The sequence below is a fragment of the Kineococcus sp. R86509 genome, from assembly GCF_042466365.1.
In the GTDB taxonomy this organism is placed as follows: Bacteria; Actinomycetota; Actinomycetes; order Actinomycetales; family Kineococcaceae; genus Kineococcus.
The window spans coordinates 57,375-171,267 of record NZ_JAXHCE010000001.1 but is presented as its reverse complement, the minus strand read 5'-3'; the positions used below and the strand labels follow the sequence as shown (position 1 = coordinate 171,267).

The 113,893-nt window shown below is 68.6% G+C and carries 107 protein-coding genes and 3 pseudogenes (1 of these 110 running past the window's edge); 62 read left to right on the top strand and 48 right to left on the bottom strand.

What is annotated here, in order from left to right; genetic code table 11:
- Positions 1–33: 33 nt before the first annotated feature.
- Entirely contained in the window at positions 34–483 is a 450-nt protein-coding gene (locus SJY07_RS00830) for a GNAT family N-acetyltransferase (RefSeq protein WP_380156338.1), read from the bottom strand.
- Positions 484–979: 496 nt separating this feature from the next.
- Positions 980–1,603 (bottom strand): DUF6461 domain-containing protein, encoded by a 624-nt coding sequence (locus tag SJY07_RS00825; RefSeq protein ID WP_380156336.1) that lies wholly within the window; start codon positions 1,601–1,603, stop codon positions 980–982.
- A gap of 603 nt (positions 1,604–2,206) precedes the next feature.
- Here SJY07_RS00825 and SJY07_RS00820 point away from each other — a divergent pair.
- The gene (locus SJY07_RS00820) at positions 2,207–3,193 is read left to right on the top strand and encodes a hypothetical protein (RefSeq protein WP_380156334.1); all 987 of its coding nucleotides are present in this window, start codon (positions 2,207–2,209) and stop codon (positions 3,191–3,193) included.
- 192 nt (positions 3,194–3,385) lie between these two features.
- On the opposite strand, the gene SJY07_RS00815 is transcribed toward SJY07_RS00820, so the two are convergent.
- Together SJY07_RS00815 and SJY07_RS00810 are read right to left on the bottom strand one after the other, a co-directional pair.
- Entirely contained in the window at positions 3,386–3,703 is a 318-nt protein-coding gene (locus tag SJY07_RS00815) for a hypothetical protein (protein WP_380156332.1), read from the bottom strand.
- Between the two features lie 629 nt (positions 3,704–4,332).
- The gene (locus SJY07_RS00810) at positions 4,333–5,487 is read right to left on the bottom strand and encodes a hypothetical protein (protein WP_380156330.1); all 1,155 of its coding nucleotides are present in this window, start codon (positions 5,485–5,487) and stop codon (positions 4,333–4,335) included.
- 263 nt (positions 5,488–5,750) lie between these two features.
- On the opposite strand from SJY07_RS00810, the gene SJY07_RS00805 reads away from it, so the two are divergent.
- The 9 genes from SJY07_RS00805 (at position 5,751) to SJY07_RS00765 (ending at position 13,160) form a co-directional block, all read left to right on the top strand.
- Entirely contained in the window at positions 5,751–6,119 is a 369-nt protein-coding gene (locus tag SJY07_RS00805; RefSeq protein ID WP_380156328.1) for a hypothetical protein, read from the top strand.
- A gap of 124 nt (positions 6,120–6,243) precedes the next feature.
- Positions 6,244–7,077, top strand: coding sequence for a hypothetical protein (locus SJY07_RS00800; protein WP_380156326.1), 834 nt, complete (start codon positions 6,244–6,246; stop codon positions 7,075–7,077).
- A 221-nt stretch (positions 7,078–7,298) separates the two neighbouring features.
- Positions 7,299–7,844: a phosphoribosyltransferase family protein gene (locus SJY07_RS00795; RefSeq protein ID WP_380162074.1), complete on the top strand. Its 546-nt coding sequence runs from the start codon at positions 7,299–7,301 to the stop codon at positions 7,842–7,844.
- A gap of 226 nt (positions 7,845–8,070) precedes the next feature.
- Positions 8,071–8,631 (top strand): RNA polymerase sigma factor, encoded by a 561-nt coding sequence (locus SJY07_RS00790; protein ID WP_380156324.1) that lies wholly within the window; start codon positions 8,071–8,073, stop codon positions 8,629–8,631.
- 142 nt (positions 8,632–8,773) lie between these two features.
- Positions 8,774–9,577 (top strand): transposase family protein, encoded by an 804-nt coding sequence (locus tag SJY07_RS00785; protein ID WP_380162072.1) that lies wholly within the window; start codon positions 8,774–8,776, stop codon positions 9,575–9,577.
- Positions 9,578–9,632: 55 nt separating this feature from the next.
- The gene (locus SJY07_RS00780; protein WP_380156322.1) at positions 9,633–10,481 is read left to right on the top strand and encodes a hypothetical protein; all 849 of its coding nucleotides are present in this window, start codon (positions 9,633–9,635) and stop codon (positions 10,479–10,481) included.
- A complete protein-coding gene (locus SJY07_RS00775) occupies positions 10,466–11,257 on the top strand; it encodes an ABC transporter ATP-binding protein (RefSeq protein ID WP_380156320.1) in 792 nt (263 codons plus the stop codon). The genes SJY07_RS00780 and SJY07_RS00775 overlap by 16 nt, the downstream gene beginning before the upstream one ends.
- On the top strand, positions 11,254–12,573 hold the full coding sequence (locus SJY07_RS00770) for a hypothetical protein (RefSeq protein ID WP_380156318.1): 1,320 nt from the start codon (positions 11,254–11,256) through the stop codon (positions 12,571–12,573). Before SJY07_RS00775 ends, SJY07_RS00770 begins: the two co-directional genes overlap by 4 nt.
- Positions 12,570–13,160, top strand: a complete 591-nt coding sequence (locus SJY07_RS00765; protein ID WP_380156316.1) for a hypothetical protein — start codon at positions 12,570–12,572, stop codon at positions 13,158–13,160. The genes SJY07_RS00770 and SJY07_RS00765 overlap by 4 nt, the downstream gene beginning before the upstream one ends.
- Positions 13,161–14,542: 1,382 nt before the next feature.
- Here the strand turns inward: SJY07_RS00765 and SJY07_RS00760 are convergent.
- Positions 14,543–15,124 (bottom strand): AAA family ATPase, encoded by a 582-nt coding sequence (locus SJY07_RS00760; RefSeq protein ID WP_380162070.1) that lies wholly within the window; start codon positions 15,122–15,124, stop codon positions 14,543–14,545.
- Positions 15,125–15,140: 16 nt separating this feature from the next.
- Positions 15,141–15,704 carry an AAA family ATPase gene (locus SJY07_RS00755; RefSeq protein ID WP_380156314.1) on the bottom strand — a complete coding sequence of 188 codons (564 nt, stop codon included), beginning with the start codon at positions 15,702–15,704 and terminating at the stop codon, positions 15,141–15,143.
- Between the two features lie 100 nt (positions 15,705–15,804).
- Between SJY07_RS00755 and SJY07_RS00750 the strand changes: the two genes are divergently transcribed.
- The gene (locus SJY07_RS00750) at positions 15,805–17,151 is read left to right on the top strand and encodes an MFS transporter (RefSeq protein ID WP_380156312.1); all 1,347 of its coding nucleotides are present in this window, start codon (positions 15,805–15,807) and stop codon (positions 17,149–17,151) included.
- Positions 17,152–17,264: 113 nt separating this feature from the next.
- Here SJY07_RS00750 and SJY07_RS00745 read toward each other — a convergent pair whose 3' ends face one another.
- From SJY07_RS00745 to SJY07_RS00735, 3 genes are read right to left on the bottom strand one after another with little or no spacing between them, the layout of a single operon-like run.
- Positions 17,265–18,614, bottom strand: coding sequence for an MFS transporter (locus SJY07_RS00745; RefSeq protein WP_380156310.1), 1,350 nt, complete (start codon positions 18,612–18,614; stop codon positions 17,265–17,267).
- Complete coding sequence (locus SJY07_RS00740; protein ID WP_380156308.1) at positions 18,611–19,669, bottom strand: acyl-CoA thioester hydrolase/BAAT C-terminal domain-containing protein; 1,059 nt, start codon at positions 19,667–19,669, stop codon at positions 18,611–18,613. Before SJY07_RS00740 ends, SJY07_RS00745 begins: the two co-directional genes overlap by 4 nt.
- A 41-nt stretch (positions 19,670–19,710) precedes the next feature.
- The gene (locus tag SJY07_RS00735) at positions 19,711–19,971 is read right to left on the bottom strand and encodes a hypothetical protein (protein ID WP_380156306.1); all 261 of its coding nucleotides are present in this window, start codon (positions 19,969–19,971) and stop codon (positions 19,711–19,713) included.
- Positions 19,972–20,527: 556 nt separating this feature from the next.
- Here SJY07_RS00735 and SJY07_RS00730 point away from each other — a divergent pair.
- Positions 20,528–21,478 (top strand): hypothetical protein, encoded by a 951-nt coding sequence (locus SJY07_RS00730; RefSeq protein WP_380156304.1) that lies wholly within the window; start codon positions 20,528–20,530, stop codon positions 21,476–21,478.
- Between the two features lie 152 nt (positions 21,479–21,630).
- Here the strand turns inward: SJY07_RS00730 and SJY07_RS00725 are convergent, their stop codons facing one another.
- The 7 genes and pseudogenes from SJY07_RS00725 to SJY07_RS00695 form a co-directional block, all read right to left on the bottom strand.
- Positions 21,631–22,419, bottom strand: coding sequence for a hypothetical protein (locus tag SJY07_RS00725; protein WP_380156302.1), 789 nt, complete (start codon positions 22,417–22,419; stop codon positions 21,631–21,633).
- 742 nt (positions 22,420–23,161) lie between these two features.
- On the bottom strand, positions 23,162–23,995 hold the full coding sequence (locus SJY07_RS00720) for an aminoglycoside phosphotransferase family protein (RefSeq protein ID WP_380156300.1): 834 nt from the start codon (positions 23,993–23,995) through the stop codon (positions 23,162–23,164).
- Between the two features lie 133 nt (positions 23,996–24,128).
- Entirely contained in the window at positions 24,129–24,881 is a 753-nt protein-coding gene (locus SJY07_RS00715; protein ID WP_380156298.1) for a hypothetical protein, read from the bottom strand.
- A gap of 219 nt (positions 24,882–25,100) precedes the next feature.
- Complete coding sequence (locus SJY07_RS00710) at positions 25,101–25,346, bottom strand: hypothetical protein (protein ID WP_380156296.1); 246 nt, start codon at positions 25,344–25,346, stop codon at positions 25,101–25,103.
- 106 nt (positions 25,347–25,452) lie between these two features.
- Positions 25,453–26,136 carry a hypothetical protein gene (locus SJY07_RS00705; protein WP_380156295.1) on the bottom strand — a complete coding sequence of 228 codons (684 nt, stop codon included), beginning with the start codon at positions 26,134–26,136 and terminating at the stop codon, positions 25,453–25,455.
- 857 nt (positions 26,137–26,993) lie between these two features.
- A complete protein-coding gene (locus SJY07_RS00700) occupies positions 26,994–27,656 on the bottom strand; it encodes a transposase (RefSeq protein ID WP_380156294.1) in 663 nt (220 codons plus the stop codon).
- A gap of 349 nt (positions 27,657–28,005) precedes the next feature.
- Positions 28,006–28,176 (bottom strand): annotated as a pseudogene (locus tag SJY07_RS00695) (transposase); the annotation flags it as partial.
- 418 nt (positions 28,177–28,594) lie between these two features.
- Here SJY07_RS00695 and SJY07_RS00690 point away from each other — a divergent pair.
- Entirely contained in the window at positions 28,595–28,837 is a 243-nt protein-coding gene (locus SJY07_RS00690) for a hypothetical protein (protein WP_380156293.1), read from the top strand.
- Positions 28,838–28,860: 23 nt separating this feature from the next.
- Here the strand turns inward: SJY07_RS00690 and SJY07_RS00685 are convergent, their stop codons facing one another.
- From SJY07_RS00685 to SJY07_RS00675, 3 genes are all read right to left on the bottom strand, one after another.
- Positions 28,861–31,356, bottom strand: a complete 2,496-nt coding sequence (locus tag SJY07_RS00685; protein ID WP_380156292.1) for a hypothetical protein — start codon at positions 31,354–31,356, stop codon at positions 28,861–28,863.
- 537 nt (positions 31,357–31,893) lie between these two features.
- Entirely contained in the window at positions 31,894–32,457 is a 564-nt protein-coding gene (locus tag SJY07_RS00680) for a hypothetical protein (RefSeq protein ID WP_328291566.1), read from the bottom strand.
- Positions 32,454–32,699, bottom strand: coding sequence for a hypothetical protein (locus tag SJY07_RS00675; protein WP_328291565.1), 246 nt, complete (start codon positions 32,697–32,699; stop codon positions 32,454–32,456). Before SJY07_RS00675 ends, SJY07_RS00680 begins: the two co-directional genes overlap by 4 nt.
- A 227-nt stretch (positions 32,700–32,926) precedes the next feature.
- Here SJY07_RS00675 and SJY07_RS00670 point away from each other — a divergent pair, with 227 nt between their 5' ends.
- Positions 32,927–33,718, top strand: coding sequence for a DUF3560 domain-containing protein (locus tag SJY07_RS00670; protein WP_380156291.1), 792 nt, complete (start codon positions 32,927–32,929; stop codon positions 33,716–33,718).
- Between the two features lie 186 nt (positions 33,719–33,904).
- On the opposite strand, the gene SJY07_RS00665 is transcribed toward SJY07_RS00670, so the two are convergent.
- On the bottom strand, positions 33,905–34,231 hold the full coding sequence (locus SJY07_RS00665; protein ID WP_380156290.1) for a hypothetical protein: 327 nt from the start codon (positions 34,229–34,231) through the stop codon (positions 33,905–33,907).
- Between the two features lie 182 nt (positions 34,232–34,413).
- Here SJY07_RS00665 and SJY07_RS00660 point away from each other — a divergent pair, with 182 nt between their 5' ends.
- Positions 34,414–34,629 (top strand): type II toxin-antitoxin system HicA family toxin, encoded by a 216-nt coding sequence (locus SJY07_RS00660; protein WP_328291562.1) that lies wholly within the window; start codon positions 34,414–34,416, stop codon positions 34,627–34,629.
- Positions 34,626–35,066 carry a hypothetical protein gene (locus SJY07_RS00655; protein ID WP_380156287.1) on the top strand — a complete coding sequence of 147 codons (441 nt, stop codon included), beginning with the start codon at positions 34,626–34,628 and terminating at the stop codon, positions 35,064–35,066. Before SJY07_RS00660 ends, SJY07_RS00655 begins: the two co-directional genes overlap by 4 nt.
- Positions 35,067–35,198: 132 nt before the next feature.
- Here the strand turns inward: SJY07_RS00655 and SJY07_RS00650 are convergent, their stop codons facing one another.
- Positions 35,199–36,680: an IS1380 family transposase gene (locus SJY07_RS00650; protein WP_380156286.1), complete on the bottom strand. Its 1,482-nt coding sequence runs from the start codon at positions 36,678–36,680 to the stop codon at positions 35,199–35,201.
- A gap of 571 nt (positions 36,681–37,251) precedes the next feature.
- Positions 37,252–37,866 (bottom strand): hypothetical protein, encoded by a 615-nt coding sequence (locus SJY07_RS00645; RefSeq protein ID WP_380156284.1) that lies wholly within the window; start codon positions 37,864–37,866, stop codon positions 37,252–37,254.
- A 530-nt stretch (positions 37,867–38,396) separates the two neighbouring features.
- Here SJY07_RS00645 and SJY07_RS00640 point away from each other — a divergent pair.
- Genes SJY07_RS00640 through SJY07_RS00615 form a run of 6 tightly spaced genes read left to right on the top strand, consistent with a single transcriptional unit; the run spans position 38,397 to position 46,430 of the window.
- Entirely contained in the window at positions 38,397–39,695 is a 1,299-nt protein-coding gene (locus SJY07_RS00640; protein WP_380162068.1) for an amino acid permease, read from the top strand.
- On the top strand, positions 39,692–42,496 hold the full coding sequence (locus tag SJY07_RS00635; RefSeq protein WP_380156282.1) for a cation-translocating P-type ATPase: 2,805 nt from the start codon (positions 39,692–39,694) through the stop codon (positions 42,494–42,496). The genes SJY07_RS00640 and SJY07_RS00635 overlap by 4 nt, the downstream gene beginning before the upstream one ends.
- The gene (locus SJY07_RS00630) at positions 42,493–43,809 is read left to right on the top strand and encodes an arginine deiminase (protein ID WP_380156280.1); all 1,317 of its coding nucleotides are present in this window, start codon (positions 42,493–42,495) and stop codon (positions 43,807–43,809) included. The genes SJY07_RS00635 and SJY07_RS00630 overlap by 4 nt, the downstream gene beginning before the upstream one ends.
- 53 nt (positions 43,810–43,862) lie before the next feature.
- Entirely contained in the window at positions 43,863–44,861 is a 999-nt protein-coding gene (gene argF / locus SJY07_RS00625) for an ornithine carbamoyltransferase (RefSeq protein WP_380156279.1), read from the top strand.
- 10 nt (positions 44,862–44,871) lie between these two features.
- Positions 44,872–45,825 carry a carbamate kinase gene (locus SJY07_RS00620; RefSeq protein WP_380156278.1) on the top strand — a complete coding sequence of 318 codons (954 nt, stop codon included), beginning with the start codon at positions 44,872–44,874 and terminating at the stop codon, positions 45,823–45,825.
- Positions 45,825–46,430, top strand: coding sequence for a universal stress protein (locus SJY07_RS00615; protein WP_380156276.1), 606 nt, complete (start codon positions 45,825–45,827; stop codon positions 46,428–46,430). The genes SJY07_RS00620 and SJY07_RS00615 overlap by 1 nt, the downstream gene beginning before the upstream one ends.
- 296 nt (positions 46,431–46,726) lie before the next feature.
- Here the strand turns inward: SJY07_RS00615 and SJY07_RS00610 are convergent, their stop codons facing one another.
- A complete protein-coding gene (locus SJY07_RS00610) occupies positions 46,727–47,578 on the bottom strand; it encodes a universal stress protein (protein ID WP_380156274.1) in 852 nt (283 codons plus the stop codon).
- 235 nt (positions 47,579–47,813) lie between these two features.
- Positions 47,814–48,530 (bottom strand): helix-turn-helix domain-containing protein, encoded by a 717-nt coding sequence (locus SJY07_RS00605; RefSeq protein WP_380156273.1) that lies wholly within the window; start codon positions 48,528–48,530, stop codon positions 47,814–47,816.
- Positions 48,531–48,892: 362 nt separating this feature from the next.
- On the opposite strand from SJY07_RS00605, the gene SJY07_RS00600 reads away from it, so the two are divergent.
- From SJY07_RS00600 to SJY07_RS00590, 3 genes are all read left to right on the top strand, one after another.
- Positions 48,893–49,459: a flavodoxin domain-containing protein gene (locus tag SJY07_RS00600; protein ID WP_380156271.1), complete on the top strand. Its 567-nt coding sequence runs from the start codon at positions 48,893–48,895 to the stop codon at positions 49,457–49,459.
- A gap of 10 nt (positions 49,460–49,469) precedes the next feature.
- Positions 49,470–49,739 (top strand): hypothetical protein, encoded by a 270-nt coding sequence (locus tag SJY07_RS00595; protein ID WP_380156269.1) that lies wholly within the window; start codon positions 49,470–49,472, stop codon positions 49,737–49,739.
- A 297-nt stretch (positions 49,740–50,036) separates the two neighbouring features.
- Positions 50,037–50,921, top strand: coding sequence for a universal stress protein (locus tag SJY07_RS00590; protein WP_380156267.1), 885 nt, complete (start codon positions 50,037–50,039; stop codon positions 50,919–50,921).
- 823 nt (positions 50,922–51,744) lie between these two features.
- Here the strand turns inward: SJY07_RS00590 and SJY07_RS00585 are convergent.
- A complete protein-coding gene (locus SJY07_RS00585; protein WP_380156265.1) occupies positions 51,745–52,407 on the bottom strand; it encodes a BON domain-containing protein in 663 nt (220 codons plus the stop codon).
- 861 nt (positions 52,408–53,268) lie between these two features.
- Between SJY07_RS00585 and SJY07_RS00580 the strand changes: the two genes are divergently transcribed.
- The 10 genes from SJY07_RS00580 to SJY07_RS00535 all read left to right on the top strand — a co-directional run bounded on the left by SJY07_RS00580 (position 53,269) and on the right by SJY07_RS00535 (position 64,541).
- Positions 53,269–55,704, top strand: a complete 2,436-nt coding sequence (locus tag SJY07_RS00580) for a phosphoketolase (RefSeq protein WP_380156263.1) — start codon at positions 53,269–53,271, stop codon at positions 55,702–55,704.
- Positions 55,705–55,859: 155 nt separating this feature from the next.
- A complete protein-coding gene (locus tag SJY07_RS00575; RefSeq protein WP_380156261.1) occupies positions 55,860–57,290 on the top strand; it encodes a glutamate decarboxylase in 1,431 nt (476 codons plus the stop codon).
- On the top strand, positions 57,287–58,876 hold the full coding sequence (locus SJY07_RS00570; protein WP_380156259.1) for an amino acid permease: 1,590 nt from the start codon (positions 57,287–57,289) through the stop codon (positions 58,874–58,876). The genes SJY07_RS00575 and SJY07_RS00570 overlap by 4 nt, the downstream gene beginning before the upstream one ends.
- A 368-nt stretch (positions 58,877–59,244) precedes the next feature.
- The gene (locus SJY07_RS00565; RefSeq protein ID WP_380156257.1) at positions 59,245–59,907 is read left to right on the top strand and encodes a BON domain-containing protein; all 663 of its coding nucleotides are present in this window, start codon (positions 59,245–59,247) and stop codon (positions 59,905–59,907) included.
- Positions 59,907–60,488, top strand: a complete 582-nt coding sequence (locus tag SJY07_RS00560) for a general stress protein (protein WP_380156255.1) — start codon at positions 59,907–59,909, stop codon at positions 60,486–60,488. Before SJY07_RS00565 ends, SJY07_RS00560 begins: the two co-directional genes overlap by 1 nt.
- 45 nt (positions 60,489–60,533) lie before the next feature.
- Entirely contained in the window at positions 60,534–61,601 is a 1,068-nt protein-coding gene (gene adhP, locus SJY07_RS00555) for an alcohol dehydrogenase AdhP (RefSeq protein WP_380156253.1), read from the top strand.
- Between the two features lie 7 nt (positions 61,602–61,608).
- Positions 61,609–62,367 carry a hypothetical protein gene (locus SJY07_RS00550; RefSeq protein WP_380156251.1) on the top strand — a complete coding sequence of 253 codons (759 nt, stop codon included), beginning with the start codon at positions 61,609–61,611 and terminating at the stop codon, positions 62,365–62,367.
- 83 nt (positions 62,368–62,450) lie between these two features.
- A complete protein-coding gene (locus SJY07_RS00545; RefSeq protein WP_380156249.1) occupies positions 62,451–63,500 on the top strand; it encodes a YbhN family protein in 1,050 nt (349 codons plus the stop codon).
- Positions 63,493–63,966: a pyridoxamine 5'-phosphate oxidase family protein gene (locus SJY07_RS00540; RefSeq protein ID WP_380156247.1), complete on the top strand. Its 474-nt coding sequence runs from the start codon at positions 63,493–63,495 to the stop codon at positions 63,964–63,966. Before SJY07_RS00545 ends, SJY07_RS00540 begins: the two co-directional genes overlap by 8 nt.
- Positions 63,967–64,031: 65 nt before the next feature.
- Positions 64,032–64,541 (top strand): BON domain-containing protein, encoded by a 510-nt coding sequence (locus SJY07_RS00535; protein ID WP_380156245.1) that lies wholly within the window; start codon positions 64,032–64,034, stop codon positions 64,539–64,541.
- Between the two features lie 758 nt (positions 64,542–65,299).
- On the opposite strand, the gene SJY07_RS00530 is transcribed toward SJY07_RS00535, so the two are convergent.
- The 4 genes from SJY07_RS00530 to SJY07_RS00515 form a co-directional block, all read right to left on the bottom strand.
- Positions 65,300–65,929, bottom strand: a complete 630-nt coding sequence (locus SJY07_RS00530) for a DUF5994 family protein (RefSeq protein WP_380156243.1) — start codon at positions 65,927–65,929, stop codon at positions 65,300–65,302.
- 526 nt (positions 65,930–66,455) lie between these two features.
- Complete coding sequence (locus tag SJY07_RS00525; RefSeq protein WP_380156241.1) at positions 66,456–67,511, bottom strand: 2,3-butanediol dehydrogenase; 1,056 nt, start codon at positions 67,509–67,511, stop codon at positions 66,456–66,458.
- A gap of 295 nt (positions 67,512–67,806) precedes the next feature.
- Positions 67,807–68,304 (bottom strand): DUF1003 domain-containing protein, encoded by a 498-nt coding sequence (locus tag SJY07_RS00520; RefSeq protein ID WP_380156239.1) that lies wholly within the window; start codon positions 68,302–68,304, stop codon positions 67,807–67,809.
- Between the two features lie 38 nt (positions 68,305–68,342).
- A complete protein-coding gene (locus SJY07_RS00515) occupies positions 68,343–69,317 on the bottom strand; it encodes a hypothetical protein (RefSeq protein ID WP_380156237.1) in 975 nt (324 codons plus the stop codon).
- A 357-nt stretch (positions 69,318–69,674) separates the two neighbouring features.
- On the opposite strand from SJY07_RS00515, the gene SJY07_RS00510 reads away from it, so the two are divergent.
- The 11 genes from SJY07_RS00510 (at position 69,675) to SJY07_RS00460 (ending at position 81,021) form a co-directional block, all read left to right on the top strand.
- Positions 69,675–70,574 carry a slipin family protein gene (locus SJY07_RS00510; RefSeq protein WP_380156235.1) on the top strand — a complete coding sequence of 300 codons (900 nt, stop codon included), beginning with the start codon at positions 69,675–69,677 and terminating at the stop codon, positions 70,572–70,574.
- A 96-nt stretch (positions 70,575–70,670) separates the two neighbouring features.
- Positions 70,671–71,642 carry a universal stress protein gene (locus SJY07_RS00505; protein ID WP_380156234.1) on the top strand — a complete coding sequence of 324 codons (972 nt, stop codon included), beginning with the start codon at positions 70,671–70,673 and terminating at the stop codon, positions 71,640–71,642.
- A complete protein-coding gene (locus SJY07_RS00500; RefSeq protein ID WP_380156232.1) occupies positions 71,639–72,316 on the top strand; it encodes a response regulator in 678 nt (225 codons plus the stop codon). The genes SJY07_RS00505 and SJY07_RS00500 overlap by 4 nt, the downstream gene beginning before the upstream one ends.
- A gap of 127 nt (positions 72,317–72,443) precedes the next feature.
- Positions 72,444–73,496, top strand: coding sequence for a sensor histidine kinase (locus SJY07_RS00495; RefSeq protein ID WP_380156230.1), 1,053 nt, complete (start codon positions 72,444–72,446; stop codon positions 73,494–73,496).
- A gap of 134 nt (positions 73,497–73,630) precedes the next feature.
- Entirely contained in the window at positions 73,631–74,077 is a 447-nt protein-coding gene (locus tag SJY07_RS00490; RefSeq protein WP_380156228.1) for a pyridoxamine 5'-phosphate oxidase family protein, read from the top strand.
- 136 nt (positions 74,078–74,213) lie between these two features.
- Positions 74,214–74,915 carry a GAF and ANTAR domain-containing protein gene (locus SJY07_RS00485; RefSeq protein WP_380156226.1) on the top strand — a complete coding sequence of 234 codons (702 nt, stop codon included), beginning with the start codon at positions 74,214–74,216 and terminating at the stop codon, positions 74,913–74,915.
- Between the two features lie 134 nt (positions 74,916–75,049).
- Positions 75,050–75,625, top strand: coding sequence for a hypothetical protein (locus SJY07_RS00480; protein ID WP_380156224.1), 576 nt, complete (start codon positions 75,050–75,052; stop codon positions 75,623–75,625).
- Positions 75,626–75,751: 126 nt separating this feature from the next.
- On the top strand, positions 75,752–76,666 hold the full coding sequence (locus tag SJY07_RS00475) for a universal stress protein (RefSeq protein WP_380156222.1): 915 nt from the start codon (positions 75,752–75,754) through the stop codon (positions 76,664–76,666).
- Complete coding sequence (locus SJY07_RS00470; protein WP_380156220.1) at positions 76,666–77,634, top strand: universal stress protein; 969 nt, start codon at positions 76,666–76,668, stop codon at positions 77,632–77,634. The genes SJY07_RS00475 and SJY07_RS00470 overlap by 1 nt, the downstream gene beginning before the upstream one ends.
- Positions 77,635–77,638: 4 nt before the next feature.
- Complete coding sequence (locus SJY07_RS00465; RefSeq protein WP_380156218.1) at positions 77,639–79,837, top strand: glycogen debranching N-terminal domain-containing protein; 2,199 nt, start codon at positions 77,639–77,641, stop codon at positions 79,835–79,837.
- Positions 79,834–81,021: a glycosyltransferase family 4 protein gene (locus tag SJY07_RS00460; protein WP_380156216.1), complete on the top strand. Its 1,188-nt coding sequence runs from the start codon at positions 79,834–79,836 to the stop codon at positions 81,019–81,021. The genes SJY07_RS00465 and SJY07_RS00460 overlap by 4 nt, the downstream gene beginning before the upstream one ends.
- 450 nt (positions 81,022–81,471) lie before the next feature.
- Here the strand turns inward: SJY07_RS00460 and SJY07_RS00455 are convergent, their stop codons facing one another.
- The 4 genes and pseudogenes from SJY07_RS00455 to SJY07_RS00440 all read right to left on the bottom strand — a co-directional run bounded on the left by SJY07_RS00455 (position 81,472) and on the right by SJY07_RS00440 (position 85,633).
- Positions 81,472–81,900, bottom strand: coding sequence for an ANTAR domain-containing protein (locus tag SJY07_RS00455; RefSeq protein WP_380156214.1), 429 nt, complete (start codon positions 81,898–81,900; stop codon positions 81,472–81,474).
- A 148-nt stretch (positions 81,901–82,048) separates the two neighbouring features.
- Positions 82,049–83,850, bottom strand: a pseudogene (locus tag SJY07_RS00450) (putative bifunctional diguanylate cyclase/phosphodiesterase).
- Between the two features lie 794 nt (positions 83,851–84,644).
- Complete coding sequence (locus tag SJY07_RS00445) at positions 84,645–85,022, bottom strand: RidA family protein (RefSeq protein WP_380156212.1); 378 nt, start codon at positions 85,020–85,022, stop codon at positions 84,645–84,647.
- Between the two features lie 239 nt (positions 85,023–85,261).
- The gene (locus tag SJY07_RS00440) at positions 85,262–85,633 is read right to left on the bottom strand and encodes a VOC family protein (RefSeq protein ID WP_380156210.1); all 372 of its coding nucleotides are present in this window, start codon (positions 85,631–85,633) and stop codon (positions 85,262–85,264) included.
- A gap of 852 nt (positions 85,634–86,485) precedes the next feature.
- Between SJY07_RS00440 and SJY07_RS00435 the strand changes: the two genes are divergently transcribed.
- Genes SJY07_RS00435 through SJY07_RS00425 form a run of 3 tightly spaced genes read left to right on the top strand, consistent with a single transcriptional unit; the run spans position 86,486 to position 88,409 of the window.
- Complete coding sequence (locus SJY07_RS00435) at positions 86,486–86,770, top strand: hypothetical protein (RefSeq protein ID WP_380156208.1); 285 nt, start codon at positions 86,486–86,488, stop codon at positions 86,768–86,770.
- Positions 86,771–86,793: 23 nt separating this feature from the next.
- On the top strand, positions 86,794–87,075 hold the full coding sequence (locus SJY07_RS00430) for a hypothetical protein (protein ID WP_380156206.1): 282 nt from the start codon (positions 86,794–86,796) through the stop codon (positions 87,073–87,075).
- Between the two features lie 26 nt (positions 87,076–87,101).
- The gene (locus SJY07_RS00425) at positions 87,102–88,409 is read left to right on the top strand and encodes a hypothetical protein (RefSeq protein WP_380156205.1); all 1,308 of its coding nucleotides are present in this window, start codon (positions 87,102–87,104) and stop codon (positions 88,407–88,409) included.
- A gap of 50 nt (positions 88,410–88,459) precedes the next feature.
- Here the strand turns inward: SJY07_RS00425 and SJY07_RS00420 are convergent, their stop codons facing one another.
- The 4 genes from SJY07_RS00420 to SJY07_RS00405 all read right to left on the bottom strand — a co-directional run bounded on the left by SJY07_RS00420 (position 88,460) and on the right by SJY07_RS00405 (position 91,596).
- Positions 88,460–89,233 carry a nucleotidyl transferase AbiEii/AbiGii toxin family protein gene (locus tag SJY07_RS00420; RefSeq protein WP_380156203.1) on the bottom strand — a complete coding sequence of 258 codons (774 nt, stop codon included), beginning with the start codon at positions 89,231–89,233 and terminating at the stop codon, positions 88,460–88,462.
- 67 nt (positions 89,234–89,300) lie between these two features.
- Complete coding sequence (locus SJY07_RS00415; RefSeq protein ID WP_380156201.1) at positions 89,301–90,242, bottom strand: type IV toxin-antitoxin system AbiEi family antitoxin; 942 nt, start codon at positions 90,240–90,242, stop codon at positions 89,301–89,303.
- 294 nt (positions 90,243–90,536) lie between these two features.
- Positions 90,537–90,857 (bottom strand): hypothetical protein, encoded by a 321-nt coding sequence (locus SJY07_RS00410; protein WP_380156199.1) that lies wholly within the window; start codon positions 90,855–90,857, stop codon positions 90,537–90,539.
- A gap of 196 nt (positions 90,858–91,053) precedes the next feature.
- Positions 91,054–91,596: a hypothetical protein gene (locus tag SJY07_RS00405; protein ID WP_380156198.1), complete on the bottom strand. Its 543-nt coding sequence runs from the start codon at positions 91,594–91,596 to the stop codon at positions 91,054–91,056.
- A 443-nt stretch (positions 91,597–92,039) separates the two neighbouring features.
- Here SJY07_RS00405 and SJY07_RS00400 point away from each other — a divergent pair, with 443 nt between their 5' ends.
- Together SJY07_RS00400 and SJY07_RS00395 are read left to right on the top strand one after the other, a co-directional pair.
- On the top strand, positions 92,040–92,246 hold the full coding sequence (locus SJY07_RS00400; RefSeq protein ID WP_380156196.1) for a hypothetical protein: 207 nt from the start codon (positions 92,040–92,042) through the stop codon (positions 92,244–92,246).
- 180 nt (positions 92,247–92,426) lie between these two features.
- The gene (locus SJY07_RS00395; RefSeq protein ID WP_380156194.1) at positions 92,427–92,663 is read left to right on the top strand and encodes a hypothetical protein; all 237 of its coding nucleotides are present in this window, start codon (positions 92,427–92,429) and stop codon (positions 92,661–92,663) included.
- 259 nt (positions 92,664–92,922) lie between these two features.
- Here SJY07_RS00395 and SJY07_RS00390 read toward each other — a convergent pair whose 3' ends face one another.
- The 3 genes from SJY07_RS00390 to SJY07_RS00380 all read right to left on the bottom strand — a co-directional run bounded on the left by SJY07_RS00390 (position 92,923) and on the right by SJY07_RS00380 (position 98,016).
- Positions 92,923–94,569: a diguanylate cyclase domain-containing protein gene (locus SJY07_RS00390; protein ID WP_380156192.1), complete on the bottom strand. Its 1,647-nt coding sequence runs from the start codon at positions 94,567–94,569 to the stop codon at positions 92,923–92,925.
- Between the two features lie 418 nt (positions 94,570–94,987).
- Positions 94,988–96,286 (bottom strand): EAL and HDOD domain-containing protein, encoded by a 1,299-nt coding sequence (locus tag SJY07_RS00385; RefSeq protein WP_380156190.1) that lies wholly within the window; start codon positions 96,284–96,286, stop codon positions 94,988–94,990.
- 164 nt (positions 96,287–96,450) lie between these two features.
- Positions 96,451–98,016, bottom strand: a complete 1,566-nt coding sequence (locus SJY07_RS00380) for a GAF domain-containing protein (RefSeq protein WP_380156188.1) — start codon at positions 98,014–98,016, stop codon at positions 96,451–96,453.
- A 335-nt stretch (positions 98,017–98,351) separates the two neighbouring features.
- On the opposite strand from SJY07_RS00380, the gene SJY07_RS00375 reads away from it, so the two are divergent.
- The 3 genes from SJY07_RS00375 to SJY07_RS00365 all read left to right on the top strand — a co-directional run bounded on the left by SJY07_RS00375 (position 98,352) and on the right by SJY07_RS00365 (position 99,914).
- Complete coding sequence (locus tag SJY07_RS00375; protein WP_380156186.1) at positions 98,352–98,909, top strand: MarR family winged helix-turn-helix transcriptional regulator; 558 nt, start codon at positions 98,352–98,354, stop codon at positions 98,907–98,909.
- A 252-nt stretch (positions 98,910–99,161) separates the two neighbouring features.
- Positions 99,162–99,455: a hypothetical protein gene (locus SJY07_RS00370; protein WP_380156184.1), complete on the top strand. Its 294-nt coding sequence runs from the start codon at positions 99,162–99,164 to the stop codon at positions 99,453–99,455.
- Between the two features lie 126 nt (positions 99,456–99,581).
- Positions 99,582–99,914 (top strand): hypothetical protein, encoded by a 333-nt coding sequence (locus tag SJY07_RS00365; protein WP_380156182.1) that lies wholly within the window; start codon positions 99,582–99,584, stop codon positions 99,912–99,914.
- Positions 99,915–99,963: 49 nt separating this feature from the next.
- On the opposite strand, the gene SJY07_RS00360 is transcribed toward SJY07_RS00365, so the two are convergent.
- A complete protein-coding gene (locus tag SJY07_RS00360; protein ID WP_380156180.1) occupies positions 99,964–100,242 on the bottom strand; it encodes a hypothetical protein in 279 nt (92 codons plus the stop codon).
- Positions 100,243–100,388: 146 nt separating this feature from the next.
- Between SJY07_RS00360 and SJY07_RS00355 the strand changes: the two genes are divergently transcribed.
- Positions 100,389–100,637 (top strand): hypothetical protein, encoded by a 249-nt coding sequence (locus SJY07_RS00355; RefSeq protein WP_380156178.1) that lies wholly within the window; start codon positions 100,389–100,391, stop codon positions 100,635–100,637.
- Between the two features lie 170 nt (positions 100,638–100,807).
- On the opposite strand, the gene SJY07_RS00350 is transcribed toward SJY07_RS00355, so the two are convergent.
- Together SJY07_RS00350 and SJY07_RS00345 are read right to left on the bottom strand one after the other, a co-directional pair.
- Complete coding sequence (locus SJY07_RS00350; protein ID WP_380156176.1) at positions 100,808–101,233, bottom strand: hypothetical protein; 426 nt, start codon at positions 101,231–101,233, stop codon at positions 100,808–100,810.
- Positions 101,234–101,292: 59 nt separating this feature from the next.
- Entirely contained in the window at positions 101,293–101,559 is a 267-nt protein-coding gene (locus SJY07_RS00345) for a hypothetical protein (RefSeq protein WP_380156174.1), read from the bottom strand.
- Positions 101,560–101,874: 315 nt separating this feature from the next.
- Here SJY07_RS00345 and SJY07_RS00340 point away from each other — a divergent pair.
- Positions 101,875–102,173: pseudogene (locus tag SJY07_RS00340) on the top strand (IS30 family transposase); the annotation flags it as partial.
- A gap of 174 nt (positions 102,174–102,347) precedes the next feature.
- Here SJY07_RS00340 and SJY07_RS00335 read toward each other — a convergent pair.
- A complete protein-coding gene (locus SJY07_RS00335; protein ID WP_380156172.1) occupies positions 102,348–103,142 on the bottom strand; it encodes a MerR family transcriptional regulator in 795 nt (264 codons plus the stop codon).
- A gap of 78 nt (positions 103,143–103,220) precedes the next feature.
- Here SJY07_RS00335 and SJY07_RS00330 point away from each other — a divergent pair, with 78 nt between their 5' ends.
- Together SJY07_RS00330 and SJY07_RS00325 are read left to right on the top strand one after the other, a co-directional pair.
- Positions 103,221–103,652 carry a nuclear transport factor 2 family protein gene (locus SJY07_RS00330; RefSeq protein ID WP_380156170.1) on the top strand — a complete coding sequence of 144 codons (432 nt, stop codon included), beginning with the start codon at positions 103,221–103,223 and terminating at the stop codon, positions 103,650–103,652.
- 43 nt (positions 103,653–103,695) lie between these two features.
- A complete protein-coding gene (locus SJY07_RS00325; protein ID WP_380156169.1) occupies positions 103,696–104,484 on the top strand; it encodes an SDR family oxidoreductase in 789 nt (262 codons plus the stop codon).
- Between the two features lie 884 nt (positions 104,485–105,368).
- Here the strand turns inward: SJY07_RS00325 and SJY07_RS00320 are convergent.
- Complete coding sequence (locus tag SJY07_RS00320; protein ID WP_380156167.1) at positions 105,369–105,953, bottom strand: TetR/AcrR family transcriptional regulator; 585 nt, start codon at positions 105,951–105,953, stop codon at positions 105,369–105,371.
- A gap of 182 nt (positions 105,954–106,135) precedes the next feature.
- Here SJY07_RS00320 and SJY07_RS00315 point away from each other — a divergent pair, with 182 nt between their 5' ends.
- The 4 genes from SJY07_RS00315 (at position 106,136) to SJY07_RS00300 (ending at position 109,645) form a co-directional block, all read left to right on the top strand.
- Positions 106,136–107,071, top strand: coding sequence for an alpha/beta hydrolase (locus SJY07_RS00315; protein ID WP_380156165.1), 936 nt, complete (start codon positions 106,136–106,138; stop codon positions 107,069–107,071).
- A gap of 210 nt (positions 107,072–107,281) precedes the next feature.
- Positions 107,282–108,268 carry a zinc-dependent alcohol dehydrogenase family protein gene (locus tag SJY07_RS00310; RefSeq protein WP_380156163.1) on the top strand — a complete coding sequence of 329 codons (987 nt, stop codon included), beginning with the start codon at positions 107,282–107,284 and terminating at the stop codon, positions 108,266–108,268.
- 162 nt (positions 108,269–108,430) lie between these two features.
- Positions 108,431–109,177: an SDR family NAD(P)-dependent oxidoreductase gene (locus SJY07_RS00305; protein WP_380156161.1), complete on the top strand. Its 747-nt coding sequence runs from the start codon at positions 108,431–108,433 to the stop codon at positions 109,175–109,177.
- Positions 109,178–109,243: 66 nt separating this feature from the next.
- Positions 109,244–109,645: a ParA family protein gene (locus tag SJY07_RS00300; RefSeq protein WP_380162066.1), complete on the top strand. Its 402-nt coding sequence runs from the start codon at positions 109,244–109,246 to the stop codon at positions 109,643–109,645.
- 526 nt (positions 109,646–110,171) lie between these two features.
- On the opposite strand, the gene SJY07_RS00295 is transcribed toward SJY07_RS00300, so the two are convergent.
- The 3 genes from SJY07_RS00295 to SJY07_RS00285 form a co-directional block, all read right to left on the bottom strand.
- Positions 110,172–110,744: a hypothetical protein gene (locus tag SJY07_RS00295; protein ID WP_380156159.1), complete on the bottom strand. Its 573-nt coding sequence runs from the start codon at positions 110,742–110,744 to the stop codon at positions 110,172–110,174.
- A 403-nt stretch (positions 110,745–111,147) separates the two neighbouring features.
- On the bottom strand, positions 111,148–111,480 hold the full coding sequence (locus SJY07_RS00290) for an Lsr2 family protein (protein ID WP_380156157.1): 333 nt from the start codon (positions 111,478–111,480) through the stop codon (positions 111,148–111,150).
- 287 nt (positions 111,481–111,767) lie between these two features.
- On the bottom strand, positions 111,768–113,893 hold the 3' portion of the coding sequence (locus SJY07_RS00285) for a cell wall-binding repeat-containing protein (protein WP_380156155.1). Its footprint extends 541 nt past the window's final position; 2,126 of the gene's 2,667 nt are visible here — the last part of the coding sequence; its start codon lies off the right edge, out of view — the gene reads right to left on this strand; its stop codon occupies positions 111,768–111,770.

Genomic DNA, 113,893 nt, shown 5'->3' with positions numbered 1-113,893 from the left:
GTCAGGCTGCTGTCCTAGAGGATGTGGATGACGTCACAGGGGCCGCGTCATCATGATCACCCCGGAAGGTTCCGGATCAGCGGCGGGAACGAATCCGAGGGCCTCGTAGATGCGACGCGCGGACCAGTTGTCGCCCAGCACGCCCAAGTCGACACGGCCCGCTCCCTGCGAGCGGGCCTGCTCGACCGCGAGAGCTACGAGCTGACGGCCCAGCCCTCGGCCCCGCTGTGCAGGGTCGACGAGGACGCGCCCCAACCGTACGGCGTGGTCGGTCGGAGTCAGCTGCACGTGGCCGGCCACGCCGTCGGAGCTGTCGAGCACCCATGCGGTGGCCCCGGGTCGGGCGGTGACGTCGTTCAGCTGCTCAGTGGTCAAGGGCCAGGTGAGCCAAGGACCTGCGAAGCGGTAGAGAGCTGCAGCGTCAGGAATCCATCTGACGACCGTTGCCGTGTCTGCTTCGGTGCGCTTACGCAGTCCCGCCATGATCCAACGGTATCCGGGCGGTGCGGGTGAGCTTCGTGCTCAGGTCGTGTCGCTCATCGGCAGATCCGGTCGTCGCCGACGCCGGGGCCACCGCGCACAACGCGGGATGACCGTGAGGTCAGTCCGCCGGAGGCTCCTCGCCAGCTCGCACCCACTTACGCAAGATGAAGAAGGGCGACAGGACCGCTGATACGGCGATGATCTGCGCGGTCGTCCGCGCCCACATCGGCCACTCGCTGGTGTGGAGGACGGCAGTCACAAGCCAGAGAACGGCCAGGATCGCCCCCATGAGAGCGACAGGCACGAGGATGCGGAGTCCACCAGGTCGCGACACTGGATGACGCTAGCCCGCGATCGCCGCCGCGTTCGCGCCGTGCCGGCAGAAGCACACGGACGGCGGGATGACCGGATGCACGGCCAGCGCCACTCGCTCCGCGTCTCCGCCAGGCGAGTGGCGTGCAGGGTGGTGTGGAATTGGAGCTGCGCTGCCGGATGATCAGAGCGTGTAGCCGACCGCCGCGGTGGCGCTGCGGACCAAGTCGTTAGTCGAAGGCCAGCTCACGCCACTGAGGCTGACCAGCAGGCTCACCGACGCCTGCCGCGGCTCAGTCCAGTCGATGTCGTCCTCCTGCGGCAACGGGTCCCCTTCTGGCACCAGCTCTGCCCCGAGGAGGTCCATGTCGATGTCGACGCTGTTCGACTCATCGTCTGCACTCTTGTCGGCGCGGAAGAGCGGGTCGAAGTCACGGCCCAGTTCGCCGTCCGCCAGGTAGCGAAAGCGCATGACGGCGTTGACGTTCCAGTACACGCTGATGTAGCGACTCGGGACGGGCGTCAACGTGCTGGGCTCAAAGTTCGACCCAGCGAAGCCGTTGGGCTCGAACACCCAGGTCCACCCCTCGTGCGTCCCCGCGAAGGCGATCTGGCGGTACTCGAACTCCTCATCAGGCCCCCACGACACGTCCACCCAGCGCTCGACCTCTCGGGCGGGGGCGATGTCAGTGACCGCATCGGGCAGTAGCACCTGTAGAGCTTGGACGGGTGTCAACCCCTGCACGATTGTGAAGCACCGCTCCGAGTCGTCATCCCACTCCAGCTCGCGCTCCCACTGCTCCGGCATGAGCGCGAGCATGACAGGCCCACCGGACAGGACACCTGAACCCATCGCTCGCTCATCGTCGTTATGTGCGTGACGTCGTCGACGTACCGCACCGCGGGATGACCGTGAGGTCGCGGAGGCGTGTCACGGCCGGTAGCGCGGCACGACCAGCCGCCCACAGGCCCGACGTCCAGGTTGAGCAAGTCGGTCGCAGGGTGCGCCGTCGCTGAGGATGATCGGTGCGTGCGGACGCTGCGACCGGGACGGTTGTTCACCACCACAGCTGGGGTGTGGGTGCTGGACGAGACCCAGCCCGTGGCTGCTGTCCTGGATCCGGTCGAAGGGACGCTGCGGCGGCTGGTGTCCTGGACCGAGCTACCGCCCCCACCGCCTGGGGAGTCGATGACCGCACGGGTCGACGGTGAGGCCCTCTGGGTCCAGAACAGCCCCGGAAGCCCGCTCCTGAGGCTGCAGGTCGACGCCGACCCGATCGCGGTGTGGACCGACGGGCTGCGCCTTGCTGTGGCCGGCCACTCCAGCGCCTGGTGTACGACTGCTCCTCCCCCGCAGGAGGTCGTGCACGGATCCGAGGCTGCCCCGGTGGGGTGGCGAGGATCAGGCACGGTGCTGCGCGCCGACGCCGATGGACGGGTCCAGCAGGTGCACACCGACCGCCCGATCCGGGGGCTGCGCACGAGCGGGGAGGCACTGTGGGTGCAGCTCGACGTGGAACCGTGGTCACTGCACGAGCTGGGCGCCGACACCTACGAGGTCCTCTGGTCCAGCCGCTGGGTGCCGCTTGCCTGGGACGGTGGCTTACCTGAGCAGGTGATTGCAGCTGAGGGGCAGGTGGACGTCCCGGCTGAGTCCCTCCTGGAGTTCATTGGCGACGGGTTCTGGCACGGCTACTCCTTCGACCCGGACAGCAACGTGGACTCTGGTGCCGCGGTTCGGGCCGGGCAGTGGACGTGGCGCCTGGGCTGGGACAGGAACGAACGTGGTGGCTCCGGTGACCAGCGCCGAGCGGTCGCGGCGGCGTTCACGAACCTGGGCACGGTCGGGACGAGGCCCGGTGATGAGTCGCCCGCTCCGATCGACCTGGGTGGGAACACCGTCGTCGCGGCAACCCCGGCCGGGGAACGTCTCGCGGTCGTGGTCGCCACCGACCTGACGCCACCCCGTGTGCTGGTGGTGGATGCGCTGACGCGGTTGGTGCAGTCGTGGCCGCGGAGTGGCGAGGTGGACATCAGCCCCGCGTGCTGGCCCTTGCGCCCCCGTCCACTCGACGTCGAGTCCTACGTGCAGCAGGTCGTGGACGACTGGAGCCAGCTGGAAAGCTACTGGCAGGGGTCAGGCACCACCCAGCCGCTGGCTCGGGGGATGAGCGCGGTCGAGGTGCGGTTGGTGGGAGATTGGCCCCGCACGCAGCTGGAGTGCACCTTCGGCTTCGCGCCCTATCCGGGGGTGCGGTTGCGTCGTCGTCTGGATCTCTTTGACGAGCTTGGTGCTGTGGCCAAGCCCGAGTACGCACAGATCCACCTGATGGAGGATCTCGATACCCGTGCCCTGCCGCCCCTGGAGGATGCCATCGACGGGGTGCTCGACGTCTGAGGTCTGCGTCTGGGTGGACCGACTTCGCCGATGTCTTCACGGCCGTCCGCTCATCGGGCATCCGTAGGTGTCGAGGCACTCAGCATGCGTTCGGGCATTGCCCTGATCGCGACGTCGCCGACGGCTCAGGGCCGCCCACAACGCGGGATGTGCGGACGTATACGCCGTCTCGGTTGCCGTCGTGACTGTGTACTACGGGGAGCCGTTCGCCGCGGCTCGGCGCACCCACGACAGCAACGTCAGCAAGGTGTCCCGGTCGAGGTTGCGGGCGGCCCAGTCAGCGGTCGCTCGATCATGGGCGCCGACTGGGATGTCACCCCTCACGAGGAAGTCGATGATGTCCTGCCCTTCGAGGGCGCGGTAGTCCAGGTACTGCCGGGACGTGCGGCCGCTCAGCAGGGAGGGGGCGTCGTCTAGTGCTTGATCGGGTACGGCAGTCAGGTCGAAGAGCGTGATGTTCCAGTTCTCGGTGTCTGCTTCGCTGCGCTGGGGGACGTGTCCGTCGCTCATCTGCTCCTCGATCCTGGCTGGAAGACGATCATGTGCTCCTCGGAATCTTCGGCATGACCGCGACGTCGCGACCGCTGGCGACAGCGCGCACCGTGGGATGACCATGAAGTCGAACCCGTCCGAACGACAACTCATCGTGCAAGCCTTCTCTCATGGCAGGCCGCAGGCACCGCCCGCCTCCCGAGGGTCATTCCCTGGCTCGCCGTGGCCGGCTGACGGTTCGTCAGGACGCCAATGACCGGTGGGTAGCTGAGTTGGTCGACGAGGGCCAGCTCAAGACCTTCACGGGGTCTCGGGAGGACGTGCTCGTCTGGGGCATGGTGCAGCTACCTCAAGAGGCCGTCGTACTTGATCCAATGAGCGGGGAGCGGTCCTTCTACGGTTGGGCGCGCGAGGTGCGGGCAGAGTTGGGGCCGACACGTCCAGAGCCTGAGGACGTGCCTGGTGCGGTGGTCGCCTACATGGGTTGCCCCGGCGGGCCGATCGGTGATTCACCAGAGCGGCGTTAGGACGGCACGACGAAGCGAGAGCTGGTGGAGCAGTGGTACTGCGTAGCGCTCAGCTCCGCGGGATGACCGTGACGTCGTGAACGGCACTGGTGCTGTGTTCCCTTCGGGTGCGAGTGCCTGTCAGGGGACCCCGGGCCAGGTCAGCAGTCGTTCCATGGCCTCTCGTGGGCGGGCGGGGATGGTCACGCCCACCCGTTTCCCACCGGGGCGGGCCCAGTGGATACCGGTCACGGCGTCCTCGAGGTGCACGACCTCCGCGAGGACGTCGCCGATCTGCACCACCGTCCATCCACCGCCGGGGTTTCGCAGGTCAGTACCGGCGAGCACGGGCGTGTTCCCTGGCGCGGGTGGGGAGGTCGAAACGGTCGTGATGCCCACCTCTCGGAGTTTGTGGAACGGGACGGTGCGCAGGTCGACGCCGGCCGGTACCAGCAGCAGGTGCCAGCAGTGGGGGTCGACGGCTCGTCGCAGCCAGAGCCGTTCCTCGCCCGGCCCCGGCATGGGGCGCGGTCCGGTGAAGAAGGCGCCGCCGCGTCCGTCTTCGTCGCGGCGGACGTCGATGCTTTCGCTGAGGATGCCGGGTGCGCTCCTCATGCCCAGGGTTTCGTAGCGGTAGCGGCGATCGATGGGGCGCAGGTGGTTCAGGACTGAGGCCAGGTGGGTGCTCAACGGCAGGCTGGCGGTGGGGGCGGGGTGCGCTGCGGCTTGTTGAGCGACTTCTTCCTCCTCGATGCGGGCGGGCCACAGCGGGAGTTCGCTGTCTTGGGGCGGTTCTTGTGTGGTGGGCCAGTCCGCCAGCCCGTCCAGGTAGAGGGGTATCAGGTGCGCGGAGGGTCGTCCGTCGGGTAGGCGCGGGTCGTACCACTGGGCGCGGTCTTGGCTGGAGCGGCTGATCGCGGCGAGGACGTGGGCGGTGGTGGGCCGGTCCATGTCCCCGACGGCGCCTCCGAGGTCGACGGGAACGGCGGAGGCCAGTGCGGCGGCGATGCGCAGGACGCCGCGGTGGTGGCGGGTAGGAGGAAGGTTGGCGGGCAGCAAGCCTGGGGGTGCGTCGGGTGCGAGGGCGGCGATGGCCTCGGCCCAGCGCAGGGTGGCTCGGGGGGGGGTGGTGTCGGGGTGGGTGTCGAGGTCGAGGAAGCCGGCGGTGTCGAGGGTGGTGAGCCAGTCTCCGGTGCGGTGCAGCAGTTCGATGGCGACGGCGGGTGGGCCCAGCTCGGACCAGGCCATGGTGAGGACGTCGGTCAGTTGGCTGGAGGTCAGCGTCGAATCCGTCACGGGGTGAGTCTGGCAGCGGCAGGTGAGTGAGGAGGGGGGTCTGTGCCTTCCCCGCCATCGCCATGGGAGCGATGTCGCTGGGCCACCAGCGAGGGCGTGCGCACTGTGGGATGACCGTGACGTCACCTGGATGGCCTACTGGGTATCTCAGCCGGCCCCTTTGGCGTTGCGAGGCATGGCAGGGTCGGATCGTGGGCGCACCTGTGACAGTTCTCGGGAAGGATCTCGTCGTCGAGAAGGCCTGGTCCCGTCGTCCTCGCGTCATGCACAACGGTCAGGAGCTGCCCCGCGATCGTTGGGGAGCACCCGTCCTGGTGGATGAGGAGGGTCGCAGTCATCAGGTGCAGGCCGGTTTCAGTTGGCGCCAGCTCAGCCCCACGGTGGAGCTGGATGGGCGCACCGTTGTGGCCTCCGCCCCGCTGCCGATACCGGTGCGGGTGGTGTTGCTGGCCTTCGTGGTCGTCGGTTTCTTCGGGGGCGCGATCGGGGTGGTGCTGAGCATGAGTGCGGCACTGGTCAGTGCCGCCCTGTTGCGCCGGCCTGGTAGGAACGCTGGTCACGTGTTCGGTGCCGTCGTGGTGCCGCTGGCGGCGATCGTCGTCTTCTTGCTTGTCGCGGTGTGGTTGTCGTAGCGCCGGGGTGAGCTGCTGGCGAAGCTGGACGCGTCTTGGCCGAGCGGGCTGCGTCATGAGTGCGTCTTCGGGTGATATCGACGGCCCGGCCGCCGTCCGGTTGCGGAGAGGGAATTGACAAGACGTGGCAGGGCACGACCGAGACGATGAGAGCGGCTGTGATCGCCCGGGCTTCGAGAGCCCCGACGACGGCACCGACGGCACCGACGGCACCGACGGCACCGACGGCACCGACGGCACCGACGGCACCGACGGCACCGACGGCACCGACGGCACCGACGGCACCGACGGCACCGACGGCACCGACGGCACCGACGGCACCGACGGCACCGACCTCCAGCACGAGCGCGGATGGTCGCAGGCTGAGTCGATCCTGACTGGAGTTCCCACCGATGGGGCCAGACGGCAGGTGCGGCGACGTCGGACACGGATGTGGGTGCTGATCGTTTCCCTCATCGTGCTCGCAGCCGGGGTTGGAATCGTGGTCGGCTTCGTCACCGATCCGGGCCTCTCGGACGTCGATGACGTGTCCGGGCTGCGAGAGGTGGGGAGCTTCGTCTTCCTGGGTGTTGGGCTGGTGGTGGAAGCGGTGGGCATCGTGTTGGTGGTCCGTCGCGGAATGTGGGGCTCGGCCTGGCGTGCCCCCACGTCGGTTCTCACTTGGCGTCAGCGCAGGCAGCTGGCCCGTCAGGTGCTTGGTCGGGAGCCTTTGGATGTCCGCCGGCTCGCTCTGGCCAGGGACTTGGCGTCACGGCTGATCGAGCAGCGTGTGCTGTTGGTCGTCTACGCGGGTCTGCCGCTGATGTGGGCTGGGCGAGCTCTGGGTGATTCGTCGCTCTCGGCGACACTGTGGGGAGCAGCGGGTGTGTTGTCCTACCCGGTCCTGCTCGTCTTGATGGAACGTCAGGTGCGGCGGGCGCAGCGGTTTCTGGACTGTCACCCAGCGCCGGAGAAGTAGTGGTTCGGGGCCGACGGTGAACCTGTTCGGAGACGTCGAACGTCATGGCGATGCTCCGTGGTCTCGCAGAGCTGAGCTGGGGTGGACCTTGAGCCTGGGTCGGGTGCGTCAGTCAGGTCTGTGGCGGTTGTCCGCGGTCGCTCAGGTGCAGCAGCAGTGCCGCACGGCGCCGGTGGCGTGGTGGCCCCAGTGCGTGCTGGGAGGCTTCACCGGTGTCGTCGATGGAGCACCAAGAGGTGCGGGAGCGGTTGAGGCGTGAGCTGCGCTGGCGCGGGGCCGCCGGGCAGGAGCCGCTTGCCGATGTGACCGGTTGGTGGCGTGATGCGCAACTGCTTCAAGCTCTGGGACCGGCGCTCGCAGCGTCGTCACGAGAAGCGGCGCCGACGGTGGTCGCCGGGCCGGCGTCGAAGGGGATGTTGCTGGGGGCGCTGGTCGCCGCCCACCTGGGTGTCGGGTTCGTCGAGGTGCGCAAAGAGCCCTCTCGCGCCGCGGACAGTGATGCGTGGTGGCAGCGCACTACGCCGCCGGATTACCAGGACCGTCACCTTCGGTTGGGCTTTCGTCGGGACCTGGTCCGTTCAGGAGATCGGGTGTTGTTCGTGGATGACTGGGTGGCCACTGGTGGGCAGGTGTTGACGGTGCACGCTTTGGTTGAGGATGCCGGCGCGTCCTGGGCGGGGGCCTCGGTCATCGTCGATGCCCTCGCCGACAGCCGGGTCCGACGAACGCTGAAGGTGACGAGCTTGCTGCACATCCGGGAACTGTGAGGTCGCGCGGCATGCTGTTGGAGATGCGAGGGCGTCTCCAGCAGGGGCACGGTCACGCCCGCACCGGGGGATGACCGTGACGTCGCCCGGTCGCTGTGGGCGAGTGGTCCAAAGGTCACTGGCCCGGTACGGGCCATCACCGAGCGATATGCCGTTCCAGGACCGCGCCGACGTCTGAGGTCGCGCGGCTGCGAACCGTCCGGGATCGAGCCGCGTCAGGGGGAGCGTGGATGATCTGACTGTGGTGGACGACGCGGTGCTGCTGTGCCGTGTCGCGCGAGGGGACACCGCCGCCTACGCCCAGCTCCACGCCCGGCTGGCACCGACGGTGCTCCTGCGGCTGCGCCGTCGGTGCGCCGACCCTGAGCTCGTGGCGGACGTCGTGCAGGAGAGCTTTACCGCCGTCTGGCAGTCCGCCGCGACGTGGGACGGCCGGGGTGAGGTCGCAGCCTGGGTGTGGACGATCGCCGCCCGCCGGCTCGTCGACGCCTTCCGCCGGCGGGCGGTGCGTGAGGGCACCGCGCACCGGCTGCGGGCGGCCGAGCGCCATGAGGCGACGACTCCTTCCGCGGAGGCGGTCGTCATCGACGGGTTGTTGGCCGGACCCCTGCAGGCCGCGATCGAAGGATTGTCCCCGCAACTGCGCGAGGTCCTGGAAGCCACCGTCCTGGACGGGTTGAGCACTCGGGAGGCCGCCGGTGTGCTCGGCATTCCGGAGGGAACCGTGAAGGCGCGGGCATTCCGTGCTCGCGCAGCGCTGCGACGCTCACTGAGCCCTTGTCAGTAGCACCGGGCCGGTGGCGGAGGGTGACGGCGACGGGTTTGATGGTCGGCAGTAAGGACGGAACCCCGGAGGATGGTCATTCCTCTCACAGTCCGACCGTCCCTACCGGAGTCCCGCCGTGCTCGATCCTGTCACCTACCGCGCCGTGCTGCCCGTCTCCCGCGCCACGGTCACCTACGTCGCCGAGTTGCTGCACCGGGACCAGCAGATGCGTGGAACCCGCCGCGGCCGCCGGCGACTGAGGCCCTTCGACCAGGCGGTGCTGTTCTGCCGCTGGCTGGTCGATGCGATCCGGATGCGCCAGCTCGCCGTCGACAACGTGATCGGGCTCAAGACCGCCTACCGCTACATCCACGAAACCCTCGACGTCCTGGCCGGGCAGGTACCTTCGCTGGTCGGGGCGTTGCTGGCCGCCCGGACCGCCGGCCACAGCCACGTCATGATCGACGGAACCCTCATCGCAACCGACCGAGTCTCGGTGAAAGGACCAACTGCAGGAGTAGACCTCTGGTGGTCGGGCAAGCACCATCACCACGGCGGTAACATCCAAGTCGTCACCGCACCCGACGGCTGGCCGATCTGGGTTTCTCCCGTCCGCCCCGGACGCGAGCACGACACGACCTGCGCCCGAGCCCACCCGGGCCTCCTGGACTCCCTCACCGCATGGCGCGACGAGGAGCACGCCGTTCTGGCCGACCTGGGTTACGAAGGTGAACGCGGCCGCCTCACCTGCCCGACCAAGCACGTCAAGGGCCAGAACTTGACCGAAGACCAGGCCTGTTTCAACGCACTGCACTCCGCCACTCGCGCCGTCGCCGAACGCGGCAACTCCCTGCTGAAGAACACCTTCAAGGCCCTCAAGCACGTCACCCTCTGCCCCTGGCGCATCGGGGCGATCGTCGCTGCTGCCCTCATCGTCCTCCACCGCGAACACGACCGCACGACGTGACGCACCGTCATGATCAAGTCGCTACTGACAAAGGCTCACTGACCCAGGAGGCGTGATGAGAAGAAATGACGCACGACCCGCATCGGGCTGGCACGCCTCGCCCGCCCTGTTGGCGGCCTACGCCGGCGGCCGCAGCGGACCGAGCGACTCGTGGTCGCTCGAGGCGCACCTGATGGACTGCGCGCAGTGCCGGGCGGCTCTGGCCCTGGCCCTGGAACCGGCTGACGCCGACCTCCTGGCCACCCAGCGGGCCGCTTTCGTCTCTGCCCCCCCTGCGCAGACCCGCGGCACCCGGCGGGCCCGCCGTGCTGCGCACTGGCTGGTGCGACCCAGCGCCCTGCTCGTCGTGCTGGCCGTCGTGGTCGCAGCCACCGTGCTCGATGCCACCGCGCCAAGCGGTTGGCCGGCCCTGTGGTTGCTCGCCCCCGTCGTACCCGCCCTCGGGGTGGCCTGCGCAGCCTGGGGCGAGAACGACCCCGGCCGGGAGGCCGTTCTGGCGACTCCGGCCGCCGGGCTGCGACTTACGCTCTGGCGCACGCTGGTCGTCGTCGGGACGGCACTGCCCCTCACGTTCCTGGCCGGCGTCCTGGTCGGAGCATCCGGTCTGGAGTTTCGGTGGCTGTTGCCCAGCCTCGCGACCTCCGCCGCCAGTCTCGCCCTGGGAACGCTGCTGCCCCTGGAGCGGGCCGCGGCCGCCGTCGCCGGGGCCTGGGTCCTGCTGGTGGTCCTACCCTCCGCGCCGGTCCTGAACTCTCCGTGGTTCGCGATCACGGTGACATGGGAACCCGCAGCCCTCAGCAGCGCCGCGCAACCTCTGTGGCTGGTGGTCGTCCTCACCGCCGCCCTTGTCGTCGCGCTGCGCCGCAGCGCCTTCAGCAATCTGTCCACGTGGAGGAACCGTTGAGCAGCACGACTGTCCGGACCGTCAGCGTCGATTCCCTGCAGGTGCGCCTGGGCCGCGGTCGGCGTGCTCGAACCGTCTTGGACGGTCTGAGTCTGGATCTCGGTCACGGTGTCCACGGACTGCTGGGCCCCAACGGCGCCGGCAAGACGACGCTGATACGAGTGCTGGCCACGCTCGTCGACCCTGCCGCGGGAAGCGTCCGACTGCTGGACCGCGAAGGTCGCACCGACGCCGACCGCCGCGAGATCCGCCGGCGGCTGGGCTATCTGCCCCAGACGTTCGGCGGCTATCCCCGGTTCACCGTTCGCGAGTTCGTCGAGTACTTCGCCTGGCTCAAGGAAGTACCCGCCGCCCGGACCGCGTTGGCCGTCGACCACGCCCTCGAGCGCGTCGGCTTGATCGAGCGCGCCGATTCTCGGCTGAAGGAGCTGTCCGGTGGGATGGTCCGTCGTGTCGGCCTTGCCCAGGCCCTGGTGAACGATCCTGAACTGCTGCTGCTCGACGAACCGACCGCCGGCCTCGACCCCGAGCAGCGTGTGGACTTTCGTCGCCTCATGCGGGACCTGTCCGCCGACACCACTGTCGTCCTGTCCACGCACCTCGTCGAAGATGTCGCCTCGGCCTGCGATGCGGTGACGCTCTTGGAGGCCGGCCGTCTCGCCTGGTCGGGGACCCCCGCCGGGCTTGCCGACCTCGGCGGGGAGGCCGCCACCGCCGTGTCCGCTGTCGAGCAGGGCTACACCGCCGCGCTGCGGGCACACCGGGACGCCCGATGAGGCGCGTCCTGAGCACCGAGCTGCGCCGCAGCGGCTTCGGGTTCCTCTGCGTGGTTCTGCTACTGGTCGGGGTTGCAGTGTTTCTGGGCCGGGTGCCGCGGTTCAGCGGCTACAACTCTTGGTCCGCAGGCTGGGCGTCGCAGGCCCGGGAGGTCAACGCCTACTGCCTCGTCCTCGGACCCGTCGCCGCCACCGTCGCTGCCTGGATCGGCGCCCGTGAGCACCGCTGGGGCATGCGAGACCTGCTGGCCAGCGCCCCGCGATCCCGGGCCCACCGCAGCCTGGTGACACTGTTCGCGCTCATCCTCGGTGCTGTGCTGGGGTTCGCGGGGACGTGTGTCCTGTTCGCTGTCGCCGTCGCCCCCACCGCCACGTACGTGAGTGCCGACACGGGTGCCGTGGTCGGCTTGAGCCTGCTGGGGCTGATCCTGTGCCTGACCGTGGGGTGGGCCGTCGGCCGCTTCATCCCGCGGCGCTTGACCGCACCCCTGGTCGGCTTCGTCCTGTACCTAGGGTGTGCCCTCCTCTCCTACAGCTCAGGAGCCGAAAGGTACTTCGCTCCTGTCGGGAACCTGCCGTACAGCAGCTACCAGCAGTTCCTTCCCGGCGTCGTCCCCGCCTTCGCAGGGTGGCTGGTGTCGATCTCGGCGGTCGTCCTCGTCGTCGTTCTGGCGCGCCGCCGCCTGTGGGCGCTGCTACCGGCGGCGACGGCCGCGGTGTCGGTGTTCGCGCTGCTGGACCTTCAACAGGACGCGAGCGGCTACCCCGCGTGGACACGGCGTGATCCAGTTGCGGCGCAGCAGGTATGCAGTCCGGGTGAGCCCGTGGTCTGCGTGACGCGTGAACACGAAGCGTTCCTGACCGAGACCACCCCCTTGGCGCGGGACATGGTGGCCGAGATGTCTGCAGTGGTGGATCTGCGAGGGGCACGAGAAGACGTGTTCGGCGACGTAGCCGCGGGGTACTTGCCGATCCAAAGCCTGGACACGGCGGGATCGGTGTTTCGCGGCGGTCTGGCCGATCCCGCCGATGTGCGGTTCCAGACCTTGATGATGTTCGTCTCGATGCGCTGTCCCATCGGCCCGTCGGACGCCACCGAGACTGAGATCGGGACCTCCTTCGACCTGTCGTACGTCGCGGCCGGTCTGCTGATGCCCAGCGAGCGCGAACACGTCGACGACGTCGTCACCTCACCTCGTGCGGAGGCGCTGCGTCAGCGGTTGCGTGACCCCGAGGCCGCGCGGGCCTGGCTGGCGCGGTACCTGCAGGCCGTCCACGCCTGCGACTTCGACGGCCTGGAACGGTTGGCAGAGTGAACGCGCGGTTCTGGCAAGCTCGCCGGATCCCGGTGACGGCGGTCGGGATCGCGGTCCTGGCCGTGGCGGTGTGGTGGGCGGGTTTGTGGCTCGCCTCGCGGCCGTACTTCTCAGGACCATTGGCGCGACCACCCGTCGCGGTCGGTGGCCCGCTGATTGCCACGGTGCTGGTGTCGCGAACGCTCATCGGTGGGGACGTGGGGCTGGAACGTTCCTGTCCTCGGTTCACACCGCGGTTCCGGGCACTGCACGCGCTGCTGTCGTGGTCGGTCCCGTCGGCGGCGCTGGCCGTGACACTGCTGGCGGATCCCGGTGTCTTCGGGGCCGCGGCCGTGGTGCGGAACACCGCGGGGCTGGTCGGGCTCACTCTGCTGACGGCGTCCATGGCGCCAGTCCACGTGGCCTGGGCGCCGGCGACCGTCGTTGCGTTCACGAGTTACCTGGCTTCTGGGCACGCTGAGGGAGTCGGGGCGGCATGGTGGGGGTGGTTGCTGCGCCCGGGCGTGCTCGACGCCTCATGGGTGGTAGCCCTGGGACTGCTCATCACCGGCTTCATCACATACCAGCGGCGGGGACCGCGTCGCTGAACCCCTCACCTGGTTGCACGCGGCAGGAGGTCACGCCCGCGAGGTGGCCCCGGCACCAGGTTCACGGCCATGCTCGTCCTTCGCCATCGACGCTCATCAAGAGGGCAGCCTCCCGCCGGTCAGTGACGCATGGGCGACCCAGCGGTGCAGGAGTCTTGGGCGCTGCTCACCGTCGATGGCGGTACAGGTCAAGCAAGGCGTGACGATCGCTGGCTAAGTCTTCCACCGCTTCTCTCTACGTCCGCGAGGTCGCCGGCCACCAGCGGCAGCGCTCACACCGCGGGATGACCGGTAGATCCAGTCGCACGGCTGAGGTCTAGCTGCCGACGTGATAGAGCTGCTCGATCAGGAGCGGGTGGACGTCATGGTCGATCTCGACGTGGTGCACGTACTGCGGCTGTCCGGTGGGTCGGGTCAACTCCGGGGGCGTCGTTGTCCACGTGCGTACTAGCCACCCGGATTCTGGGGCGGCGACCACGGTGCTGCGCCAGCCCTCCTGGCCTGGGACTCCTTGTTCAACGAGGCGGGCTCGAGCGGCAGCGACGGCTTCGCCATCGGGTAGGTAGTTCATGACGTGAGCTTGGTGGTGCAGTACCTGGAGGTCATCCACCTGTAGTGCGAGAAGCCGGCACTTCGCGCGGACGGTGAGATGACCGTGCGCTGCGCACCGCGCGGGTCGCGTGAAGTGCGCCATCGGGCTAGAGGCGACGCCTGATCCAAAGCCACCAGGCGACGATGGTCGTAGCGCTGATCGCGCCCCACACCAGACCGCGCGTGACGGGTGACCAAGTCCACCTCTCGCCGGCCAGCCCTGCGATCAGACCGCCGCCGAACGTGCCGAGACCGATGACTGCGAAGGTGGCACCCAAGATGAGTCGCCTGCGTCTCTGCGAGATGTCCTGCACGGCAAAATGATGGCGCACAACGCGGGATGACCGTGACGTCGTGGCGAGCGTCATGAGCGCGTTCGGGTGGGGTCGCTGAGATTGGATCCGCTGACGTCTGGTCGATCCCTAGAGTGCCGACGTGTCACAGCCTCGTGGTCGTCTAGCTCGCGCCCTGATCTACCTGGACCTGGCACGCCCTGCCGAGGCGTCCTCGCGAGTCCCATCGCGTCGAGAAGCCGTCCGGTCAGGGGTGGCGACCGCCGTGGGTGGCGCTGTGGTCGCCTGCGTGGGCTGGTGGCTCGGTTGGGTGGATGGTGGCACTGCCGTGTCTCTTGTTGTCCTGATCACCGTGATCGCTGTTCTGTCGCCATACGCAGCACGGTGGGGGCAGAAGGTCAGGTTTCGGCGCCGGCGTGATTGACCGCGATCGCGGTGCCGCACCACGCGGGATGACCGTGAGGTTCCACGGACGGGCAGCGGTCTGTAGTCGAGACGCTAGGTGAGATCCGTCCCAGGCGACGGCGAGGTACGCAGCGGTCCCTGCAGCCAGTGGTGCGCCTCGGTGTGGCTGCGCAGGCGGACGACAGGAACGCCGGACTGCTGCCGAGCCAGGACGCTGACGCGGGCTGCGTTGGTGCGGTGGGTCTTCCATGCCCAGCGCACGATGTGGTTCGGGTCGCTGAAGAAGGTCCGCAGTGGTGGCTCGACGTTGCCGTTCCACAGCACCTGGCGCCGCAGCCGGCGCACCACGGTGCGGCGGGTGACCTGGTGCATGACCACGGTCTTGGGCAGGTCCAGCCAGACCAGGAGGTCAGCCCGCTCGAGCAGGTGGTCGCGCACGGAGCCGTATTGCCACTCGGTGACCCAGGCGGGGCCGGCGCTGAAGCGGTGCACGTCTTCCTCGAAGGAGGGCCGCGGTGTCCAGCCCGGTCCGTGGAAGAGGGAGTCCAGCTCCACGTGGGGTACGTCCAGGACCTCGGCGATGCGCGCGGCCAGGGTCGTCTTGCCGGATCCGGAGGGGCCGGCGACGAGGATCCGTAGGGGGCGGTGGGGTAGGGCGTCGGTGGGGCCGAGCAGTGCCACGGTGTCGACGCTAGCCAACCGGGGGCGTGGCGTCGGCGTTCCAGCCGACGGCGCGGATCACTGCCTGCGCCACCTCGGAGGGGGCCTGCCCCGCTGCCACTGGCACCTCGAGGTCACCGATGCCGACTGCGTTGAGGATGGCGTCCAGTTCCCCGCTGCGGTGCAGGTGCCAGTCCAAGGCTTCGCGGTCATCGTGGTGTCGCTGACGCAGGCGGCCTTCGACATCGCTGAGGTCCACGCGCAGACGGCACACCGTCAGTGGCACCCCGGCGGCTTGCTCGTACAGGGGCTGTTGAGCGGAATCTTCGAGCACCCCGGCCAAGACCAGGCGGAGCGCACCGGCGGCGAGGTGGTTGCGGGCCACGTCGCGCAGGTTGGCCAGCATCAGCTGCTCGTGGAAGGGGTCGGCCTCGGGGCTGGGCCAGGCGTCGCGCAGCGCGTCGAGGTCGATGACGGCGTGAGGGGTCGCGCCCTGGCGCAGCAGCGCACCGATGTATCTGGCGGTAGTGGTCTTGCCCGATCCGACGGTGCCGGTGATCAGCAGGGCCGCTGGCGATGAGGTGGAGGTCCGCACCGGCGCGACGGTAGCGGCTGGCCGAGCACTGTCCGCGGGATGACCGGTAGTCGGCGCGGTGATCCGCCGGTGTCGGTCGGTGTCCTGGTAGACAGCGTGGATGAGCGGTTCCGGGACCCCGCGGGCGCAGTCGCTGCGTGAATGTCGCGGGTACGGGCGGCTGTGGTCGGCTGGTGTGACGTCGGCTTTCGGTAGCTACATCACCGCCCTGGCCATCCCGGTCGTCGTCGTGGAAACCCTCAACGGCAGCGCCGCTGACGTGGGCCTGGTCAACGCCGCCCGGTGGCTGCCCTACCTCCTCTTCGGCCTGCTGGTCGGGGTCCTCGTGGACCGAGTACGACGTCGCCCGCTCATGGTCGCCACCGACCTCGCCTGCGCCCTGGTCCTGGCCGCCATCCCCGTGCTGGCGTTGACCGGTCACCTGCACCTGGGCTGGGTCCTGGCCGCCATGGCCGTCTTCGGGACGGCGACCCTCGTCGGCGACGCCGCGTCGCAGTCGTTTCTCCCTCGAGTCGTGCCCCGGTCACTGTTGGGCGCCGCTCACGCGCGCATCGACCAGGCCGACGCCGTCGCCCAGGGCAGCGGCCCCGCCGTGGCCGGTGTAGTGATCTCCGTGCTGGGGGCGCCGCTGGCAGTCCTCCTCGACGCGGTGAGCTACCTCGCGTCGGCGGTGCTGGTGGCGAGCATCCGCCTCACCGAACCGGTCACCACCAGGCCGGATCTGCCGCGGGACGGCGCCGCCGGCCGTGGCCCGAGGAACGCGCTGCGCGGCGTGGGGGCCGACGTCGTCGAGGGGTTGCGGTGGGTCTATCGACACCCGACCCTTCGGCCGTTCGCGATCTCCACGCACCTATGGTTCGCGGGCTCAGCCGTGGCTGGGGCGGTACTGGTACCGCTGGCGCTGCGCGACCTCGGTCTGAGCAAGGCCACCCTCGGGCTCGCCCTCACGGCTGCCGGCTTGGGCGCGCTGGCGGGGGCGACGGTCGCGGTCCGCCTCGGCCGACGTTGGGGTGCCGGGCGGGTCATCATCGCCACCCAGGCCGGGACCGGGCTGGCGTGGGCGGTGATGGCGATCGCTCCCTCAGCGGTGCCGGCCGACGGCGGTGGCGGGCCGTGGGGCGGCGGGACGGCGTGGGTGGTCTTCGCTGGCGGGCAACTGTTCCTGGGGTTGTGCATGGGCGCGTCGAATACGAACGAGATGAGCTATCGCCAGACGGTGACCCCGGACCGGTTGCAGGGCCGCATGAACGTCACGATGCGCTCGTTCAACCGTGCGGCGGTGGTGATCGCCGCCCCGCTGGGTGGTCTGCTCGGTGACGCGGCGGGATACCAGGTGGCCCTGCTCGTCGCTGCCGGCGCGGTGATCGCCACGGCCGCCGTCATGACGGCCTCGAGGCTGCGCAGTGCACGGTTGGACGACGAGTACACGGTGACGGACGTCTTGTGATGCCCGCGACCGACGGCGAGGACACCCGGCTTCCCGCCCGCCTGGACAGGACCAGGGGTCAGGGGCGACTCCGATCACGCACGGACGACGGGATGACCGTGAACTAGAAGCCCTTACAGACCGGCATCGGCTTGTGGCGCGGTGACCTTCGAGCCAAGGAAAACACCGCCTGCCAGGACGGCGGTGACCCCGCAGCCGATCAGAGCCGGCCGGTACCCCAGCACGTCGACGGCGATCCCACCCACGACGCCGGAGAGCAGGAACCCGGCGTCGGCAGAGGCGGAGAACAGTGTCGTGGCGAAGCCGGTAGCCGGGGCCAGAATCTCCTGGAAGAAACGCATCCCCGCCGTGGTCAGAACCGTGATCGCCACCCCGCGGGGCACCTGGGCGATGAGGAGCAGCACCACGCCATCGGCCGCTGCGGTGAGCGCGAAGTGCAGTGCGAGGGCGAACATCGCGCCCACCAGCAGCCCGCGCTGGCTCAGCCGCGGCGGTAGCGCCACCACGGCCAGGGCCGCGAGGACTTCCACCACCGCGCACAGGGCGAACAACGTGCCCACCACTGCGTCGGGCAGGCCGAGGCCGTGAGTAACGTAAAGCGGCAGGGCCAGACCACCGGCGAACATGGCCAGGAAGAACAAGACGACGCTGACGGTCAGCAGGACCAGTCCGGTGTGCGGTACACCCCTTGGCTGGGCGGTGGCGGTTGCGGTGGGGGTGGTGCCCGGGGCAACGTCAGGGGCAGGTGTTTGCCCGGGTGCAGAACCTGGTGAGGGCACCACAGCGGTGGTCAGCAAGGTCAAAATCAGCAGACCCACGGTGACCCACAGCACGCCGAGGAACCCGATCCAGGGAACCAGCAGCAGACCGGCGATCAGCGGGCCCAGCGCCCAGGCCAACGACCAACTGGAGCGCAGCAGCGGCACGGCCCGCTGCCCGAGAGCACCGGCGCCCAGAACGGTTGGGGCCATGGAGAACAGCTGGGGGTAGATGGCCTGGTAGAGGGCGAGCAGGGTCATGGAGATCAGCAGCAGCCACGCAAAGGACGTAGTGGTGGTGAGCAGGGCGTAACCCACCGCGCTGGAGGCGGTGGCCAGTAGTGCCCAGGTGCGGGTGGGGCGGCGGTCGAAGCGCCGCCCGCTCCAGAGGGTGAAGGCGATGCCGCCGAGGGCGGGTAGGGAGAAGAGCACGCCGATCTGGGTGGCCGACAGGTGGGCGTGGTCGTTGAGGAAGAGGACGTAGTAGCTGCCGACGATGGAGTCGGCCAGACCGAGGAGGACTACCGAGCCGGCCAGGGTGGTGAAGGGCCGGGTCAGTAGAGCTCGTCCTCGCTGGCTCTCGGGGCTCACGAGTTGAGGTGCCGGTAGCAGGTGATCCAGGGCGCTGCGGCGTCCGCTGGGCTCGCTGAGGTTCGTTGCAGCTGGGTGGCAATGCGAGCGATCACACGAGGCATCGTGGATCATGCGCTGTACCTACGGCACCTCATTTCGGGCCTACGTGTCGGCCGCTTCGGTCGCACGGTCATCGTCAATATGCGGGTGATCGTCGTGCTCAGCTTGCATCCGGACATCGCCAGATGAGTGAAGTCGCCAGGCGTCAGCGATAGCGCGCACAACGCGGGATGACCGGTAAGCCGTTTCGTACCTCCGCTCAGCCGTAGAGCGGTGCAGAGTCGCGCCCACAACGCTTCGCCGAGTTCTCGATCGGCTGCGGGGGATCCGCCTCGGGCCATCGTGGCGCCACCGCCCGGGGCGGGTTCCCCGGGCAGTTGTAGGCGGTGACCTGCTGCCGGGAGGGTGACGTAGGTGGTGGTCAGACCGACGGCGTCACGGCGGGTGAGGATGTCGCGGGCGAAGACGTCGGAGGGCCAGACCTGGTCATCGCCGCCGGCGCTGAGCAGGACTTCACCGCGGATGGATTCGACGGGGATGGTCGCGGCGGGGACGTGGTCGGCGAAGGTGGTCAGGCTCTGCTCGTACAGCGTCCGGAAGAGCGGCGGGCCCGCCCCTTGCGTGGTGGTTGCTGCTTGGGTCCGGGTGTCGTGCCAGGCCTGATCGTAGGGCACGAACGGCAACGGGGTGCCGGCGCGGGTCCAGGAGGAGCGGGGCGGGAACTCACGCCCGTCCAGGCCGGGACCCACGTTGGCCCAGACCACTGAGGAGGGCGAGAGGGCGACGACGGTGCGGATGCGGGCGTCGTGGGCGGCTAGGAGCAGGGCGGCCTCGGCGCCTTTGGAGGCGCCGATGACGGCGAGGTGGTCGCTGTAGCCGGCCAGTTGTTCCAGGGCGGGGGTGAAGGTCTCCAGCAGGATCTCGCAGATACCTGGTGGTTGAGCGGTGTCGCTGGATTGGTCGCCGAACCAGCGAAGGGAGAGGGCCGCAGCGCCGTGGCTGGCGAGTAGGCGCACCCTGTCGGTTTCGACGCGGCCGCTGGAGCCGGACAGGACCAGGACTGCGCAGCGGGGCTGAGTAGTGGGCAGCGCCAGGATCCCGGTGGGGTTGGTCAGGGCGTACTCCATGTTGTGAGCCTCTCGCGCACCACGGGATGACCGTGAAGTTGTCAGGCCAGTGATTCGGGCTCCTCGGCCACGAGCTCAACCTCGAAGCCGGCGTCGTCTTCGAGGAAGGCCGCGTAGTGCTGGGGCCCGCCGGCGTGCGGGTGCAGGTCAGCGAACAGCAGCCGCCATCCGTGTTGGGGTGCCTCGCGGGTGATGGCGTCGACGTCGGCTCTGCTGCCGGCCCACAGGGCGAGGTGGTTCATGCCGCTGCGCAGCCGGTCGGTGTGGCCGCGGACGTGGTCGGTTCCGGACTCCAGCACCACGTACGCCTCCTCCAGGGACCAGGTGCAGCCGGTGGCCCAGGTATCCGTGCGGGAGTAGCCGAGGCGCTGCAGCAGCCAGGGCCAGGGTCCTTGGAGGGCGGTGGCGTCGTCTCGCCACAGCTCGAGGTGGTGCAGGTGTCCTCGCTTCGCGGCGCCATCCTGACGTCTCGCACCGCACCATCTGCGAGATAACCGTGCGCCGCACCACGTTGTCGCGGGCAGAACCGCATGACGGAGCGTCCTGGTTCGCCAGCCTCCGGCTCATCCCAACGTCCAGGTCAGGTCACCGGTGTGCCCTGGTGGTAGACCACCTGCCATCCCTGTCGGTGGGTGCATCGGGGTCGAGGCTGGCCATGACCCCATGATCGTGAGGCGCCTGGACTGCTGGAAGCGGATTGATCGCTGGGTAGCAATCATCTGCAACTCGGCAGATCCGGTCTTCGCCAACCCCGGGGCGACAGCGCTCACACCGCGGATGACTGTGAAGTCTCAGCTCACCGGGCGGTCTCATGATGTTGGTGGGGAACGGGCCGCGGACCGGCTACGTCGAACCATCATGACCTCGCGTCTCCTCGCCTGGACGGGACTGGTGGCCGTTCTCCTTGTCAGCGCGTGCGGGCAGCAGGCCTCGGCGCCTGGCGATCCATCACCCAGCGGTCGGCCCGCTCCGGGGACGTCCGACGTCGCACGACCCGACCTCGTCCCCGACGAGCACCCGGGGCCCTTCGAGGCCACCGGGTTTGTTCTGCAGGACGAGAGCCACGGCCCGCAGCTATGCGTGGGCGGTATCGCGATGTCGCTACCGCCGCAGTGCGGAGGTCCGGACCTGATGGGCTGGGACTTCGCGTCCCTGCCCGCGGGCTCCTACGAGTCTGTGCTGCAGAGCCGGTACGGCTCTTTCGTCATCACCGGGACGCCGCAGGGCGACGCGATCCGGCTCACCGCACCCGCCCGCCCCGCCAGCCCGGCGGACCTGGAGGATCAAACGCGGGGACCGGAGCCGTCCTTCACCAGTCCTTGCCCAGAACCGGTGGGCGGGTGGCAACCGCTGGACCCGGCGCGGACCACCGAGGAGGCGCTGCAGGCCGCGTCGGTGCGGGCCGAGGCCGTCTCGGGGTACGGCCTGCTGTGGATCGACCAGCCTACTGTGACCCCGGAGGAGCTGGGGGCCGGAAGTGAAACCGCGAACGACCCGTTGCGCTACGTCTTGAACGTCTCGACCACCGGGGACCTCGCTGAGATGGAGTCCGCGGTGCGGGCGGTCTGGGGCGGCGCGTTGTGCGTCAGCGCCGCCGCGCACTCCGCCGCGGAGCTGACCTCTGTGCGAGATGCTCTCGACGGGCCCGAGGCGCTGCTGCCGCTGCTCGACCTCCAGCTGGATCAGTTGGCCGGGCAGGTCACCGCCACGGCTCTGCTGGCTCGTGAAGGCGATCAGCGTCGTCTTGACGAGCAGTACGGGGCCGGTGTCGTGCGCTTGGGCAGTGTCCTGCGCTTACCCACGGGTTGAGGTGGGATATCCACCGCTCAGGCCTCGCCGGCAGTGGGCTAGTCGTACTCAGCCGTCAGGTTCGCCCAGGCCGACGCGATGCTCATCCTCGGTCGGCGACCTTCACTGAAGGCGGGATGACGTGAACTCCAGTCGCTCCAGCGGGCTGGCGGTCAGGACTGAAACAGCAGGAGCCCCTCGCCCCAGTCATCGATGATCTCCTTCGTGCGGTCATGGCCTCTGGCTGCGTCATAGGCCGCGCACCCGGTTTCGACGCGGGCGAAGGTGTCCCGCAGTGCGGTGGGATCACCGTCGAGGGTGCGTTGCAGCAGCGGCAGCAGAACATCTGCGGGCCAGTCCGGCAGCGGGTGTTCACGCAGCTCCCACGGCAGGTACTTGTGATACGGCCGCACCCGTCCGGCGAGGGCAAAGATGAGGTCGAGCAGCCACGGCATCGACTCCGCGCCGTCCAGACGGCATTCCAGCCGGTTCCCGTCACGATCGGACTTCAGCGCCCGGTAGGCGTAGTTGAGCCAGCCGTCGAGGCGACTGTGCTCGATCACGACCGCCTCGACTTCCTCAGGGGTCAAGGTGGCCTGGCGGTGCAAAGCGGCGGGGATGCGCCCGCCGGTGCGGTCCAGCAGCGTGGGAACCCAGGCGAAGGACCAGCGGAACCACCAGCCTCCTGATCCGAAGGCAGGCGCCCGTTCGAGTTCGGTCAAGGACAGCGGCAGTTCGTCGACGGTGGTGGAGCGGGTGGCCGAGCGGTGCTTGGCCGCGTCGTCGCTGAGTACGACGTACACGTCGAGGTCGGAGTGTTCAGTGGCCGCGGCTCGCCCCGCAGAGCCGGAGAGGACGAGACCGAGCAGGCCGTCACCGTGTTCGGCCAGGTTTCGCTCGGCGAGATCGACGATGAGCTGTCGGTGGTCATCGGTGAGGTGGTCTGGCAGTTGCAGGTCCATGCGTCCCTCCTGGCTGCTCCAGCCGACGGCGGGAGTTCGTAGAGGCTGGCATACCGCTGTCGATGTGAGCACAGGCATTTCGTGCACAATGCGGGGTGACCGTGCACTCGTCCATCGCCGAGGCCGGGGTGGCCGCGCACGCCCGGGCACCAGAAGGATGCGTTGTCATGGCAGCGACTCGAATCGGCAACGAGGCCACGCCACTGGTGGTCGTCCGCGGCAACTCCGGCAGTGGCAAGTCTGCGCTGGCCGCAGCTATCCGCGCCGCCCGGCCCCGCGGGGTGGCGATCCTCGGGCACGACGTCCTGCGCCGACAGATTCTGCACGTTCCTGATCGGCCAGGGGCCCTGTCGGTGGCCTACCTCGACCTCTCAGCGCGCTTCGCCCTCGACCACGGGCTGCACGTAGTCATCGAGGGCATCCTGCACGAGGAGATCTACGGCGACGTGCTGCGCCGACTCCTCGATGATCACGTGGGCGTGACCTGTTGCTATCGCTACGACTTTCCTTTCGAAAAGACGGTTCGCCGCCACGTCACCAAGGGTGCGACCGCCCAGGAGTTCGGCGAAGCGGAGATGCGCTCGTGGTGGCGAGACCAAGACCCCCTGCACGGTGTGCTGAGCGGGTCATCGGCCCGGACTCGACGCTGGAGGACACGGTGCATCTGGTCCTGTCCGACTGTGGGTGGCTCGACCGCCCGCGCACCGCGGGATGACCGTGAAGTCTCGCTGCAAGTTGCTGGTCAGTTCCAGGCGAGGTCGTGCTGGCGACGTAGAAGCAGTTCGGGACCTGACGGCTCTGCCCGGTTCAGCAGCGCGTCCAATCGCATCGCCGTGTGACAGCGTGCGAGGAGGACGCCACGCTTGAGGGCGGTAGCCGGGATGTCAGCTTGGTGGGCGATCTGGGTTGCCTTCTGCGCCCCGACCGTGATGACCAGCCCTTCGACGTCGAGGCTGACCTCGCCCACCGCTGCGTCGGACCAGTCCAGAACACCGCTGAGCTGGCCGGTGGCGTCGACTAGCAGGTGCTCGCTCTTGACGTCGGCGTGTACCAGGACCGGCGCGTGTTTGCCTCCGTGGCCGCTGACGTCGGTCGTGGCCGGTGGTGTGAGGGGGCGTTCGATGCCGAGGGCCCGGTGAGCGGCCAGTCCCGCCTCAAGGAGCTGGGGGAGGTCAGGCAGCGACCGCGTCGGCACTCCCATGGCGGTGACGTCGGTGACCGCGCAGTGAGCGAGGTCGGACAGCAGCTGTACGAGGTCGGTGTGGGTTCGGGCGGTGAAGGGGCCTTCGTCCAGATCGTGACCGGGTAGCCGTTCGTCCAGCACCCACCGGTGGCCGTGCCAGGTTCCGTCGGCGACAGCGGTGGGTACCGGAGCGTGCAGGTGCTGGGGTAGCCATCGGCGTAGGGCGATCTCGCGTTGCAGTCGCTGGCTGGTGCTGGGGTCGGGGGTCCAGCGCAGGACGTGGTGTTTACCGATCCACCAGGAGCGGTGGTCTCCGCCGCTGCTGATGGGGCGCGCGGGGACGGCTTTGTCCAAGACCTCTGAGGCCAGGGTTGCGGCGTCTGTTGAGGTCATCACCACCGGTTCAGTTTCTCGGTCGGGGAGGATGAACGCCAGTGACTTTCTGCATGGCGACTTCCTGTACGGCTTGGGCGCGGGATGACCGCGACGTCCACCGCAAGGTGGTGAGCGTCCTGGTGGTTCTTGTTCAGGAGGCCTCTCCGGGCAGCCGGGCTTTTCGTCGCCCGGAGTTGATGGCGGTGATGAGGTCGTCGGTGAAGGGGATGCCGTGGGCGGCCGCAGCCCTGCGGACCTGCTGGCGTCCCCAGAGGCGGTTGTCGTGTCCGGCGAGAAGGACGGCGCCCAGCTGGGCTGGGCTGGTCGGTCCGGGGGTGTCGTACGCGCTTCCGCGGACCCGGGCCACCGGACCTGAACCGGTGTTGGCCCAGTGCGGGGAGGACCACGACAGTTCCAATACGTCTGACCAGGGGTAGTGCTTTTCCTGGCCGTTGCGGAAGCGTGCGATGAGGGCTTTGTCGGTGAAGTCGATCTGGTCGCCTCCGCTGCGCAGCTGCCAGATTGTCACTGCGGCCAGTGTCAGCGCCCACAAGGGGGTGGGGCTGTCGAAGGGGTGGTGGACCAGGCCGAGTACGGCGACGAGGAGCAGGAGGAGTACGGGCACGATCCAGCGCCGCTGTCCTCGTGCTCGGAGGTTCTCCGACGCGGTGCCGTCGGTGGCGGTGCCGTCGGTAGCGGTGGCGGTGCCAGCGTCGATGTCGGTGTCGGAGTCGGTGGTGGCGTTGCGGTACCTCAGCCAGGTGATGAGGGGCCACCAGCAGAACCCGGTGAGGATGACGCCGATCACCAGCAGGCGCAGGTCGCCGGTCAGGGCAGCGTGACCGGCCGGGACGGCGAAGTTGAGGCCGGCGAGGGCGGAGAGGAGGAGGAACCAGCGGGGCACGTCTTTGACTGTGCCGGACGAGTGATGAGGGCGTGTGGCGTTTCTTCAGATGGATCCATGGGGAGCTGACGGGTGTTGCCGGCGCGAGGACGGCGACAGGTTCGGAGGGTCTGCAACCTCCAGGGCAGCGGCCGAGCCGCGACGTCGCGCAGCGCGGGCTAAGCGCGAGGTGTCAGCCAGAGCCGACGATTTCGCCCCACGACGGTGGTTCCCCTGTCGTCAACGAGGCGGGAACGGCGCGATGTCGCTGCTCCACTGCTTCGCTGCCGTGAGCAGCTGAGCCCGGTCGACCCGCAACGGGATGCTGTACTCGTAGATGCGGCGACTGAGCTCCACTGTCCATCCGGGTCTTCCGACCACCGCCTCCAGGGACAGGTGCACGCGCAGCAGCGTGTGCTCACCTTCCACCGTAGCCACGCTGAAGGCCAGGTTGGGCTCGATGAACATCAGCGTGCTCGCCACCATGTCTGAGCCGGGGTCGTCCGTCGGCTCGAGGCGTCCTTCGGCCGCGGCGTGCAGCCAGTCCAGCAGCTCCTGCGCCTCCCACGTGGTCAGGTCTTAGGCAGGGGCCTCAGCGTGTGTAGCGGTACTGCGCTAGCTGCCGCGAGATTCCTAGCCGCTTGCCGATGGAGTCCCAGGTTTCGTCCTTGTTCCTGAGGTGTAGAACCGCGTAATACAAGGCCTCTGCTACATGGTCGACTGCATATGCTGCGGTGCGGATACCTAGTTTGGGAAGATACGACGCCCACGAGTTCCAAGCATCAAGGAATTCACGTTCGATGGCGTATTCTGGGGTAACTGACGGCAACTCAGGGACATGCCAACGATAACCATCCTCCTCCCATAAAAGTTTACCTTCGTACTTCGAGTAGCGATTAATTACCGTCTGGGTTGAAACTCCAAGCTCGCCAGCAATATACCTCCAAGTAGCTTTAATCTTTCTGACTTCAGTGAGGTCGAGATCGCGGTCGTCAGGCTGGTCGCGCCAAGTGTTCGCGTGTGGCCACGTGTAGATGGCGATCTCGTTTGCTCGTCGAGTATTGACGACGATCAGCGTCAAACATCGCTTGACGAAGTCATCCAGGATGACAAGATCTTCCAGCTCACGGGCCTTGTCGGAGCTGCGTACTGCTTGATCAACTATTTGTTGCGCAATCCAGCTCTGTGCTTCGGGCTCGTCGCGCCAGTCGGTCGCCTCCGGGTACCAGCCGAGAAGACATTCCACCCACTGGCGGAGCGCGATTGTGTCGTACATGCCTGCCGCTCCTCTCCCTCCTGCTGAGCCGATGAAGCATCACCAAGACGATCCATGAGTCTCCAAGACTCCGTCAGGATCTTAGACGTTGGTCGCTCGCCGGATGTTGTGTCAGGAATTTAGACCCGGGCCTCCTGGCGGTCTAACGCGTCAGGATGTTCGACAGACACCTAGCTTCGAGGGGATGTGTCAGTGATCTGGACGACTGTTGTCAGTTGTACTTCTCGTCAGGCAATTAGACACAAGCAGTAGCAGCACGTGGCTCGTCAGGAAATTAGAAAAGTGGCGTCCAATGTTGCTGATTGTCAGGAATTTGAACGGGCCGCTCAGGCGGTATGAGATTGTCAGCGATTTAGTTTTGAGGCAGAGGCAAGCGGGTGCGCGCCGCCACCTACCTGACTGCAAGAACCTCACTAAAAAGGTTGTGCTGCAACCGATATGAGCAGATTTAAGATTCCTTGGCTCAGGTTTTTTGCGCGATACGAGGCGCAAGTGTGCCCGCGCGGTTGTGCTTTAGATGAAGTGGGGCGCATGATGCGGTGACGTTCAGCATCATCAAACTGAGCGACCTTCAGTCGGCCCAGGAATGCCCTCATCTGTGATTGAGACGACAAGCATTCCTCCAGTCAAGGAGTTACCATGGGCAACGGTAGCAACACTCCCCGCAACCAGCGGACCGAGGAGGGCAGTGACGGCCGACGCGACAAGCCCGGACTGTGGTCGGTGCTTGCGAAAGTGTCGATGGCCGGCTGGGGCCCGACCGTGCGCTTTGCGTTCGTGAGTGTGGTTGTGGTGGTGGTGCCGCCCGGAGCGGCGGCGTTGGTGTCAGGGGGGTTGACCGGGTTGTGGCCCGGCCTCTAACGAGTTGGTACACGGGTGACGACCTGTCGATACGTTCCGTTGCTCATACGTGACGCGACCCCCGTCGGGCCTCGGGCCTCGCGCGTGGGGGTGCCCCTATGTCCCGCGTCAAGCTGCGATGGCCCATCCGGCCGCGACAGCGGCCGGATGGGCCGGTAGCCGGTCTTGTCGCGGAGCATGGCGACGAGTACGTCGACGCGTCGACGGGCCAAGCAGATCAAGGCGGCGTTGTGGCGGCGGCCATGGGCGCGTTTGCGGTCGTAGTAGGCCCGACTGTCCGGGTCCTTCAACGCGGCGAACGCGGACAAGAACAGGGCGCTCTTCAACGCGGGATGCCTGCGTTGGGGGTGGCTCTCTCCCTTGATCGAAGTTCCTGAACTTCGGGTGACCGGTGCCAGCCCGGCGTAGGAGGCCAGGTGCGCGGCGGTCGGGAACGCGGAGCCGTCACCGACGATGGTGAGGATCTTGATGGCGGTCCTGAACCCGACGCCAGGCATCAAGGTCAGGACCCCGGCGAGAAGGTAGGCCTCCAGGCGAGCCTCGAGCTCTGCGGCGAGCTTGTCGCGTTCGAGGCGGACGTCGCATAGTTGGGCGGCGACGCCGGTGATGATCCGGTCGAACGCTGCGGAGCCGGGGACGACGACCGTCTGCTCGGCCAAGACGCTGAGGATCTTCGCCGGTAGCGTCTTGGCCAACCGCGGTGAACGAGGCCGCAGGACTTCGGCGATGCCGTCCTCGCCCAGAGTCGCGATCGCTTTGGGGGTTCCGGCTGCGGTGAGCAGGTCGACGACCCCGCCCGGCTGATTGTCGGGTCGATGTGTCTGCTCAGCAGTCGTTCCAAAGCCGGATGGGTACGAAGTAGTGCGTCTCGCAGCCGGTTGGTGAGGCGGGTGGTCTGTTGGTTCAGGTCGTCGACGTAGCCGGCCAGAACAGTCACGTCGGCCAAGGTCTCGTCATCGGTCCTGACCCGTCGCAGCGTCCGCGGGTGAGACAAGGCAGCGTGGTCGATCAACGGGCAATGACGTAGGCGTCGCGGGCGCCGGTCTTGGCCTGACCCGGGTGCAGGTCGGCGAGTCGCCGCATCGTCAGGCCGGGTAGGTAGGCGATGTCGATGTGCATTGAGCGCGCGACGGCGACCGCTAAAGCGCCGATCGAGGCGGGTTGGTCGATGACGATGAGGACCCGGCCGTGGCGCTAGAGCTTGGTGAACACCGCCCGTAGTTCGGCTTCGTCGTCCCTGATCCAACGGCAGGCCGACCGAGACACCCGCGTCGCAGCCACGGCTACGTTCAGCGATGAAATTCAGACAGGTCCCCATGAGCGATCACCGGCGTCCGCCGCCGCCGGTGACAACACCCCCAGATCATGAGTGCACAGGGGAAGTCAGTCATGCCGGCGGTGGTGGCCTGCCACCCCTTACGGGGTAATCAAAAAGGTAACAGGGGAAGCTGCTGGTCGTCCGCGAGCGCCATGGGGTCGGTGGTTGGGGTGTCGGTGGCGGCGTGGGTGACGAGCTTGTCGACGGCGGCGCGGAAGGTGCCAGGGCCTTGGCGGTCTGGGCGGCGGTGAGTCCTTCGCTGCGCAGGGTGGTGGCGAGGTGGCGCCAGCGTCGGCGCGCCCGGTCCAGAGCCGCGGTGAGGGCTTCGCCCTCGCGGTGGGCGGCGGGGACTTCGGCGTGAAGGTCTGGGGGCAGGGTGGCGAGGGCGGCGCCGTGGCCGCCGGTTTCAACCAGGCTTGCTCCGGTGAGGGCTTGGATCTCGTTGAGGTGCCCGACGTGGCCCAGGACGTCCTCTCGGGTGCTGCTGGTCATGCTGGGGTCGCGCTGGCGGGGCTGGGCTGAGCTGGTGGTCGCATCGGGCCATTTCAATGTGACGTCTGCTCCGGCCACTGGGTAATCATGCTGTGGCCGTTCCTGAGTCCGTCGATGACTTGACGGTTCTGGGTAATTTTCGCGGAAACTATCGCGCTGACGGTGGTGTTCTTGAGGTAGGCGTTGAGCATGAAAGATTGGGAGGCTTGTGCGAGGTAGGTGGCGTGGGGCACGACGCTGGCGATGACGTCGGGGTGGGCAGGGTTGCCGTGGGTCAGGGCGTTGCGTACGCGGCGTCGTCGAGGTTTCATTGCGTCGTACTCCGCGCCGAAAGCATCTAGTAGGTCAAGGTGTTGGCCTGCGTCGCCGATGGAGTCCAGAAGTTTCTCAAGCTGGCGGAATCTTGAGTCCTTGGAAGTTGCCTGCAACAGTTGCTGACGATATGTCCAGGCAGCCTTAAGGTCGTAAGTTTCATTGGTCTCGGTCGAGGTGCGGATGGCCGCAGCGACCTGGGGGTCAACATGTGCCCGCGAGTACCGGTCATGCAGGCAGTAGCTGAGGGCATTCAGAAGTGCTGCGTTCCACTGGCTATTTTGCCAAGAGGGCTTGAGGTCGTCTTCCAAGTTTGCGTAGCCGCCCACGCCGGCTGCAGCAGCCGCGAACTCCAGGACACGTCCGTAGGCAACGATGGCGGTGGCAGGCCGGCCGTGACGCGCTTCGTCCATCGAGCGCCGTACTTCGCGTAGCTCCAGCGGGAGGCGATGACCGGCTAACGTATCGCCGAACCGGGACGCATCTTCAGTCAGTGCATGCTGGAGCCGTAGGGGTGCAACGCCTTCCAGGTCGAGCCGTTCTCGCAATTGGTCTCGTGGTACGTAGTGGTGGGCCCAGTAGCGATGGCCATCGACGAGTAGTCGCTCCCAGCCTAGGGGTTTCCATGCGTGGACGTCGGCGTCGCTGGCGGCGACGGCAATGATGTCGTCGGCGCGTTGGCGACCTTCTGTCAGCGCTTGCTCCACGGAGTGGGTCCCGAGACTGACGCGGACCAGGCAGGCCGGCGTGTCCGGGGAGGGGATGATCTCGTCGAGGTCTTCGTACTGGTCAAGTTCGGTGAGGTGTGCTGTCTGCACCGGCATGTCGTTTTGGTCGCTTCGTCCCGAAGTTTCCCTGACGATTGGCGTCGTCGTGGTCTGTGCTGCGAGTGCCGGTCCATTGTCGAGGACCCAGCGCAGGGGGTAGAACGCGGCGCTCGCAGAGGAGGTCAGCATGGGCGTGTGAAGCTGGCCGCGGTACGCCAACCACACTACGCACTGTCCGTGGGGGGCGGGGTGGGTGAGCCAGCGGGCGGCAAGTTCTTCTCGCATGGGCCACGTCAAGTCGAACCAGGAGTGACGGCGAAACTTTGGGCGTGGCTGCTTCAACCCCAGCGTGTCGAAGGCCTGATCAAGAGCGAAAGTGGTGCCGCCTAGGATACCCGCGGCAGTGGCAAGTCGCCGGTCGGCGTCGTGACCGGCGTTGGTGAGCTGTCCGTGCAGGGCCGTCAAGGCCGAGTGGACTGACTCGGGTTGAAGCTGGGGGGCGGCGGCGGCTCGTAAGAGGTCTTGCCAGGCAGCACGGACCAGTAACGCAGAGGCGAGCCGAACTCCTAGATGCTGACCCAGCTCCGCAAGCTGGTCACGTTCTTCACGGTCAGGGGCATCCTGCGCCAGTAGTAGAGGGACGCGGTGGAAGTACGTGTCGAGGTCAGACCCCAGGGCGGCAGCTACGGCCGGCCCCAGGTTCAGGCGGGTAGCGTGAACCTCGGCCTGGAGTTGCTTATGAGTCCCCTTCTCGGACCAGGGCTTGGCGCGATCCAGCAAGAGCCAGCCGTCTAGCTCAGCCAGCAGCAGGTGAAGAGGCAAGGCGCCGGGGGAGCGGTAGCTGCGGTGACGCTGCAGCAGCTCCATGAGGTCGTAGGCCCACGCTGGACACGCCGGAGGCTGCTCAGCGTGCTGCAGCCAAAGGCTGCTCGACTGGACACCGACGTCCCCGTCAAGGCCGTCCTGCACCGGTGCGGACAGGTCGGAGGCTGCCGGCACCGGCCGATCCGAGGCGTCATCACTCACAGCAGTGAGTGTGACGCGGACCTCCGACACAACGCGCGGTCCAGGTGGAGAAGCCGCCGTCGGGTGGGCTATCGGGTGGTGGCGGTGGTGGGTCGAAGACGCAGTCGGTGTTGGGTCGTCAGGTGCCGAAGGTGCCCCACGATCCCTCGGGCAGTCGGTGAGTCGGCGGGAGTGCTCGACGGTGCCGAGGTACACGTGCTTGATCGCTGAGGATGGGACGGACTTCTTCACGGGCTTGCCGTGGGTACCGGCCGTGCTGGGAGCGGCGCCGAACGCGATCAACCCGGCCGAGGTCGCGGCGCTGGCGGTGGCGCGGTTGTCGATCGAGCCACCGGCCACGCAGATGGTGCCGAAGCTGGCGTCGGGGGCGTTCGGGCTCATCGGCTTGCCGGTGTGGTTGTGGACCCCGGCGCAGCAGTGGGAGCCGATCACGGCGACGGCCACGCTGGGCGGGGTGAGCGTGACGGCAACGGCACAGTTGACTCGTATCGACTACGACAGGAGTGATGGGACGACGCTGGCGTGCACGTCGCCGGGGCGAGGCCCACCAGGAGTCGTACGGGGATCGGGACTCTCCGACGTGCGGGCACCGGTATGAGAAGACGTCGGTGCACCAGCCGGGAAGGCGTACACGGTGAGGAGGACCGCGAACTACGCGGTGACGTGGACGGGCGGCGACGGACTCGACGACCCTAAGCGATACCTCCTCCACGTCGTTGGCGATGGGGAAGCGGCAGGTGCTGATCACCGGATGAGTGGGCGTACGGAACGGGAAGGGGGCACCGAGCTGCGATGCGCTGTTCGGGGCGTTCCCGCTGAACGAGGACGTAATGCAGGTGCAGATGCAGAAGGCGCTGCAGGACTGATCGGTGCTCGCCCAGGTGGAGCGTCCGCTGGTGGAGTGGTAGGCGTGGAACTGCAACCGCGACAACCTGTGGGACTTCCCGTCCTAACCTTCACCGGTAGCGTTCTCGGCGGCTCCTACAACTGGGCGTTGTACTGCATCTCGATGAACTCGGAGTTTTCGGGGTCCTCAGCGCGCCTGAACTGCGCTGCCTCCAGGGCTGCGAAGCTCGACGCGTTATTGGGGTGTACGAGGCCGTGGATGAGGAAGCCGGGGCACTGGGGGCGGGCGTTCTCGGCCACTTGGCGGCGGTGGCCGATGACCCGGCTCAGCAGTTCGTGAGCAGTGCGCCGACGGTTGCGGTAGGCCGGGTGCACGCCGTAGGCGAGCAACTTGGTGTAGCAGTCTTCACCGGTGGTCCACCAGGCAACCGCGGCCAGTTCGGGACCGAAGTACGCCAGGAGCAGGCCGTCACCGTCTTTGACCGGGGTGAGACGGATGAAGCGTTCGACTTGCCGGGCGTATTCCAGAGCTCCAGGGCGAGTGCAGCGGAACCGCGTCAGCGCACCGGTGTGCGCACCGGCGGTGGCAGAGGTCAGCAGCTCCCACCGCAGCGGGTCCTGATTTTCCCCGTCGTGGGGCGCTCCATCACCAGGAGGTCGTCCGGACGGGGCGGTAGACCAGGCCAGCGGCCCGCTCACCCCTGCGTGGCGCTTGGGGCCGCAGCAGCCGACGTCGTGGCCTGAGCCGCGTCGTCGGTGAGGAAGGCCATAAGACGGGCCTTGGCCCGATCGCGTTCGGCGGCGGTGGGGCGTCGGCCCGGTCCTGCGGCGTAGGCGGCACGCAACGCCTCGTCCTTGGCCCGAGCCTGCGTGAGGGCGGACTGCGCGCGGTGGACACGCTTGTCGTGGGCACGGACGCTGATCAGCTTGGAGGGCTTCACCCCAACCAAGGTGATGACACCCTTGGCGGAGCCCACAGCGCCGTTCCGGACGATGATCACACCGCGGGTCTTGCCCCTCACCTTGTGCACCATGCCCATCACCACCCCTGCTCACGATCTGCTCACTAGCCGAACGGCCCTGCCATCCAGTGTAGGCGGCCGGGTTCACCGTGGCGGTGTCGATCGACGCGACCCCCGGGGACCGGGAGGCCGTTTAGGCTCGCCGGGTGCAGGACTCGGCGGCGCGCGCGGACCGCCTCGACGAGCGCGCCCAGCGACACGAGCAGGTCGCGGCCGATCGCTACGCCGCAGCACGCGGCATCGCGGACGGGATTCCCCTGGGTCAGCCGATTCTGGTGGGGCATCACAGTGAGGGCCGGGCCCGGCGGGATGCTGCCCGGATGGGCGCGCACATGGATGCCAGCGTGGAGCACACCGACGCCGCCGAGGAGGCGAGGCGGGCGGCGCGGATCGCGGCGGCGGCCACCGATGCGCGGAACAACCCGGTGACGGTGGCGAACCGGGTGGAGCGGTTGAGCGTGAGGGTGCGAGGTGAGGAGAAGGCGTTGGCGCACTGCGTCCGCGCGGTCGCTGCCGGGGAGGCCGCTGCGGCGGCTCTGAGCGCGGCAGGTGGTCCGGACCCAGACCCGGACGCGGGGCAGGTGCAGCCGGGTCGTCCTCGGGTCGGGGAGAGCGCGCAGGAGGCGCGGGTGCGTTACGGGCTGAACATGGCCGCCCAGGCGGTCAGGGTCGAGGAGCGGTTGGCGGCGCACCGCGCCGACCTGGCGCACTGGCAGGCCGTGCGCGCCCGCCAGGTCGCGGAGGGGACGGCTACTGACTTTGGCCGGCACAACGTGGCCGCGGGGGATCGGGTGCGGGTGCGCGACGTCTGGTACCCGGTGGTGCGGGCGAACGTGAAGACGGTGACGGTGTTCGGGATGTTCGGGCCGCGCACGACTCCGTGGCACGAGGTCCAGGCCCACGAGAAGGCCCCACAGCAGGCCGCGGACGGCGCGTAGGACGAGGCCGGGGACGCCGCCGGACAGTAGGTGGGTGGGGCGACGTCAAGGGGTTGAGTCAACCCCTGTTCACGGGTGTCAACCCCACCGGCGCCGGGCTGGGGCCGGGCGTTCCGGACGCGGGCGGTGTCGTGCCGCCCGCGGCCGTGGGACGCGCGTCTGAGTGCCCCTCTCCCGCGGTGGTGGTCACGGGGTGGTGGTCGGGTCGGTGTGCTCTACAGCGGCTCGCAGGAGGTCGCTCACGGCCCGCATCAGGGTGTCCAAGGCGCTCACGGCGTCGGTGGCGGTGACGCTGCCGTCCACGACGCCCAAGGCGAGCAGGAACAGTGCACCGCCGATGACGGGCAGCGCCAGGACGGCGACGACGCGTAGGAGCGCGAGCAGCAGCGGCAGGCCCGGCGTCGGGGTACTGGCGGGGGTGGGGTCGCGGAGTAAGTAGGCGGCGGTGATGACCCCGCCCGCCATGAGGAGGAGGGTCACGGCGGCGGCGATCAGCAGGTGCGGGGTGCTCATGGTGAGCTCTCGCCTTTAGGTTGGTCGTGCGCAGGTGGTGCTCGGTCGGGTGCTGTCTCGACCCCGCGACCCTGGAAACGGATTTCCAGCGCCGTGAGGCGCCGGGACGGTGCGCACCACCCGCTCGCGAAGCACGTCTAGCCCCTAGACACTTGGAGTGTCTAGCGGCTTGACTTACCCTCATGAGGCCGGATGAGTTGCTGAAGCTGATCCGGAAGGCCGGCGGGGAGGTCGAGGTGATCCGCACGAAGGGATCGCACCGGCTCTACGAGGTGAGCAAGGACGGTCGCTCGACCCGAACGATCATCGCGGCGCACCGCTCGGAGATCGCGACCGGAACGCTGAACTCGATCGGGAAGGACCTGGAGACGGTGCTGGGACAGGGGTGGTGGAAGTGAGCACGTACACGATCAAGGTCCGCCGTGAGGCCGACCCGACCTCGGGGGTGACGTCGTTCGTGGCCACCGCCTACAAGGGACGCCGCAAGCTCGGCACCACCGACGCGCGGCACCTGCGCAAGCTCGATGAGTACGTCCGCGACGTCGTCGTCCTGGGCGACGACCTCGACGACGCAGCCGGTGCAGACCTGGACTTGGTATGGCGCTTCGAAGAGGACGACGTCCTCGACGAGGCTGCTCGCACCGCCGCAGCGCTCGCGGAACTGCGCGAGAGGGAGAGCCAACTGGTCGCTGCGCAGCACGCAACGATCCGGACCCTGGTTGCGCGGGGCATGTCGGTGCGTGACGTCGCTGCCGCCTCCGGTGTCAGTCCTGGTCGCGTCGGGCAGGTCGCGAGCCTCTCCAGTCGCGCTCAGCCTGGATCCACCACCGAATGACCGATGAGCTCGTGGTGACCTGCCGAAGGCAGGTCACCACGAGCAGGGCATCAGATAGCTGCCGACCGGGTGTTGGCTCTTCCACGGCGATTCCTGGTCGTGCCCTCTCGGGCGGTGGGCGTCGGGCAGTGCTCAGATCCGGCGGGTCACGACCGGCTGATGCCGGTCGATTTCAACGATGGCGGCCAACACGTTCTCCAAGCCGGACTGCCAGGGCCAGCCGGACGGGGCGTGCAACCGCAGCCGACGAGCCGAGAACGCGACCCGCGCAGGCAAGCTGATCAGCTTGCCCCGGATCGTCCCAGCACGTTCGCGACGGTGGGTCGTCCCCGCCAACGCGGCAATGGCTCGGGTCAGGTTGTGCGTGATCGCGGCCAACACCAACCAGGCAGCGTTGGCCTGGAACTTCCCCGACGGCAGATGCGCCAACGGCCCGTCCTTGGCCTCGGCGATCACCGACTCGATCACCGCGTGCGCGCGGTGATCTTTCTCCGCGACCAGCATCGGCAGCGGGGAGTCGGTGAACACCGCGTGATAGCGATAGGTCTCGAACAACTCACCCTGCCCCCGACCGAGAGCGGCGGGGTTCAACCGTTTGACGCGGCGGACGATCAACCGCGCCCTCACGTGCTCAGCCTTCCTGCGGCCGGTGAACGCGGTGTAGGTCGTCTCGGCGACCTCGGCATCAGAAACCCAGCGCCGGTCGTCTTCATCCCAGACCGCGTCGGTGTACTTGATCGGCGTCCAGGCATCGTCGGCGATGCCCGCGATCGCCCGCCGGACAGCGGGATTGCTGCGAGCGGTGAGGGAGAAGCGGGCCCGGCCGCGGCGGGCGGCGGCGATCACGGCGTGGTTGTAGTAGGCCGAATCGGCCCGCACGATCACCAACCCGCCACCGGTAGCCGCACCAGCACCAGCACCAGCACCGGTGCCGGTGCCGGTGCCGGTGCCGGTGCGTTTGAGGGTCGCTAGGGCATCGCCCAGTAGTTTCGGCGCACCCTTAGCGCTGGCGACCGATCCCTTTCGCAAGCGGGTTCCCACGATCACCGGCGTGCTGGCCGGGGTGGTCGCGGTCACCAGCATCGCGTTCAGGCCTTTGACTTTCGAGTAGCCGTATCCGGCGCCCTGCTTGGCGTAGCCGTAGGTCTGGCGGATGGTGTCGTCGACATCGACGTAGAGGATCTGGTCGGCATCGGCCAGTAGCGGTGACCCAACCGCGGCGGTCGTGGTCTGCAGGCCGGTCAGGAACCGGGCCGCGACGGCGTCGAGTTGGCGGACGTGGCCGTGAGTGAAGGTCCGCAGGAACGTCCCCAAGGTCGAGGGGGCGCGGACGTCGTCGAACAGTTTCGTGTTCGCGCCGTGTCGCAGGACGTCCATGTCGTCGATGCTGTCGGCGCCGACTAACATCCCGGCGACCAGGCCGGTGGCCTTGGCCGCAGCGTTAGCCGACCCGGGCCCGGCGAGGGTGAGGTGCTGGCCGAGCAGGTCGTGCAGGCCCGCGGTCTGGGCCAGTTGCAGGGCCGGGGCCAGGCCGGCGTGGGCGATGAGGTTTGGGTCGTCGAAGGTGATCGAGGACGCCGCCGCGGTGGTGGGGAGGGCGTGCGAGACTTGCATTTGGCGGGTGTCTTCCTTGCTGCTGCGTTGGAACCGTAGAGAAGTCCCATCGTTGCAGGTCAGAAGCCACCCGCCGCCTCACGTACTGGCCCCCGCAGCATCACGGGACGGTGGATCCAGGCTCAGTGAACGATCCCCGCGGGGTAGGCGTCATCGGGACGTCGTCTGCATCCCCTGATCGGCTAGCAGCCTGCTAGCGAGTCGGGAGGGTTGGGCCGTAAGGGGTGGGACCGCGTGGTGCAGCGCGAATCTCAGGACCGTGAGGTGCCGGTCAGGACGCGTCGGAGGTCCTTGGTCAGTCGTTGGGCTTCGGCGGCGGGGTGTGCGGCGAGGGCGCTGCTGGTGGTGGTGGTGACCGTCTGCACGCATTGCCGGCGGGGGAAGCGGTGAGAGCCGGAAGTCGGGTCGCCGCCGCGTAGGCGACCGCCAGCTCGTCGGGCGAGCTCGGACCGCTGCAGGCCGAACTCACACCGGCGAAGGAGGACACGACGTCCCAGGTCGCCCGCGGCGAGGGAGTTCTCGTTCGCCGCGGGGGAGCCCGGTCGCGAGCTCAGCACCGCCTCGTCCCCGCTCATCGTCCGTTGGGCGGGACGCCGCCGCCTTGGTGGTCCCAGCGTTGCCAGGCCCGGGCCCACCGGCGCCCGCCTATTCGCATGGCCACCGAGGTCGTGAGCCGGGACGCGGCGAGGGTCGCCAGAACGACCGCGCCCACCTCGGCGGCCCGTAGAAGCGCCGTCTGGAGGCGAGCGGCCTCGGGTTCTTGCGGCGCGTGCACGAGGGCACCGTCGCTGCGCTCGATCCAGACCCTCGTCGTCGGTGTCGTTGCGCTGGCGCGATCGGCTCGTGCGGCGGCCAGCTCGGAGGCAGAGACGACGCGGTCTAGCTCCACTCCGCCCCAGCCGTAGCTGAGACGAGCTGCTGTGACCTCAGCAGATCCTCGAGCAGATTCTCGCGCCGATCCGGGTGCTTCGTCCCGGGTGACGTTGTCTGCGACCGCCTCGGTACGTGCGCTGACGATGGTCAAGCTCTGTTCTCGGAGGGTGGCAGCATCAGCTGCAGCGTCGATGGCCGCGGGCGTACCCGTGATCAGGACGAGACTCGCCGCGACGGCGCTCAGACCGAGGATCATCCCCGTCACCTCCTCGACGACGTGAGCACGGGTGAGTAGCGGGGATCGGCGCAGCATCGCGTGAACGGTCGCAGGCCACAGCCTGCTTCCTGTGCGACGGCTCGCGCGGGGGGATCCCGACGCGTCGAAATCCTCTCCTCGGATCTCGACGGCTCGGCCCACCAGTAACTCCCCTGAAGTCTGAACGGAGTTACGTACCCCGAAGGTTTGGAGTATTGACCCTTGACTGCCCTGCCGGCAGGGGAGAAGGTCCCCTGCCGCTGATCCCCTGCCGCTGGTCCCGGCGTGGGACGAGGGGCAGGGAGGGTCTGCGTAGGACGTATGCCCCTGCCGGGCGACCGCGGTGGGGAACAGGCTCTCGCCATGAACTGTGTTCGAACACCCCTGATCTCCGGTTGCCCAACCGGACTGAACGGACTCTGGCAGGGACAGCCGCGCACGGGCGGTGGAGCTCAGTGGTGAGCATCGGAACGTCAGACCGGAACGCGGCCGGTGCGGGCGAGGCTGCCCCGTCCGGTGGGGGGAGTTCCGGCGGAGATGGAAGGAGGGGGGCGACGTTCGGCCTTCCCACGGCCATCGCCCTGGTCATGGGATCCGTCATCGGCACCGGCGTCTTCGCCCTGCCGTCGGCGCTGGCCGCCTACGGTCCGGTGAGTCTCGTCGCCTTCGTCATCGTCACGATCGGAGCGCTGGCGCTGGCGTTCACCCTGGGTGCCCTCTCCCGTCGCATCCCCGGGTCCGGCGGGCCCTACGTCTACGCCCGTCACGCCTTCGGTGACTTCGGAGGTTTCCTCAACGCGTGGTCCTACTGGATCACCGCGTGGGCGGGCAACGCGGCGATCGTCGTGGCCCTGGTGGGCTACGTCGAGGTGTTCGTCAACACCGGGCACACCCGGATCTGGTCGATCGTCATCGCGCTCCTCGGCCTGTGGATCCCGGCAGTGGTCAACATCTCCGGGCTGCGCACCATGGGGGCGACCCAGGTGGTCACCACGATCCTGAAGTTCGTGCCCCTGGTGTTCATGGCCACCGTCGGGCTGGTGTTCGTCAAGACTGCGAACTTCGGGGCCTTCAACGCCAGCGACACCTCCTTCGGTGGTGCCGTCTCCGCTGCCGCAGCCATCGCCCTCTTCAGCTACCTGGGGATCGAAACGACGGCGGTCGTGGCCGGCAAGGTCCGCGACCCGCGGCGCAACGTGGCCCGTGCGACCGTCATCGGCACGATCGGCTGCGCCTTCGTGTATGTCCTCAGCACCATCACGGTCTTCGGCACGGTGCCCAACGCCTCCCTGCGCACCTCGGTGGCCCCGTTCACCGACGCAGCGAACGCCATCTTCGGAGGAGAGTGGGCCGGCCAGGTCGTCGCCCTCTCCGCGATCGTCTCCGGACTGGGCTGCCTCGTGGGCTGGACGCTCGTGGTGGCCGAGATGCCCCGGGCCGCCGCTGCCGACCACCTCTTCCCCGCTCCCTTCGCCCGGACCTGGCGGGGCATCCCGCTCTTCGGCGTCATCGCCTCGACGGTGCTCGCCTCGATCCTGACCGTCGTCAGCTACACGAGCTTCGACACGGTCTTCACCACGTTGGTGCTGCTGTCCGTCTTCACCGCGGTGGTTCCCTACCTCTTCAGCGCCGCAGCCCAGGTCTACTGGCTGCTGAGTCGCGGCCCACGACTGCCGAGGGCGCAACTGGTCCGCGACGTCACCGTCTCGGCCGTCGCTCTCGTCTTCTCCTTCTGGTCCCTCGCCGGCAGCGGGTACCAGGCGGGGTACTACGGCGTCTTCTGCCTCCTGCTCGGTGTGCCCGTCTACGTCTGGCTCAAGGTCAGCCGGCACGAGTACGGCGAGACACCGGTCACCACCGCCGAGACCACCGCGAGTGACGCGTGACTCCCATCGACGTCGTCGAACCCGCCCCGTCGGGCAGCGTGGCGGAGGCGGACGAACGTCGAGGGCTCGACGAACTGTTCCGCGACCTCCGCACCGGATCGGACGGCCTGACCGGCCGTGACGCCACCCGCCGGCTGATCAGCTACGGACCGAACTCGTTACCGGCGGGCGGCGGACCCCGCTACCTGCGGGAACTCCTGAAGCAGTTCACCCAGCCGCTCGCGGTCCTGCTGCTGATGGCGGCCGCGCTGGCCTGGATCGGACACACGCCGACGTTGGCGATCGCCGTGCTCGCCGTGGTGGTGCTCAACGCCGCCTTCGCCTTCGTCCAAGAGGTCCAGGCGGAACGGGCCGTCGACGCGCTCGCCGCCTTCCTGCCGGCCACCGCGAGGGTTCAACGCGACGGGGTCCGGGTCGACGTAGCGGCCACGGACGTCGTCCCGGGGGATCTCCTGGTCGTCACCGAAGGCGACCGCATCTGCGCCGACGCCCGGATCGTGGAGGGCGACCTGCAGGTCGACCTCTCCGCCCTGAACGGCGAGTCGCTCCCCACCGCTCGCTCCGCGTCCCCGGGCCTGGTCACCGGACCGCTGCTGGAGGCCCGCAACCTCGTCTTCAGCGGCACGAACTGCACCGGTGGGGAGGCGACGGCGACGGTCGTCCGCACCGGAGCCAGCACCGAACTCGGCCGCATCGCCGTCCTGAGCCGACGCGGTGGGACCACTCCGAGCCCGTTGGAGCTGCAGGTCCGGCGCGTCACCTGGCTGATCGCCGCGGTCGCGGTCGGCGTGGGGATCGTCTTCGTGCCCGTCGGCGTCGCGGCGGGCCTGGGCTGGGCGGCGGCGATCACCTTCTCCATCGGGCTGATCGTCGCGAACGTGCCCGAGGGACTCCTCCCCACCATCACCCTCGCCCTCGCGGCGGGGGTGCGGGAACTTGCGCGCTCCGGTGCGGTGGTCAAACGCCTCTCGGCTATCGAGGCTCTCGGTTCGGTGTCCGTCATCTGCACCGACAAGACCGGAACCCTCACCGAGAACCGTATGCGGGTCACCGCCGTCACCTTCACCGGAACGGAACTCCTCGCCCCGGACTTCTCCGAGGCCAACCGGGGTGCCGACGGGGAACGCCTGCGGCGGTTGGCCCGCAGCGCGGCGGCCTGCACCAGCGCGGAGGCGCCGACGACCGCCCACCCCCAGGGCAGCGGCGATCCGACCGAGCTCGCGCTGCTGACGTTGGCGGGCGACCTCGGGGTCGGCGTCGACAGCGACGCGAGGAAGCGCACCCGCCGTGCGGTGCAACGCTTCGACAGCCACCTGCACCGCATGTCGACGATCGATGAGGGGCCCGACGGCCTCGTCCTGCACACCAAGGGTGCGCCGGAGAGCGTCCTCTCCTGCTGCAGCCAGGCTCTGGACACCGACGGATCGCCCCGTGCCTTCGACGCGGACCTCCGCTCGGCGCTGCAGGCCACCCTGGACCGCTGGGCCTCCCGGGGACTGCGGGTGCTGGCCATCGCCCGCCGTCCGCTCTCGGAGGAGGAAGCAGACCGGCCCCGGGAGGAGCTGGAGTCCGGCCTCGTGCTGCTCGGACTCGTCGGCATGGTGGATCCACCCCGGCCCGGGGTCTCGAGCGCGGTGGAGCAGGCCCACCGGGCCGGTGTCCGCATCCACGTGGTGACGGGTGACTACGGTCCGACGGCCGCGGAGATCGCCCGACAGGTGGGGATCGGCACGGCCGCGTCGCGGATCCTCACCGGTGAGGACGTCGATCGTCTGGGCGACGCAGCGCTCGACGCGGTGCTCGACACGAACTCAGAGATCGTCTTCGCCCGGAGCTCGCCGGAGTCCAAGCTCCGGATCTGCGAGGCGCTGCAGGCGCGGGGCCAGGTCGTGGCGATGACGGGGGACGGGGTGAACGACGCACCGGCGTTGCGGCACGCGGACGTCGGTGTCGCCATGGGTCGCTCCGGGACCGACGTCGCCCGCGAGGCGGCGACGCTCGTCCTCACCGACGACGACTTCACGACGATCGTCACCGCCATCGCGGCGGGACGCCTGGTCTTCGACAACGTCCGGAAGTTCATCCTCTACATCTTCGCCCACGCCGTCCCGGAACTCGTCCCCTTCCTCGTCTTCGCACTCTCCGGTGGTGCGGTGCCGCTTCCGTTGACCGTCCTGCAGATCCTCGCCATCGACCTGGGCACGGAAACCCTCCCCGCCCTGGCCCTCGGGCGCGAACCGGCCGAACCGGGACTCATGACGCGACCACCTCGGTCTCGCACCAGCGGGGTGGTCGATCGCCCGCTCCTGCTGCGGGCCTGGTTGCTGCTGGGGACCACGTCCGCCGTCCTGGTCATGGCGGCCTACTTCCTCGTCCTGCACCGGGCCGGGTGGGACCCCGGCGATGCCACCGGGGTCGGGACCCCGCTGCACCAGGCCTACCTGGAGGCGACCACCACGACCTTCGTCGGCATCGTCGCCTGCCAGATCGGCACCGCCTTCGCCGCCCGCACCGACCGCGCCTCGCTCTTCGCGATCGGTCTGCGCAGCAACCCGTTGCTGCTTTGGGGGATCGCTTTCGAGATCGCCTTCACCGCAGCCGTCGTCTACCTGCCGTGGTTGCAGGACGTCTTCGGCACCCGTTTCCTCAGCCTCGACCAGGTCGCGGTGATCCTGCCCTTCCCGTTCGTCGTCTGGGGTCTGGACGAACTCCACCGGCTCCTGCGCAGGAGGCGCCACCCCGTGTCCGACGTCCCGCTCACCGCGCCACGAACCCTCACCACCTCCCGGAGGAACTCATGACCAGCACCACCATCACCACCACTGCTACCACCGCCACCCTCGACCGGGGCCGGTCACCGGCGTCCGGAAGTGTCCTCGGTGTCCACTCCGAGGTCGGTCGCCTGCGCCAGGCGGTCATCCACCGGCCCGGACTGGAACTGGACCGGCTGACCCCGTCGAACTGCCGCGAACTCCTCTTCGACGACGTCCTCTGGGCCTCCCGGGCGCGGGAGGAACACGACGCGTTCTCCGACGTCCTGATCCAGCACGGGGTCGTCGTCCACCAGTTCGGGCAGTTGCTCGCGGAGACCCTCGAGGTGGAGGCCGCACGCGAGTTCGTCCTCGGCCGGACGTTCACCGCGGAGAACGTGGGACCGACGCTCGTCCGCCCGCTACGCGACCTCGTCGCGCACTACGACGCCGCCACCCTGGCGCAGTTCCTCATCGGGGGGATCACCCGCAGCGACGTGTCACCCCTTCACGCCCGCAGCCTGCGGTGGCAGACCCTGGGCCTGGAGGACTTCGTCCTCCCGCCCCTGCCCAACACCCTCTTCCAGCGCGACAACTCCGCGTGGATCTACGAGGGGGTCTCGATCAACCCGATGGCCAAGGCCGCTCGCCGTCGCGAATCCCTGCACTCGCGCGCGGTCTACGGGTTCCACCCGCTCTTCGCGCAGGCTTCGTTCCCCACCTACTACGGCGGCGACGACGTCGACCACCAGCCCGCGACGCTCGAGGGAGGCGACATCCACGTCCTCGGGCGCGGTGTCGTCCTCATCGGGATGGGGGAACGCAGCACACCGATGGGCGTGGAGATCCTGGCCCGGGAACTCTTCCGCAGTGCTCGCGCCACGACGGTCATCGCCGTCCGGTTGCCCCACTCCCACGCGCAGATGCACCTGGACACCGTCCTGACGATGGTCGACGTAGACACCTTCGTGAAGTACCCCTACCTCGACCCGGCGGGGCTGCGGACGTGGATCATCACCCCGACCGACCTCGAGGAGATCGTCGAGGTCGACACCGGCGGTCTGCACGTCGAGCACCGCGACGACCTCTTCGCGACCATCGCCGAGGCCCTGGGGCTGGACCGTGTCCGCGTCCTGGTCGCCGATGAGGACAGTCGCAGCGCAGAACGGGAGCAGTGGGACGACGCCACGAACTTCCTCGCCCTGGCGCCCGGTGTCGTCGTCGGTTACGACCGCAACACGGTGACCGCCGACATGCTGCAGGACAACGGTATCGAGGTCATCACCATCCCCGGGAGCGAACTCGGCCGAGGCCGTGGCGGCTCCCGGTGCATGACCTGCCCCATCGAGCGGGGCCCGGCGTGAACCGGCCGAGCACGATCCCCGAATCCGTCATCCCCCGCCGAGACACTGCCGGGGTGACGGGTCGTCACCCGCGCAGCCTCCTGCAGATCACCGATCTCGACGAAGCCGGCTTCCTCCGGCTCCTCGACGCGGCGGTGCTGCTCAAACTGCAGAAGTCTGCGGGCGTCGAGGTGCCGCTCCTGCAGGGGAAGGACATCGCTCTCGTCTTCGAGAAGAGCTCGACCCGCACCCGCTGCGCCTTCGAGGTCGCCGCCCACGACCAGGGTGCGAGTGTGACGTACCTGGGACCGGAGGGATCGCACATCGGTCGTGAGGAGTCCATCCGGGACACCGCACGGGTCCTGGGCCGGATGTTCGACGGCATCGAGTTCCGCGGCTTCGCGCAGGAGACCGTGGAGGAACTGGCGGACCACGCCGGGGTACCGGTCTGGAACGGTCTCACCGATCAGTGGCACCCGACCCAGGCCCTCGCCGACGTCATGACCATGCGGGAGTTCCACCCAGGTCCGCTCCAGGACATCAGCTTCTGCTTCGTCGGTGACGTGCACAACAACGTGGCCCGGTCGCTGCTGGTGACCGGGGCCCTCCTCGGCATGGACGTGCGCCTCGCCGGGCCGAAGGCGCTCTGGCCGGCGCCGGAGGTGGTGCAGACCGCACACCGACTGGCCGAGGTGAGCGGGGCGAGGATCCTGCTGACCGAGGACGTCACCGCCGCCGTGGAGGGCGCCGCCTTCGTCCACACCGACGTCTGGGTGAGCATGGGCGAGCCGCAGGAGTCCTGGGACGAACGTGTCCCGCTCCTGACCCCGTACCGGGTCACGGCCGACCTCCTCCGCGCGACCGGACGAGCAGACACCCGCTTCATGCACTGCCTGCCCTCCGTGCACGACACCCGCACCGAGCTGGGACGCAGGGTCCAGCAACGGTTCGGACTGGAAGGGGCAGAGGTCAGCGACGAGGTCTTCGAATCGTCGAGTTCCATCGTCTTCGACCAGGCCGAGAACCGGCTGCACACCATCAAGGCGCTCCTCGTCGACGCACTGGGTCAGTGAGGTGCGTCTCGTGGTCGCCGTCGGCGGCAACGCTCTCCTACGTCGCGGTGAGCGACCGGACGCTGCGGTCCAGGAGGCCCACGTGCTGGCCGCCGCAGCGGCGCTGGCTCCGCTGTGCCACGAGCACGAGGTGCTGCTGTGCCACGGGAACGGTCCCCAGGTCGGTCTCCTGGCCCTGGAGAGCGAGGAAGACACCTCGCTCAGCGGGCCCTACCCGCTGGACGCTCTCGTGGCGCAGACCCAGGGGATGATCGGATACTGGTTCGTGCAGGCCCTCGCGAACGCGGGGGTGGTCAAACCGGTCGTCGCCCTCGTCACCCAAACTGTCGTGAACCCGGGGGACCCGGGGTTCTCCCGTCCGACAAAGTTCATCGGTGCCGGCCACCCCGAGGCCCTTGCACGCGAGATGGCAGCGAGGAGGGGGTTTGACATCGCGCAGGACGGGGTCGTCTGGCGACGCGTGGTCGCTTCACCGGAACCCCAGGGGATCGTCGAGATCGACACCATCTCCGGCTTGCTGACCGGTGGCGCCGTGACGATCTGCGCCGGCGGCGGAGGCGCTCCCGTCGTCCGTGGAACCGACGGTCAGGTGCGAGGTGTGGAGGCGGTGGTCGACAAGGACTACGTCGCCGCCTTCCTGGCCCTGGCGGTGAACGCCGACCGGCTGCTGCTGCTGACCGACGTCGCCGCCGTCCAGCGCGACTACGGCACCCCGACCGCCGAACCGATCGACCGTCTCGATGTGAGCGAGGTCGTGGCGCTGCGCCTACCGGCGGGTTCCATGGGGCCCAAGGTCGAAGCGTGCCGGCGCTTCGTCCAGGCCACCGGTCGTCCGGCGTCCATCGGTGCGCTCACCGACGCGGGTGCCGTCCTGTCCGGCGCGGCCGGAACGAAGATCGAGAGGGGCCTGCTGCCCCCGGATGCGGACCACCAGGGCCACCGGTCGGTCGCGAGGGTCCACTGATGGGACAGCATCCGTCGACGCACCAGGTCGTCGTCGGTGTGGACCGACGCGGAGACGCCGACGGCGCCCTGCGGTGGGCCGTCTCCGCGGCGACGACCACCGGGGCGGCCCTGCAGATCGTCCACACCATCGACAGAGGGGGTTCGTCAGGTCCGTTCGCGCACACCGACTGGGGGGTCCTGGCGGCGGCGCAGGCCGTCGTGGCCTCCCGAGCCCCCGATCTCGAGGTGCACTGCCACCTCTCCAGGTCCTCGCCGTGGGCGACCTTGGCCGAAGCAGCGGACGGAGCAGCCGGTCTCGTCCTCGGGGCACGCGGGCGCGACACCTGGCGGAACGACTGGGCTCATCCGGTGGGTCACCTGATCCACTCGACGCCGTGCCCGGTGGTCCTCGTCCCTCGGGACTGGGACGCGGCGACCGGTGATGTCGTCGTCGGGTGCGACGGCACGGCGTCGTCGGAGGAGTCGGTGGGTGTGACGGTCCAGCTGTCCCTCGCCGTGGGTTCGCCGTCGATCGTGCTCCACAGCAGCGGACCTGCACGACACGGTCGACCGGACTCCTTCGACCGGACCCGTCCCTCCTGGCCGGCATCGCGGTGGGGGTGACCGCGCTGCGCCCGATCGCCACGAACAGAGCCCGGCCGCCTCCTGGCGGGCCCGTTCAGGACAGAAGAGCACCCAGGGCGATCCCGCCGACGGCGACGAGCAGCAGCGCAGAAGGCAACCGGTCCGAACGACCGCCGACACGTCGTGTGACGGCGACTCGATGTTCTCGAACACTCACGGAGTACCTCCAGGGTGGTGGGAACCAGCAGTGCACGGCTCGCAACCTGGCCGGCAGCGGAACTCGGCACCCGTTCCAGGACCGGGGTTCGGCAACGTCGGGAGGGCGACGTCCAACCTCAGCGGGCACCGGTGACGAGCCGGCTGCGCAGGTCGAGCGACGGGGGAACGGCGAGCACGGGACGACCCAGCCGGGCCAGCAGGGCCTGCGACCTTGCACCGAGGAGGAGCCCGTCGACGGCCTCGAGACCCTCGACCCGCGCCACGACCAGGTCAGCACGGGCCACCGCGCGCCTCAGCGCCTCGATGTGGTCGTCGTAGAACCGACAGTCGAGGAGATGGCTGTCCCGGTGCAGGGTCTCCAGCCGGCACCACGACGCCCGGCCCCGATCGGCGGGAAGGGTGAGGACGCGGACGGCTCCGCGGAACCGCTGGGCGAGTTCGAGACCCTCGTGCAGGACGGTGTCGTCGAGCGCTTCGCCCGTCAGGGTGACGAGAATCCTCGGGGCGTCGCGTCCGGTGGCGCTCAGGAGGTCGTTCCCAGCGTGCGCGACCAGGACCGGGCAGGCGGCCTGCCCCGTCACCCGACCGGTGACCTTGCCCCAGGCGGGGGCGAACTCGTGCCCCGCTCCCTGGGCCCCGACCGCCAGCAACCGGGCGTCGGCGGCGACCGCGAGGAGAGCGGCGGCGACGGGACCCCGGGCCGTGCGGTGGTGCACCTCGAGGGTCGGGTGACGGGAGAGCACCAAGGCCCGCGCGAGGTCGAGCATTTCGGCGGCCGAGGTCGCGCCGATCCGCTCGTAAGCCCGCGGGGGTGGCGACTGCACGCGGTCGTCCCCGACGACGGACACCCACAACGCCGACCCGGTGGTCCCGGCATCGGCCGCAGCCAGGAACAGGGCCGCGGTGCTGTCGGGGGAGCCGTCGTACCCCACCACCACCGCCCGGTCGTCGATCCGGCCATCGCTCACGGCGTCTCCTCGCCACGTGCTGCCGGATCCGCGTCGCAACGCCGAGATCTCGGACGCACGTGCTGCCAGGGCGGACGACACGACCGCAGACGCTGTCCGTCGACCGCACGAGCTGAGCTCGCGGACGGTGCTCCGCGGCCGTCTCCGGGTGCGGTCGAGAGAACGGCGGGCGGGGAGTTCGATCCGGTCGCCGAGGAGGAACCACACGGTGGCGTGGCCCCGGACGAGAGCCGCTTCACCAGGTGATCCTCCGCCCGCTGATCGCGCGGACGCGGACGGTCAGCAGGAGGGAGCGGTCCTGCTGCACCCAGGGGTGCACAGCGACCGGTTCCGGGGTCGTGCTGGTGCCGGATTCCGCGTGCCGCGCGTCCCCGTGCAGCAGCACGCTCCAGCCGCCGCTCGTGACGTCGTCGAGGCGGTCGACCTCCACGGTCACCCGGCCCTCGGGATCCGTGCGCGCGGCCAGTTGCGAGTCCGGCGAGGTCCGGATCCACAGGGTGCCGTGGTCGACGGCGTAGTTGATCGGAACGACCAGGACGTCCCCGTGGAGGGGGTAAGCGATCCGTCCCACGCCGTGATCGGAGATCAGCTGCCAGCACTCCTCCTCCGGCAGGAGGGCGAGCTGCGAGCCGGGCGAAGGAGTCCCTCGACCCGGTGGCCGGCCCTGGGTGCCGCCGAGGAGGTCCACATCGGTGGTGTGCAGGATCCGGGCCAGGACCCGCAGGGTGGAGAGCGGGGGATGGGACGGGGCGTTCTCCAGGTATTCCAAGTAGGGCAGGGAGATGCCGGCCCGACGTGCGAGGTCGGACCGTTCGAGGCCGAGCGCGGTTCTGCGGGCGGTGATGCGTCGTCCCAGGTCGCCGCAGTCGAGGTGGTAGCGGTCACCCCCGGTCGGGAGACGCGGGTACAGCTGCCCCGAGTTTCCGGTGCCGCGGTTCGATGTGCTCGTCACTCGACCGATCCTCCCCATCGGGCGGTCTGCGACGTAGGGGAGAAAGGCCCCTCGAGTGCGAGATCGGCGATCTCCACCCGGCCGGGCGCATCCCGGATCGGGATCGACGGCCCCCCGGCGGACACAGCGGCGGATACCCGATGATTCTGCTGGTGCGGGCGTGGGCATCGGTAGGGATCACGCACGTCGGCCCGCTGCGACAGCGATCGTGGACCCGGGGTTCCCGCTCACCGTTCGGCGTGTCCGCGACGTCATCACCGACCCGGGTCTCCCCGGACCGGACAAGGACCCCGACAGGGGACCAACTCCCCTACCTCCCTCGGTCCCGTCCCACCAGGCTGGCTGCAACCGGAGGAGAACCCGTGAGCGCCGTCGTGATCTACGAATCGATGTTCGGCAACACCCGACAGATCGCCGACGCCATCGCGGAGGGTCTTGGAGCGGATCATCAGGTCACGGTCCGCAACGTCAACGACGTCTCCCCGGGCTGGTGCGAGGGCAACGAGCTCATGGTCATCGGGGGCCCGACCCACGTCCACGGGATGAGCAGGGTGGCCACCAGGGCTCAGGCCAGGAGCTGGGCCCTGCAACCCGAGCGGAACCTCGCGCTCGAGCCCGGCGCGCCCGGACGGGGGATGCGCGACTGGATCGCTGACCCGACCACGGTGCTCAGCCCCCACTTCGCCGCCTTCGCCTCCCGCGCCGACGGACCGGTCCTCCTCAGCGGCAACGCCGCCGTGCAGCTCGATCGCGCCGCCCGTCGTCGGGGGAGCAGTCGGCTGGCCTGCCCGGAGAGCTTCCGGGTGACGAAGGCGAACACGACCTGCGTCGGTGAGGTCCCGCGTGCCCGGGAGTGGGGACGACGACTGGCTGCGGAAGCGGTGGCGAACGGTGTGGGAAGGCGTGCAGCGCCCTCCCCGGGATCGTGACGACGGGATCGTGACGACGGGGGCGGTGCCGGTGTGGGCCCGCGCCGGGGAGGAGTCGTCTCGAGAAACCGCCGGAACCCGACGTTTCGCGTTCCCCGCCGCCGTCGGGGTGATCGTCCTGAGCATCGGGTACGGCGTCCCGCTCACGGTCGGTCTCCTCACCCCGGAGACGCCCGATTCCCCTATCGCCGAGCCCTGGTTCTCGATGATGGAAGTCTTCATCCTGCTCTCGACGCCGATGATGGTTGGACCGGTTCCCTTCCCTGTGCAGCCGTGCTGAGGAGCTGGCCCGAACGCTCGAAGGGGAGGATCGAGCTGGACCCCTCCGGACAGGGCCTGGTCTCCAGCGGTCCAGCGGGTTCGGTCCATTCCGAGAACTTCGCAGCCGGCGCGGCCGGTGCTGACTTCGTCGAACAGAAGTGTCGATGAGGAGTGAGGACTTGCGACCCTGGCGGCGCGGTGTTCACGGCGGCACAGTCAGGATGAGGCTCGCCACCGCGAGGCTCCTGCATGACGGCAGCGGTCAGCCCGGGTCCCGGTGCCGGTCGACACCGTCACGACGGGAAGTGGGCTGTTCATGCGAGTCATCGCCGTAGGTGTCGACCGTCGAGGTGACGCCGATGAGGCCGTACGGTGGGGTGCGACCCTCGCCGACCGGACGGCCTCGGAACTGCACCTCGTCCACGCCGTGGAGCGCAACGGTTCGCCCGATCCGTGGACGCTCGCCGATCAGAGGGTTCTCGAGCAGGCACAGCAGGTGGCGCAGAGCGTCGGCCCCACGTTGGTGATCCGCCACCAGCTGTCCTGGCAGTCCCTGCAGGAGACGCTGACCAGCGCGACCCGCACCGCCGACGTCCTGGTCGTGGGTGCGCGCCAGGGCGGGCGGACGCTGCGACCCGGTGGCGTGCCGGTGGGAACTCTCATCGCCCGGGCCGCGTCGTGCCCGGTGGTGGTCGTCCCTCGTGGCTGGGCGGCAAGCGTCGCGGGCCACGCTCGCGGGGGAGGCTACGGCGTTGTCGTCTGCGACGACGGCTCGAACCGCTCGACTGCCGTCCTCCAAGCTGCGGTGGGACTCGCGCGGGGCACGGACGCCACGCTGACGGTCGTCCACTGTCCTCCTGGCGTCGGGCCGGCGAGGTCGGACGCGGACCCGCCGGCGTCTGCGCTCCCCGAGGCAGGGGAACCGGTGCGGCGCCTGACCGAGGTCGTGCAGCGCATCCAGGACCGCAACCCGGATCTGCACATCCGCTCCGGGTCCTTTCGCGGGACGAGCCCGTCCACCGACGTCCTCGCGGCGGCAGCGGACGCTGACATCGTGGTGCTCGGTGGGCGCGGTGTGGCCGAGAGCGGTTCCGACCCATTCGGCGACACCATCGACGCCGTCCTGGACGCCGCCGAGCTGCCTGTCATGATCGTCCCCCTGGAGTCCCGTTCCCCGTTCGGCGCCGCCCTGGTGGCCTGAAGCTGATCTCCTCGAGCATCCGCGATCGCCGCAGGACGAATCCCCGTCGTGCCCGGGCGGTTCTGCTTCCTGTGCCCGGACCCGCATTGACACGATCGAACGTGAACGCTGTAGGGAGTTTGACCCGGTTTCCCGGGCAGGGTGATCACGACCTGCTTCTCCGGACTCGCGGATCGGGAGACGGTGACCGCTCGGACACCCGAGAGGATCGCCCGTGGCCAGGGCGTACCCGCCGGCTTCCGTCACCGAGCACTGGCGTTGCTCACCGCCGGCCGCACCGTCAGCGATGTCGCCGGATCCCTCGGCGTCGCCGAGACATGCTGCTCTACCGCTGAGGCGGACAAGATCTCGACGACCGCAGCCAGGTCGATGGCGCGCGAGCCGCCGCGGAAGCTCCGAGCTGGTCAGAGCGACGACGCAGATCCGCGACCTGGAAGGAGAGGTCAGGATCCTTCGCAAGGCTGCCCCTGCCGTGAGGAGGTGGTGCCCCGAGAGTCCGCTCCTGCCTGGTCATGGAACTGCACGCTGACGTCGTCCGCATCGGGCGGTCCTGCCACGCGCGCCGGAGGTCTCGTGCTCGGGCTCTCCGAGTGAGCTTCCCGGGCGCCTTCGGCGCGCGGCATCCGCCACGCTTGGCTGAGTGACCTGATCGGATCGTCCACCAGGCCTCGTGCGGAACGTACGGTTGCCCTCGAGTGCACGAGCACCAGAGAACTTCGGGGCGGGGAGGGTGCTTCCGCACCTGGGAAGGTGCCGTCCACGACCGTTGTGTCGAGGCTGAGACGGGAAGGGGGCAGACATCGAGCGGCCACCCGCTCGCGCATCAGAAGTTGTCGACCAGTTCGTCGTGCACCGCAGTCACCCCGGGGGAAGCCCAGCACGCGTGCGTCGCAGCTCGGCGTTCGGAAGCCGAGCGCACGAATCCTCGCATCGTCACTGTCCCGCCTTCGGTGGTGGAGAGGTTGATCGCTTTGCTGTCGAGTTCTGCCGAGCGCACGAAGGCGGCGTGGATGCGGTCGGCCATGTCGACGGGGGCGGGAACGGCCGTGAGGGTGATCGTGTTCCGCACCCTCTGCACGCCCCGCAGGTGCTCTACGGCGTGCTCGGCAGCCATCCGCTGGAACTGCCAGCCCGTCTCGCCGCTGAGGGTGATCACCCGGTTGTCGACGACCACACGCACCGACTCCGGGACGTTGATGGAGGCCTCCAGCGCAGTCTCCGCTGCCGCGGCCACCTCCGCATCGGTGATCATCCAGGGGCTGCGCACCGTGATCTCCTGGGCGACGGCGCGGACACCGTGAACCCGCATCGCCGCTTTCGCCGCCCGTACCTTCTCGGAGTAGCTGCCCACCTGACCGAGGAGCGTCACGATCCCGCCCGTGACTGCGACAGCGATCTCGGTACTGTCGACATCGGGGACCCAGCTGAGTTCGTCGATGACCGCTTCTTTGAGCTTGCTGTCCGTCGTGGTCTGGAGGTTGGCCATACCTCGATCCTCGTCCCGGTCGACAGTCCGGGACAGGGCAGGAGGTCCCCCACAGGTCAGATGTGACACCAGCATGAGCGACTACCCGTCAGTGCTACCGGCCCCGACGTGCAAACCGAGGTCATCGGGGTGGACGAGAATGTTGGCGGGTCGTTGAAGAAATCGTCGCCGCTCGCGGTGCGTCCACCAGTACCAGGGAACGAGCGGGCGGTCTGCAACCGTCAGGCGGTCTTCAGCGGTCAACGCAACACTCGTGGGACGATCGTGACGCCTCCACGACGGACTCTGACGCAGCCGAATTCCTCACGACGACGTAGGAACAGCAGGCGACTCGACTTCCTCAGTGCTCGTTCCGTGAGACGCAGCAGTTCACAACGCCATCGGAGAGTCTTGCGGAGCTGTTTCACTGACCGCTGGGGACCGCCCTCACGACATCGGCTGTTCGTCCACTTCACGGTGGGCCTGGTGGAGGTGTTTCACGTGGTGTCGTGAGCAGGGCCGACCTCAGACGCCCGCTGTCGAGTCGCCGCTCGATCACCCCGGTGCGACGGTTGACCACCACGAGGTGGGGGCGTAGCTTCGAGCTGCTGGGAAACAGCCGGCCCGGAACGGGAACGCCGCGATGTGCCGCCTTCCGTGAGCAGGAGCTCGAGCCGGGCGCCCTCGGGGATCTGTCGTAGCGGGAGAGCGTTCAATCGCCTCCCGCTCGCCGAGCTGACGCGTTGTCCGCGGTCGACTGGCGATCGTGTCGAACGATGGGCCTTCTGTCGTGGGCCTGCGGGCGCGTTCCGTGCGAAACCCATCGTCGAACGCCCGCCACCACCGTGCCGGGCGGTTCGTCACCCCACTCCTGGAGGTCCCGTGACGGTCGTCGATGCTCCAACGGTCAGGTACAGCAGTGAGGACATCGATCGCGACCTGCGGTGGTGGGGTGCGGCCAACTACCTCACAGCGGCGCAGATCTACCTGCAGGACAACGTCCTCCTCCGCGAACCGCTCACCGTCGCGCACGTCAAACCGCGTCTCCTCGGGCACTGGGGGACCAGCCCCGGTCTCTCGGCCCTCTACGTGCAGGTCAACCGGCTGATCCGTCGAACGGGGACCCCAGTGCTCTACGTCACCGGACCAGGACACGGCGGACCCGCCCTGGTCGCGAACACCTACCTGGAGGGCAGCTACTCGGAGTTCTACCCCGACGTCACGGAGGACACCGCAGGCTTGCGCCGGTTGGCGCGGCAGTTCTCGACACCGGGCGGGATCCCCAGTCACGTCAGTGTCCAGACCCCCGGAAGCATCCACGAGGGCGGCGAACTCGGCTACGCCCTCGCGCACGCGGCCGGGGCGGCCATCGACCACCCGGACCTCCTGGTCTGCTGCGTCGTCGGTGACGGCGAGGCCGAGACCGGGCCACTGGCGGCCTCCTGGAGACTGCCGGCCTTCCTGGACGCGCGGCGCGACGGAGCGGTTCTGCCCGTTCTGCACTTGAACGGGTACAAGATCTCCGGACCCACCGTCATGGGTCGTCAGAGCGACGCCGACGTGTGCTCCTACCTACACTCCCAGGGCTGGGACCCGGTGGTGGTGAGCGGCCACGAACCCGCGGCGGTCTTCGCCGACCTCGAGGCGGCGTTGGCCGGAGCTCACGACCGGATCCGCGCCGTCCAGGACGCAGCACGGGCCGGTTCCGGCAGCGGGTTCTCCAGTGTCGGCGCTCAGGTGCGGTGGCCCGCGATCGTCCTGCGCACCCCCAAGGGGTGGACCGGACCGGCCGTCGTGGACGGCGTGCCGATCGAGGGGACCCAGCGCGCCCACCAGGTGCCGTTGGCCGGTGTCCGGGAGAACCCGGCGCACCTCGCGCTCCTGGAGGAGTGGTTGCGGTCCTACCGGCCGGAGGAACTGTTCGACGGTGACGGTCGTCTGGCGCCCGACGTCAAGGCGCTGGCCCCGGAGGGTGATCTCCGACCCGGCGCCTCGCCCTACGCCAACGGTGGTCGCCTCCGGCGCCCGCTGGACCTGCCCGACCTGCGCGACTACGCCGTCGAGGTGCAGCGCCCGGGTGCGGCGTTCGCCCCGACGACCCACCCCCTCGGTGAGCTCTTCCGCGACGTTTACCGGCGGACCACGACACCCGACGGCGGCGGGACGTTCCGGCTGTTCTGCCCGGACGAGACCGCGTCGAACAAGCTGGATGCGGTCTTCGAGGCCACGGACCGCTGCTTCGCGGCGGCCGAGCCGGGGGAGGACGGCATCAGCCCGCACGGACGGGTCATGGAGGTCCTCTCGGAGCACCTGTGCGAAGGGTGGTTGGAGGGCTACGTCCTCAGCGGCCGGCACGGGTTCTTCGCGACCTACGAGGCGTTCGCCATGGTGAGTGCGTCCATGCTCGTCCAGCACGTGAAGTGGTTGCAACACAGCGTCGACGTGCCCTGGCGCGAACCGGTCTCCTCACTGAACGTGCTGCTGACCAGCACCTGCTGGCGCAACGACCACAACGGGTTCAGCCACCAGGGTCCAGGGCTCATCGACACCGTCCTGCCGCTGGCTCCGGGAGTCGCGCGGGTCTACCTGCCGCCGGACGCGAACTGCCTGCTCTCCATCGCGCGGCACTGCCTGCTCAGTACCGACCACGTGAACCTCGTCGTGGCCGACAAGCAGCCGCACCTGCAGTACCTCACCCTCGCCGAGGCCGAGGATCACTGCGCCGCCGGAGCGTCGGCGTGGACGTGGGCCGGCAACGACCCGGACGGTGCAGCCGCGGACGGTGAGGTCGACATGGTCCTGGCGTGCGCGGGTGACGTCCCGACCCAGGAGGCCCTGGCCGCGGCCGAGATCCTGCGCGATCGTGCCCCCAGCCTGCGGGTGCGCTTCGTCAACGTCGTGGACCTCATGGCCCTGCTGCCCCGGCAGGAGCACCCGCACGGCCTCGACGAGGAGCACTTCCGCGCCCTCTTCGGCGACCGCACCGAAGTGGTCATGGCCTTCCACGGCTACCCCCGCGCGGTTCACCAGCTGCTGCACGGGCGTCCCGCACCGCAGCGGTTCCACGTGCGGGGTTTCGAACAGCAGGGGACCACGACGACGCCGTTCGACATGGTGGTCCTGAACCGGATGAGCCGGTTTCACCTGGTCCTCGCCGTCCTGGAACGCGTGGGGAACCTGCTCCCCGGCGGAGCGGAGCTCGCGGACTTCTGCGAGCAGCGGCTGCGGGACCACCACAGCTACGTCCGTGAGCACTTCGAGGACCTTCCCGAGATCCGCGACTGGACCTGGGACGCGTCGAGGGAAGGACGGGGCTGAGCACGCCCGTCGGTGGGCTGGGACGGTGACCACGGTGACGGCGGGACCTGGTCGCCTCACGTCCTCCGTGGTCACCGACCACCAGTGGTGCGACCTCGGTCACCGGGGGACGTTCTCCTCTGGGGGCGGCGCCCCGGCCGGGCGACTCTTGGTCCATGACGAAGCCCGCAACGGCCGCGCTGGACGAATCGATGGACGATCTCTTCGCCACCTACTCCATGACCACCCGCGCACCCAAGACCCGCTTCCCGCAGGAAGAGCACGAGCCCCGGCAGATCTACCAGCTCGTCCGCGACGAGCTGATGCTCGACGGCGTGGCGCGGATGAACCTCGCCACGTTCTGCACGACCTGGGTCGAACCCGAGGTGCGCCAGCTCATGGCCGACTCCCTCGACAAGAACATCGTCGACAAGGACGAGTACCCGCAGACCGCCGAACTCGAGACGCGCTGCATCCACATGCTCGCCGACCTCTTCCACTCTCCCGAGGCGGCGACCACGCTCGGTACCTCGACGACGGGATCGAGTGAAGCGGCCATGCTCGGCGGCCTCGCGGCCAAGTGGCGCTGGAAGGCCCGCAGGACCGCCGAGGGCAGGTCGACCGCGTTGCCCAACATCGTCTGCGGCCCGGTCCAGGTCTGCTGGGAGAAGTTCGCCCGTTACTTCGACGTCGAGATCCGCCAGGCGCCGATGGACGGGAACCACGTCCTCACGGTGGAACAGGTCCTCGACCGGGTCGACGAGAACACCATCGCAGTCGTCGTCACCTTCGGTCAGACGTTCACCGGGAAGTTCGAGGACGTAGCGGGGATCAGCGCGGCCCTCGACGACCTCGAGGCGCGTACGGGTCAGAGCATCGAGATCCACGTCGACGCGGCCAGCGGCGGGTTCGTCGCCCCGTTCTGCGCACCCGACATCCTCTGGGACTTCAGGCTTCCGCGCGTCAAATCGATCAACGTCTCCGGCCACAAGACCGGCCTCGCGCCCCTGGGCAGCGGCTGGGTCATCTGGCGGACGACGAGCGACCTCCCCGAAGAGCTGATCTTCAACGTCAACTACCTCGGTGGCCAGATGCCGACCTTCAACCTCAACTTCTCCCGTCCCGGTGGGCAGGTCGTCGCCTCGTACTACAACTTCCTGCGCCTCGGGCGCGACGGCTACCGCAAGGTGCAGTCCGCCACCTACCTCGTCGCCCAGCACATCGCCGCAGGTCTGGACGCGACGGGCCGGTTCGACATCGTCTTCGACGGCGACCCCCGCAGAGGCATCCCCGCCGTGGCCTGGACCCTCCGCGACAGCGGCGACAGCGCCTGGAACCTCTTCGACCTCGCCGACGAACTTCGTGCTCGCGGCTGGCTGGTGCCCGCCTACACGCTCCCGGCCGACCAGCAGGAGACGATCCTGCAACGCGTCATCGTGCGCCACGGCTTGAGCCTCGACATGGCCGACCTCGTGCTGGCCGACCTCGAGAAGGCCGTCCGGAAGCTGGATCTCCGGCCACCGTCGCGTCCTCTCGCCTCCCACGAGGGCACGTCCTTCAACCACTCCGCCACGGCCGTCGTCGCGACCGAGAAGGTCGTCTCGTGAGTCCGCGATCCGACACCCGCCCGCCGGCGGCGTCCGCGGACGAGCAGCCCGGGCGCACCCCTTCGGCGACGAGCATCGCCACCATGTCCGTTCCGACGGTGGGTTTCCTGACCGCCGCAGCCGTCGTGACGAGCCTCCGGGGGCTCCCGGTCATGGCCGCCGAGGAATGGACGATGTTCGTCTACATCGGCTTCGCCGTGATCCTGTTCCTCATCCCGGCGGCCCTCGTGTCCGCAGAACTCGGGAGTGCGTTCTCCAACCGCAGAGGAGGTGTCTACACCTGGATCGGTGAGGCCTTCGGTCAGCGGTGGGGCTTCGTCGGCGTCTGGCTCCAGTGGATCCAGAACGTCGTCTGGTACCCCACCGGGCTCGCCTTCGCCGCGGCTGCAGCCGCCTACGCGCTGAACGCCGCCGGGCTCGCCGAGACGCACGTCTACGTCGGCGTCTTCTGCATCGTCAGCTACTGGTTGGCCACGCTGCTGGCGCTGAAGGGCAACGCCCTCCTGGCCAAGGTCGCGAAGTACGGTTTCGTCGTCGGCACCATCGTGCCGGGCGCCGTCCTCGTCGTGCTGTTCGTCTACTGGGTCGCGACGGGTCACACCCTCGGCTGGAACGCCACGACGAACAGCGCCGTGACCCACGTGGTCGACGGGTCGAGCGTGCCGCGGATCCTGCCGGCCCTCGCCGGGTTCGGTTCCCTCGCGTTCCTCGGCAACATCATGCTGCTGTTCGCCGGTGTCGAGGCGCAGGCCGTGCACGTCGGCGACATGAAGAACCCGAAGCGTGGCTTCCCGGCTGCCATGCTGATCGCGTCGCTCGTCTCCGTCGCCGTCTTCCTGCTCGGCTCCATCGCCGTCGCCGGTCTCGTCCCCTACGACGACATCGTCCTGCAGACCGGTGTCTTCGACGCCCTCGGCGTCGTCCTGGTCGGACTCTGGCACGCCAACTGGATCGTCCAGATCCTGTCCGTGCTGGTCTGCTACGGAGCGCTCAGTGGCGCACTGGCCTGGATCTCCGCACCGAGCAGGGCTCTTCTGGCGACAGCTCACGACGGTCTCCTCCCCCCGCTGATGCAGAAGACCAACGAGCAGGGTGTCCCTCGCAATATCCTGCTGATCCAAGCGGTCATCGTCACCGCCGTCTCCTCGATCTACCTGGTCACCAGCGACGTCAGCGCGGCGTTCTTCCTCATCTCGACGGTCACGATCAGCCTGTACATCGTCATGTACCTCTTCATGTACGCGGCGGCGATCAGACTCCGCTACACCCAGCCCCACCTTCCCCGGGCGTTCCGGATTCCTGGTGGCACGGTCGGCATGTGGCTCGTCGCCGGCGTCGGCTTCCTGGCCGTCGCGTTCTCCCTCCTGGTCGCGTTCTTCCCGCCCACCCAGCTCCCGGTGGGCAACCCGGTCGGCTACGTGTCGCTGGTCGCAGCCGGCCTGATCCTCTTCGTCGGCGCGGCTCTGCTCGTCTTCCGCGTCCGCAAGCCCTCGTGGAAGGAGGTGCCGCTGGGACACGAGCGTCATGAGGTGAGTTTCACCGGACCCGCTGCGCCGTCCGCTCCCACCGATGAGAAGACCTCGTGACCGGCGCCGCCACCGGCCGACGGAGGACCACAGGCGGAGTTTTCCAGCGAGAACGGGACGCGGTGTGGTCAAGACGTGAAACGGCAGGATCCGCAGCGGGCCGTTCAGTTCTCGGCTCGAGGTGGCTGGCCTCGCCGGTGATGCCCCGCCGCAACGAAGACGACCGCGGATGGCTGCGACAGCCTCGCCGTTTCGACGTGAGGGTGTGCATCTGGTTCGTGGGACGACCACCCGTGAGCCTCGGTGTCGTGCAGCAGGAGTTCTCGACGCCGACTGCCGCGCCCGTGGCCACGACGTCCGTCACCGCCTCGTCCTGACGGGACCTCCTGCCCTGTCGGGCTGACCTGTCGGCACCCAGGATCACGGGTATGACGAACCTCCGGACCACGACGGACAGCAAGCTCAAGGACGCCGTCGTCGAGGAACTCAGCTGGGTTCCCGACGTCGACAGCACGAAGATCGGGGTCGCGGTCTCGGACGGGACCGTGACCCTGCTCGGAGAGGTGACCAGCTACTCCGAGAAGGTCCGAGCGGCCAAGGCGGTGATGAGGGTCCACGGGGTGCGCGCCGTCGCCCAGGAGATCACCGTGAAGAGCCCCTGGACGTTGACGGACGCGGACATCGCCGCGAAGGCACAGGCGGCCCTCGCGGCGTCCGGCAACGTCCCGGAGACCGTGCACGTCGTCGTGGACAACCGGATCCTCACCCTGAGCGGCGAGACCCGGTGGCAGTTCCAGCGCCTGGCCGCGGAGCACGCGGTGGAACACCTGCGGGGTGTCCTTGGGGTCCACAACACGACGACCATCAAGACCGGTCCGGCGCCTGCCGACATGGCGAACCGCATCCACGCCGCTTTCGTCCGCTCCGCCGATCTCGACAGCAAGGCGATCAACCTCACCACCGACGCGGAGGGAACGGTCACCCTGCGGGGTTTCGTGCACTCCGCCGCCGAACGCCGCACCGCAGCACACGCCTGCTGGGCTGCCCCCGGGGTGACCGCCGTGCACGACGAACTCGTCGTCAGCCTCTGATGCAGTCGAAGCGGCAGAACGTCGTCAGGAACCCGACGACGAGGAACCGCAACTCCGGCGGCGGGCTCCGCAGCATCGCGGAGACCGTCGAGGCCCACGAACAGGTGACCGCCGTGCGCAGTGCCCTCGTCCAGCCCTACTTCCCCTTCGGTCCCGAGCAGACCTCGCTGGGCGCTCACACTACCTACGCCGAGGCACGGACGCTGGTCGACGAACTGGCCCGGCGGGACTTCGAGGTGGAGCGGACGCAGATCGTCGGAACCGACCTGCGGATGGTGGAACAGATCACCGGTCGGATGGACTGGCCGCGCGCCGTCGCCTCCGGGGCGATCTCCGGGGCGTGGTTCGGCCTCTTCGTCGGGGTGCTCCTCGTCTTCCTGAGCGGGGAGGACGTGCTGCGCTCGATGCTGTTCGGCGTCGCCTGGGGTGTGGTGTTCGGCATCGTCCTCTCCTGCGTCCGCTACGGGATGACCCGTGGCCGGCGAGATTTCCGATCCCGCAGCACGATCGAACCCACGAGGTTCGAGGTACTGGTCGACAGCGCCTACCTGGCGCGCGCGCTGGACGTCCTCGCGCACTGACAACCACCTGCCAAACCCCAGTTCCACCGTAGAGAGGTCGACTCCGTGAAGGCAGCAGTCATCACCGTGTTCGGGCAGCAGCTCGAGATCGTCCAGCGCCCCATCCCCCAGCCGGGACCGCACCAGGTCCTCATCCGACTGGAGGCGTGCGGGCTGTGTCACACCGACATCCACGTCGCACAGGGGGACTGGCCGGTCAAGCCGGTACTCCCGGTGATCCCGGGTCACGAGGGCATCGGGATCGTGGAGGAGCTGGGTGACCAGGTCAGCGACCGGACGGTCGGTGAACGGGTCGCCATCGCCTGGCTCGGTTCTGCTTGCGGCCGGTGCCGGTACTGCGTGGACGGTCGGGAGACCCTCTGCCCGGCGCAGCAGAACAGCGGTTACTCCGTGGACGGTGCCGTCGCCGAGTACGCCGTGGCGAACTCGAGCTACGTCGTCCCCGTCCCCGACGGGATCAGTTCCCTCGACGCCGCGCCGCTCAGCTGCGCCGGCCTGACGACCTACAAGGCGCTGAAGGTGGCCGGCGTCGTTCCCACCGAGAACGTCGGGGTCTTCGGCATCGGTGGCCTCGGCCACCTCGCCGTCCAGTACGCGCGCATCCTGGGGGGCACCGTCGTCGCCGTCGACATCGAGGAGGCCAAGCTCGACCTCGCGCAGGAGCTCGGCGCCCGCCACGTCGTGAACGCGGCGGTCGTGGACCCGGTCGCGGCGATCACCGCGCTCGGGGGCCTGGACGTGGCCGTCGTCCTCGCCGCCTCACCCCGCGTCTTCGAGCAGGCCTTCGCCTCCCTCCGCCCCGGAGGCCGGCTGGTGTGCGTCGCGCTGCCGGGGAAGGAGAGGATGGCCATCCCGATCTTCGAGACCGTCCTCAAGGGCATCACCGTGGTGGGATCCATCGTCGGCACGCGGCAGGACCTCAGCGAGGTCTTCGCGCTGCACGCGGGCGGGAGGACGAGGGTGATCGCGCAGACCCGTCGTCTGGAGGACCTCAACGCAGCCATGGCCGACGTGCTGTCCGGTCGAGTCCCCGCCCGACTGGTCGTGGAGTTCGAGGGGGCGGCGTGGCCGGTCCCGCGAGCCCACACCGTCGTCGCCGACGTCACCTCCTGAGGCGACGGTGGACGGCGACGGTACGACTCCGGACTCCGCGGTCGGGGTCATGTCGCCCGTGGTCGTGGTGGTGCGCGACACGGTCCGCGACCTGACCGCGGTCCTCTGGGCGGCGCGCTACGCGGAGGCCACCACCGGTCGGCTGCACGTCCTGCTCCTCGAGCCCGCCGGGGAACCACCGACCCCGGGGATCGGACCCGGCCGCGTCGACATGACGGGTCTGCAGGCCTCGGTGGAGCGGAGCCACCCCTCGGTCCGGCTCACCTGGGACCTCACCTGGCGCTCCCCGGCCCGCGGTGAGGTCGGCATGCCGGGATCCGGCGGCCTCCTGGTGTCTAGCCGTTGGAGCGATGGCCTGCCCTTCCAGGCCCCTTCCGCCGGGTGCACCGTCGTCGTCGTCCCCGAGCACCTCTGTGGGGGCGCAGCCGGCGTGGTCGCGGTGCTCGACCCCGACAACGACGACGATGCCGACGCCGACGGCGATCACGTCGTCGCCGCAGCCCGGGAGTTCGCCAGGGTCCGGGAGACCACACTGCTGGTCGTGGCCCCGTCCGAGGCGACGAGGGCATCCCGGCACGCCGAACTCCTTGTCATCGGGGAGGGGCGGCTCGACTTACCCGGCATCGCGTTCTCCGCGCTGTCCTGGCCGACGCGGCGGGCGGTCGCGGTCGTCCCCTCCGAGGTCCGTGTCCGCGGTCCGCACCCACCGCAGCGCGCGACGGCCCGCGCCGTGACACCGTTCGTCCCTGCCCCGATCGGTCCGTGACCTCGACAGGCAAGGCGCCAGTGGGAACTGGTGCTCTCCGCCCACCACCGGCCCGGCCCGGGCGCCGACTGCTCCATCCACCGATGTGGTTGCGCGTCGCCGTCCCTGCGGTCCTCGCCGTCGTCCTGGTGTGGCGGGTGGTCGTGCCGCAGTACGCCGCGGCGGTGGACGCCCTGCGATCCTTGGAACGGGTGTCGCTGGTGCTCGCGGGGTCCGCGGTCGTCCTGGAGGTCGCGTCACTGCTCGCGAACACCCTCGTGACCACGACCGTCCTGGGTCGGCGCAGCCCGCGCTACTCGACGCTGCTGCGGATCGACCTGACCAACCTCGGGGTCAGCCACGTCGCGCCCGGGGGAGCTCTGGTGGCCGCGGCCGTCCGCTTCCGGTTGCTGGTCCGTGCGGGAGTTTCCCGGCAGGAGGCACTCACCGCCGCGGCGATCCAGGCCACGGGGTCGAACGTGGTGCTCGGGGCGGTCTTCGCCGTCGGTCTCGTCCTGTCCCTGGCCACCGTCGGGGGAAACGCGTCGTACAGCTCCGCAGCCGGTGTCGTCGTCGTCCTGGTGGTGGCGACCTCCACGGCCGTCTGGCTCATCGCCGGCCACACCGAGCGTGCTGTCACCATCGTCAGAGCGGTCGTCGCTCACGTGGGACTCGTCGATGCGCGGGTCGCCGAGTCCTTCCTCCGCACGATCGCCGCCCGCCTCGAGGAGTTCTCCTCTCATCCCCGGCGTGCGATCACCGCGATCTCCTGGGCCCTGCTGAACTGGTTGCTGGATGCCGCCGCCCTCTGGGTGGTCCTCTGCGCCTTCGGGTTCCGGCTGGGGATCCCCGCGCTGCTGACCGTCTACGGCCTGGGTGGCATCCTGGCGTTGCTGCCGGTGACCCCCGGTGGACTCGGCATCGTGGAGAGCGTCATGGTCCCTGCGTTCGGTGCCCTGGGCGTTCCGCTGGACACCGCCCTGCTGGGCGTCGTCAGCTGGCGGTTGCTCGAGTTCTGGATCCCGATCCCGGTGGCCGTGCTCGCCTGGTCCTCACTCCGGCTCGGCACGTTGAGGCACACGCGGGTGGGGACGATCGGGGCCTCCGCCCCTGGTGAGCACCCGCGGAGGCAGGAACACTTCCACCATGGATGAGAACTCGAGCACAGCCCGGCGTGTCCTGGATCCCGGTGTGGACCACCTCGACGAGGGCGAGTGCTGGAGGTACTTGAGCGTCGCGTCCTTCGGACGTCTCGCCGTGGTGGACGACGACGGAAGGGTCGACATCTTCCCGGTCAACCACGCGGTTGACCACGCAGATGACCACGACAGTCTGGTCCTCCGGACGGCTGACGGGGCAAAGCTCCGGGCCTTGGCCTCCGGCCGCGAGATCGCGTACGAGGTCGACGGCGTCACGGGGTCGCGGTCGTGGCCCCGGACGGCGTGGAGCGTCGTGCTGCGGGGACGAGCCGAGACGATTACGGACCTAGCCGGGTTGGCGGTTCTCCGCTCCGTGGCCGTCGCTCCGTGGCAGGGCGGATCGAAGTCGAACGTCGTTCGGCTGAGCGGGTCCGTCTCCGGCCGGCGGTTCGCGGTCACCGGCTCGGGTTGGTGGTCGTAGCGTTCCTCCAGATCAGGGGACTTCCTCCTCTGACAGGACGTGGTCGCCCCGCAGACGATGTCCGTATGACGACCTACGGGGACACCACCGACGGGGAACTCAAGGCGTCCGTGGTCCAGGAGTTCGTCCGGGCTCCCGATGTGGACTCCACCGTCCTCGGCGTGACCGTCGTGGACGGGGTGGCGACGATCTTCGGGGAGGTCGGGAGCCATGCGGAGAAGGTGGCGGCCACGGAGGCCGTGCTCCGGGTCGAGGGGGTGCGAGCCCTCGCCCAGGAGGTCCAGATCAGGACGGCGTGGTCCCAGGTCACCGACGCCGACATCGCCCGTGACGCGGAATCCGCGCTGGAACAGGACGAGAACCTGCCGGACACGATCGACCTGGTCGTCGACCACCGAGTGGTGACGCTGCACGGAACGGTTCGGGCGGCGTTCGAACGTGATGCCGCAGAACGCACGGTCTTCCGCGTGAGGGGTGTCCAGGGAGTCATCGACCGAACCGTGCTGGACCGCGCCGCCACTCACGAGGCGCCGCTCGACCTGGTCCAGCCGCACGTGCGACCCCTGTCGACGTGAGGGCGGGTACCGATCCTCGAGGTTGACGCGCGGGGTGCCCGGGCCTAGCGTCAACGGCGCTGGGTCACAGCCAGTTCGGAACGGGATCGCCGCTCACGCCGCCCCCCGGGAGCACGCTGCTCACCGCCGGACATCTCGGTGGGTTTTCCTCCTGTCTGGACCGCTGTTGTCTGTTCTCGTCTCGTTCTCCGTACCGTTCTCCTTCCTCGTCCTGACGCTGTTCCTCGCCGCAGCGACCTTGGTCGTGGCGAAGCGCGACGACGTCGGCCGCCAGCACCTGCGATGCTCCGGCCACCCACTCGCCCTCCGCCTCATCACGGTCGACGGCGCTCCCGCTGCGCGCGAGAACGTCTCGGGTCTCTCCCTGCGGCCCTTGCGCTGTTTGCCCGGGGGCGATCGGGGAAGTCTGGGGTGGACGAGTCTGTTCGGATCGACGAGGCAGAACCTCACGGGTCGCCCGAGCGAACCTGGAACCCCTGGACGTAGCTCCGACGGGACACGTCGAAGCAGTCTGGCCGGTTCTGCGATCGCAACGGAGTTCACCGCTCTCCCCCTGAAGAGGGGCTCTTCGGGAACGGGGATGCAGTAGCGGCCTGAACCCGCCGGCCTCCAGTGGGACCGGGCGATGTGGTTGGTGAGGTCGCGGAAGCCTCGGGCCGAGCCTCATAGGTGTTCGAGCCGGCAGACCTCGTGCACCGCGGCTGGGATCTTCGTGTTCGTGCGGTGTGCCTGTAGCTCGCCTGATGTCAACGTCAGTTTCAGGTCACGGCCACGCCACGCTGTGCGGAGATGCGGTTGCGGACGATGTGCTCGATGAGAACCGGGACGTACGCGTGGATCGGCACGCCGACGAAGCGGGCCGCCGCATCGGTGACCCAGATCGCGATGTCGTCTTCGGGAACACCGGTGGACCGGCTCAGCCGCGTCGTCAGGTCCTGGAGGAGTTCAGCGTTCGGTGTTGGACGAGTGTCGGCTGGCCCTGCGGTCGGGATTGCGGGTCTCGCGATGTCGATCAGTGTTCGATGGGCATCATCCTCGTCGGCTGTCGCAGGAACGACGGTCAACGTCACGACCCTGCCGTCGCGACCGACGACGACCAACGATGTCGCGTCGCCGCCGTGCAGCGGCTGCAACAGGGGTGCCGATCGGGGCGACAGTCCTGCAGCGCCCGGCGTCGACGACCACCCGTCGTCGTGGTACCCGACCACGGCGATGTCACCGACCCTGCCCGCCAGAGCCTCGGCGAGTCCGGGCAACTCGGCTGCCAGCACGTCGGAGCGTGGCCACCAACCCCCGTCGACGAGGGACGAGGGTGCTGGTGCCAGTCGGATCCGGATTGGTTCAGCAGGATCGACCGGGGTGGAAGAGGTGGTGGCCCGCGGCGCCATGTCGGTCCGATCCGGTTCGGCGGGTGTCGGTGCGGGCGGGATGCCCGAACCCTGGCTTCGAGCACTGCACCGAGCACGTGGGGAGGACGCCCGACGGTGGTCGTTTCCGTGTGGTGTACGGAACGTCGACAGCCAGGTTGCGGTCTCGCGCCCCTCGCTCACCGTCTGACCCCGCTCACCGACCGGGATCACCTGGTCGTGCTGATCGTTCTCACGGCCAGCTCCCTCATCGCCTCGCACGTGAACAGGCTCCAGATCCGGTCTTCCCCGGACCGTGCGGGGCACAGCGGGAGGCTGGCGTGCTGCGAGCGGCGCCTTGATCGAAAGGCCTGGGACGGCACGCAGCGGAGTGAGGAGCGACCACCGAGTCGGCACCGCGAACGGTACCGTCCTCGCGAGCAGCAGACCGACCAGCAGTCGGTGGCAGCCGTCCGATCAGCCACGGTGTGACCATCAGCAGGACACCCCCAGGACACCGATCACGAAGACGACGAGAGTCCCCACCACCATCACCGCCGCCTCGGGGTCACGGATGCACGAGGATCTTGACCGCCGTGTCCTTGTGCTCGACGAGCGCGTCGAAGCCGTCGCGGATCAGGTCGTCGAGGTCGATGCGCGCTGTGATGAACGGTTCGAGCCGGACCTTGCCGTCCTGCACCAGTTTGATGGTGGCCGGGTGGTCGTTCGCGTAGGCGATCGTCCCGCGCAGGTCGATCTCTTTCAACACCAGCTTCTGCATGTCGACCGCGGGCCGGTGTCCCCAGATGGAGACGTTCACCACGACGCCGCCCGGCTTGACCGCCTCGAGCAGCATGTCGAGCACCGAGTCGACGCTGGAGCACTCGAACCCGACGTCCGCGCCATGGTTCTGCGTCAGCTTCCGCACTTCGGCGCCGACGTCGACCTGGGTCGGGTCCAGGACGTGATCGGCGATCCCGGTGCTCACGGCCATCGCCTTCCGAGCCTCGCTGACCTCGGAGAGGATCACGGTGAGACCTTGCGCCTTCAGGACCGCGGCGAGCAGCAGGCCGATCGGGCCGGCCCCACCCACGATCGCCACGTGCCCGGCGCGCGCGCTGCTGCGGACGAACGCGTGGTGGCCCACCGCGAGGGGTTCGATCAGCGCGGCGGCGTCGAGGGGGATGTCCCCGATCGGATGGACCCAGCGCTGCTCGACGACCACCGTCTCGCTGAGGCCTCCGCCCCGTCCACCGAGGCCGATGAAGTTCATGTCCGGCGACAGCTGGTACTCCTCGCCCGGACCGGTCGGCACCCCGGCACCGATGATGTAGGGCTCGACGACCACGTTCTCGCCGACCTCTAGCGACGTCACGCCCTCCCCGAGCGCGGTGATGGTGCCGGAGAACTCGTGGCCGAGGGTGATGGGAGCCTCCTCGTGCGAGATCGGCTGCGGGTGGCCGCTGGCGGGCACGAAGATCGGACCGTCGAGGTACTCGTGCAGGTCCGTTCCGCAGATGCCGCACCACGCGACCCTCACCGAGACCGTGCCGGGCAGGAGCCTGGGTTCAGGGATGTCCTCGATCCGGATGTCGTGACGTGCGTAGTAGCGTGCTGCTCTCATCACTGACCTTCTCCTGTTGTGCCGTCGTTCGATTCGCCGGCGCGTGCGGCCGACCGTCCAGCAGTACCGCATCCTGTGCCTGGCACCGACGCCTCACCAGGGCCGAAAGGCTCGGCGCTCTGGTCAGGTCCAGGTCGGGTCACGGTGTCTCGACACGGGTGGAGGAGTCGGACCGGTGGATCTCCATCTCGACCGAGACGACACCGATCGGGGAGGGTTCTGTCCGCGTCCGCGATGAGTCAGACACCCCACCGAGCTCATCGGGCGGTCAGGCGACAGGTCCTCTGGACTCCGCCTACCGTGCTCGATGTCCGGGTACTTCGGTGACGTCGTTGACTGCCGCAAGGGATGTCGCTGTCCCGATCTGGTCACCCAGCAGGCGGGCGATCCGGTCGAGGAGGTAGTGCTGCTGTTCGACGTCGTGGACGTCGCCCAGCAGTTCGGCGAGCGCGCGCAGGGAGAGGACGTTGACCTCGAAGTCGTGTTCCGCCTTGACCCGGTCACGTTCAGCGGTCCGGTTCTGACTCAGCAGGATCAACGGCGCCGCGTAGGCGGCCTGGGTCGAGAACAGCAGGTTCAGGAGAATGAACGGGTAGGGGTCGAACTCGTGGTCGACCACCCAGCGTCCTGCAGCCCAGCCGTTGTACCCCAGCCAGAGGACGATCAGGAGGGTCTGGGCCACGATGAAGAACCACGACCCGAACACGGCGGTCACCTTGTCCGCGACCCGTGCCGACAGCGGTTGGTCGTCGTGGCGGACCTGGTTCGCGGGTGAGCGGTGGCGCTGGGGCAAGTAGAGTCGCGTGGGACGGGACCGGTCCCTGGACGTCGTCATCTCGCCGGTTCTACGGGAACGTCCTCGTGGAGGAACGACGCACGGGGGCGGTGGGACCGCGACCAGTTCTCCAGCCGCGGTAGGTCGACCGGGTCGAGGGTGGGGGGACCGGTGAGGTCGCACCGATCGTCGCGGTCACGGGGGACGTGGGGGGAACCCCAGCCCGCGGGCGTTCGCAGCATGATGACGGGCCACCGGACCTCTGGGGTGACGCGCCCCGGGGAAGGGGACGCCGTCGCGGATCCGTCCCGGAGGGCAGAGGTCTGTGCGAGAACACGTTCCAACACCGCAGTGATCTCCATGTGGGGAGATTCCGTCGTGCCCAGGTCCAGGACCAGCGGCTCCCGGCCGTGGGCTCGAACCATCGAGCAGACGGCCTCGTCGCTGTGGGCCTCGTCGCTGTGCCGGGGCAGGTCGAGCACGGTCACCACCACCCCGTCCCGCCGGGCGTCGAGCGGGAGACCTCCGACCCATCCCGCCGCTGACGGGCAGGCCGAGGGCGGGACGTCACTGACGACGTGGACCACGAGCCGTGCGGGCGTCCGGTCCACCGCGTCGTAGCAGCGCAGGACCGCGTACCCCAGGTCTCCCGGTTCGGGCGCAGTCGGTCCACGTCGTCGCGGTGCCACGGACCGTCGAGAACGCTCATCGAGGTGCCTCGCCCACGCGCGGAGTTTCGCGGCCGCGCCGGCGGGGTCGACCGGTGGCCACACCGGGGGGAACTCCGCTGCGACGTCCCCCACGACGTCGCCGGCGTGGTCGGCCACGACGAGCGGGGTGCACCCCGCCGCCGGGACGAGGTTCTCGACGTGGGCACGGACGAGGTTCTGCAGCGAGGAACGGCCCCACCGTCCCCGTGGTCGCGGGAGCAGATCCGTGTCGTGCAGCGGCCGCGCGGGCAGGTGGTCCTCCCGCAGTCGCAGCAGGGCCAGGGTCAGGTGGTCCAGGGCGAGCCAACGCTCGGACACCACGTCGCGTGCGGGAGGTCCTGATCGACCCAGACCGGGTGGCGTGACCACGAACGGACCTCCGAGGTCTGCGATCAGGAGCTGATCGGCGTGGTTGGGACTGCGACCCGCCGACGCAGCTGGGTCCCCGTGGCGTCACGGCAGACCGCCACCGTAGGACCTCACGAGGCCCGTGACCCGGGGCGAACGTCCCGTGGCGACGACGGGGTCGTGACCCGCTTGCCCTCGGGGCAGGCGGGAGCGTACGGTGATCTCGCTGGGAAACAGCTGGCCCGGAACGGAAACGCTGCCACTCGCCGCCTTCCGTGAGCAGTTCGCTCACGCCGGACACCTCGGGTACCTCCACGTGAGGAACCGCTCGTGATCCCGCTCTTCGTCGGCCTCGGTGTTCTGCTCCTCCTCCTCGCCGCCCTGTCGCTGCGGATCGTCCAGCAGTTCGAGCGGGGTGTCCTCTTCCGCCTGGGTCGGGTCGTCGGAGTCCGCTCCGCCGGCCTGCACGTGATCGTGCCCGTCGTGGACGTCCTGCGGCGGGTGAGCCTGCGGATCGTGACCATGCCGATCCAGTCGCAGGGGATCATCACGCGGGACAACGTCAGCGTCGACGTGTCGGCCGTCACCTACTACCGGATCGTAGACGCCGAGAAGTCCGTGGTGGCCATCGAGGACGTGCGCGCAGCCATCAACCAGATCGCCCAGACCACGCTGCGCAAGGTGGTGGGCCAGCACACGCTGGACGAGACCCTCTCCGAGACCGACCGCATCAACGTCGACATCCGCGAGATCCTCGACGTTCAGACCGTCGAGTGGGGCGTCGCCGTCACCCTGGTGGAACTGAAGGACATCCAACTGCCCGACAGCATGAAACGTGCCATGGCCCGCCAGGCCGAGGCGGAACGCGAGAAGCGCGCGAAGATCATCGCCGCGGAGGGTGAATCCCTGGCGGCGCACGCACTGGGAGAGGCCTCCGACATCATGGTGCGCCACCCGCTGGCCCTGCAGCTGCGCAACCTGCAGAGCCTGGTCGAGCTCGGGGTCGACAAGAACACCACGGTGGTCTTCCCGGCGCCGCTGATGAGCACGATCGCCGAGCTGGGCGCGTTCCTGGCCCGTGAGCAGAACGCGTCCGAACTCCACGTGCCGGCTCCGGTGACGCCGGCGGCGGGGAAGCCGGCCGCAACGGCGACTCCCCGCTCGGGCCCCGTCGACGTCCCCACGGACGCCCCCGTCCCGAACGGATCCGTACCCGCTCCCGTCGCCTGACCCGGCCCGACTCCTCGGACCGCCGCCGGTGGCCGATCCAGAACTCCTCCCGCGTCCGGGTTCGACTGAACGCGGGAGGCTCCAGAAGGGAACGACATGAACCGCATCGTCGTAGGAATCGCCGAGCCGGCGACGTCGGCCGCCGCCGTCCAGTGGGCCGGTGCGCAGGCGCAGAGGTCGGGGAGTTCCCTGGAGATCCTCCGCGCCCTGCAGTACCCGAGCACCACCGCAGCAGGAATGGGCGCCTGGTACCCCGACGACCTGATGGGCGAGCTCGACTCCCTGGCGCTCACCGAGCTCGAGGAGGCACGGGCGTCGGTCTCGGACACGTTCCCGGACCTCGAGATCGACACCCGGCTCGTGCACACCCACCCGCGTCTCGCTCTGACCAGAGCGTCCGAGACCGCGCGCATGGTCGTCACCGGGGCCCGGCGCCGACGGACGCTGGCCGGCGCGCTCCTGGGTTCCACCAGCATGCACGTCGCTGCCCACTCCCGCTGTCCCACGGCGGTCATCCACGCCGAACCCGTGCCGGGCGCTCGAGGCGTCGTCGTCGGCTACGACGGTTCTCCGGCGGCCGACGAGGCCGTGACCGTGGCGGCCGAGCAGGCGAGCGCGGTCGGGGAAGAACTCCTCGTCGTCCACGCGTGGTTCCTCGAAGGTGTCGTCCCCGTCGGGTTCGAGCCCACCCGCTACGTCGCCCGCTCGACGCGGCAGGAAGCCGATCAGCGTCACCGTCTCGAGCAGGTGGCCCGGACCGTGGCGGATCTCCACCCGGGACTGGTGGTGCGTGCCGACCTGCTGGTCGACGGGTTCGCCTCCGACGGCCTCGTGACGGCTGCGCTCACCGCCCGCCTCCTCGTCGTGGGGAGCCGTGGTCACGGTGCCTTCGCCTCGATGCTGCTCGGATCCACCAGCAGCAACGTCCTCCAGCACACCCTGACCCCCGTCATCGTCGTTCCCGATCGCGTCCGCGTGGCCGGGGCGACTCCGTTGGAGGCGGACGACGAGGAGGACGGCGAGGCGGTCCGGCCCCCGGTGGGTGCTTCCGGCGGCGGCACCCCGTGACGGCCGTTCCCGGGGTCCTGCTGGTCGACGACCACGCTGTGGTCCGGGCCGGTCTGCGGGCGATCCTCGAGGCCTCGAGTCGGGCGCGAGTGGTGGGGGAGGCGGGGTCGGTCGCCGAAGCGTTGGAAGCGCTGACGAGGCTGCAACCGGACGTGGCTGTCGTCGACGGCCGGCTGCCCGACGGCTCGGGGGTGGAGGCGGCGCGTCAGGCCCGAGCGATCTCACCCCGGACCCGGGTGCTCATGCTCACCTCCTTCGACGACGACGACGCCTTCCTCGCCGCCGTCCTCGCCGGTGCCGTCGGGTACCTGCGCAAAGAGGTCCGCACGCTGGACCTCACGGCGGCGGTCCTGTTCGCGGCCTCGGGCGGCTCCACCATCGACCGCGCCCAGGTCGAGCAGGTCAAGCTGCGGCTGGCCGATCCGCTCGGTGGCGACGAACGGTTCGGCGCGCTCACCACCCAGGAACGTCGCGTGCTGGGACACATCGCCGACGGGCTCAGCAACCGCGACATCGCCGGCGCCATGAACCTCGCGGAGAAGACCGTCAAGAACTACGTCTCCAGCGTGTTCGAGAAGCTGCACCTGCGCAGTCGTACCCAGGCGGCGCTGATGGTCTCGCCCGGAGGAGGACGACGTGATGAGCACCAGGCCGACCTCGGTCACGACCGCTGACGTGGCGGTGGCGAAGAGCCCCGTGCTGGTCCCGGTCGGTCCGTGGACACTCAAGATCGGTTCGTGCACAGCTCCTTCCAGCACTCATCGGACCGTGTGGTCCGCGGCCGCCGTTCACGCCGTCGAGGTGCTGCTGGAAGACGGCACGGACGTGCGGGCGGGTCTGGACGAGGTCCTCGAAACCCTGCGTGTCCTCGAACGGGCCGATGTCCTCGTCCTCTTCGCCGACGACGGGACGGGGTTGGTGGAACTCAGCTCCGTGGCGGGTCCCGATCTCCCGCGCGGGACGCGGGAGGCGACGATCGTCCCCGCGGGTGAAGCGTTGGAGGGGCTCGTGGGCCCGAACGTCGTGGCGCCGCAGGTCCTGGGCTGGGAGGTGGCGCGAGCCGCGGTGGTGCTCCCCGAGGTCGACCACCCGCCAGGAGTGGTGTTGGCCGTGGGATGGCTGCGCGAGCCCGAGCGTCGGGGCCACCTCGACCATCGCAGCACCGTGGAGTTCCTCGATCACGTGGGTACGGCGCACCGGCAGGCCGGTCGACTCCGCACCCGGGTCGAGCACGCGGTGGCGCAGGACAGGCTGCGGATCGCCAGGGACCTCCACGACCACGTGATCCAGCGGCTGTTCGCCGTGGGGATGTCGTTGCAGGCAGCGACGGTGGCCCCGGGCGCCGGGGACGCGGTGGACCGGGCCGTCGACAGCCTCGACGCCACGATCAGGGACCTCCGACGCGTCATCTTCTCGTTGCAGGAGCGACAGACCGATCCGGACGGTCGCGCCGATCTCGATCACCTCCTCGGTGATGCAGGCGCAGCGCTGGGTTTCAGCCCGAGCCTGGTCGTCCACGGCCGGCTGAGCACCCTGTCCGACGTGCTCCGTCGTGAGACGACGGCCGTCGTGCGGGAGTCGCTGTCCAACGTCGCCCGTCACGCACGGGCGCGCCAGGCGTCGGTGGACATCTCGATCGTCGACGGTGTCAGCCTGGCCGTCACGGTCACCGATGACGGGGCCGGTGTGCCCGACTCGTCCCCGGGCGCGTCGTCCGGGATCGCGAACGTGCGGGAACGGGCTCGCGTCCTGGGGGGCTGGGCATCCGTCCGCGCCGGTGCCCGGGGAGGTACCGAGGTCCGTTGGTTCGTGCCACTTCCGCGCATCCGCCCGGGTCCGGGCGGACCCCGGTGAACCCAGGACCTGCGAACCTCCGACCGCCCCGTCGGTCGCACCGAACTCCCGGACGACCAGAACCACCAGGCGGCTCCGGCGCGGAGGGACGTTCTTCCCTACCACCGCACCACCGGGCGGGGCAGCCTTGGCGAATGCGCGTGGTGGGAGAGATCGGAGCGGTCGAGGGCCGACGACTGTTGGGTTCGGCGGGAGTGGGACGTGCTCTGCACACGTCCCGGGCGATGCCGGCGGTCACGGTCCTGGACTACGAGATCGCCGACGGTGTCCTGCACTTCGTCGCAGACGCCGGAGGGGAGGTCGCGGGGGCTGTTCGCGACCACGTCATCGCCTTCCACGTCGAGCAGATCGACCCGTCGGGTGAGAACGGCTGGAGCGTCACCGTCCTCGGAACCGCCTACCTCATCGAGGGGCCCGGCCCGGTAGGAGTGCGGGGACACCTCGGGCTGCGCAGTGGTGAGCTCCGCGAGCAGCTGTTCGGTCTCTCGTTGGAACACGTGAGTGGACAGCGGCTGCGGCGGAGAACGCCGGCCGAGCGGGCGGCTGCGTCGGATGGTCCGGTACGGCCCGTGACGGCTTGACGCGGTTCTGTTCGGCCCCGGCCGCCGTCGGCGTCACGTGTAGGGTCCGCCGCAGGATCGCAGCGCGGTCGCTCGTCACTTCTGGAGGATCGAGGCGCGGGTGGCCGAGGACGATCTCAGCGACAGTCTGACCAGCTTGTCCAGGTTGCTCACCGGACACGTACCGCTCCGGGACACGCTCACCCGCATCGCGGAGTTCGCGGTCCACGCCATCCCGGGAGCGGACGGGGCCGGGTTGACGATGCTGGAGGCCGACCGCCCCCAGACGGTGGTGGCGACTGCGGACTTCGTCCAACGTGTCGATGACGTGCAGTACGGCATCGGCGAAGGGCCCTGCCTGATGGCCGTCGCCACCGGCCGGACCCAGGTGGCGGGTTCTCTGGGTGGTGAGGAGAGGTGGCCGCGGTTCGGGCCGCGGGTGGGTCGCTTGGGTGTCCACAGCGCCCTGTCCCTGCCGCTGCTCCTGGGAGACCAGGTGCTGGGCGCGATGAACGTGTACGCGCACGAGAAGAACGTCTTCGGTCCCGAAGCGGTACGGGTCGGGGAGGCTTACTCCCGCCCGGCAGCCGTCTCGGTCCACAACGCCCAGATCCTGGCGACGTCGCAGCGGCTCGCGGAGCAGTTGCAGGAAGCCTTGAGCACCCGCGCGGTCATCGACCAGGCGATGGGAGTGATCCGTTCCCGGACGGGTTGCTCTGCTGCCGAGGCACGCGACCGGTTGATGGAGTCCAGCCGTCAGCAGGGTCGGAAGGTGTCACTCGTCGCCCAGAACCTGATCGACGAGGCCGTCCGGAGCGCGAGGGCCCGGTCGGCGAGGAGTACCCCGGAAACCCCGTGAGGCGCTCCTTCACCAGAGGTGACCGGTAGCCGCGTCCGTCCCGTCCGACACCTCGACCGTCCCTCACGCAGGGGCGGGTGAGGACCGCTGCAGGTGCACGTGGGGAGAGCCTTCTGCGAACCACAGCAGCTCTCGTGCGCCACCTGTCGGCGCTGGACGCCAAGAGTGCCTCCTCCGCGACGGAACTGCCGGCCGCTCTCGAGGAACTCCTCCACGCTGTCGTCGCTCTCGTCCCCTCGTGCGACCGGTTGTCCTTCGTCCTGCAGCGTCCCGGTGGTCCCCTCGTCGTGGACGTGGAGGAATCGGTCGTCGCCACGACCGCCGGACGGGAGAGTGCGGCGTCCGTGGCCATCCCCCTCGAGAACACGACCGGCGACCGGTTGATCTTCCGGTCTCGTGTCCCTGGAGCCTTCGCCCTGTTCGCCGACGAGCTGCGCGAAGTGCTCGGTCCTGCGGCCACCATCGTCTTCGATGGAGACCTCGATCCACGGTCGGGTCGTTCGGGCGGGCTGCAGAGCTTCTCGGACGTGCAACTCGTCGACCAGGCGGTGGGTGCCCTGCTGGACGAGGGCCTCGAACCCCTGGAGGCGATGGAAGAACTGCAGCGACGTGCTGCCGACGAGGGGACACCGCTCGTCGAGGCGGCCCACCGGCTCTTCGCCGACCTGCCCCGTCGTTCTCCACCGCCGCCCTCGAGAGACGGCTCTTGATCGCGGTCCGGTGCCGGCTCCGGGGTGGCGGTGGGCCGCGCGGTAGGACGTTCTGCTCTGACGTGCGTGCCTCGCTGCGGTCAGCATGGCGTCCAAGCACACTCATCGACGGTGACCGGAGTTGACGTGAACGCCACACCCCGCGCGGTAGTCGTGGGCATCGACGGGACACCGACGTCGGGCCGTGCCCTGGCCTGGGCCTGCGACGAGGCGGACCGGTCCGGGCGTCCCCTCCACCTCCTCAACGTGCACCACATCGACGCACTGCACGGCACGTTCGACGGCATCTCCGAGGACCTCGACGTGGACGTCGTGCAGGGAGCGGCCGAAGACGCCGTCGCGGCAGCGGTGGCCGGCGTCCGTCGTGCGGTGCCGAACGTCCACGTGACGGGTTCCGCCGTCTCGGGTTCTGCAGCCGGTGTCCTGGTGCAGTACTCGGCGGGGGTCGCGCTGGTGGTGCTCGGGTCGCACGGTCGCGGTGCTCTCGCCGGGATGCTCCTGGGGTCGGTCTCCACGCAGGTCGCCACCCACGCGCGGTGTCCCGTGGTGGTGCTCCGGGGAGATCCGCCTCCGGAGAGGAGCCGACCCCCCGCGGGCGCCGGGCGGACCCCGCACGTCGTGGTCGGCATCGACGGTCCGGGACCGACGACCGAGTCGGTTCTGGCGTTCGCGTTCGAGCAGGCGGATCGACGGGGTGCGTTCCTCGAGGTGGTCACCACGTGGCAGTTCCACCGCGACAAGCTCGCCTCGGTGCGGGAGGACCACGACCTCGTCGACCGTCGACTCATCGCCGCGAGCGAACGGTTCCTGGACACGGCCGTCGCGCCCTGGTCGGAGAAGTTCCCCGACGTCCACGTCCGTCGGTACGCGAGCGAGGGGGAGCCGGTGACCGTCCTCGTCCGGCGAGGGCTCGACGCAGACCTCCTCGTGGTGGGGAGTCGCGGTCACGGCGGGTTCGTGGACCTCCTGCTCGGCTCCGTCAGTCACGGAGTTCTGCAGTTCGCGCGGTGCCCGGTCGCCGTCGTCCGCGTGCAGCCCTGATGACGACCCGGGCTCAGGAAGAGCTCGTCGAGACCGGATGCGATCCGGTGTCGAGGGACGATCACCGCCCTCGGATCGTGGTGGGTGTCGACGGTGGAGTCTCGAGTCAGGAGGCGGTGACGTGGGCGGGTGCCGAAGCGACCCGGCGACGGGTGGGGATCGACCTCGTCCGTGCGTTGCGGCCCACCGGGTGGGTGACGGCGCACGCCGGACTGTTCTCCCACGACGTCCTGCAGGAGGCCGAACGCACCGCACGAGAGTCGTTGACCCGCAGTCGACAACGGTTGCACCGAACCGATCCGAGCGTCCAGGTGAGGTCACGACTGGTGCGAGGTCGCGCCGTGGACGTCCTGACCGAAGCGTCCGAGGTGGCCCTGCTCGTCGTGGTCGGTGCACGTCGGGACGAGTTGCGGGGCCGGGAGATCGGCCCGTTCTTCGACTCCACCAGTCTGCAGGTGTCCGCCCGGGCGGCGTGCCCCGTCGTCGTCGTCCCGGGACCGGAACCGTCCGACGCCTCCGGGGTGGTGGTCGGATGGGACGGGACGGTCGCCGCGGACGCGGTTCTGGACTTCGCCGCCGATGCGGCGGCGTCCCGTCGGGGAGGGTTGTTCGTCGTCCAGGTGGTACCACCCGGATCCGCGGGCGGGGGACCCGGGACGGGCGGAGCCGGTTCCCGAGGGGGTCATCCCTCCGGGGTGGAACCGGGGTCGTCGTCGTCCGTTCGACGGGTCGCAGGCGAGCATCCCGGTCTCGCGGTGGAGCGACGGGTGGTCGAAGCGGACTCCGTGCCCGAAGGCCTCCTGCGGGAGGCGCAGGGACGAGCACTCCTGGTGCTGGGTACCAGGGGACGAGGTGCCCTCGCCTCCCTGCTGCTGGGTTCCACCAGCAGGAAGACACTGCGACGCAGCACGATCCCCACCCTCATCGTCCACCCGGACGGCCCTCACCCAGGAGCGCAGAGGTCCTGACCCAGTGCATCGCCCCGACGCCACCTCGACGATGCGCCGCGACACCGACTCCAGGGAGATCGTCATCACCATCCCACCGTCCGCTCCGCAGGAACTCACCCCGACGTCGGTCGACCAGGAACCGCCGGCGATCGAACCGGGATCCCTCACGCTCGTGGAGGGAGCGACGTTCGCCGTGAGCGATCGCCTGGGGGACATCGACGCACGACGCGCGCACGGGCTCTTCTACCGGGACACCAGGGTGCTCTCGCGGTGGGAGCTGCGGGTGGACGGCCACCGTCCGGAGGTGCTGGCCGTCCACCAGGCCGAACCGTTCCGGGCCGAGATCCTCGCCCGCGTCGTGGGGGCGGGTGGCGCCAGTCAGCTGCTGGTCCGTCGCCGCCGCTACGTCAGTGACGGGATGCGGGAGGACCTGCAGGTCCGCAACCTGTCTCGCGCGGCGATCCGCGTCACCGTGGACCTCTCCGTCGCCGCCGACTTCGCCGACATCTTCGACGTCAAGGACCGCCGCCGGCCGCCGGAGCGCCGGTTGACCGTGCACGCGCAGGGTGAGGCGCTCTCCCTGGGCCTGGCGGACCACCGCCGCGGCGTGCAGATCCGCGCGGAGGGTGGCGAGGCCACGGCGGACGGCCTGCGCTTCCAGGTGGAGATCGCGGGCGGTGCCCGGTGGGAGGCGCAGGTCCTGGTTCGACCCAGCGTCGACGGCCACGACGTCACCCCGCCGTTCCCGGTGGACCGACCGCTCGAGCAGGCCGTCCCGCTCCTGCGGTTGCAGGAGTGGCGCGCCCGGGCCCCGGTCATGACCAGTGGGGACCCGATGGTCCAGCGCACCCTCCACCGGAGCCTGGACGACCTCGGGGGTCTGCGGATCAGCGACCCGGCGGACCCCGGCGCGGAAGTCATCGCGGCCGGGGCGCCCTGGTTCATGGCGCTGTTCGGTCGTGACTCCCTCCTGACCTCGTACATGGTGCTCCCGCTGGACGCCGGCCTGGCGTTGGGGACCTTGCGTGCCCTCGCCCGGGCGCAGGGGACGGTCTCCGACCCCGACACCGAGGAGGAACCGGGCAGGATCCTGCACGAGACGAGGATGGGACTGGACTTCCCCCTGGCTCGCGGTGGGGCTTCCACGTACTACGGGACGGCGGACGCCACGCCCCTGTTCGTGACCGTGCTGGGCGAACTCTCGCGACGGGGGGAGTTCCCGGAAGCCGTCGCGGAGCTGCTCCCCCACGCGGACCGGGCGCTGGAGTGGATCCTGGAGTCGGGGGATCGAGACGGTGACGGGTTCGTGGAGTACCAGCGCGCGACGCCCACGGGGTTGCTCAACCAGGGCTGGAAGGACTCCTTCGACGGCATCAACCACGCGGACGGGCGCATGGCCGAAGGACCGATCGCGTTGTGCGAGGTGCAGGGTTACGTCTACGCCGCCTACCTGGCCCGCTCGCGACTGGCCCGGGCCGCCGGTGAGCCCGTAGGAGCGGCCCTCTGGGACGATCGGGCGGAGAAGCTCAAGACCGCCTTCGACGAGGCTTTCTGGATGCCGCAGCGCGGTTGGTACGCCGTCGCCCTGGACGGTGAGAAGACCGTCGTCGACGCCCTGACCTCCAACGTGGGGCACTGCCTCTGGTCGGGCATCGTGCAGCAGGACCGGGCGCCGGAGCTGGTCGGACACCTGATGTCGCCCGAGATGTTCACCGGGTGGGGAGTTCGGACGCTCGCCACCTCGATGGGTGCTTACAACCCGATCAGTTACCACAACGGCTCGGTGTGGCCCCACGACAACGCCCTGCTGGTGGCCGGCCTGATGCGCTACGGGTTCGTCGAGGAGGCTCAGCGCGTGGCGCGTGCGCTCTTCGACGCGGCGGAAGCGTTCGGCGGCAGACTGCCCGAGTTGTTCTGCGGTTTCGACCGCGAGGAGTACCCCGTGCCACTGCCCTACCCCACCTCGTGTTCCCCGCAAGCGTGGGCGGCGGCGACACCGGTGCAGCTCATCAGCTCGCTGCTGCGCACCCAGCTCGAACCGCGTGCGGGTGGTCTCCTCGACTGGCGACCCGCCTGGCCGCGCACCCTGGGACGGCTCTCCATCGATCACCTGATGTTGGGTGGTCAGGACACGAACCTCCTCATCGACGACGACCGCGCGACGCTGACCAGCGGTGACACCACCCTGTCCGCCATCAACGAGAGCGGTGACACCGCATGAGCACTCGAACGTTGAGGTCCACCCCGGGACCGGCAGCGCAACAGGACGCACTGCACGTGGTGCAGATCGCCACTCCGTGGTTCGAGGTCCCACCTGCTGGGTACGGGGGCATCGAGGCCGTGGTGGCAGGTGTCGTCGATGCGCTCGTGGACCGCGGCCACCGAGTCACCCTCATCGGTGCGGGGCGCCACGGCACGAAGGGGGACTTCCTGGCGACGACCCTGCACCCGCAAGGCCCACGGGTCGGCCAGGCGAACCCGGAGGTCCTGCACGCCGCTCGGGCGGGGCACCTGCTGACGGGACTGGGGGCCGACATCGTTCACGACCACAGCACAGCGGGTCCGCTGCAGGCGGCCCAGCGGGCCGCTCCTACCGTGGTGACGGCGCACGGCCCGGTGACAGGGGAGATCGGTGACTACTACGGGGCGATCGGAAACCAGACGCACTTGGTGGCCATCTCCGCGGCGCAGCAGCGACAGGCACCGACCTTGCCCTGGGTGGGACTGGTGCACAACGCCGTCGACACCGGCGCCTACCCGTGGCGGAGCCAGAAGGAGGACTTCGCCTTGTTCCTCGGCCGATTCTCGCCCGAGAAGGGCGTTCACCTCGCCATCGACGCGGCAGAGCGTGCGGGCGTCCGGCTCGTGCTCGCCGGGGCGGCGCACCCCGCGGAGAAGGAGTACTTCGACCGCCAGATCGGGCCTCGGCTGTCATCCCGGGTCGTGTGGGTCGGGGAAGTCGGAGGGGCCGAGAAACGGGACCTCCTGGCCCGGGCGAGCTGTCTGCTCTTCCCGGTCCAGTGGGAAGAACCGTTCGGGATGGTGCTCATCGAAGCCATGGCCTCCGGTACGCCCGTCGTCGCGCTGCGCAGAGGATCGGTACCCGAGGTGGTCGAGGACGGAGTCACGGGCTTCGTCCGCGACGACCTCGATGGGCTCGTCGCCGGACTGCGTGAGATCCAGAGGCTCGACCCTTCGATCGTGCGGGCACGGACCGTGCTCCGCTTCGACGTGAAGGCGATGGCGGCAGGGTACGAAGCGGTTTACCGTCGGGTACTCGTCGATGCAGGACGAACAGAAGTCGTCGATCTGCGGAAGACGTCTTCGGCTCGAGGGGCCACCTACGTGAAGCGGCTGCTGACCCCTGCTCGCCTCGCCGATGATGCGGTTCCCTGGCAAGTGTGAAGAAGAACTCGAGGGTCGGTGGGACCGGAAACGACTTCGGTCCGGACGGGCGCTGGAGGTCGGAAGGCAGCACCTCTGGCTCTTTCGATCCGCATCTGAAGTGATCACCGTCCCGTACGACGCTGCGGGGGCGACTGATCTCCTGGTGTGAGACGGGAGTTGACACCGTGTGGATCTCCCTGAGTAGAGCATCAGCTCCACGCGCCGGGATGCCGGGCACTCACGAGTGGCGCCTCGGGCTGTTCGCAGGGTGACGTGGCTCAGCCGGTACCATCGATGAAGCGGATCTGAGCTGCGCCGGCACAACTCTGGTCAGGTTCACGGGCTGGGCAGCGGGTCACGGTAGGCGTCGACCTGCCAGGCAGGTCGTCAGCTCATGCAGCTCCTCAGGAACTTCCTGGGGGGCAGCATGGATACGATCCCCTCTCGGAAGTTTTCGATCGGAGATCCTCACGTCGAATCCGGGTCTGGACTCTGGCCGGTGGGGAGCTCCCTGGCGCGGCTGCCTGCGGCATGGTTTCCCCCTGGCACGGCTGTCTGGGGTAGCAGGCGGGCGATGCTGGTGGCCAGAGCAGCATCGGTGGTGTCCAGTTCTCCGCGGTAGGCGTCGAGCATGACCTGTGCCACCCGGCGGGCTTTGACGTTGAGGTGTTGGGAGACCTGGGTGAGCAGGTTCCACGCCTGGTCCGGGTCCAGGCCGTAGCGCTGGGCCAGGACGCCGGTGACGAAACCGAGGTGTTGGCGGCTTTCCAGACCCGCCCGTAGGGTCGCCGTCTCCTGCTCCAGCTCTCTGATCCGAGTCTGCAACAACACGAAATCGTCGATCGCGGCGTCTGGTGCTCCCGGCTCCGGTGTGGCCAGGAAGTCGCTGCGGGTCATGGCTGTCCTTCCGCGATGCCAGCAGGGCCAGCTGAGGTTTCAGCGGGTCCAGGCGTTCTGCCCACCGTGGCACGGGATCGCCGTGAACGGGGCCGTGCCGGTGCGGCACCGGTGCGGTACCGCTCACCAGCTGTCGCAGCGGCCGGTGTCATGGTGCGGCCTGTGCTTTGAGGAGGGCGCTGATGGCGTCCGCGGGTTGCGGACGGGCGAGGTAGTAGCCCTGCAGCAGGTCCACCCCGGCCCGGGTGAGGTGGGCCCGCTGCTCCTCGGTCTCGACCCCTTCACCGATGACCCGCACCCCCAACCCCTTGGCCACCACCAAGACGGCATCGACCAGCGCCCGTGAACGCGGGTCCTCCGGCAGGCCGGTGACGAAGCTGCGGTCGATCTTGGCGTAGTCCACCGGCAACCCGACCAGGCGGGACAAGGAGGAGTAGCCGGTGCCGAAGTCGTCGACGGCCAGGGGATGACCTGCGGTGGAGTACCCACTGAGGGCGGGCAGTAGCAGTGGGTCGGTGAAGGCGTCCTCGAGAACCTCCAGACCGACATCCCTGGTTGCAGGTCGTGGGTGGCCAGGTTCGCCGCGAGCACGTTGGAGGTGGTGGGGTCGATGAGGTCGCGGGGGTGCAGGTTGCAGAACACCCGGTCAGGGGCAGCAGATCCCAGTTCGGCGCGCCACGAGGCGAGTTGGAGGCAAGCCGCGTGCAGGACCCAGCGGCTGATGCCGGGTGAGGCGGTGCTGCTCTCGACGCGGTCGATGAAGTCGACGGCTTCGAGCAGGTCGTAGTCGGGGTGCTGCCAGCGCAACAGCGCCTCGACGGCTTCGATGCGGCCGGTGACGGCGTTGAAGATCGGTTGGTAGTGCAGGCGCAGTTGGTCACGTTCGACGGCGTGGAGGAGGTCACGTTCGAGGCGTCGACCGAAACCGTGGACGTCTCCGAAGACGTGGTCGCGGATGACGACCCGGCTGCGTCCGGCGTCCTTCGCCGCGTACATCGCGGTGTCCGCGTCGTGCAGCAGGGTGTCCGCGTCGGGGGCGTCGCGGGCGGTGGTGACGCCGATGCTGGCAGAGACGAGCAGGTCCACACCGTCCACGCGCACCGGCTGCGCCAAGGCCTCGCGCAGCCGGGAGGTGATCAAGGACAGGGTCAGGTGCAGCTGGGCGGGGTCATCAGGCAGGTTCTCGCACAGCAGGACGAACTCGTCGCCGGCCAGACGTCCCAGGGTGTCACCCGAGCGCAGGGTGGTGGCCATGCGGGCGGTGACCTCGATCAGGACCCGGTCCCCGGCGCCGTGGCCGAAGGTGTCGTTGATGCCTTTGAAGCGGTCGAAGTCGATGAACATGACCGCGATGGTGGAGTGGCGGCGGCGGGCGGTGAGCAGGGCGTGCTCGATGCGGTCGTAGAGCAGGCCACGGTTGGGTAGGCCGGTGAGCTGGTCGTGCATCGAGCGGTGTTCCAGCTCGCGTCGGGACTCCTTCGCCTGGTCCCGGTCGTGGGCCATGACGAGGTAGGAGACGGCGACGTCAGCCAGCAGCGCGGCGAGGTCGAGGGTGGCGCCATCCCAGGGGCCGGCTTGGCGGCGGTAGAGGTCCAGGCTGCCCCAGGACTTCCCTCGGCTGCGCAGCGGGAGAGCGACCACCGCGAGCATCTGTGCTTCCAGGGCCGAGCTGGTGTATTCGTTCCACCGGCCCCGTTGTTCGCGCAGGTCGCTGATGATTACCGGTTGTCCGGAATCCATGGCGTCACGGCAGGGTCCCTGTTGAAGGGCTTCCTGCAGCCTCTCCGGTTCCTCTGTGCTCATGCCGGTGCCGGTGCCGGTGGTGGCGTGCACGAAGCGGCCGCGGGAAGGGGCGCCGTTCTCACCACTGATACCCATGCCGATGCCCATGACCCCGACGCTGTCCACCTGCAGCGCGGCGCCTGCGCTCTCGCACAGCTCCCGCAGCATCGTGTCCGCGGCGAAGTCACCGGTCGAGGCCCGAGACAGCCGAGCTACCGCGTGGACCAAGGCGATGGGCCCCGACCCGTCTCGTTCGCGGTCTTCGTCCTCAGAGGCCTGGCGATCCGATCCGTCGTCGTTCATGGCGTCCCGTCCGCGACGCCCGACGACGTCGATCCCACCCACTGCGGGCGATCCCACCGGCAGGGGGGAGGAAGCAGCGGTTGATCTGCGCGACGAACCGTTGCAGTGAGGAACGCGATTCGAGGCGAGACGCGGGGTGTCGGTCGTTCGGGCGCCGCTGTCCTTCAGCGCGTCCAGAAGACGTCGACCGAAAACGGCGCTGGGTGGCGAGACAGCGCTCGAGGAGCCCCCGGTACCGAGGACTGTAGGCCACATCTAGAGGTTCGGGTGGCCACCGTCCCTAGGGGATCTGAAGCGACAGCGTCGCTGACACTGAGATCAGTGCAGCAGGGGGGCAACCTGACCCGGCGGCATCGACGGCCATCTACCTGGACGTGTTCGCTGTTCTGGGAATTCAAGCGGTAAGGCGCGTTCTCGTACCCGGGGGCCTGCTCGTCGGCCTCAGCGTAGGCGGGGAGTCCTCGATCCTGTTGTGGTTCAGTTCCCTCGTCGATGCCGGTGACCGCGCTGTGCACCTGGCCCTGGCTGTGCCCTCCCGTGAGGCGGTGGAGGCGGTGTTCGCCGCAGCGGTGCACCGCGGCGGGGAGGTGCTGCATGGTCCTCGCTATGGCCGCAGTATCACCCCGTCTACTCCGGGGTCTGCGGTCGCCGACGCTGAATCAGGTGATCGCGGTCATGCGGATCGAGATGAGCAGTCCCGCGACCTCGACACCGAGCTTGGCTACGTAGCGGGTCGGTGGGTCCGTGGGGAACCATCGGGCGTATTCCTCGTTCATGCCGGCGAAGTCGGCTGGGTTGGTGAGCAGGACACCTACCTCGACGACGTCGTCCAGGCTGGCGCCGCCCGCCTGCAGGATGGCCTGACAGTTGGTCAGCGCCTGGCGCGTCTGGGCTTGAACGGTGTCACCCGCCAGCTCCCCGGTGTCGGGGTCAAAGCCGACCGTTCCGGAAACGACCACGAATGATCCGGTTTTGACCGCCTGGCTGTAGAGCGGTGAGCTCGGCGCGTTCGGGGTGGAGATGATCTGGCGCGGCACGTCGGTTCCTTTCATCGGGTTCTTCACCGTTGCGGGTGAGCGGCAAGACGCCCATCCGTGGGTGGGGGTGTTCGCGGCGCCCCGGCCCTCAGGTGCGTGCGTCGCTGGCCGTAGATGGTCGCGGGATTGGAAGATGAGAAGGACTCCGTCCCTGGCCGCGTAAAGATCCAGCGTCCTGCCCCTCGGACACGTGCGGCAACGTCGGACGCGCACGGCGGTCACATCAGTGGGCGACGAGCTCAGCCCTGTGGGTGACCGATCTCCCACTCCTGACCGCTCGGATCGACAAGCCGCCCCAGACGCCACCCGTGCTCGTCGCCCACGGGGGAAGTCACCTCCGCGCCCGCGGCGGCGGCCCGGGCGACGAAGCTGTCAGGGTCATCGACTACCAGCAACGTCCGGCTCGTCGGGGATCCGGATGCGGGGCTGGCGCGGTGCAGGTCGGGATCGGCGGCTGCGACCCAGAAGTGGGCCCCGTCCACGGTGAGTTGAGCCAGTCGCTCATCCCCACTGCCGATCGAGTGTTCGATGTGGGCTCCGAACCCGGCCTCGTAGAAGCGGATCGCCTCCTCGGGGTGGTCCACCCAGAGTTGCGCCTGCAGCGTCGTCATCGTCGGCTCCATTGGTCCAGTGGTGTCCTACGGCTCACCATCCGCTCACCCGCCCTTCCTGTCGAGGGCGCTTGAGTCCTGGAGCTGTGCGGGGCGGGGCGTGAGTGGGAGCCGCTCGAAGCGGGGCGTGGGTGGGAGCCGCTTGAGTGGGTGGGCCGTTGCTGGCCTCAGGTGGCGGTCGCCTCGGAGCACTGGTTCCTGGGTCGAGGGGAACGAAGGCGTTCGGGTCAACGTCACCGGCGGCTGTCACGGGTGGGTGTCACGGGTGGGTGTCACGGGTGGGTGTCACGGGTGGGGCGGTTGCTGTCTCGCCCGCTCGCTGGTCTGAAAGGTCTGCAGGCGCGGTACCCGCTCGGGCGTGCCTTGGAGGTAGGCCTACCGGTCGTTGTGCAGCTGGGGAGGCAGTCGCTTCTTCAGTGCCCCGTGCTCGCCCGCTCCTGCTGGGTGTCGATGCAAGGGCAGGTGGTGCAGGTGAGGTTGGCTACCGGTGAGACGACATAAGGCCGATCAGCACTGCTCACGGAGGTATCACCCACTTTGGGCAAACTTCAAGCTGGCATCGACACCACAGGATGATGTGTCTCCTCGATATGACCGTGAAGTCATCGCGAGAATCCTTGCCAGGGGACGGGCACCTCTGGCAGGGTCGTCGCACTGGGTTCTGCGCACCACGTCCTCCTCACGAGTGTCGACCGGCTATGACGACGGGGACGGCCACCACGAGGAACGGTGCCTCGGACCTACCTGGACGGACGGTTCCGGTGGTCCGCTCCCTGGGGCTCTTGGCCCTCTGCCTGGCGACGTCGCCGGCCGCACCTCCCGAACGTCCTCCGCGACTGCTTAGGAGAACCGGTGCCTCAACCCCCTGAAGGTGCGCAGCTGTCCGAGGACGGGCAGTGGTGGTGGGACGGTGCCCAGTGGGTGCCCATCGATTCGGCTGAACCCGCTGAACCAGTTGAGCCGGTGGAACCGGTCGATCCCGTCGAGGAATCCGGGAGTAGTTCCCTCGACACGCCTATCGACTGGTCGCAGTACCCGGAACTGGTGCGGGCCACCACCTACGGCTCGGACATCGACGCCTACCTCAGCGACATCGGCGTGGACCCCAGCCTCATCACCCCCCTCGACAACGTCTGAAAGGCGGCCCTGCCGTGGCGTGTATGGACGAGAAGATTACCGCAGGGCTTGCCGGTACGGGGGTGACGGCGGGGGGTATCGGGCTCATCGCCTCCACCGCGACCGGCCCAGGGTTCTTCGCCGCCGCCGCGGGCTGGCTCGTGGCTGTCGCCGGGTACGGCGTGGCCCTTGCGAAGCTGGTGGTGTGTCTGGAGCTGAACGGTCAACCCGAGATGGCGCAGGTCATCCGGGAGAAGGTTCAGGCGTTGGAGCGTGAGATCCAGGCGTTCAAGGACTGGGCGGTCTCTCTTGGTGTGCCGCTGTGACTCGGGAGATCCCTTACGTCTCGGACATGAAGGTAGGCAAGGGCTACAACCTGCTCACCGGTGATGCGCTCCCGTCTCCGGCGGTGACGGGGACGTTGTCGCCGGTGCAGATGAGCGGCGGTCAGCAGGTCGTGTCGCAGATCCGCCGGATCGAGGACCTCGAGACCCTGCACACCTCTCTTGGCGTCTCCGTCGACGCCGGCGGCAGCTACATGGGCTTCAGCGCCAGCGCGAAGGTCGACTTCGTGGGGGAGTCGAACTTCACGCAGTACTCGACCTACCTGCTCGTGAAGGTGTCGGTGTCCAACGCGGTGTTGACCTTCGATGACCCTGTCCTCACTGACGAGGCCGTGCTGCTCGTCCAGAACGGGGATTCCCCGCGCTTTCGTGAGCGGTTCGGTGACTGCTTCTTCAGTGGGATCGTGCGTGGTGGTGAGTACTTCGCCATCGTCGAGATCTCCGGTTCTGATGTGAAGGAGCGTGAGGAGACGGCGGTCGCGATCGAGGCGGCTTACGACGGGCTCGTCGCCTCCGCCAGCCTCAGCGTCGACATCAAGACCAAGAAGGAGCACTCGAAGTCCAACCTCAACGTCTCCATCAACGTGTTCCAGCAGGGCTCGGTGAGCACCACCGATCAGGACATCGGTTCCATCATGGCCAAGGCGAAGGGTTTCCCGCCCTCGGTCGCCGGTGATCTCGCCTACCCCTATGCCCTGGTGATCGAGGAGTACCGCGCCCTGCGCCTGCCGTCTGACGCCTTCAATCCCCTCGACATCGAGAACCAGCGTCAGGTGCTGCTGGACCTGGCCCGCAGGCGGTTCGAGTTCATCACCCTCCAGAACGACATCCGGCACGTCCTGACCTCACCGGAGGACTTCACGGACCCAGACGTCGCGGCGCTGAAGGCCTCCTATGACGAGGTCGTCGCCGCGGTCAACCAGATGCAGAAGGAGGCCTCCGCCTGCACCCGGGACCCGGGCCGGTGTCAGTTCACCGTCTTCGACACGTCGAAGTTTCCCTTGCCGGACCTGCGGCCCGGTGCGCCGGTGCCCACGACGGTGACGGCGCCTGCGTTGGTGGGTCAGACGCTCGCCTGGGCGCAGGCGACGTGTACGAGGCTGGGCCTCGGCGTGGATCAGTACCCCACCAGCGGCCCTGACGATCACAGTGACGGTGTTGCGTGGCAGGAGGTGTTGTCGGACTGGACGGATCAGGACGGGGTCTTTCACTCGCGGATAGGCGAGGAGCATGTTCGCGTCACGTGGCAGCAGCAGCCGGCGGGTACGGACGTCTCCGCGGGGAGCAACATGATCATCACGATCGATCCGGCCTGAAATCCTCTCCCACGCTCTGTCCGTCCGGGGCCGAGGCTAGGACCGGGTGGTCAGAGGCGGGCGTGGAGGGTGGTGATGACGAGGTCGGCGGCGGTGGTGAGGTCGTAGCCGTCGGGCCAGGTGGTGACCAGCAGGGTGAGGTCGTCGCGGAAGTCGGGGTCGTCGAGTTTGGCGCGGAGGTTGGCTTCGGCGGTTTTGCGGGTGAGGCCCTCGGGGCGGTAGGGCCCGAACGCGGCCAGGATGGCGTTGGAGTCGAGCTTGAGTTCGGTCAGGGCGAGCCAGAGGTCGAAGAGGTCGCGGCCTTTCTTGCGTTGGTAGAGGGCGCGGATCTTGGTGGCGATGAGCTCGGTGGGGTGGAAGGTGTTGACGTCGGCGCTGGCGGTGTACCAGGACGACTCCACCGCGAAAGGTAGCTGCACGAGCGGTACGGCGGGGGAGCGTTCGTGGGTGTTGACTTCGACCTTCACCCGTAGCCGGGTGCCGTCTTCAGCCACGGAGCGAAAGTAGACCTTGGGGTGGACTCCGATGCGGGTGGTGACGTCCATGCCCAGTGCGCGGCCTAGTTCGCTGAGGGTGTGGGTGAGTTCGCTGATACCGCCGGGGCTGGTGCGGACGTAGTCGAGGTCTTCGCTGTAGCGCCGGGCGGGGTGTAGGTGCAGTTTGTGCAGGCAGGTCCCGCCGCGGAAGACGAGTTCCTGGCCGAGGTAGGGGTGGTGGGCGATGTCGATGATGAGCCGGCTGAGCAGGAGGTCTTGTTCGATTTGGGCGCGGGTGGCCCAGGGGGCGGTGCGGGACCAGGCGGTGATGGTGGGGGAGGGGATCACGGGTCAGGCTCCATCACGGGGTCGGGTTCCATTACGGGGTTGGGTTCGATCACGGGGTTGGGTGCGATCACAGGTCGGGTTCGACGTCGGTGTTGAGGATCAGTCCCCAGGCCGGGTCGCGGGTTCCGCGTCGCGGCCCGCGGGGGTCCAGTAGGGCCGGCTGAGCGGATGGCTGGGCGTGCAGGTGCTCCTGCAGTCGCTCGAGGACGGGCACCACCTCGACGTCGGTACTCAGGAGGTCCTGGTCGTTGAGCAGGGTGAGCAGGTAACCCAGGCGGCGGATCGTGGCGGTGGCCACCGTAGAGGCCAAAACAGTGAGGACCTCGGGGTCTAGGCCGGCTTCGTCGACCAGCTCACCCACGACGGTGGCGACGTTGCTGAGGCCTCCACCGCGGGCGGGGTGTTCGCACAGGTCCAGGGCGGTCAGCTCGGGGCTGGAGATGAGGACGGTGCCGGTGGGTACTGGATGCGTCTGCACCGCGGTAGCGCTCCCTGCTGTGCCGACGCTCCTGCCCGCGCTCCTACCCGCGCTCCTGCCGGCGCTCGCGGGCGGCGTCGTGAGTCGGTGGGCATCAGCAGTGCTGGGGTTGGTGCCGGTCAGGGTGGGGAGGTGGGTGCGGGTGTGAAAGCGCAGCCGAGCCCGCCCGATGTCGCGGTCGGCGGTGGGGCGGTTCACGGCGACTTGGCTGACCTGGGCGCGTTGGTGGGAGGCGCCGTGCAGTTCGGCGGCGGAGAGCCAGCCGAGGTAGTAGGTGCGGTTGAGGTGGGTCATGAGGTCGTGCAGGAAGTGGGTGACTGGGGTGACGCCCCAGCTGCGGTATTCCGGGGGGATGGGGATCCACAGGCCGCGGGCGGGGGAGAAGAGGTGCTGGGTCTGGACTTGGCGGTGCAGGCGGACCCGGACCTGTTCGGCGGGGATTTCCAGGACCTGGGCGGCTTCGGTGGTGGTGATGGAGGTGCGGCCGTGGGCGAGTAGCCAGTCCGCGAGGTCTACCGCTCGGGTTTCCATGTCACCTCCCACCGTTAGTGATCAGTCTATCGTTACGTTGAACGTAACGATAGACGAAGTACACACGCTTTGGGGTGGGGTGCGTCAGTGGGCCCTGTCTTCGCTGTAGTGCTGGAGGGTGGTCACAGAGCACGGATGAGGGTGGCGAGTGACGTGAGCCAGCGTGAGCTCTTATGGGCAGTGGGGCGCTCGTAGTAGGTCAGCTGGCATGGCAGCGGCGCAGCGCGTGGTCCATCAAGGGCGGGCGCAGGTGCCGCGGTGCGACCGTACGGCGCGCTGAGGAGACCGGGTGAGCTAGGCGGCTTGGGTTTCGCGGATGTGGATGAGGCCAGCGGCTTCGAAGAGGGGAGGGAGGTCGAGGTCGCAGGTGTCGCAGAGGTGGTGCAGGTCGGTGAGGAGTTCGACGAGGGCTTGCTGCATGTCGTCGGCGTTGCTGTGGCTGATCTGGCCGTGGCGGTGCAGGGCTTCGGCGGCGTAGGTGGCGCGGTGGGCGTTGGTTTGGCGGGTTCGCGCGGCGCGGGTGGCGAGGTCTTCACCATCAGGTGCGGCGTTGGGTAGGGCGGTCAATCCACCGGTGTGACCGGCGCTCGCGGGTTGGTGGCTGGCTTGGGTCATGGCGGGTCCTTCAGTGTGGGGAGTCCAAGGGGGTGGGGCGAGATGTGAGGGGCGCGAGTGGCGTGAGGCGCGCTCGCGGGCCTGGGTGCCCTGTGGGGCGTGGCGTCTTCGCTGAAGCGGGCTCGGTGGTGCTGCGCCTGTTGAACCCGGTAGCCGGCGTTGGCTGAGCGGCCCGGGCTGGCCTTGAGCTGAGGTGTCAGTTGGCGGGGTGCTGGGTGACGATGAGGGTGAGGTGCGGACTACTGCCGCGGAGCTCGCTGGGAGCAACTTCGGTGTCAGGTCCGGTGGTGGAGGCTCGGCGGTGGGGGGCAGGCACCAAGCCCAGCCCCTGCTGCAGGTCTGCCGGGGGCCGGGCGAGGGCCGCGAGGTGGCCGCTGCCCACGGGAGAGCCGGTCCCGGCGTGGGGGACGGGTTCGCTGACGATGCTGATGACCGGTGCAGACGGTTGAGCAGCTTGAAGTTGGGCAGCCTGGAGCTGAGCAACACTCAGCTGGCGGTCTGTGACCTGCGCAGCCTGCAGCGCAGCCGCCTCGAAAGGAGTGATTGACCCTGCGGCGTAGCCGGCGAGGTAGCCGAACAACGCGGCGGCGGGCACTGCGGCCAGGAGCAGGACGGCGCGTTCGCTGGGCTTGGCGTGAGCGAGCAGCGGCACGAGGGTGAGGGTGGCGAAGGAGGCCAGCCCGACGGTGGTGGCACGGCGTGCATCGATGCGGCTACCGCGGATGGTGATGCGGGGCACGTCGTCACTCCTGCCTGCTCCCGATACCAGCTGCACCTTCCCAGCCCGGGATCGCACCCGGTGGGTCAGCGAGCTGTCGCCTTTGCTGTGGACTGAGCCTGCCACACAGCGGCGCTGAGAGCACGGGCTGTGAGGGCGGGGCCAGCGCCTGAGCTCGCGGGTTTCGGTCTGAGGTGATCGATCGCGTCGTCGCTAACGACGTCCCCCCGTCGGTGATGAGGTCATCGATAACGCTCATCGATCGAGGTAGCGATCACGACCCGGCCAGTTGTAGCCATCATCTGCTCCTCCGGGTCGGCCAGCTCCACGCCTCCAGCCCCCGGACGTCAAACCCGCCGGCGCTCGCAGGCGGGGGCTGGCGCTGGACCGTCCTGGGGGGTCAGTGGGCGGCTTGGTAGGCGCGCAGGACGGCCGGGCTGATGCGGCCGCTGGCAGGGGACGGTGTGACCGTTGTCCAGAGCCCAGGCGCGGATAATGCGGTGATCAGGGGTAAGGGTGGTGCGCATGTAGTTGTCGCGGTGTCCGACGGTTTGCCTCCCGGTGCGGCGGGCGTGCTGGATGAATACGTCGAGGCCGGCACGCCAGCCAGAATCGCGGACTACGAGGGCATCCTCTTCGACGTGGTGCACCGGCCTCAGGGGGCGTCGTGATTGTGGTTTCGCAACGAGGGCATGCCGGTGGTGCTGATCGTTGAGGATCCTGTGGACACCACAGTCCACGTGGAGCAGCTGAAAGTACTTCGAGGCGACCTCGCACGACGGGTCCCACGACAGCGAGGGCGGGAGGGGCGCTGGCTCAGACGCGCCTCCGGCCGCCCATAACATTGTGGGGTGATGACCCAGAAATCATTTCCGGCCAAGGGGTCGATGACGGCCGAGCAGGTGAAGGAGGTTTACCAGTGGCGGGCGGCCTGGATCGAGATTTCTGCGGCCGGGAACTCGTCGAAGGTTGACGACGTAGACCAACGAGTTCCCTCCGCCTCGTCGGAGGTCTCGGACTTCCCTGTGTCATCGACTGAGGTGTTGGTAGGTGCCGTCGAATGCTTCTGGTCGATGGGTCGCTCCTGATCTCGAGCACAGCCAGCGTCAAGACCAAAGTTCGCGACATCGGGCTGCCGCTAGCCGGTTCGGTCCTCCCATCGCCACCGCCACCGTTGACCATCGCCTAACTGGTTCGCGCACTGCTCTACGAGCGAGGGCTTGGTGGCTGAGCAGACGCTGCGTCAAGCTCCGGCACTTCGCCGCGTCAGTTGTGCGCTTCACCGCGCCAGTCGAGCGTTTCGCTGCGTCAGTCGGCCGCATCGGCCGCGGCGAGCAGACCTTGGGTTCAGGAGGCAGTGCGGTAGCCGCCTCCTGCGGCCTTCGCCGAGTACATGGCAGCGTCGGCGGCCCGCACGAGATCGTCAATGCGGCTATGCGGGGCCTCACTCACCGAGGGCAGGTCAGTGTCGGTCAGGACCTTCTCTGGTGTTCGACGACCACCACGGATCGCGGCAGCGTCACCGCGAACCCTTGTCGGGTGCGTCGCAGGCCTGCTCGCGATACCGACACTGGCCGACGCAAGAACGTAGTGTTCACGAACCTGTCGTGGTCCGAGCTCCCTGACGATGTCGGCGGCGAGTACCTCGGCGGTCTCCGCGGTGGTATCTGGGAGTAGGACGACGAACTCGTCGCCGCCCAGGCGCGCTGGGATCCCTGATGCTCCGACCACGGACTGCAGGCGTAGCGCGGTGTCGCGCAGGAGCAGGTCGCCGACCTGGTGTCCCAGGGTGTCGTTGATCCGTTTGAACCCGTTGAGGTCCAAGATCATGACGACGACTGCCTGCCGATCGTCCAGGTTCGTCGCCTCCTCGAAGAACGCTCGACGATTGGGTAGTCCGGTGAGTTCGTCGACGAATGCCGCTCGACTTCGCTCCAGCAGTGACATCAGGGTCTTGATGACGACCGCCAACTTCGTGGCGACCGCAGCGAGAGCGAGGACCTCGAAGACGAGGGCGACCGTGGCCGCACGGGGGTGCGAGGTCCGGAAGTAGGCGGCCACCATCGTCAAGGTGAAGACACTGAGGGGCGCCGCCAGGTTCGCCCAGCCCAGATCGGTGGCGGCTATCGGAGCCGGTGCCGGCGACCAGGCCGTGTGCACGAGGAGGACGAGGGAGACAAGACGTACTACTGCCGCAGCGCCCAGTGCCCACGACGGGGCCGGGACAAAGGCTGTTGTCGGAATGGGTGCACCGGCGAAGTGGATCGAGTCCAGCACTTCTGCGACGAGCGTGAGCGCGAAGGCCACGAAGAGTTTCGGGAGTCTGGGGTCGCAACGCCAGCCCACGAGATGGCAGTTCGCCGCTGTGAAAGCCGTCAAGACCAACAGCAGCACGGGGCGCGTCAGCCATGCCCAGGCGGCAGTCGCGGGCATGGCTGCGTCGTGGAGGGCGGGGACGGCGGTCACGGCTAGGATCGCTCCGAGGCCGAAGACGCTGGCGATACCGTCGAACCAGGCAGTGATGTGAGGCATGACGGCGCTGCGCTGGTAGTGCAGCATTCGCAGGTTCGCCCAGAACAGCACCGGGTAGACGAGAACACCCGTGCCCGCGACCACTACCAGCAGCGACGTCGGAGCTGCGTGCGTACCTGTCGCTCTTGCCGCGAGGCTCTCGAGGATGAGCAACGTCTGAGGAGTGAGGGCCGCAAGCACCATGAAACCGATGAGCAGCGCCTGCCACGGACGTCCCGGCACTCGGTAGCGACGACCCGGCAGGAGGACGATCACCGCAGCCATCACCACCAGGCCCAGTGAGGCCACGGCGGCAACCACCGGGAGGAACCGGGACACCATCGTGGCGGCCAGTCCAAGGAGCCCGGTGAGGCCCAGAAGGGTCACTCGCACCGGCGATTCTCGCCACGCAGCGAGGAGAGGACGCCCGACCACGTCACGGCGGGTGTCCCGCTCGGTGCCTGGGTCGGCGGTCCTGGCCACGATGCTGCTCTCCGGGATCGTTGTGTGACGACGTCACGACGGATCGAACTGTGCGCTGTGCTGTCGTGGACTATCGACCGGACAGCGGATTATCTGGACTCCTTCAGCTTCTTCTCACCCAACCGCGGACGACTGGACACAGTCGGTCACAGCGGCCGGTTCAGTTCCCTCGCGGTCGCTGATGCACCCACGTCATGGAGGGGGGGAGGAGCGTGCCCGTTGCGTGGCCCATCACCTCGACTTCGTCGAGGGTCGGACCTCTCAAGAGCAGGAGACGACTGTGAAAGGTGCCTGTCTCGGCGAGCTGACCACTCGTACGTCAGGACGCCGGGTCCGGCCGCTATCGCGGCCGGACTCGCCATCGCAGCTTGGCGAAGGACATAGGGACATCTTCCGGCATCGGGGTGTCGCGTGAGGCTCACATGAGCCGCCGGGTCCTCGCCCTGGCCGTCACCAGAGCCTTCAGGTAGCTGCGGGAGACCACGTCGAGCTCGGCCAACGCCGCTACGCCTGTTGCAGCTTCGACGACGGAACCGCCCGCAGGTTGATCGTTGCCAGGGTTCTGGTGCGACACGAGAGTCTTCGTCAGGACGCTCATCACTTCTGCCGTCTCGACGCGACTGCCGTTCCCGACATCTCCCGCAGGGGAGTGGTTTTGCTCGAGGGTCGCTGCATGAGCGCGGACGGCGTCGACCGCGGCCCCCAACGGTCCAGCACCGAGCACCAACGCATCGCGCACCTGGGGTTGCAGGCGGCATCCGCGAGTCAGCTCACCGGGGTCGAACCCCAGCGCCTCAGCGGCACCGGACAGCAGTCCCACGGTAAAACCCGCGTCTGGTTGGGTGGGTGTGAGTAACCGGCATGCCTCGGCCCGCGTGAAGATCCAGGTGATCGTCTCCTCCTGCACACCGACGGATCCACTGTGCGCCAGCAACAGCAGGGTGATCCACCCGAGAAGCTCCTGACGGCCCAACATGACCACGGCCTGGCGCAGGGACGTCACGCCACCACGAGGGGCATAGGCCGCGGAACTGACCGTGGTCAACACCCGCACGCTCAGGCCGGGATCACTGGACAGGTGCTCGAGCACCTGCTCGACAGGGGTCTCCAGGTCAGTCAGCAAGGCCAGGAGCTGGACGCAGGTGAGATGTTCCGGACTCAGCGTCTGGCGCTGCACGACGTCTGGACGGTGCAGGAGGTAACCCTGGTAGAGGTCAACATTGAGGTCTTGACAGGTTGTGAACTGTTCCTCGGTCTCGACCCGCTCCACCAGCACGACGGCCTTCGGATTGACCCTTCGCACGAGAGCGATCACCTGGGGCAAGCGTTCGGCCGTCGCTTCGAGGTCGATCTTCACGTAGTCGGCGTGCAGGACAGCAGGCACGCGCGACAGCTCGCCGTCGAAGTCGTCGACGGCGATCTCGAAGCCGCGCCGTTTCAGGGCGTGCAACCCAGCCATGACCAGGTGGTCCACCTCGACGGTCTCCAGCAGTTCCAGCACCACCCCCTCGGAATCGAAGGGCAGCGGTAGTTCCCCAGTGAAGAAGGACCGGGTCGCGTTCAGGAAGAGACGTCGTCCACCGGCCAGGTCTTCTACGCCGAACTCTGCGAACGTCGTGCCGATGACCTGTGCCGTGGCGCGGTCGTGTTCCAGGCGGCCGGAGAGCTGAGCGTGGTTAGCCCTTCCCGAGCGGTAGAGGAGCTCGTAGGCGAACACCTGACGTTGGGCGGTGTAGATCCCCTGCAGACCGACTCTCGTCTCGGTAACCCCGCTCGTGACCCCGCTCGTGACCCCGACTGGGGTGCCGTGACCGGTCGCGCCATCCCGGGCAGGGGCAGGGGTGACGGAGGCAATGGTCGAGTCAGGTTCCGGGCCGACACTCACGAGAGGATGTCGCGGGTCACAGCGAACTGCTCGGTGAGCACACCACCGATGACCGACTGGGTCTGATTGATGGCCTCGACCACGGCATGGATCTGCGTCAGCGACGCGGTGACCGCCTCCACCCGCTCCTGGATGCTGGCCACCTTGGCGCTCACGCTGGCGGTCGCCCGCTCGGTCTCCCCCGAGAGTTCCTTGACCTCCTCGGCGACGATCGCGAAACCGCGCCCGGACTCACCCGCCCGTGCGGCTTCGATGGTCGCGTTGAGCGCGAGCAGCTTCGTCTGCGCAGCGATGGCCTGGATCGCGCGGACCACTTCGTTGATCTCGTCACTGGCCTGCTGGAGTTCGGCGACCTCGACGTTGGCCTCCGCGGCCAGCGCTTCGCCCTGGGCGGCGACGCCCGAGGCGGTCACCACGTTGCGCTCCACCTCCTCGATCGAGGTCAGCAGGTCGGTACCGGCCGTGGTGAGGCGCTCCGCGGCGGCGAAGCGTTCCATCGCCTGACCGATGAGGAAGGCGGTGTTGCGCAGCGCGCTCTCCCGGCTGGTCGACATCACCAGGGTTCTGGTCGCGAAGAAGTCCATCGTCCCGACCACCCGTCCACCGACCACGACGGGCAGGCAGACGCCTGACTTCACCCCGGCCCGCTGAGCGGCGGGAGCGCGGACGCAGTCGGTCATCTCGCCGAGGTCCTCCACGAAGAGCAGGTCCTGCTTGGCCCAGGCCCGCCCGGAGAGTCCGACGCCCTTGGCGAAGGAGGCGGAGAGGGTCACCTGGCGGAACTCACTTCCCGCATCGCCCGACTCCAGCTCGAAGCGCAGCACCTGATGGCCGGCCGACCCCGTCTCATCCAGACGCCAGAACGACCCGTACTGCCAGTCGAAGTCACGTCGGATGGTGTCCAGCGCCACCCGCAGCGCGGCTTCTTCACCCCCGGCGGAGGTGAGCTCGCGGATGAGGGTGGAGACCGCCGCGACGTCCTGGGCGGCCTTCTCCTGACGCAGAGCCTCGTCCAATCGGGTCACCGCGCCGGAGATCAGCGTCGCGACGCTGCGCAGGACAGCCATCCGCCCTGTCGAGGGGGTGGCCTGCTCGGTGGTGAAGAAGTCCATCGTGCCTACGACGTGACCGTCCTGCAGGATCGGGAAGCTGATGCCGGCCTTGATGCCGTCGCGCTGCGCCACCGGTGCGCGCACGCAGTCGCTGAGCTCGGAGAGGTCGGCGACGAAGACCAGGTCGCGCTGGCGCCAGGCCCGGCCCGAGAGGCCGACCCCTTCCGCGAAGGTGGCCTCCAGCGTCACCTTGCGGAACTCCGCCCCCGCTACTCCGCTGTCCTGGGCGAAGCGGAGCACCCCTGCGGCCTGGTCGAGCTTCCAGAACGAGCCGTAGGCCCAGTCGAAGTGGGTCCGGACGGTCTCCAGGGCGATGCGGATGGCGTCTTCGACGGTGCGTGCCTGCTGCAGTGCCTCGACGACACCGGTGACTGCATCGAGGTCTGCTGCGGCCTCGGCCAGTTGCTGGGTCAGCGACGTGACGGCCTTGGTGGCGTGGCGAGCGAACACGGTGAGTCCTCCGGGGATCCTGCAGCGTCGGGAGGGGCGAGCGCGGATCGACGCCCTGATAGTTCAGCACTGAAGGAATCGGCAGGACGGATCACGACCTGTACTGCTGCGTTCGGAGGAACGTCCAGGTAGAGAACCGATGGAGTCCACCCACCGAGGGAGGTCGCATGCGGGGTCTCAGGCAGGCGTCTCGTGCTACGGCACCGCCGTCGTCGTCGCCGACACCGGCGGCACCGTCGGTACTGCAGGGATGTCCTGGTCGGCGAGGCCCACCCGTGTCCATCTGATGCCTCAGCAGTATTCAGGGACCAGGGTCCTCAACCGATGAAGGAGTTGTGACAGTCACCACCGACGCCCCCAGTGCTCGTTCGAGCCGTTCCAGCACAGTCCCGGTCACCTCCCGGCTAGACACCGATCGCCTGCCGGGCGTCCGCGAAGACCACGACGTCATCGCGAGGTCGCCCTTCAGTGGATCGGAGGTCGGTCACCTCACCCTGCAGGCCGGTCTGAGCTTGTTGAACGTCCTCGATGGTGTGGCGGGGCAGGTGGGGCTGCAGGGCAGTGATCTGCGAGCGATGTACCTGCTGCACGTCGTGGGAGACCAGAGCGCGGGGGAGCTGGCCCGGCGTATGCAGGTACCGCAGTCGTGTGTGACCCTGATCGCCAAGCGGCTGGAGGCCGACGGGCTGCTGGTCCGTCAGAAGCACCCCTTTGATGGTCGCAAAGTCATCCTGGCCCTGACCTCCGCGGGTGAGAAGGCCACTGATGAGTTCTCCGTCCTGGTGCGTGATCAGATGCGGAAGTTCTTCGCGCCGCTCTCAGCGGCTGGTGCGGCGGCGCTGGCTGCGCTGCTCGCCGAGGTCGTCGAGCCGCACGAAACAGCTTCACCTTGACGTCACGACGGAACGTGGGACACACCATGGTGTCTCTGGAACCCGGGCCTTGACAGGTCTGGGGTGTAGGAACGCGGGATGCGTCGAACATCCGGAGTCCTGCTTGTCTTGGCTCTAGCCGGCCTGGCTGCATGCGGCGCCGAGTCTGGAGAGGATGGTGGGACCAACCCGGCAGTGCCAGCCACGGCCTCGCCAGAAGAGGTCGTTGATGGCTACCTCCAGGCACTACAGGAACGGAGTGAAGCTGATGCTGTGGCACTGACCATCCACGCGTACGGCTGGGGTGATGGCTGGTCCTCTGATCCGCCAATCCTCGAAGACGTAGAGGTCGGGATGTCGAGCCCGGACGTGCTGGTGGGTCCGACTCAGATGCAGTGGGATGACGCGGTCACCGTGCCAGCGATGGTCACGGTGTCTGGTGATGAGGATGTTGCAGACGGCCCCGCTGACTTGACCTTCACGTTGTGGCGAGGTCGCGTCAACGATCGTTGGTTGATCGCTGGACTTGAAGCGAGCTCACCTTCTGGCAGCACCATCATTGGCTAGGGTCTTGAGCCCGCCCGCCCGACGTCGACAGCGCACGCTGCTGATCGAGAGGTTGGCGCACCGCGCGGCATGACTGTGCGTCCCGTATCGCGGGATGACCGTGGGGTTGTCGTCCATGCTGAAGCGATGCGGACGAGCTTGGTCGATCAGCAGTGGGACGCGGTGGAGTCGGGACAGGTGATGAGCCCGAGCGGCGTGCCGTTCACGCGCCGCTCCAGTCGTATCAAGCGCCGCGATGCTGACGTCTTGATCGCGGCCGGTGCGCCCTTGGTTCTCTACTGGTACGGCGGTCAGCAGTTGGACTACTTCGACGGCTCCGACGCGGTGGATCGGTGGCAGTCCGTGCGCTATGCCCTCACCAGTCAGGAGCCGCGCCTGGGCGGGGACGTCGTGTGGACTGGAGGCTGCTGGGTCAGCGATGGCGACCAGGAGTTGCTGCTGTTGATCGGCCACTGCTGAGCCCTCATCGCGGGATGACCGTGAGGTGTGGCGACGAGGGGCGCCGCCTTCAGTCGTCAGCCCGTGTGGGATCACCTTCGTCCCACGAGTCCGCTGCTTGCTGCTTCAGGCGGTGGGTGTAGCCGATGAGGATCCCGAGGATTTCGTCGTCGTCTAGGTCTGAGGTCACCCGGACTGACCATCCGGTGCTGCCGTCTGGTTCGTTCAGTTGCACGAAGGCCAGGAGCCCACGCGGCGTCGTTCCTTCGGGCAGGGCGGGGATGCTGAGGCCTGCTAGGACCTGCCCTACGGGTAGTGCCGGAACGCTGGACTCATCAGGTGTGCTCATGGATCGATCTTGGCTCATGCGGGGTGACACTTGCCGGACCATCGTGCGCTCTTCGCCATGTCCGTGAAGTCGTCGAGCGTACCCAAACGAGTGGTTTCACCCGTTGCGGTCTTGCACCAGCCCAGCGACTCGCCATGATCGCTGGCATGCAGTTCGATTTGGGCTCCCTCTTCTTCGGTGCCCTACTCCTCGTCGCCGGCGCCGTGCTCGTGGGGAAGAGAGCCACGATCGTTCGCGAGGCGAAGGCGCGGGAGGACGTGAACCGCAAAAGGTTTCTGAAGGGTGAGTACTTCGGGCAGGTGCCCGTCGTGTTCTCCACCGGTACCCGGGTAACGATGGTGACGGTCTTCTGCTTCGTGGTGGGGGTTGTCTTCGTCGTCTGGGGCATCTTCTAGCCTGCTGGCGCTCGCGCGGGAGCTTTGGCGCTCGCGCGAGAGCTCCGGCGCTCGCAGGGGGAGCTGCCGCCGGTGACCCTCTCGCCGGGCGTGGGCTTGTTGGGCTGGGTGGTTCCCGGTGGAGCGTTCACGCCGTGACGGGCCGGCCCCGGCGGGGCCGGGAGTGTTGGTCAGGCCGAGATGTCGTGGCGATCCAGGTATTCGTCGAGGGCGGTGCGGGCCAGGGCGGAGAAGTCGCGGGCGCCGCCGGCTTCGATGAAGGCGAGGATGCGGGCGTCGAGGTCGGCGGGGACGGTGACCTGGCGTTTGGGGGAGCGTCCGGCGGGGCGGTTGTGGCCAAGCGTCTTGCGTCCACGGACGGCGCGCTCGAGGGCTTCGGGGCCGCCGAGGGCGTCGAGCAGGGCGGAGCGGCCGTGGGCGGCGGCGTCTTGTCCGTGCAGGGCGGTGGGGGAGTCCGGGCGCAGGGTCATGTCGTGTTCGGCCCAGTCAGCGGCCGCCTCATCGCGAGCAGCATCAGCCGGAGTGGCGTCCTCTGCGCGCTTGCCCTGAGGGGTGGGCTTATCCGGTCGGGTGGTGCGCGGGTGCTGGGTGCTCATCGTGTCTCCTCCATCTCCTCGTGTGTTCGGTTCGTGCATCGGCTCTCGCTGCGCCGGTGTCACTGCATTCGGGACAGGTGCTTGCGGCGGGCGAGCATGACGTGGAAGACGTGCAGGTCGCGCGGGGGTCGGGGTTCGACCATGACCTCCAGCAGCGGAGCGGTGCGGTCGCGTTGGGGGCCGATGTAGAGGGTGGGGCGGATGTCGGCGGGGGGGCGGGGTTCGTCGAAGTCGGTTTCGACGTAGAGGGCGTTGAGCATGGCGTGGACGGCGTCTTCGTGGGCGATGCCGTGCTTGTCGGCGGCTGCGGCCCAGGTCAACGCCATGCGATTAGAGTACGCCTCAATTCAGGGTATGTCTACGCCCCAAATAGTGGTCGTGACCACTACCGTGCTCGTCCACCCCCACTCCCCGCAGCTACCTGCACACCTGCCCCCGGCGAGCCCTGTGGTGCACGATCGAACGGTGCCCCTGGACACCGACCCGCGCACCTCAAGCGCCCACGCGGCGGCCTCAGCCCGCGAACGTGACGACCCTTTGCTGGGACAGGTCCCCACCTCGGGGCCGGTCGCGGACCTGCTGCTCGCCGGCTTCGCGCCCCACGAGGTCGTGCAGTGGCTGGGATGGGAGGCCACCCGGCCTTGCCTACTCACCTGGCTCGCAGCATCACCTGAGATCAGGGTGCGGAGATGGCTGCGCACGCGAAGTTCACCCTCGCCACCGATATCCCGGTCTACTTCTGCGACCCGCACTCGCCCTGGCAGCGGGGTAGCAACGAGAACACGAACGGCTTGTTACGCCAGTACCTACCCAAGGGCGTTGACCTCAGCGACGTTACCCGAGAGGACTGCTCGCGATTCAGGACTCCCTCAACGGTCGTCCCCGTAAGACTCTGCAGTTCATGACACCATCGGAGAAGCTCACGGAGCTGTTGCGCTGACCCCTGAGACCGCCCTCGCGAGGTGGAGAAGCCGACGTCATCGCGCGTCACGCGTCTTGCAGAACAGGGAGCGGCTACAGGATTGTGGAGTCCCGCCGTATCAAGAGAACGACCGTCGACACCCACGTGTCCCCTGGCGCACGTCGGCCGGGGGACACGGCGGCACGATGACCGTCAGGTCACGCGGAACACCGGCCAGCCGATCTCCGTGCGCCAGGCGGCAGGATCGGAAGTGTCCCGGGGCCCGACGCGGTAGACCTCTCGCACGGGACCCGCGACCGACATCGCGTTGGCCACGACCCAGATACCGAGCTCGCCGTAGGTGACGTCGGCGCCGTCGTGCTCGCCGATGTGGGTGGTCACCGCGAGTTCGGCGGCGGGCAGGGTCACGGCGCGCACCCGCCCGGTGTGCGGTGGCGCGGCCGTCGGCAGGTAGAGCAGCACCTGACCGCGGCCCTGCTCGAACAGCGAGTTGTCGTAAGTGCCACCCAGCGGCCCGGTCGCCGCCTCGCCGACCGCCGCCTCCAACTCGGCCACCGCCCCGGCGAACCAGGCCTCGACGTCGTCGTGGCCGACCTCGGCCGTCACCGCCGCGACGGTGCGGGCGGGTTCGGCGCGCAGCTCGACCTCGAGCGGGCTGGGGTCGGGCCGGAGTAGGCGGCGCAACGACGCGACCGCGGACCGGGTGCGGTCGAGCTGGGCCTCCAGCCGCTGGAGGTGGTCCGCCACGAGGGTCGCGCGGACGCCGGGGTCGGGGGTCCGCAGGATCCGCTGCACGTCGCCCAGGGGGACGTCGAGTTCGCGGAGGCGGTTGATGACCTGCGCGACCGGGATCTGCTCGACGGCGTAGTAGCGGTAGCCCGTGGCCTCGTCCACCACGGCCGGCTCGAGGAGCTCCCCCTCGTGGTAGCGGCGCAGGGTCCGCACGCTCAGGTGGGTCAGGCGGGAGAACTCCCCGATGCTCAGCACCCCGCCAGTCTGAAGGTTCCCCCGGGGAGAGGGTCCAGCCCTTGACCCTCCCGTTCCGCGAGACCACACGGTGACGACATGACACACACCGACCTCGGGTCCGACACCCTCCCGACCACCCTCCCGACCACCCTCCCGACCACCGTCCGCGACTTCCTCGCGGCCAGCACCGTCCACGACGCCGACACGGCCGCCTCGTTCCTGGCCGAGGACGCCGTGGTCGTCGACCAGGGCGAGACCTTCCGGGGCCGCGGCGAGGTCCACGCCTTCCTGCGCGACGCCGGCTCCGAGTTCGAGTACACGACCGAGCAGGTCGGCGCCCGCCGCGTCGATGCGGACCACTGGGTGGTGACCTTGCGGCTGGAGGGCACCTTCCCGGGTGGCGTCGCCCAGCTGGATTACCGCTTCACGCTGCGCGGGGCCCTCGTGACCGAGCTCGTCATCGCCAACCACGTCGCCAACCACGTCGCCAACCACGTCGCGAACCACGTCGCGAACCACGTCGCCTGAGCCAGGCCGCACACCACCGAGACTCCAGAAGGAAGAGGAAAGAATGTCCGGCAAGGAACGTGACCGTCTCGACGGCCGCCGCGCGCTCGTCACGGGCGGGTCGAAGGGGTCCGGCAAGGCCGTCGTCACCCGCCTGCGGGAGATGGGTGCCGACGTGTGGACCACCGCCCGGACGATGCCCGACGGGTACGACCGCCCCGACCGGTTCATCGAGGCGGACACCTCGACCGTCGAGGGCGCGCAGTTCGTGGCCGCCCGCCTCGCCGAGTCCGTCGGCGCGCTCGACGTCCTCGTGCACGTCGTCGGGGGCGCCTCGACACCGGCAGGCGGGTTCGCGGTCATCACCGAGGAGCAGTGGCTGACCGAACTGAACTTGAACTTCCTGGGCGCGGTGCGCCTGGACCGGGCGCTCCTCCCGGCGATGGTCGCGGCCGGATCGGGTGTCGTACTGCACTTCACCTCCATCCAGCGGGAACTACCGCTGTACGACGCCACCCTCGCCTACGCAGCGGCCAAGGCCGCGCTGCGCACCTACAGCAAGGGCCTGGCCAACGAACTCGCGCCCCGCGGGGTGCGGGTCAACGCGATCAGCCCCGGCGGGATCAAAACCGAGGCCTACGAACGGTTGGTGGACCGGATCGCCGAGGGCAACGGGCTCACCCGCGAGGACGCGAAGCAGTCCATCTTCGACTCCCTCGGTGGGGTTCCGCTGGGGCGGTTTGCGCAGCCGCAGGAGGTCGCCGACCTCGTCGGGTTCCTGGTGTCCGACCGCGCCTCGGCGATCGTGGGCGCCGAGTACGTCATCGACGGCGGCACGGTTCCGACCGTATGAGCTGACGGCAGGGCGGCCGCAAGAGGCTTGTGGTTGCCCCGCCTGGACCACCCGCTGAGAGAACGGATGAGTCGCCGCTGAGGAGAACCCAAAACCATGCACGTCACCTCACCGTCTCCCATTCGAGTCGGTGGGACCGGCCGCACCCTCCGAGTCTGAACTCGCTCCGTCCTGGACTTGCTGACGAGCAATCGTCCACGGACGCGTGCCCCCGGACACCAACCCTGAGATGCGGCGCCCGTCCTCCGCGGAGCAACCCCCACCGACGACGTCATAGCGCGCGACGGCGCCTACCGGGTGCACGAGCGGATTGTGCCCGGTCCGGACGGCAACCCGGACCTCGCTACTCCTGTGCTCCCGTGGCACGTGCCCACGCCTGTCTCGGCCATCTACCTCATCTTTGGCGGTGTGAGACGACCTTGAGCGACGCGGTTTTCCTTCCGGAAGCGCTGGACCGCGCAATCTCCTAACGTCGCAGGGGGGCAGCGCCGGTTGATTCGGGGGATGTCCTGCTTGCCACCTACGTTCACGGCACGCCGTATGGTTCACGGCACGCCGTATGGTCGTCGTAGTCGCCCTCTGGGCGGCTGAAGCCACCATCTCCTGGATGTCGACGGCCATGGCTCGATGCGTCAAGCGCTTGCGCTGGATTACCAGCAGCACTTCATTCATAGGTGGTGGTGGGCGGTGGCGTCAGCGCTGAGGTCACGGGATCGGCCGGGGACGGCGACGTCCTGCTGGCCGTGGCGACGCAGCTAGCGTGCCAGGAAGTACGCGCGATTGGTTGTGCTCATCCCGTGGGTGCTGGCAACCCGACGATCCAGTGCGGCCTGGTTAACGGTTCGAGCGCGAGCCCGCCGCCGAGGCATGGGTGAGTCGCCCCATCACCGCGGCAGTTCGGCGTCGATGAGTGCTGCTAGGGATGCGGCGGCCAGTCGCATCGGCTGCAGAGTCCGCGTCACTCGGCTCAATAGCAGCGAACCTTCGACACCCACAATGATCAGAGTGCCCAGCTCATCGGCGCGTTTGGCCTTGATGCCGCCTTGTGTGAACGCCTCCGCCCACATCCGCGCCCAGGCCGACAGGGCAACTCGGCTCGCTGCGCTGATACCCGTATTCATGGAAGCCTGCTCCAACGCGACGGTGGCTACTGGGCAACCCTGTTCGTAGTTGCTAACGGAGAGCGCGCTCCCGGCGACGTCGAAGTACCTGCGGACGGCGTCACTCAAGCTGGGTGCGGCCGTCAGGCAGTCGCGGATCATCGACCGCACTGTGCGGTCGCCGAGGTCGATGGCGGCGAGAGCCACCTCCTCTTTGCCGCCCGGGAAGTAGTGGTGCACCGATCCCCACGGAGTGCCGGCCTCGGCGACGATCCCGCGCATGGTCGTTGCCGCGTACCCCTGACGGGTGAAGAGAAGGCCCCCGCCGGCAATCGTTCGATCCCGCACACCGCCGCTGCTCTCGTCCATCACTGTTCCACTCCATCACCGGCAGATCACCTTGTGACCTCAAGGTAGCACTTGCTAAGTCGCTTGTACTAGCCTACCGTTAGGACAAGCGTCCTACTTCGGATGGTTGGACGGTGCGAGCCGCGCGCCAGCGTCCGCTACGACACGCAGACCACCTGCCTCCCACCGATGAAGGGCTCGCCATGGGAACCACCAAACCGCCTGAACCGCTTCGAGACGACGTGTCGGACGATGCGCTGCTGGCACGACTTCCGGGTTTCACGCGGGCGGTCCACGACCTCGGGGAGGTGTCACTGAACGTAGTCACCGGAGGCGAGGGGCCCGTCGTCGTTCTGCTCCCAGGGTGGCCCCAGACCTGGTGGTCCTTCCACGAGCTGATGCCCCACCTCGCGCGGTCCTACCGGGTCCTGGCGGTAGACATTCGCGGGATGGGTGGGTCCAGTCGGCCCGCGGGTGGATACGACAAGAAGACCATGGCCGGAGACGTCCATCGCCTGCTCGATACTCTCGGCATTGATCGGGCCAGCGTCGTCGGGCACGACATCGGAGCACAGGTCGCCTTCAGCCTTGCTGCGAACCACCCGACGCTTATTGAGCGGATCGTCATGCTGGACTTCGTGCACTTCAGTCCGGAGTGGTACTCCATTCCGCTGTTGCCGGCGCCGGGTGCCTTCGCAGACCAGAGCAAGGCAGGGAACGACGGCGCCTACTTGTGGTGGTTCGCCTTCCACCAGGTCAAGGGGCTACCCGAGGCCCTGTTGGAGGGACGCGCTCATCTCGAGCACGATTGGTTCTTTGACTACGTGAGCCTCGACAGTGCATCGGTCAGCGTCTTCGACCGGGCCGTCTACGCTGCTGCGTACGCCGACGCCGACTCCGTTCGCGCTGGGAACGCCTGGTACCAGGCACTCGACCAGGATGTCGCCGACTATGAGTCGTATCAACCACTGGGTGTTCCGGTACTAGGCCTCGGCGCGGGCGCCCACGGACTCATGGCCAACCTCCTGCCGGCTCGAGCGCCGCAGTTGACACTCCTGAACGTCCCCGAGGCGGGCCACTTCGTCGCCTCGGAGAACCCCGCCTTCGTCCTGGAGCAACTAGATGCTTTTCTCCCCTGACGACGTCGGGGATTGCTGCGCCGTCGCGGGTGATCACGTTCTCACATGACGACGTTCGCAGGCTCGAAGGCGTCTTCCTCTGCACCGTAGTCCCGATGCGGATCGACCGCGTCGGGGGGACAGGGCGTGCAGGGGTTTGCGTCTGCAGTTTTGGACCACGCGATCTAGCCAATCTAATCGCGTGAAGAAATCAACAATCGAGGAGATTCCGTGTCCCACCTTGTTCTGACCGGTATCGGCAACCCCCACGAGGTAGTCGAGCTGGCAGCCACCCCGAAACTCATTCCCGGACCTGGTGAGGTCCTCGTCGACATGACGGCTGCCGTGATCAACGGGTCCGACTTCATGCAGGCCATGGGAGTTTACGGCGTCCAGCCGCCGCTGCCGTCGCTGATCGGCGGCGAGGGGATCGGCACAGTGAGCGCCGTCGGCGCCGACGTCGAGGCCTCGCTGGTGGGGCAGCGCGTCATGATCCTGCCGAACTACGAACAGGGCACCTGGGCTCACCAGCTCGTGACGAAGGCCGTCAACGTTCTCCCCGTGGACAATGACGGTGACCCGCTGCAGCAGGCCATGCTGGGCATCAACCCTCCGACCGCTGACTTGATCGTTCGTGCCGCTTCGGCACGACCGGGCGACTGGATCGCCCAAACCGGAGCTAACTCAGCGGTTGCCCGCTACGTCCTCGGACTCGCACGCGTCCAGGGTCTGCAGACACTAAACATCGTGCGCCGACCCGAGGCCGTCGACCAGGTAACCGCGCTGGGCGGAACTGCCGTTCTCGTCGAGGACGACCCAGACCTGCCCGAGAAAGCCGCGACGATCCTGCAAGGCCAACACCTCCAGATCGTCCTGGATGGTGTCGGCGGTCCTGGGGTCCCCGCTTTGGCGGCCCACCTCAAGCACGGCGGCCAGATCCTCACCTACGCGGGAGTTCCAGGCCGGCTCACATCGGTCTTCGCACCGTACCTGGCGTTCAACCGGGTCACCGTCGCAGGTTTCTGGGTCTACAACTGGTTCCAGACCGCGACGCGACAGGACATCGAAGGCACCTACGCACGCCTCGCTGACCTCGTCGCCAGCGGTGATCTGCACGTGCCTGTTGAAGCTACCTACAAGTTGACGGAGTACAAGGCTGCCTTTACGCATGCGCAGCAGGGAAAGGCAACAGGGAAGGTGCTCTTCACGTTCGACTAACTGATCGCCTTGACATGGTTCGAACAGCTCACGGCACCGCCTCACACCCGTCGGGAGGCCGGGCTGCGCGCACCATGTCAAGGCCGGGGTCAAGCGTACTAACGCGAGCTTGGCAGACCACCGATGCTCAGTTCGATCCACCACACAGGAAGAAGCACAACCATGTCGACCTCGCTCTCGGGCAAGACCGCCCTCATCACCGGCTCCACCAGCGGCATCGGCCGCGCTACCGCGCTGTTGCTCGCCTCCCACGGTGCGCACGTCATCGTCTCCGGCCGGGACACCGGCCGAGGCGCCGGGACCGTCGCCGCCATTCAGGACTCGGGAGGATCCGCCACCTTCGTGGCAGCAGACCTGTCCGACCTCGCCAGCGTCGCCGAGCTTGCTCGCCTCGCTCTCGAGGTCACCGGGCGCGTGGACATCCTCGTCAACAACGCCGGCATCCTGCCCTTCGGGACGAGCACCGACCTCACCCCTCAGCAGTTCGACGACATCTACGACATCAACGTGAAGGCCGTCTTCTTCCTCGCCACCGCCCTCCTCCCCACGATGGTCGAGCACGGCGAGGGCAGCATCGTGAACCTCTCGACCACTCTCGCGACGAAGGGATTCGCCGGTTCCTCGCTCTACGCCTCGAGCAAGGCCGCGGTCGAGACGCTCACCAAGGTCTGGGCAGCCGAGTTCGGCCCCCAGGGCGTTCGCGTCAACGCTGTCAGCCCCGGCCCGATCGCCACCGAAGGACTCGCCCCGTTCGGAGATGGCGCCGCCGTCTTCTACAACGGAACACCCGCCAACCGCCTCGGACAGCCCGAAGAGATCGCAGCGGCCGTGTCGTTCCTCGTGGGCGAGGACGCAAAGTACATCCACGGCGTGATCCTCCCCGTAGATGGCGGCGCAAGCATCTGGTGACTCGCGCCTGCCCGGGGGAGCGGCCGCTACTGGAGGGACGAGGTGGCGGCGGCACGATCGAGGTAAATTCGTAGTCAGTGCCGCCTCTGCGAACGGGCGTACCGCGACGATGAGGCCGCCGCAGCAGTCGCGTGGACCGGGCCGCGCACCATTGCCGTCGTCAACGGCAAGGGCGGAGCGGGGAAGACCCCCATGACAGCGATGCTCGCGGCCGTCTTCGCCCATTACGGCAGCTCGACCCTGGCGTGGGACAACAACCCGTTACAGGGGACCCTCGGCTGGCGCACTGAACAGGCCGTTGATCATGATTCGTGCGTCACGAGTCGCCTGAGCGAGTCGCCTGAGCTAGTCCGCCCGCGGCAAGGCCTGTCCGGTCGCGATAGGTCAGGCGCTGGTGGGTCCTGGCGTGTCGTGTTGGGCGTGGCCGGTGTGGGGTCTTGGGCTTCGGGTGCAGCTGGCAGTCGCTAGAACACCTAGCCTCGATCTTTCGCGTGGAGCCTGCCCCCGGAGGCCGACACGGGTCGTGGATGCACCGAAGTGCCTGCTCTGCAGGTGATCATGCTGCTTGTCGAAGGCACACGGCCACCACGCGAAGAGGCACTTCGTGAGTGAAGACTAAACCCCGCCCCCACCGACTGACCATGACTGCAGACGGCGAGTCCCTAAGTGGAGTCCACCAGAGTGGTGTACGGCGCCCCCGGTGAGTGAGGGCGTGTCCACCCATCAGGTACCGCGTTGGGTAGGGCGCTGACTCCGCCGGTGTGACCGGCGCTCGCGGGTTAGTGGCTGGCCTGGGTCATGGCGGGTCCTTCGGTGGGGAAGTCCAAGGGGATGGGGCGAGGTGTGGGGGTGCGCGAGTGGCGTGGGTCGTGCGCAGGCCTGGGTGCCCTGTGGGGCGTGGCGTCTTCGCTGAAACGGGCTCGGTAGTGCTGCGCCTGTTGAACCCGGTAGCCGGCGTTGGCTGAGCGGCCCGGGCTGGCCTTGAGCTGAGGTGTCAGTTGGCGGGGTGTTGGGTGACGATGAGGGTGAGGTGAGGATCTCGCCCGCTGAGCGCACTTGAAGCAGCCTCTGCGGCAGCTTCAGGAGTGGTGGAGGTTCCACGGCTGGGGGCGGGCACCAGCTGGAGTCCGTCGCGTTGCCGACCCGCCAGCTGGTCTGCCAGCTGGCCTGCGGGGGGCCGGGCGAGAGCGGCGAGGTAGCCGCTGCCGACGGGCGAGCCGGTCCCGGGGCGGGGGACGGGTTCGCTGACGATGCTGATGACCGGTGCAGACGGCTGAGCAGCCTGGAGTTGAGCAGCCTGAAGCTGAGCGGCACGCAGTTGGCGGTCTGTGACTTGTGCGGTCTCCAATGCAGCCACCTCCAGATGGGTGCCTGATCCTGCGGCGTAGCCGGCGAGGTAGCCGAAGAGCGTGGCGGCAGGGACCGCAGCCAGGAGCAGGACGGCGCGTTCGCTGGGCTTGGCGTGGGCGAGCAGCGGTACGAGGGTGAGGGTGGCGAAGGAGGCCAGGCCAATCATGGTGGCGCGGCGTGCATCGATGCGGCTGCCGCGGGTGGTGATGCGGGGCACGTCGTGACTCCTGCCTGCTCCCGGTACCAGCTGCACCTTCCCGGCCCGGGGTTTAACCCGGTGGGTCAGCGAGCTGTCGCCTTCTCTGTGGACTGAGCCTGCCACACCGCGGCGTTGAGAGCACGGGCTGTAGGGGCGCCAATGCCTGAGCTCGCGGTTCCGGTTCGAGGTGATCGATCGTGTCGTCGCTGATGAAGTCCCCTCGGTAGGTGATCAGCTCATCGATCACGCTCATCGATCAAGGTAGCGATCACAAACCCGGCCGGTCGCCCCCATCACCTGCCCTCCCCGGGCGGCCAGCTCCACACCTCCAGCCCCCCGGACCGTCAACCCCCACCGGCGCTCGCAGGCGGGGGCTGGCTGGTACTGGGCCGGGCTGGGCCGCCCGGGCCGCCCTGGGGGGTCAGTGGGCGTCTTCGTAAGCGCGCAAGACAGTCGGGCTGATACGGCCGCTGGCAGGAACGGAGTGACCGTTGTCCAGAGCCCAGGTGCGGATGATGCGGTGATCAAAAGTGAGGGTAGTGCGCTTGTAGTTGTCGCGATGACCGATCGTCTTAGCTCCGGTGCGGCGGGCGTGCTGGATGAACACGTCGAGACCGGCGCGCAGTTGCTGGGCGTGCTCGGCACTGAGGTCGATCTCGTAACCGGCGCCCTCGAGGGTGAACACGATGCGTTCAGTAACGTTGCTGGTGCCGTCGACGTCATCGATCAGTTGCGTGGTGGTGCGGGTGGCCATGGGGCCATCGTGACAGATGTCGAAGCATTGAAGCTGAGCATCAGCGGATCCTGCAGCGGGGCCGCCAGCCCTCGAGAAGAAAGAGTTTCTCCACAACATGGAAGCAACGGCGGTTCGAAACTCGAACTCATTACGCGTCATAAGCGGTGGATTTAGGTCTGGTCAGCGGGAAGAACCGGTTGCTGGGCAACGAACCCCTGGACGAGGAACGGCCCGAGACGAAGGGGCGTCTCGGGCCGTTCACGGGTAAGAATTCGAGACCAGAAACCTCTTCAAGCCTGGTGGGCTCAGTGCTCGCTGAGGTAACCCGCGAACTTCTCCGAGGTCGCGGTGTTGACGGCGCCTTCGTCACCGAAGACCAACCCGGTGCTGATCGCGTGGTCGTCGGAGAGAACGTCCAGCGCGGCGGCGGTGGCGGTGTCGAGGTGGTCGCCGGGGGTCAGCAGCAGCGGTCCGCCGAGCTGGCTGAGGACCGCGGCGCCCACGAGAGCGTCGGGCCAGTTGGTGCCGGTCGCCAACCCGACGGTGCTCACCGCACCCCCACTTCCACCTGCATTACCACCCGTACTGCCACCCGCACTGCCGGTGCTGGTGTTCGTGGTGGTGAGGTAGCGGGAGGCGAGCAGACGCGCAGTGTCGTAACGGTCGACCCCGACGACGGCGTTGGCGGCCGCAGCACGGGCCGCCCCGGTGGACAGGGTCGTGGCGGCGCTCGCCGCGGCGCCACCCACGGGAACCGTCCGGGCGCCGGTGGGGTCGTGGGCGCTGAGGTAGTCGCGGGTGACCTGCGGCATGACCTCGCCGTCGGTGAGCAACACCACGCCCCCGGTGCGAGCTGCGAGGGCGGAGACAGCCAGGCCGTCGGGGTGGTTGATGCCGCTGGCGAGGTAGATCGGGGCAGTAGCGGTGGCGGTGGAGGTGGCGGGGACATTGGGGGTGACCTGGGCGGTGACCTGGGCGGCGATCTTCGCGGCGGTGTCGTAGCGGTCCGTACCCGCAACCCGGCTGATCGTGTAGGTGGAGGACAGTTGCTGCAACGACTTCGTCACCGTCGGGGAGAGCGCGTCGTCCCCGCCGAGGACGTAGATGGTGCCTCCGGCCGCGAGGACGCGCCGGATCTCGGTGGCCACCGAAGTGTCGAGGGTCTCGCCACTGCTGAGCAGTAGCGGTGCGGTGCTGGCTGAGGCCAGGCGGGCACCGGCGAGGGCGTCGGCGTAGCGGGCGGAGGTCGTCAGTACCACCGAGTTCACCGACGCAGCCTTGGGGAACAGTGTCGCGGAGGCTGTGGTGGCCGTGGTGGTGCGGTCCTCACCGCCCCAGCGGTGCAGGCCCGGGGCGGGAGCCACCACCGGGCTGACCGGGGCGACTGGGGTGGGAGCCGGGGTAGGCGCGGGGTTAGGTGCCGGGACTGGCACCGGTGTCGCAGTGGGGACGACAGCGCTGGTCGGGGCGGAGGGAGTGCCGGGGCCGGAGGTGTTGATCGCTGCGACGGTGAAGGTGTAGGAGACGCCGTTGTCCAGGCCGGTGAGGGTCTGGGTGGTGGCGGTGGAGGGAAAGACGGTCATGGGCTGCGCGATGCCGTTGCGGTAGGCCACGACGGCGTAGCCGCCGATGCCGTCGCCGCCGGTGTCGTTCGGGGCCGTCCAGGACACGGTGGCGTCACCGTGCCCGGCGGTGGCCGTCACGTGGGTGGGGGCACCTGCGGGTGCGGCAGCGACGGCCAAGGTCACGGCCTGGGAATCGGTCCCGGTGGTGTTGGTGGCCTCCACGGTGAACGTAGCCGCGGTGCGGGCAGTGGGGGTTCCGGAAAGGACCCCGGTGCTGGTGTCCAGAGTGAGCCCCGCGGGCAGGATCCCGGAACTCACCGCCCACGTCGGGGTCGGGGATCCGGTGGCGGTGAAGGTGTGGGTGTAGGCGATGCCGACCGTGCCCGCGGGCGGGGCGGCGGAGGTGATCGCCGCAACGGTGGCCACGGCGGTGACGCTCAACCGCTGCACCTGATGGTTGCCCTGGTCGGCGACGTAAACGTTGCCGGCGGCGTCAACAGCGACCCCACTGGGGAAGTTAAGGGGGGAAGTCGTAGCCGGGCCGGCGATGGCTGGCCCGTTGGCGCCGGTGCCGGCGATGACGGTGAGATTGCCGGCGGTGTCGACCTTCTCGACCCGGTTGCCGCTTTGGTCGGCGATGTAGACGTTGCCGGCCGCGTCGACGGCGACCCCTGAGGGATAGGAGAGGGCTGAGGCGGTCGCCGGGCCAGGGGTGGGGGCGATACCGGCGTTTCCGTTGCCGGCGACGATCGACAAGACCCCACTCGGGTTGACCTTCTCGATCCGTTGATTGCTCTGATCGGCGATGTAGACGTTGCCGGCTGTGTCGAGGGCCACCCCCGTCGGATCGGTGAGAGAGGACGCGG

What these genes read in the sequence shown, in the direction of transcription:
- SJY07_RS00830 (WP_380156338.1), bottom strand. Translation starts at nt 483, where the DNA reads ATGGCGGGACTGCGTAAGCGCACCGAAGCAGACACGGCAACGGTCGTC.
- SJY07_RS00825 (WP_380156336.1), bottom strand. Translation starts at nt 1,603, where the DNA reads ATGCCGGAGCAGTGGGAGCGCGAGCTGGAGTGGGATGACGACTCGGAG.
- SJY07_RS00815 (WP_380156332.1), bottom strand. Translation starts at nt 3,703, where the DNA reads ATGAGCGACGGACACGTCCCCCAGCGCAGCGAAGCAGACACCGAGAAC.
- SJY07_RS00805 (WP_380156328.1), top strand. Translation starts at nt 5,751, where the DNA reads ATGCACAACGGTCAGGAGCTGCCCCGCGATCGTTGGGGAGCACCCGTC.
- SJY07_RS00795 (WP_380162074.1), top strand. Translation starts at nt 7,299, where the DNA reads ATGGAGCACCAAGAGGTGCGGGAGCGGTTGAGGCGTGAGCTGCGCTGG.
- SJY07_RS00780 (WP_380156322.1), top strand. Translation starts at nt 9,633, where the DNA reads ATGAGAAGAAATGACGCACGACCCGCATCGGGCTGGCACGCCTCGCCC.
- SJY07_RS00770 (WP_380156318.1), top strand. Translation starts at nt 11,254, where the DNA reads ATGAGGCGCGTCCTGAGCACCGAGCTGCGCCGCAGCGGCTTCGGGTTC.
- SJY07_RS00750 (WP_380156312.1), top strand. Translation starts at nt 15,805, where the DNA reads ATGAGCGGTTCCGGGACCCCGCGGGCGCAGTCGCTGCGTGAATGTCGC.
- SJY07_RS00745 (WP_380156310.1), bottom strand. Translation starts at nt 18,614, where the DNA reads ATGATCCACGATGCCTCGTGTGATCGCTCGCATTGCCACCCAGCTGCA.
- SJY07_RS00740 (WP_380156308.1), bottom strand. Translation starts at nt 19,669, where the DNA reads ATGGAGTACGCCCTGACCAACCCCACCGGGATCCTGGCGCTGCCCACT.
- SJY07_RS00730 (WP_380156304.1), top strand. Translation starts at nt 20,528, where the DNA reads ATGACCTCGCGTCTCCTCGCCTGGACGGGACTGGTGGCCGTTCTCCTT.
- SJY07_RS00725 (WP_380156302.1), bottom strand. Translation starts at nt 22,419, where the DNA reads ATGGACCTGCAACTGCCAGACCACCTCACCGATGACCACCGACAGCTC.
- SJY07_RS00720 (WP_380156300.1), bottom strand. Translation starts at nt 23,995, where the DNA reads ATGACCTCAACAGACGCCGCAACCCTGGCCTCAGAGGTCTTGGACAAA.
- SJY07_RS00710 (WP_380156296.1), bottom strand. Translation starts at nt 25,346, where the DNA reads ATGGTGGCGAGCACGCTGATGTTCATCGAGCCCAACCTGGCCTTCAGC.
- SJY07_RS00705 (WP_380156295.1), bottom strand. Translation starts at nt 26,136, where the DNA reads ATGTACGACACAATCGCGCTCCGCCAGTGGGTGGAATGTCTTCTCGGC.
- SJY07_RS00665 (WP_380156290.1), bottom strand. Translation starts at nt 34,231, where the DNA reads ATGAGCACCCCGCACCTGCTGATCGCCGCCGCCGTGACCCTCCTCCTC.
- SJY07_RS00660 (WP_328291562.1), top strand. Translation starts at nt 34,414, where the DNA reads ATGAGGCCGGATGAGTTGCTGAAGCTGATCCGGAAGGCCGGCGGGGAG.
- SJY07_RS00650 (WP_380156286.1), bottom strand. Translation starts at nt 36,680, where the DNA reads ATGCAAGTCTCGCACGCCCTCCCCACCACCGCGGCGGCGTCCTCGATC.
- SJY07_RS00645 (WP_380156284.1), bottom strand. Translation starts at nt 37,866, where the DNA reads ATGCTGCGCCGATCCCCGCTACTCACCCGTGCTCACGTCGTCGAGGAG.
- SJY07_RS00640 (WP_380162068.1), top strand. Translation starts at nt 38,397, where the DNA reads ATGGGATCCGTCATCGGCACCGGCGTCTTCGCCCTGCCGTCGGCGCTG.
- SJY07_RS00630 (WP_380156280.1), top strand. Translation starts at nt 42,493, where the DNA reads ATGACCAGCACCACCATCACCACCACTGCTACCACCGCCACCCTCGAC.
- SJY07_RS00615 (WP_380156276.1), top strand. Translation starts at nt 45,825, where the DNA reads ATGGGACAGCATCCGTCGACGCACCAGGTCGTCGTCGGTGTGGACCGA.
- SJY07_RS00590 (WP_380156267.1), top strand. Translation starts at nt 50,037, where the DNA reads ATGCGAGTCATCGCCGTAGGTGTCGACCGTCGAGGTGACGCCGATGAG.
- SJY07_RS00585 (WP_380156265.1), bottom strand. Translation starts at nt 52,407, where the DNA reads ATGGCCAACCTCCAGACCACGACGGACAGCAAGCTCAAAGAAGCGGTC.
- SJY07_RS00575 (WP_380156261.1), top strand. Translation starts at nt 55,860, where the DNA reads ATGACGAAGCCCGCAACGGCCGCGCTGGACGAATCGATGGACGATCTC.
- SJY07_RS00565 (WP_380156257.1), top strand. Translation starts at nt 59,245, where the DNA reads ATGACGAACCTCCGGACCACGACGGACAGCAAGCTCAAGGACGCCGTC.
- SJY07_RS00560 (WP_380156255.1), top strand. Translation starts at nt 59,907, where the DNA reads ATGCAGTCGAAGCGGCAGAACGTCGTCAGGAACCCGACGACGAGGAAC.
- SJY07_RS00545 (WP_380156249.1), top strand. Translation starts at nt 62,451, where the DNA reads ATGTGGTTGCGCGTCGCCGTCCCTGCGGTCCTCGCCGTCGTCCTGGTG.
- SJY07_RS00540 (WP_380156247.1), top strand. Translation starts at nt 63,493, where the DNA reads ATGGATGAGAACTCGAGCACAGCCCGGCGTGTCCTGGATCCCGGTGTG.
- SJY07_RS00535 (WP_380156245.1), top strand. Translation starts at nt 64,032, where the DNA reads ATGACGACCTACGGGGACACCACCGACGGGGAACTCAAGGCGTCCGTG.
- SJY07_RS00530 (WP_380156243.1), bottom strand. Translation starts at nt 65,929, where the DNA reads ATGGCGCCGCGGGCCACCACCTCTTCCACCCCGGTCGATCCTGCTGAA.
- SJY07_RS00525 (WP_380156241.1), bottom strand. Translation starts at nt 67,511, where the DNA reads ATGAGAGCAGCACGCTACTACGCACGTCACGACATCCGGATCGAGGAC.
- SJY07_RS00505 (WP_380156234.1), top strand. Translation starts at nt 70,671, where the DNA reads ATGAACCGCATCGTCGTAGGAATCGCCGAGCCGGCGACGTCGGCCGCC.
- SJY07_RS00490 (WP_380156228.1), top strand. Translation starts at nt 73,631, where the DNA reads ATGCGCGTGGTGGGAGAGATCGGAGCGGTCGAGGGCCGACGACTGTTG.
- SJY07_RS00470 (WP_380156220.1), top strand. Translation starts at nt 76,666, where the DNA reads ATGACGACCCGGGCTCAGGAAGAGCTCGTCGAGACCGGATGCGATCCG.
- SJY07_RS00460 (WP_380156216.1), top strand. Translation starts at nt 79,834, where the DNA reads ATGAGCACTCGAACGTTGAGGTCCACCCCGGGACCGGCAGCGCAACAG.
- SJY07_RS00455 (WP_380156214.1), bottom strand. Translation starts at nt 81,900, where the DNA reads ATGACCCGCAGCGACTTCCTGGCCACACCGGAGCCGGGAGCACCAGAC.
- SJY07_RS00440 (WP_380156210.1), bottom strand. Translation starts at nt 85,633, where the DNA reads ATGACGACGCTGCAGGCGCAACTCTGGGTGGACCACCCCGAGGAGGCG.
- SJY07_RS00430 (WP_380156206.1), top strand. Translation starts at nt 86,794, where the DNA reads ATGGACGAGAAGATTACCGCAGGGCTTGCCGGTACGGGGGTGACGGCG.
- SJY07_RS00425 (WP_380156205.1), top strand. Translation starts at nt 87,102, where the DNA reads ATGAAGGTAGGCAAGGGCTACAACCTGCTCACCGGTGATGCGCTCCCG.
- SJY07_RS00415 (WP_380156201.1), bottom strand. Translation starts at nt 90,242, where the DNA reads ATGGAAACCCGAGCGGTAGACCTCGCGGACTGGCTACTCGCCCACGGC.
- SJY07_RS00410 (WP_380156199.1), bottom strand. Translation starts at nt 90,857, where the DNA reads ATGACCCAAGCCAGCCACCAACCCGCGAGCGCCGGTCACACCGGTGGA.
- SJY07_RS00365 (WP_380156182.1), top strand. Translation starts at nt 99,582, where the DNA reads ATGCGGACGAGCTTGGTCGATCAGCAGTGGGACGCGGTGGAGTCGGGA.
- SJY07_RS00360 (WP_380156180.1), bottom strand. Translation starts at nt 100,242, where the DNA reads ATGAGCACACCTGATGAGTCCAGCGTTCCGGCACTACCCGTAGGGCAG.
- SJY07_RS00355 (WP_380156178.1), top strand. Translation starts at nt 100,389, where the DNA reads ATGCAGTTCGATTTGGGCTCCCTCTTCTTCGGTGCCCTACTCCTCGTC.
- SJY07_RS00350 (WP_380156176.1), bottom strand. Translation starts at nt 101,233, where the DNA reads ATGAGCACCCAGCACCCGCGCACCACCCGACCGGATAAGCCCACCCCT.
- SJY07_RS00345 (WP_380156174.1), bottom strand. Translation starts at nt 101,559, where the DNA reads ATGGCGTTGACCTGGGCCGCAGCCGCCGACAAGCACGGCATCGCCCAC.
- SJY07_RS00330 (WP_380156170.1), top strand. Translation starts at nt 103,221, where the DNA reads ATGACACACACCGACCTCGGGTCCGACACCCTCCCGACCACCCTCCCG.
- SJY07_RS00325 (WP_380156169.1), top strand. Translation starts at nt 103,696, where the DNA reads ATGTCCGGCAAGGAACGTGACCGTCTCGACGGCCGCCGCGCGCTCGTC.
- SJY07_RS00320 (WP_380156167.1), bottom strand. Translation starts at nt 105,953, where the DNA reads ATGGACGAGAGCAGCGGCGGTGTGCGGGATCGAACGATTGCCGGCGGG.
- SJY07_RS00315 (WP_380156165.1), top strand. Translation starts at nt 106,136, where the DNA reads ATGGGAACCACCAAACCGCCTGAACCGCTTCGAGACGACGTGTCGGAC.
- SJY07_RS00305 (WP_380156161.1), top strand. Translation starts at nt 108,431, where the DNA reads ATGTCGACCTCGCTCTCGGGCAAGACCGCCCTCATCACCGGCTCCACC.
- SJY07_RS00290 (WP_380156157.1), bottom strand. Translation starts at nt 111,480, where the DNA reads ATGGCCACCCGCACCACCACGCAACTGATCGATGACGTCGACGGCACC.